Raw genomic sequence first — 111,156 nt, 5'->3', positions numbered from 1 at the left:
CGTCGTCCGGCAGCAACCTAACAATTCGTTCAAGCCGAACCTGCTTCGTTACACCAACGGCGTGGCAGAAAAAACTTGCCACGCCGTTGCCTCCACTACGCAGGTCGGCTTAACTCAGGCGTTAGGCGGCATAGAGAGGTCGCGGCGACATGACAGCCCAAATCATTGCAGCCCTATTCTTCTGTGCACTCGGAGCCCTGCTGCTCCTCAAAGCTATTCCGCCCAATCGTTGGTTTGGTCTTCGGACACCTCGCACTCTCGCGGACCCGGTCGTTTGGTATCGTGCTCATCGTGCCTTTGGCTGGATACTCCTCATCATCGGGCTTGCGGCCGCAGCAGCCGTAGGTCTGTGGCCTACCACGCCAGTGGACCCGGCTTGGGGACTTTTCGCAGTGCTTGTAATCGCGGCGGCAACGGTGATCGTGTATCGCCGGTATGCCGCCTAACAATTCGTTCAAGCCGAACCTACTTCGCTACACCAACAACATGGCAAAAGGAGCTTGCCATGTTGTTGGCTCCGCTACGCAGGTCGGCTTAACTCAGGCGTTAGGCGGCTTTGAAGGGGCACTACAATGGCTGAGTTCGCAAAGCAAAAGAACGAGCTTCATGCTTTTCTTCAGCTTGTCGAAATCGCTCGACTTGACGCCGACGTTTCATCTATTCGCCAGCTGAGCCCTCCCAACCCAGACATCATCTGCTGGGTCTCAGGCGCCGACCGCGGCTTCGAGCTGACAGCTGTAACCGATCCAGTCATTGAAAGAAAATTTGGCACGGGGCAATTTCATCCCTCAAACTATCGAGTAGATATCGCAGATGCCGTCGAGTGCATCACGCGCAAAGAGCACAAGAGGTACTCTATGCAGCGAATCGAACTCGTTGTCCACGAGGGGGCCACGCCCATTGACGACCTTTGGATATGGGATCAGTCGGAGCTAAATAGGGCGATCCAATTGGCAACGGACAAGTCATCATTTTCAAGGGTATGGCTCCTCGACATCAGCAATAGGAAAGCTCGCGCATATGTTTCTGGTGCAGTTCCCGCCTAGCTAACTGGCAGAGCCGCCTAACAATTCGTTCAAGCCGAACCTGCTTCGTTACAGCACCGTCGTGGCAAAAAAAGCTTGCCACGCCGTTGCCTCCACTGCGCAGGTCGGCTTAACTCAGGCGTTAGACCTTTGCACCAAGCACTTGCGCGCCTCAAAGTAGCACTGTAGTGTCACTTCATGCGTACAGAACTCGTCACCACCCTTAAGCGCCAAGCTACTGACCTCCTCTCGGACATCGAGCGAGACAAAGAGCCCATCCTCATCACCCAGCATGGACTGCCCAGCGCCTATCTCGTGGACGTTGAGACCTACCAACTCATGCAACAGCGCATGACCGTGCTGGAGGGCATCGCCCGCGGGGAGCAGGCAGTCGCTGAAGGACGCGTGGCCACCCACGCCCAAGCCAAGAAGCGCTTGGCCCGATGGTTGAAATAATCTGGTCGGAGCCGGCGTTGAGCGACTTGGACGCTATTGCCGACTACATCGCCCTGGAGAATACGGCTGCAGCTGCAGTGCTAGTCAAGCGCGTAGTCGCCCACGTTGAGCATCTTGCGGATCATCCGGAGAGTGGCGGCCGCCCACCGGAACTCAAGCGGTCACGGTATCGCCAAGTTGTTGAACCGCCCTGCCGCATCTTCTATCGCTATGACGGACACAAGGTTTTTATCCTGCACGTCATGCGGTCAGAGCGTCTACTCCGTAAAGGACGGCTTGCATCTCGTGCAAAGCAGGCAAAGATCTAACAATTCGTTCAAGCCGAACTTGCTTCGCTCCACCAACAACGTGGCAGAAAAAGCTTGCCACGTTGTTGGCTCCGCTACGCAAGTCGGCTTAAATCAGGCGTTAGGCGGCATGCCATTGGTCACAGCGGCTTGTGTCACTTTGCTCTATTTGCAAGGGAAAGTAGCATCCGTCAGGCACTCTGAAACTTAAGGGCTTTTCCATGATGCGACTCAAAGCTTTTGACGTGCCGACCCCGCTCAAACTCAGTGCTGCTTGGGCCGCTACCGTCCTGTGCTACATCTATTGTGACTACTTCGACCTCTATGTGCCGGGTAAGGTGCAGAGCATCCTCGAGGGGCATGGGCCGTTCGGTCCCGTCTCGCAGTGGACGCTTCTTGGCGCGGGGGTGCTACTCATAGTCCCAAGTACGATGGTATTTCTATCGGTCGTGCTGCGACCGACGGCGAGTAGGCTCTTGAGCCTCGTCTTTGGTGTCATATACACCTTGATTATGGTTCTTCTAGCGTTCGTAGTTCAGTGGTATTTTTACAAGTTTTTCGCAGTAGTGGAGGCGGCACTCACCGCCACCATAATCTGGATCGCATGGCGGTGGCCTAAAGCAGATGCCGCCTAACAATTCGTTCAAGCCGAACCTGCTTCGCTACACCAACAACATGGCAGGTAAAGCTTGCCATGTTGCCGGCTCCGCTACGCAGGTCGGCTTAACTCACGCGTTAGGCGGCTAGACTAGCTCTGTCGTTCATCAACTAAAGGGGAACAACCATGGGGATGGTTTTTTGTAGGGGTTGCGGCAAAGAGATCCACGAGACGGCGCCGGCATGTCCGCTATGCGGAGCATTGCAGATCGGTCCAACGCAACTCACATCAGGGCGCAGCGTCGGCAAGCTAATTGCGTGGGGATTTGTGTGGGTGTGCGTTTTTTGGCTTGTGTCGTTGTTCTTCGCAGGCATGTTCGCAGGCGCCCTCGACCCAGAGAATGCTAGCGCCGCCGGTGAACGAGTCGGAGAGACCCTCGCTGCCCCATTCCTTCTACTAGCAATCCTAGTGTCCGCTCTGCTTACCTACTTCGGCAAATTGCCCGGTACAAGAGTAGCCGCCTAGCAATTCATTCAAGCCGAACCCGCTTCATCGCTTCGTTCAAATGTGTCTTTGGCGGCGTTGCATCGGCATCCGGTCTGTACCGTGCGGGTCAGCTTCACTCAGGCGTTAGGGGGCACTTCATGCGTCTCGCAATCTTGGCGTTAGCTACTTTGGCACTATTCGGCTGCACCACGACTCATCTCGGGCCGCAAAAGCCACCGGAATACTTCGTCAACCCAAGCGTGCTCTACCTGTCCGAAGCTTCGGGAGAGTTTGCTGAAATAGTTAAGAGAACCGTCTCTCCTGCACTACGCTCGGCGACGGATGTGGAGAGAGCCTTCCTGGTCAACTTCGAGTACCCGGACGGAAAGGAAGGTCTGTGCCTTTGCCTAACACCGAGTTCCGCCGAGCCCATGAGAACAGCGGAGAAGGTTGGTGATGCCTTCGGGTTGATCGCGGAGCAAGGTGTCTATTTGGATATCATGTTCATCGGCGATGAATCGCTGCGCTCTGTAGAACAGGTTGCCAAGCCCTTCTATGAGCGCCCCTAACAATTCATTCAAGCCGAACCCGCTTCGCGGCGCGGCTTAACTCAGGCGTTAGCCCTCATACCCGGTTCCCCAATGTTTGAGAGATTGCCACACAGCCTGGAACGCTTGCGCCTCCGCACCCTGCGGCCAGACGATCTTGATGCCTTTCACGCGTATCGCAGTGATCCAGTTGTCGCTAGGTACCAAGGCTGGGAACCAATGACGCTATGGGAGGCTTCGGACTTCCTGCGGTCTCAAGCCAGCCAAACCAGCCATGCGCCTGACACATGGCGGCAATTGGCAATTGCCGCCCTGAAGAGCGATTTATTGATCGGTGATATTGGTGTATGGCTTTCTCCTGACTGTTTACAAGCAGAGTTTGGCCTTAGCATCACCCCCGTGGTTCAGGGGAACGGGTATGGCGCTGAGTGCGTACGCGGGTTGATAGAACTCTTGTTCTCGGCCACAGCCGTCGCTGAAGTTGTAGCAAGCACGGATGTCCGCAATTTGGCGTGCCTCGCGGTCTTGGCGCACTCAGGCATGCGCCACATGGACACGCGACAGGCTGAGTACAAGGGTGAGATTTGTACAGAGCATCTGTTCTCAGTGCGCAAGACTGAGGGCTAACAATTCATTCAAGCCGAAGCCGCTTCGCGGCTCGGCTTAATTCAGGCGTTAGGCGGCAAGGGGCAGTACTCGTATCTTCATTCTTAAAAAGGGGGCAGAGTCATGAGCACAGAGCTTCTGTATTTGACGTTGGTCGCTGCGTTCACCGCAGTGCTGTGGGTTCCATACATCCTGAACCGTTTTGCTGTCTGGGGTCTCTCCAACACCGTCGGATACCCGTCCAACCCGAAGCCCCAGTCTTCCTGGGCAGTTCGCCTACTTAAAGCACATGCCAATGCCGTGGAGAACCTGGTGGTCTTCGCCGCCCTAGTGCTCATCGCGGATGCTGCCGGCGTCAGTAACTCCATTACTGTCGGCGCATGCGTTGTGTACTTCTGGGCCCGGGTAGTACACGCAATCGCCTATGCGTTTGCACTGCCATGGCTTCGCACCCTAGCCTTCGTTGCCGGGTTCTTTGCACAGGTGGCAATTGCATGGCAGTTACTCGCTGCAGCGTGAGTTGCCGCCTAACAATTCGTTCAAGCCGAACTTGCTTCGCTACACCAACAACATGGCAGAGAAAGCTTGCCATGTTGCCGGCTACGCTACGCAGGTCGGCTTAACTCAGACGTTAGGCGCCAACCGGAGGTCCGTCGCAAATGGAAGCAGTCATTTTCGCGCTGAGCTTTGCTGCAATTGCCTTTCTGATCTTTCTTGCGTTCAAGCACTGCGACAAGCGCTTGACCTTTACCTTTGGGTTGTTGTTCGCAGCCTACCTAGGACTCGATGATCTGGTCACTGGCTTGCCATCCGGCTCGTCTGCATTTAGTTTTATCGGCGGAGAATGGAATTGGTCTGGAAAGATCTACAGCCTACTGTTGTCCGTCGTGGTGGTGCTCGGGCTGGGCATCAAGCCCGAGGCACTTGGCCTTACCCTGTCGCAAAGAAACCTCAGAGCATCTCTAATCGCTCTGTTCCTTTTCATCCTCTGGGGTCTCTCACTCGGGCTGCTCTTCAAACCCTCAGTCCCGTCTGTAGAGACGTTTGCGTTCCAGGCGTCGATGCCCGGAATTGTGGAAGAACTGGTGTATCGCGGCATCGCTCCAGCCATCTTGCTCGGCCTCATCCGTGGCAAAGAGCCTTCGCAAGGCATACCCTGGGCCGTAGTGTTCATCACCGCTGTTGCCTTTGGCATCTGGCACGGGCTGAGCTACTCGGACGCTGCGTTCTCGTTTGACCCAATGTCTGCCTTGTTCCCGTTCATCGGTAGTATTGCCGGCGGTTGGTTGCGGTTCAATAGTGGCAGCTTGCTTTTCCCAGTCTTGGCGCACAGCTTTGCAAATGTCGCATTCCATCTCACTGCACTGATTGGCGCCTAACAATTCGTTCAACGCGAACTTAGGCGATAGACCCCTATGCTCGAGACCATCGCCAGAACAGTTGATCGCCCGATAGTCAGGGTGGGCTTGGGATTCCTCGGACTCCTGTTCGCTGCCGTTCTTTGCATCTTCCTTCTTGTCCTGCTCTACGTTGGTAGCCCGGACGCCGCAGCTATTGGCATCGGAGGCTACTTGGGATTAGCAGGGGGGCTGCTGCGAATGTTGTTCCGTACGTCTACTCTCAGACGTCGCCAGATTCTTCGAATAGTGACGCTCGCACTCCTCGCCACTGGTACTGTTACGGCCACAGCCTTGGTGTTCGGCTGGCTCGCTCCAGGCGGTTCTCACACTTGGCGCGCTTTCATCTGCGTTTCTCTTGTCATCAGCATTCTGCTCCTATTGGCCACGCTTCCATCGTTCTGGTCGGGGCCTAACAATTCGTTCAAGCCGAACCCGCTTCGCGGATCGGCTTAATTCCGGCGCTAGCCCCTGGAGCAAGCATCATGAAAATCCGAAAGGAAGGCCCTTCGGATACAGCGGCTGTTGAGGCCTCGACTATCGCGGCATTCCAGAACGCCGCTCACACCAACCATGCCGAACAATTTATTGTCAGGGCGCTGCGCAACTCCGGCCAGCTCACTGTCTCTCTCGTCGCAGAGGACAATGACTCGATTATCGGGCATGTCGCAGTATCGCCTGTAGCTATTTCGAGTGGTGCAGAACGGTGGTACGGGCTTGGGCCAATCTCCGTAACGCCAGAGCACCAAGGACAGGGGGTTGGCGCTCAGCTCATGGAGCACGCGCTTGCAGAGTTACGCACGCTAGGCGCTGCCGGGTGCGTTGTGCTTGGAGAGCCTGGCTACTACTCGCGCTTTGGCTTCAATGCGGAGCCTTCGCTGGTACTGCCCGGCGTTCCGGCAGAGTACTTCCAAGCCATTTCGTTCAATGGTTCGCTGCCCCTTGGGACGGTCTCGTATCATGACTCGTTCGCAGCCAAGGTCTAACAATTCATTCAAGCTGAACCCGCTTCATCGCCTCGTTCAAGTGCGTCGTTGGCGGTGTTGCATCGGCTCCCGGTCTGCACGGTGCGGGTCGGCTTAACTCGGGCGTTAGGTCTCACAGGGGATACTCTCAGTGCTCAAGGAAGTGGGTGGCGTCAAGATTCAGCTCAAGCACCGGGCAACTTGTCACTGTGGCTCAGTGGAGCTAGAGCTCGATCTGCCGGACGGCATCGTCAATCCGCGCCGCTGTGACTGTTCCATCTGTCGGCGCAAGGGCGCGGTTGTCGCTTCGGTGCTCTTGAACGGCGTCCGCATCGTTAAAGGCGCAGAGCATCTGAAGCTCTACCAATTCAAGACTCACACCGCAAAGCACTATTTCTGCGCCAATTGCGGCATCTACACGCATCATCAGCGTCGCTCCAGCCCAGACCAATACGGCTACAACGTTGGCTGTCTGGAGGGCGTCAACCCATTTGCAATTCCAAATATTCCAACCAATGATGGAGTCAACCATCCAGCGGATCGGGGTTGAGGCTTAACGCCGGAGTTAAGCCGCACAAGGGCCCTCGTCGCAGATCAACCTCACCGTTTGGAGTCATCGTGTCCGCACCAGCTCGCGCCGGCATCTTCATCTACGCCAAAGACCCTGATTGCCTTTCTGGCTTTTACCAGTCTGTTCTGGGCATGACGGCCGCTCATCGCACTGATCAGGTGGTTGTGCTTCGCTCGCCGGATTTGCAGCTCATCGTTCACGCCATGCCTCCAGAAGTTGCGTCGCAGGTCGCAATCACCAGCCCGCCGCAGCTGCGCGACAGTGCTGCTATCAAATTCTTCTGCACTGTCCCTAGCCTTTCGGGCGCTGAAGAATCAGCGCAAGCTTTGGGCGGGCAGATCCTTCCAGAGCAATGGCAAGGCCCCGGGTTCGTCGTTCGCAATGCCTGTGATCCTGAGGGCAATATCTTCCAGGTACGTGCGAGTGCGGCCTAACACACACATGTCCGCACAGCTTGGATCTAGCCGTTGCAAGGACTGGGGGCATCCAATTCCGCCAGTTGAGGTGTAACATGCGCATCGCAAAGACTGATATTCCAGCACGTATCACTATTCCGGGCGCCACGGCCCGACAGATTCCAGATTTCGGTGATGCCAGTGGTTATGGAGCTATTGGAGCAGAGTATTTCTCGCTTGGACAAGGCACGGACATCGCTCCATTGCTTCAAGGACTCGAAGACGATCTTTGCCAAGCCCCGCATTGGGGTTATCTAATAGAAGGTGAGATCATCGTTACGTACAAAGATGGGAGCCATGAGTCTGTGGGTTCTGGTGATATGTTCTTCTGGCCTCCTGGACATACGGTGCGAGTCGAGAAAGATGCTGAGGTGGTGCTTTTCAGCCCGCAGCATGAACATGGCCAAGTGATCGACCACATGCAAAGGAAGCTCGCAGGTGAGGCCTAACAGTTCGTTCAAGGCGAACCCGCTTCGCAAGTCGGCTTAACTCGGGCGTTAGACTGCGGGAGAATCGTCATGACCACATCACCTACCAAATTTCGCAGCATGAACGAGTTCTATCCGTTCTATCTTGGCCAACACACCAATAGAACCTGCAGACGGCTTCACTTTGCAGGGACAACCCTCGCACTGCTCATTGCTGCCTACGCTGTATATACCGGTAACTGGTGGCTGATAATTGTCGCCATCCTGCAGGGCTACGCATGGGCCTGGGTTGGGCATTTCTTCTTTGAGCACAACAGGCCAGCGACGTTCACACATCCGCTCTACAGTTTTGCGGGCGACTGGTACATGTGGTTTGACGTTTTGCGTGGCCGAGTCAAGCTCTAAGATGACCGCCCGCAGCCTAACAATTCGTTCAAGGCAAACCTGCATGGCCAGGCCCAGCTGGCGGCAAACGTACTTACGGTTTTTGCCTGCCTGCATGAGTGGCAGAACAGCGCTGCATTCAGCTGGTAGATGACGTTCGTTCGAGTGTATCGTTGGCGATGTCGCATAGGCTTCCGACCTGCACGATGCGGCTCCTTTTGATTCCGGCGTTACGCGGCTATGGCAGCACTCCTGTATCTCGCAGCATTTCTCGCCGTAGCTCTCGCCGTGGCGCATTCCGTGCTTGGCGAGAGGTACATTCTGGTTCGGCTGTTCCGCCGCGATGATCTGCCCAAGCTATTCGGCAGTTCGGAGTTCACCATTCGCACGCTGCGCTTTGCATGGCACATCACCACGGTCGCGTGGATCGGACTTGCTGCATTGCTGGTACATGCGGGCCGCGATGACCTAAGCACGTCCGGCGTGTTGCGCATCATCGGAGCCACTTTTGTCGCCTCAGGCTTTCTCCCCCTTCTTTTCACTCGTGGCAAGCACTTGTCTTGGCTGGTACTGTTCACCATTGGCGGCATCGCACTCTGGTGTGCCGTCTAACAAGGCCATTCAAGCCGACGCCAGGCCCACACCCCAACCATGAAAAGCATCCTGCTAGTCGGTCTCGGAGGGTTCATCGGCTCGGTCGCTCGCTACAAGCTGGGCGGCTTGGTTCTCCACCTGGCTGCGCAAGAACGCTTTCCGTACAGCACGTTTGTGGTCAATGTTCTCGGCTGCTTGGTCATAGGTGTTCTTGCCGGTCTCGCCGAGCGGTATGACTTGTTTGGCCCTGGCACAAGACTCTTTCTCTTCACCGGCCTGCTCGGTGGGTTCACAACCTTTTCCGCGTTCGGCCTGGATGCCGTGTTTCTTGTGCGTCGCGGTGAGTTCTGGGTGGCTGCATTGTATGCCGGTGCCAGCGTAGTCCTTGGTATCACTGCGGTTTGGCTGGGCCTCAAGCTCATCTCAATGCTCCCGCGCTGAGGCCTGCTAGCTTCCGAAACGGCATTGCGCAAGAACCGCAACATCAATGAATACTCGGGTGATCTGTTCGAATTCGGGCCGGATCAATTTACCGGTTGATCCGGGACTGTTGCACGGTCTTGACGCCGGTTCGGGCATGGTCGGTTCTCCGCCACTCCCGGAACTCCCGCCATGTCCAACACCCTCTATGACGCCCTGCGCGAAAGCCACGAAACCCAGCGCGCGTTGTTGCGCAAGTTGTTGCGCAGCAAGCCGGGCACGCAGGCGCGGATCAGCCTGTTCAAGGACGTGCGGGTGGAGCTCGAGGCGCACGAGGCGGCCGAGGAGCGCTACCTCTACGCCCCGATGCTGATGGACGACGCCGGCCTGGACTCGGCCCGGCATGCCTTGCACGAGCACCACCAGATCGACGAGCTGGTCGCCGACGTGCAGGCGCTGGCGCCCGATGGCGATGCCTGGATCGAGAAGGCCCGCGAGCTGTCGCACGAGGTGCACCATCATCTGCGCGAGGAGGAGAAGAAGTTCTTCCAGATGTCCGGGAAGATCCTCAGCGAGGCGCAGAAGACCCGCCTGGCCGGGCAGTACCGACGCGATTACGCGCGGATGCGCAAGCAGTTGGAAACGGCGTGAGTGTCCGACTCCTACGTCACCTCTACGACGCGAATGCCGAAGACATTGAGCTCCGGGTGTGGCAGGCGCTGGGCCTACCCTAGCGGTCGCGGACGGTGATCGAGAACGGCGCCAGCCATCCCGGACTGGGCAACAACGGCGAGGTGCTGTCCGGCCAGGTGCTATAAGTGTGTACCTTTCCGGGCCTGTTCGACCCAGCCTCAAGTATCCGATCTCCCGCTACCAACTCAAGGATGAGACCATGCCCCTGCGTGCCCTGCACCTGTTGTCCTGCCTGCTGTTTTTGCTGCTGCCCGGCCCGTCGTTGCGCGCAGCCGAGCCCACGCCCCCCGCATTGATGCTCGCGACGACCTACGAGGCCGGGGTCGACGTGTCTGAGTATTGGATCAGCGAAAAACTGGATGGGGTGCGCGGCCGTTGGGATGGCACTGTGCTGCGTACCCGCGGGGGATACCGGGTTGACCCGCCGGACTGGTTCACCGCTGACTGGCCGACGGTAGCGATGGATGGCGAATTGTGGCTGGGCCGCGGTCGGTTCTCCGACGTCAGCGGTGTGGCGCGCTCTACCGAGCCGGATGAGGCGGCTTGGCGGCAGGTGAAATTCATGGTGTTCGACCTGCCCGCCTCCACGGAGCCGTTCGGAACGCGAGTGCTACAGATGCGCTCCGTGCTTGCCCAGGCCGATATCGACTGGCTGCAACCGGTGCCCCAGGTCCGGGTCGCCAATGCCGGGGAACTCGACGAGCGGTTCGATGCGGTAGTCGCGGCCGGCGGCGAGGGGCTGATGCTGCATCATCGGCTGGCGAAATATGCGTTTGGCCGCAGTGATGATCTGCTCAAGTACAAGCCCTACCAGGATGCCGAAGCACTAGTGGTCGGCCATACGGATGGGCGCGGAAAATATGCGGGCATGCTCGGCGCGTTGATCGTGGAGCGACCCGATGGACTCCGGTTCCGCATCGGCAGCGGCTTCACCGATGCACAGCGGGCGGAACCGCCACCGGTGGGGAGCCATGTCACCTATCGATACAACGGATTGACATCCAACGGTGTGCCGCGTTTTGCGCGGTTCCTGCACATCCGCCATTTGCTGCCGCCTCCCGACCCCGAGTGATGATCACCCGGTAGCCGCGATGCGGGCCGGAACTACGCCGCTGAGGCCTTCAGCAGGCTTTCCAGTACCGCCATCCGCACGGCGACCCCGTTACGGACTTGTTGCAGGACCAGTGATTGCGGTCCATCGGCCACCTCGTCGGTGATCTCGACGCCGCGATTGATCGGACCCGGGTGCGTCACCACCGCGTCCGGTGCGGCCCGGCGCAGGCGCACGGCAGTGAGTCCGTAATCGCGGTGGTAATCATCCAGCGAGTTGACCAGACCATCCGCCATCCGTTCGCGCTGCAGGCGCAGCATCATCACGACGTCGACGCCATCCAGAGCGGCGTCCAGGTCGTGGAGGACGCGGCAACCCGGAAGGCTGGATGCATCCGGCAACAACCCCCCGGGGCCACAGACGCGGATCTCACCGGCCCCCAGGATGCGCAAGGCGTCCAGATCGGAACGGGCCACGCGCGAGTGCTTGACGTCACCGACGATCAGTACCTTGAGCCCGGCAAAGTCCTCACCCTTGGCTTGCCGCAGCGTCAGCATGTCGAGCAAACCCTGGGTGGGATGGGCGTTGCGACCATCGCCAGCGTTCACCAGCGAGGTCTGCGCGCCCGCGTGGGCGGCAAGCGCCGCCACCGCGCCATTGTCCTGATGACGCACCACGAACCCGCGCACGCCCATCGCCTCGATGGTCCTGAGGGTGTCACTGGCCGTTTCACCTTTGCGGGTGGAGGACATGGACACATCGAAATTGAGCACGTCGGCACCCAGCCTTTGAGCCGCGAGCTGGAAGCTCAGCCGGGTGCGGGTGGACGCCTCGAAAAACAATGTGCAAACAGCAATACCGGCAAGTGAATGACGGTTGTCCTGGCCATCGGCATAACGCTGGGCGTGGTCGAGCAGCGCGACAAGCTGCTTGCGCGGCATGTCCTCCAGGGTCAGCAAATGCCGACTGGTCGGACCGGAAGCCTCTGGATGATGCGTGGTTACAGTCATGTGTTCTCTTGGCCAATCTGGCTAATGGATATGGCGTCATCGGGTGCGGCCAACCAGCGCTCGACAATGACCGCGGCGGCAACCGCATCCAGCGTTTGCGCATCCTTGCGCCGCTTGCGGCCCTGGGCCCGATCATCGGCAAAACGCTGTGCCGCCTCGATCGAGCTGGAGCGTTCGTCGACCAGCACCACGGGCAGCCGGTACCGCGCCTGCAGCTCACGCGCAAAAGCGTGCGCCCGAAGCCTGGCCGGCTGGCTGCCACCGTCCAGGGTCAACGGGTCGCCCACGACCATGCCGTCGGGGAGCCATTGACTGCGCAACCGGTCGAGCATGATCCAGTCCGGCGTGATCCAGTCCGGACCGTGGCCATGTACGCCGATAACCGCCAACGGACGTGCGTGGTGACCGAAGCTGTTGCCCACGGCGACGCCGATCCGGCGGGAGCCCACATCGAAACCAAACACGGTGCCATCGCGGCGGATCTCCGCCGTCCCTGGATCCGGCGCGGGCGTGCTGGTACTCATGCGCGCCCGGAGTAGGAAGCCAGGTGTGCAAAATCCACCCCGATGCGGCCGGCGGCGGCTTCCCAGCGGATGTCCAATGGGAGGGAAAACAGCAACTCGGTGTCGGCGGGTGCAGTCAACCAGTCGTTTTCGGCCAACTCCTGTTCGAGCTGACCGGCCCCCCAACCGGCGCAACCCAGCGCGACCAACGCGTTGGCCGGACCTTCCCCGCGCGCCATCGCTTCCAGGATGTCGCGGGAGGTGCTCAGGAACAATGACGGGCTGATTGACAGCGTCGAGTCCCATTGGCCACCGCCATCGTGCAGGACGAAGCCGCGCTCGGGATGAACCGGCCCGCCCGCCAGCACGGGCTGGGCGCGCATGTCGTCGCTGCCACCGTCGACATCCATCTGCCCCAGCACGTCGCCCAGGCAGTATTCGGAGGTGCGGTTGACCACGATGCCCATCGCCCCATCAGCGTCGTGCTGGCAGATCAAGGCGACGCTGCGTGAGAACGGGCTGTCGCCCAGGGACGACAAGGCGATCAGCAACTGATTGGCAAGTGGGGTGGCGACAGAACTCATGGCCAGCATTCTAGCCTGCGCATCTACCAAGCCAACGGGTATTCACACGGGACTGATCCGCGATCACCCATTGTTGATTTGCTCGAAACCAAACGCGATGATGCCGGGGTCTTGGGTTCGGCCCACGCAATGGCGGTGACGGGGACGACCACACCGACAGGGGAGCACTAACAACATGCAGATGAGCGCGCGCAGCGAACGATGGAAGCGGTGGCGACTGCCGGCGCTGGCGGCTGCCATCCTGCTGATTGTCGTGCTGCCCATGATCCTGCTGTACTCGGTGATGCGCGGAAACTTCGAAGCCGCTGACCGGGTCAACCACATCCGCAACGTGGAGTCGATGATCCACTCGTTGACGTATGAAGTACGCAATATCGAGGCCGCCACACTGGCGCTCGCCGCCGGTATCGACACGCCGCTGGTTCGCAGCCGCCTGCAGGACAGCACCGCGCAGATCCCGGAGAAGTTCGCCAAGCTGGTTCAACTCACGCGCGAAGATCCAAAGCAGCAACTGGCCATGGGCCAGCTGAAAAGCACCCTGGAGCAACGTCGCCGCCTGGCCGATGAGACCACGCACAGTACCGGCCGGGATCAGCAGTTCGCCAGGGTCGAAGAGATCATCACCCGTTATCCGATCCAGTCGATTACCGCGCAGATCCTTGACCGGGAACAGGAGCGTCTCGACCAGCACATCGACATCGCGCAACGCCTGCGTGGCCAAGGCGTTGGCCTGATCTGGGTGGCCATGATCGCGCAACTGGCGCTGCTGGGCCTGCTGACATACTTGTCGCAAGCCCAGAGCGTTCGCAATCTGCACACCGAGCGGGCGTTGCAAGGTGCCAACGCCCGCGCAGAATCGGCTTTGCAGACGGTGCGTGAACCGATCGTGGCGATTGACGCCGGCCAACGCGTAGTGATGCACAACACGGCGTTCACCGAGCTGTATGGCCAGCCCGAAATCGAGGGCCGTGAGGATGCTGACCCGGAGTTGGCGAATGCGGAGGTTTTCCACGGTCGCCCTTTGGCGGAGATTGGCGGCGGCGCCTGGCAAGATCCGGTATTCCTGCAGCGCCTGACCGACGTACTGAAGCGCAACCGGGAGTTGTGGGATTACGAGCAGCGCCAGCGCACCAGCGATGGCAGCGACCGGGTCATGCTCATCAACGCCCGGCGCATGCCGCTACCGGACAGCGAGGACCAGGTGGTGTTGATCACCGTCAGTGACATCACCGCGCGGAAGGCGACCGAGAACCACATCCGCGAACTCAACAGTCAGTTGGAAGGCAAGATCGCGCAGGTATCGGAAGTCAACCGGGAGCTGGAAGCATTCAGCTATTCGGTATCGCATGACCTGCGCGCCCCGTTGCGGCATGTCGCCGGCTTTGCCGACAAGCTCGGCCAGCACCTGGGTGATGAACTCGACGACAAGGGTCGCCACTACCTCGATGTCATCGGCAGCTCGGCCAAGCGCATGGCGTCGCTGATCGACGACCTGCTGGTTTACTCCCGCCTGGGACGCAGTGCATTGCGACTGCAGGCGGTGGACATGCAGTCCATGGTGTCCGAAACCCGTGCAATGCTCGAAGCCAACACGGCCATCGACGCGCCCGATCACCAGATCACCTGGCGTATCGCGCCGCTGCCCATCCTCATCGGTGACGAGAACATGCTCCGCCAAGTCTGGCTCAACCTGCTGGGCAACGCGGTCAAGTACAGCTCCGGACGCGAACCGTCCGTGATCGAAGTCGACCACGAACGCATGCAAGATGGCAGTCATCACTTCAGCGTGCGCGACAACGGCACCGGCTTCGATATGCAATATGCAGGGAAGCTGTTCGGGGTATTCCAGCGCATGCACAAGGCCTCCGAATTCCCCGGCACCGGCATCGGCCTGGCGAGCGTTCGCCGGGTGATAACGCGCCATACTGGCCGGGTCTGGGCCGACGCCACGCCAGACGTTGGCGCGACCTTCCATTTCGTGCTTCCTTCCACCCTTGACAACACCCCTGACCGAGATCACAACGCATGAATCCGATCCGCACCATCTTGTTGGCAGAAGACAGTCCCGCCGATGCCGAAATGGCGATGGATGCCCTGCGCGAGGCCAACCTCATCAACCACGTCGTCCATGTAGAGGACGGCGTCGAGACGCTGGACTACCTCCTGCGCCGCGGCCGCTGGGCCGACCGCAAGGACGGCGACCCGGCCGTGCTGCTGCTCGATATCAAGATGCCGCGGATGGATGGCCTGGAAGTGCTGCAGAAGATGCGCGACGACGAGTCGCTACGGCGTATACCGGTGGTAATGCTGACCTCCTCCAGCGAGGAGAGTGACCTGGCGCGCAGTTGGGATTTGGGCGTCAACGCGTACGTGGTCAAGCCGGTGGATATCGATCAGTTTTTCACGGCGGTGAAGACACTTGGCCAGTTCTGGGCAATATTCAACGAAGTGCCATCGGAATAACCGCTCCGGGCCCGCGCCCACCTGGCGCAATGCGGTGAACAATGAACTCACTCGACTCCCTTGTGCAGGCCGACCAGGAGCCGCCGTCGGACTACTGCACCAGTGCTCCCGGCCATCCCCTGCATGGGCCGTACCACGATCATGAGTACGGTTTCGTGCAACGTGACCAGGCGGCGCTGTTCGAGCGGCTGGTACTGGAAATCAACCAGGCCGGATTGAGCTGGCTGACGATCCTCGCCAAACGGGATAATTTTCGCGCCGCTTACCATGACTTCGATGTCGACCTGGTGGCGGCCTATGGCGAGCAGGATCGCGCGCGCCTGTTGGCGGATGCCGGGATCATCCGCAACCGGCTGAAGGTGGACGCGGCGATCCACAACGCACGGGTCATCCAGCAACTGCGCATCGCCCACGGCAGCTTCGCGGACTGGCTGGACGCCCACGTCATGGTCGATGGCGTGCGCCGCGACAAGCCTGCCTGGGTCAAGCTGTTCAAGCAGACGTTCCGTTTCACCGGCGGCGAGATCACCGGCGAGTTCCTGATGAGCCTGGGCTACCTGCCGGGCGCACATCGGGACGATTGTCCGGTGCATGCACGGGCCATTGCAGCCGGTGCGCCCTGGGCGGTTGCTCCGCGGTAATTTTGGAGGCGGTGGCGTGAAGTAGTATCGACGCCTCGGTCGCCTCCGGCGATGTCCCCCAAAGGAGCGTCCATGAAGCCATTGATGCTGTTGTTTCCACTGATGCTCGCCGCGTGTTCCGCGCCAACCCCGCCCGACGCCGCCCAGCCGCCCGCCACCAATGCGTCAGTCGCGGACGCGGCGGTCGGACAAATCGTGGATGCCGCGTTGCTTGGGCGTTACCACTGGCAGCTTGATCAGGCCACCGACGCCAACGGCCAGCGCATCGACGCCCTGCTCGTCCGTCCCGACCAACCGGTGCAACTGGACTTCACCGACAGCCGCATCCAGATCAGCAATACCTGCAACTCGATGAGCGGCGGCTTCAGCATCGATGGCGAACACCTGCAGGTAAGCCGGCTGGCGCAAACCATGATGGCGTGCGCCGACCCCGCACTGGCCGCACTTGACGATGCCGTCGGTGATCGCCTGGCCGATCCGGCAACCATTGCCGTACAGCAAGATGGCGACACCGCCCAACTGACCCTGACCACCACCAGCGGCGACGTCCTGGTATTCGTCGGCAAGCCCACGGCGGAAACGCGCTACGGCAGCGAAGGCGAGCAGGTGTTTTTGGAAGTCGCCGCGCAGACCAAACCTTGCAACCACCCCCTGATTCCCGACAAGTCCTGCCTGCAGGTGCGCAAGCGGACGTATGACGAGAACGGACTGGTCGTCGGTACGCCCGGGGAATGGGAGCCGCTATACCAGGATATCGAGGGTTACACGCACGAGCCGGGCATCCGCAATGTAGTGCGGTTGAAGCAATTCACCATCGCCAATCCACCCGCCGATGGCTCGTCAATCGCGTACGTGCTGGACATGGTGGTCGAGTCCGAGCGCGTCACGCCCTGATCAATGAAAACAGCCGGGTTGATCGCCCGGCTGTTTTTTTATCAAGGGTTCTGGTGTCGCCGGCATTCAATGCCGGCCAGACGCGCCAGCAACTCTCAGCGCGTCTCGGCGATCTCAACGCCTTCCATGCCCGCAGACAGGGTTCTGGCATCGCCACTCTGGGCCAGCTTGATGCGCAGCCGCACCTCGTTCTGCGAGTCGGCATAGCGCAGCGCATCGTCGTAACTGATCTCACCGGCCTGGTAGAGCTCGAACAAGGCCTGGTCGAAGGTGCGCATGCCCAGTTGGATGGACTCCTTCATCACTTCCTTGAGCTTGTGGATCTCGCCGTCGCGAATGTAGTCCTGGACCAGCGGCGTACCCAGCAGTATCTCCATCGCAACCCGTCGGCTCTTGCCGTCCGGGGTCGGGATCAGCTGCTGCGCGACTACGCCCTTGAGGTTCAGCGATAGATCCATCAACAACTGGCTGCGACGATCCTCTGGGAAGAAGTTGATCATCCGGTCCATCGCCTGGTTGGCGTTGTTGGCGTGCAGCGTGCACAGCACCAGGTGGCCGGTCTCGGCAAAGGCGATCGCATGGTCCATGCCTTCGCGGGTGCGCACCTCGCCGATCATGATCACGTCCGGTGCCTGGCGCAGGGTGTTCTTGAGCGCGTTCTCCCAGCTGTCGGTGTCGATGCCGACCTCGCGCTGGGTGATGATGCAGCCCTCGTGCTTGTGCACGAATTCGATCGGGTCTTCGATGGTGATGATGTGGCCGCTCGAGTTCTGGTTGCGATAGCCGATCATCGCCGCCAGTGACGTCGACTTGCCGGTGCCGGTCGCACCGACGAACAGGATGATGCCGCGCTTGGTCATGGCCAGGGTCTTGATCACCGGTGGCAGGCCAAGCTCCTCGATGGTCGGGATCTTGGTCTCGATCCGCCGCAACACCATGCCGACCTGGTTGCGCTGGTAGAAGCAGCTCACCCGGAAGCGGCCGACGTTGGCCAGGCCAATCGCGAAGTTGGCCTCGTGGGTCTTCTCGAACTCCTCGCGCTGCATCGGGTTCATCACGTTGAGCACCAGGTCGCGACTCTGCTGTGGCGTCAACGGATTCTGGGTGATCGCCTGCAGGGTGCCGTTGACCTTCATCTGCGGCGCCATACCGGCAGTGATGAACAAGTCGGACGCTTTCTCGTGCGCCATCAACTTGAGGAACGAGGTGAAGTCGATGCTTTCGGCGGTGCTGCTCATTGCGGTATCCCCTGGGCCGCGAGGCTCAATGCCCGGCGACGTATCTCGGTAAGTCGGTCAGTCACTCGATCAGTCGAACAGACGCTTGTCCTTGGCGTACTCGCGGGCCTGCGGACGCAGGATCAGGCCACGCTTCACCAGGTCTTGCAGGTGCTGGTCGAGGGTCATCATTCCGGAGTTCTGGCCGGTCTGGATCGACGAGTACATCTGCGCGACCTTGTCCTCTCGGATCAGGTTGCGGATCGCCGGGGTGCCAACCATGATTTCCCACGCGGCCGTACGCCCGCCGCCGACCTTCTTCAGCAGCGCCTGGCTGATCACCGCACGCAGGGACTCCGACAGCATCGAGCGCACCATCGGCTTCTCACCGGCGGGGAACACGTCGATGATGCGGTCGACCGTCTTGGCCGCCGAGCTGGTGTGCAGGGTGCCAAATACCAGGTGGCCGGTTTCCGCGGCGGTCAGCGCCAGGCGGATCGTCTCCAGGTCGCGCAACTCGCCCACCAGGATGTAGTCGGGATCCTCACGCAACGCCGAACGCAATGCCTCGCTGAAGCCATGGGTATCGCGGTGGACTTCGCGCTGGTTGATCAGGCATTTCTGCGAGGTGTGCACGAACTCGATCGGGTCTTCAACCGAGAGTATGTGCGCGTACTCGTTCTTGTTGATGTGGTCGATCATCGCCGCCAGCGTGGTCGACTTGCCCGAGCCGGTCGGGCCGGTGACCAGGATCAGGCCCTGCGGCTGGTCGATCAGCTCCTTGAAGATGCGTGGGGTCCCCAAGTCTTCCAGGGTCAGCACTTCGGAGGGAATCGTGCGGAACACCGCACCCGCGCCGCGGTTCTGGTTGAACGCGTTGACACGGAAGCGGGCAAGGCCGGGAATCTCGAACGAGAAATCGACCTCGAGGAACTCCTCGAAGTCACGCCGCTGCTTGTCCGACATGATGTCGTAGATCAACGCGTGCACGGACTTGTGGTCCAGCGCCGGGATATTGATCCGGCGGACGTCACCGTCAACCCGGATCATCGGCGGCATTCCCGCAGACAGATGCAGGTCGGATGCCTTGTTCTTGACCGAAAATGCCAATAGTTCGGCAATATCCATATATGTTCCCCAACACCGTGGATGGTTTGTCCCGCCGTATATCAACGACCCCCGCCCGGAACGCCGGCAGTCGTTTGTTGGCTGGCACTTGAAAGCCCCTTGGCCAGCAGTATAGCCCCGGACCCGCGTCGTCAACCCTGTCTTTCATCACAGGATCGGCGACTGTCATCACCCAGCCAGGCAAGCCGGCGCCGGCCCTCTTACACTGGCCGCCTGTCCGCAACAAGGTTTCCCACATGAGTTCCGCATCCCACCCTGCCTCCGCGCAGTTCCCGGTCGTTGCCTTCATCGGTGGCGGCAACATGGCCCGCAGCCTGATTGGCGGCATGATTGCGCGCGGTGCCGAGCCCGGCCGCGTGCATGTCGCCGAGCCCGTGGAAGCGCTGCGGCAGTCGCTGCAGGCCGATTTTGGCGTGTCGGCCTTCGCCACGGCCAGCGAGGCCGTCCAGGGCGCGGCGGTCTGGTTGCTGGCGGTCAAGCCGCAGGTCATGCGCGCGGTCTGCAACGAGGTCGCCGCCACCGCGCAGTCCACCCGACCGGTGGCGATCTCGGTTGCGGCCGGCATCACCTCCGGCCAGCTGGGGGGCTGGCTGGGCGGCGACGTCCCGGTAGTGCGCGCGATGCCCAACACGCCGGCGCTGCTCGGGGCGGGCATGACCGGGCTGTTTGCGAACCCCCATGTGGATGCCACCCAGCGCGAGCAGGCAACCCGGTTGCTGGATGCGGTCGGAACCACGGCCTGGATCGACGATGAGCGCCAAATGGACGCCGTCACCGCCGTATCGGGCAGCGGCCCCGCCTATGTCTTCCTGCTGTCGGAGGCGTTGCAGGACGCGGGCGTGAAGCAGGGCCTGTCCGCCGATACGGCGCGCGTGCTGGCCAACCAGATGCTGCTCGGTGCGGCCCGCATGCTGACGGAGCTGGACGAGTCCGCCGACGGCCTGCGCAAGAAAGTCACCTCACCCGGCGGCACCACCCACGCCGCGATCCAGACCTTCGAGACCGGCGGCTTGCGTGAGCTGGTCGACCGTGCAGTCACCGCCGCCGCCGTGCGCGGGCGCGAGCTGTCGGCAGCGAATGAGGATTGAGACGATGACTCCCTCCATTACGCCCATCGTCTTGCGCATGGCCCTGGCCGGACTGCTGGGCACCGCCTTGATGTCGGGGTGCTCGGCCGAGGCCCCCTCGTCCGACGCCGCCGGTATCGCGCCGGCCACGACCGCCGCGGAGTCCCAGGACACCACGATCCGGATCGGCGACACCACCGTGCGCGCCACGGTGCTGCAGACCTCGACACTGGGTGAGTTGGTCGCCAGCAAGTACGGCATCGAACGCAGCGACGATCGCGTCATGCTGCTGGTCGGTTTGCGCGAGGGCGAATCCGGACAGGCGGCGTCGGTCCCGGCGCAGGTCAGTGCCACCACAACCGACCTGCGCGGACAACGCGAGACCATCGAGTTGCGCCCGCTGGTCAGCGGCGAGCTGGTCGATTACGTCGGTTTCGTCCAGGTCACCTTGCCCGACACGCTGAGGTTCCAGGTCGACATCCAGTTGGAAGACGGCACGCGCTCGACCATGCGATTCAGTCGCCAGTTCGCCCCGCACTGAGCCCGCTCAGCCGTGGCGCGCGGCCCAATCGTTGATGATCGCGGCAATCGCGTTGACGCCGTCGGTCAACGCAGCCGGGCCGGGCTGCAGGATCATCACCGACTTGATCTCGTGCAGTTCGCCATCGCGCACCGCCGGGATGGCATCCCAGCCATCGCGGGCGGCGACCTTTTCCGGGCGGAACTTCTTGCCACACCAAGACCCCAGGATGATGTCCGGCGCACGCCGGATCACCTCGTCGGGATCTTCCAGGATGCGCTGCCTGGCCAGCGACTCGGCGGCGCGCTCCGGGAAGATATCGTCGCCGCCGGCGATGCGTACCAGTTCGGCAACCCACTGGATCCCGCTGATCAGTGGCTCATCCCACTCTTCGAAATACACCCTCGGCCGTCGCGGCAAGCGCGCGGCGGTCTCGGCAATGCGATCCAGTCCGCGCTGCAGCTCATCGGCGTAAGCATTGGCCTTGCCGGACGCGCCCACCAGCGCCCCCAGCCGGCGGACATAGTCCACGATGCCGTCGACACTGCGATGGTTGCTGATCCACACCTCGACCCCGCTGCGGATCAATTCGGCGGCAATGTCCGCCTGGATATCGGAAAATCCCACCACGAAGTCGGGTTCGAGCTTCAGGATCTCACCGATCTTCGCACTGGTGAACGCGCTGACCCTGGGCTTGGTCTTGCGCGCGATCGGCGGCCGCACGGTAAACCCGCTGATGCCGACGATGCGGTCCTGCTCGCCAAGTGCGTACAAGGTCTCGGTGGGCTCTTCGGTCAGGCAGACGATCCGCCTCGGGCCCTTCGTCGTCGCCGTCCCCGCCGGCACGCTCACGGGTACAGATTCCGCTTCGACCATTCGCCGGCCGCATCGCACTCGTACAGCTGCCGCTCGTGCAGGCGAAACTGTGCGCCGTACCAGAACTCGATCGCCATTGGTCGCACACGCAGCCCGGTCCAGCGCGGCGGACGCGGAATGTCGCGGCCCTCGAACTCCTGCTCGACCTGGGCTATCCGCTCATGGAAGCGTTCGCGGTCCAGGGTCTCGGACTGCTTGGATGCCCAGGCCCCGACCTGGCTGCCGCGGGCACGCATGGCGAAATAGGCGTCCGCCTCCTCGTCACTGACTATCTCCACCGGCCCGGCGATCCGTATCTGCACGCCCTCGCGTACCCGCGGCCAATGGAACATCAACGCCGCGCGCGGGTTGTCCTGCAACTCGCGACCCTTGCGGCCATCCAGATGGGTGTAGAAAACAAAGCCACGCCCGTCGTGCGCCTTCAACAACACGGTTCGCAGCGACGGGCAGGCATCGCGGCTGGCGGTCGCTACCCCCATCGCCGTCGGGTCCGGTTCACCGGCAATGCCTGCTTGCGCAAACAGCTCGTCAAACGTCACGAGCGCCTCGCGCAGCAGCTCGGGAAGCGCTGGCTCCAGCGCGGTCGCGTCAATGGTCATGCGCCTATTGTGGGCCGGCGCGGCGGTGGCTGCACCCCCGTTGCCGACGACCGGCACGCCGTTGCAGCGCGCCGGCCGGGCCGACGCTACTGGATCAACGCTACTGGACCATGAAGCTCACCTTCATGTCCGCTCGCCACTCGGTGATGTTGCCGTCTGCATCGGTAACCACCTTGATCTCCTTGATCCAGGCACCCTGCAGACCCTTTACCGAGGTGGCAGCCTTGTGCAGGCCGACCTGGATCGCGTCTTCCAGGCCCTTCTTCGACGAGGCATTGAGTTCAATGATTTTCGCAACTGCCATGATGATCTCCAGGATAATCTGCGCGTCGCGATATGCGACCCGGCGCACTGAACCTAGCCGGGACCGTGTTAAAGACACGCAAACGGTCCGGTAGCGCCGCCATCGGGCGCTTGCAACCTCTACAATCGCCGCATGAATCCTGCTGCAAATTTAATCCTGGTCGGCCCGATGGGTGCCGGCAAGTCCTGCATCGGCGAGCGCCTGGCGACCCATTTCCGGCTGCCACTGGTCGACAACGACCAGCAAGTCGAACAACGCGCAGGTGCCAGTGTCGATGCGATCTTCCGATCCGAAGGCGAGCCCGGCTTCCGCAGTCGCGAGCGCACGACGCTGGCGGAGGTATTGAATGGCGACGGCATCGTGCTGGCCACCGGCGGCGGCACGGTACTGGACAGCGGCAATCGCCAACTGTTGCGTGAGCGGGGCTTCGTGGTGCATTTGCACGTCAGCGTCGCCCAGCAACTGGCCCGCCTGGCCGACGACAAGGCCCGCCCATTGCTGCAACGTGATGACCGCGACGTCGCGTTGCACCAGCTCGCCCTGCTGCGCACACCGCTGTACGCGCAGGTCGCGGATCTGCGCTTCGACACCGGCAGCTTGTCGATCGAGCAGGCGACCACCGCGCTGGTGGAACAGCTGGATCAACACTGGCGACGCACCGCCACTTCATGAGTGCCATCCGCACCGTCGAGGTAGACGCGGCCGCGCCCTACACCATCAGCATCGGCCCGGGCTTGCTGGCCGACGGTGCCTGCATCGCCGCCGCGATCCGCGGACGCCACGCACTGCTGGCAAGCGATGCCAACGTCGCGCCGCTGTATGCCGATGGCGTGGAGGACAGCCTGCGCGTGGCGCTGCCGGGCCTGACCTGCGCGCGGTTTGTGATTCCCGCCGGCGAACACGAAAAGACCATGGCCCGGTTCACCGAGGCACTGGACGCGTTGGCGGCCATGGGCGCGACCCGGGATGCCGTCGTGCTTGCACTGGGAGGTGGCGTCATCGGCGACCTGGCCGGGTTCGCCGCTGCCTGCTGGATGCGGGGCATCGACGTGATCCAGTTGCCCACCACGTTGCTGGCGATGGTCGACTCCTCGGTAGGCGGAAAAACCGCTGTCGACCTGCCCTCGGGCAAGAATCTGGTCGGCGCATTCCATTCACCCCGCGCCGTGATCGCCGACACTAGGGCATTGCGCAGCCTGCCCGACCGGGAATTGCGCGCCGGGCTGGCCGAAGTGGTCAAGTACGGCGCGATCGCCTCGTCCCTGGATCCCGACGATGCCGGCTTCCTGGTCTGGCTGGAAAGCCATGTCGATGCCCTGCTGGCCCGGGACGATGCGGTATTGACCGAAACCATCGCCCGCTGCTGCGCGCTCAAGGCCGCGGTGGTCGCGCGCGACCCGTTCGAGCGTGGCCAGCGCGCGCTGCTTAACTTCGGCCATACCTTTGGCCATGCCATCGAGACCCAGCAGGGCTATGCCGGCACGACCGCCGACGGCCTCAATCATGGCGAAGCGGTTGCGGTCGGCATGGTGCTGGCAACGCGCCTATCGGCCTGGCTGGGGCTGGCGCCGACGGCCGATGCCGAGCGTCTGTGCGCCCTGCTGCATCGTTTTGGCCTGCCGACCGGGCTGCCCACCGGGCTCGACCCCGCCGCACTGCTGGCGCGCATGCGGCTGGACAAGAAGGCCAACGCCGACGGTATCCGCTTCGTGCTGTGGGACGGCATCGGCCATGGCCGGCTGGTCGCCGGGGTGGACGACCCTGCGGTACTGGCGGTGCTCGCCGACGCCACGCGCATGCCCGCTGGCCGGTGACGCCAGCTTCCGATAGCCACGCTCGGGAACCCCGTACAATCAAGCCATGCGCCTGCTACTGCAACAACTTCCCGACCACAGCGAAGCGCCCCGCTTCGTCCAGCTGATGCTCCAGCCCGACCTGCTGGGTGGCTGGACACTGGTGCGCGAGTCTGGCCTGATCGGCGGTCGCAGTCAGGTGCGTCGCGAGCAATTCCTGGACCACGACAGCGCGATTGCCGCCCTGGAACAGGCGCGCGACCAACAGCTCAAGCGCGGCTTCCAGCTGATGTTCAGCCAAGGCGCCAACGCACCGCGATAGATCGATGGCGACGCCCGTGCGCCGAAGAACCACATCCACTTAACAGGAGTCCCGCCTTGTCCGACCAGGCCTTGTCCACCCCGCCCCGCAACGACCGTTTCCTGCGTGCCCTGCGCCGCGAGCCCGTGGATTGCACGCCGGTCTGGCTGATGCGTCAGGCCGGGCGTTACCTGCCCGAGTATCGCGCCACCCGGGCCGCCGCTGGCAGCTTCCTGGCGCTGGCGAAGAATCCGGAGCTGGCTTGCGAGGTCACCTTGCAGCCGTTGCGGCGGTTCCCGCTGGACGCGGCGATCCTGTTCTCCGACATCCTGACCATCCCCGATGCCATGGGATTGGGGCTGTATTTCGTCGATGGCGAAGGTCCGAAATTCGAGCGTCCGGTGCGCACCGCCGCCGACATCGCCAAGCTCGGTGTGCCCGATATGGCGACCGACCTGCGCTACGTGATGGACGCGGTCAGCACCATCCGCCGCGAGCTGGACAACGCCGTACCGCTGATCGGCTTCTCCGGCAGTCCGTGGACGCTGGCCTGCTACATGGTCGAAGGCAGCGGCAGCAAGGACTTCGCGCGTGTGAAGGCGTTGGCGATGAACGACCCCGCCGCGATGCACCGGTTGCTGGACGTGACCACCGACGCGGTGATTGCCTACCTCTCGGCGCAGCGGGCGGCCGGCGCACAGGCGCTGCAGTTGTTCGACACCTGGGGCGGCGTGCTGTCGCCGTCGATGTACCGCGAGTTCTCGCTGCGCTACATGCAGCGCATCGCCGCTGAACTTCCGCGCGGCGAAGGTGCCGAACGCACCCCACTGATCCTGTTCGGCAAGGGCAATGGCGCCTATGTCGGCGAGCTGGCCGATACCGGCGCCGAGGGTATCGGCGTGGACTGGACGATCGACCTGGCCGATGCGGCCCGGCGAACCGGTGGCAAGGTCGCGTTGCAGGGCAACCTGGACCCGGTCACTTTGTATGCCGAGCCGGACACCATCCGCACCCACGTCGGCCGTGCGCTCGACAGCTACCGCGATGGCAACGACGGCTCCCGCGAAGGCCACGTATTCAACCTCGGCCACGGGATGTCGCCCGACATGAAACCCGAGCACGTGGCGGTCATGGTGGATGCGGTGCACCAGCTCAGCGCACGCTGATCAGGGAAGGCCTGGACAACCGGGCTCAACGCGCCCCTTCGGTCTGGAACAATTCACGCAGGATCATCCCGGTAACCGGCTTGCGCACAAAGCGATCGAAGCCGGCCGCCAGCGCCTGCGACTCCGCATCCACGTCGCCTTGCGCGGTGATGGCGATCAGCGGCCGGTCGAACCCCTGGGCGCGAAGTTGGCGTGCCAGCGACAACCCGCCCAGGCCAGGCAGATCCAGATCCAGCAACGCCGCATCGAAACGGGTGACGCTCGTCGCCACCAACGCTGCCAGGCCATGGCTGGCGTGAACGACCTGATGGCCCTGGGTACGCAGCAAGCCGGTAATGACCTGCGCGATGGTGGGGTCATCCTCCACCAGCAACACCATCAGGTCGCAACCGGCTGACACAGGCGCCAGCGCGACCACTTCGGTCGCCACGGGGATGCCGGTTTCGCGCAGCGGCAGTCGCACGTCGAAACGCGCGCCTTCGCCCAGCACGCTGTGGGCGGTGATCACGCCTCCCATCGCGATCGCCAGCTCCTGGCAGATGGCCAAGCCCAGTCCACTGCCCCCGTAACGGGCGGCAGTGCGAGCGCCATCGGCCTGTTCGAAGCGCTGGAACAACCGTGACAACTGCTCCTCGTCGAGGCCCGGACCGGTGTCGACGACGTGAAACTCGACGCCACCATCATGGCCGGAAACGCCAAACCGGATCGTGCCCGATTCGGTGAACTTGATCGCGTTACCCAGCAGGTTAAGCAGGATCTGCCGCACCCGCACCGGATCACCGCGGACACCAACCGGCGCGCTGTCATCACAGCAGTCGACAAACTCCAGCCCATCGGCCCGAGCCAGCGGCGCGGTCATGTCAACGACCTCTTTGAACAGCATATGCAGGTCAAACGGCTCGTCACCCAGATGGAGTTTCCCCGCCTCGATCCTGGCCAGGTCCAGGGCGTCGTTGACCAGTCGCAGGAGATGTTCGCCGGCCCCATGGATTGATTGGGTATAGCTGCGTTGTTGCGGATCCAGCGCGGTGCCCAGCAACAACTCGCTCATCCCCAACACGCCGGTCATCGGGGTACGCACCTCGTGTCCCAAGGTGGCCAGGAATCGCGTCTTGGCCAGCGACGCCTGGTGCGTGACCTCACGCTCGTGCTCCGCGCGTTGCCAGTCGTGGCGTCGCTTCAGTCGCGCTCGATACTGGTCCGCGACCGACCACAGCAACAACACCAGCAAGCCGGCAAACCCGGCCAGCGCCCACGACGTGCGCCACCACGGTGGCTGCACCTGGAAGGCCAGTACCTGCTCCACGGCGGCATTGCCGGCAGCATCCACCGCGCGCGCTCGCAAGCGGTAACTACCCGCCGGCAATCCCGCCAGTACCCGCTCACCCTGGGAACCATGCTGGATCCAGTCAGTGTCATAGCCCTCCAGCCGCGTGTAATAGCGGTTTGCTGCGGGGTTGTCATAGGCCAGCAGCCGCAACTGCACCCGCAACTCCCGCTCGTGTGGTGACAGCACCAGTGGCTGACTGTCATCCAGCGCCACCCAGCGTCCGTCACGACGTACCTCCAACTGGCTCCAGCGCAGCGCTGGCCGGGCGGGCGGCGGATCGGGAGCAAGCGTGTCGACAAGGACCACACCACCATCGGCAAGCGCCGATGCCAGCACCCCTGCATCGGTCAACACCAGGGTGCGGTCGACGAATTCCTGGCTGCCCAGGCCATCTGCAACACCGAAACTGCGTGTATGGCCGGTGTCCGGATCCCAGCGGAACAGGCCGCGCAAGCTCGACATCCAGACCCGGCCACGCGGGTCAATGCGCAACCCGGCCGCCTCGACGGCGGGAATGCCCTGTTTCGGGCCGACCGTGGCAACACGGCGCCAGCGGTCGCCTTCGCGCCGGTACTGTTCCAGGCCGGACAAACGTTGCAACCACAGTGAGTTGTCACCATCAAACTGGAACGCAAATACCGTGGTGTCGCCATCAATGCCGGCCACCGGTTCCAGTTTCCCGCTAGCCGGGTTCCAGCGTTGCAGTCCGCGGCCACCGGCAATCCATAGCTGCCCTTGCGTATCGAAGCCCAGCGCCTGGGTATCCCCCACCCCGAGCCCTTGTTCCGGGCCTGCCAGTACCGTCACCAAAACCCGGCCGGACGCCGGGTCGCGTTGCTGCAGCCCGGCGCCGGCAAACGACATCCACAAGCTGCCATCGGGTGCGAACGCGAGCAGGTCCAGCGGGCCACCCAGCGTCGCATCATCAGCGGCGTGGCGGCTCCAGTGACGCACCTCGCCATCGGTGTCGATGCGCACCAGCCCGCGGGTCTGCCCCACCCACAGCCGGCCGGCAGGATCCTCCAGAACCGACATCGCCCGCGCGCCCTCCAACTGCGTCTGTATCGCTTCGCCGACCGGCACTACATGGCCTTGCGGGTCCAGCCGCTCCAGCTCGGCGCGCTCACCGGCCAGCCAGATTCCACCGTCGCGTGCCGTGGCGACCCCCGGATACAGTTCCGCGGTGAGTCCGTCGGGCTCGCGGTTGAACTGGGCAATCCGGCGCCAGTCCGACGGCAGGTAACCCAGGCCGACACCCGGCACCGGAAACCACATCGCGCCATCGGCCTGCTTGATCATTTGATAGATCGGCGATACCGGGCCCTTCGCGCCGATCGGCACCGGCACCGGCACGCCGCCGACCGGAACCCGCCACAACTGCCGATGGCTGCCCAGCCACAACTCGCCGCCCGGATCAGCGAGCACGCTGAACACCGCATTGGGATACTCGAACATGGCCGACCACGCCGGCTGCTTCCAGTTGCCATCGCCGGAAAGTCGGAACGTGCCGCTACCGGCACCAATCCACAGGCCGCTGCCAACCGGCGTCACCGAGAAAATCATTGGCGCGTGATCGGTACCCGGGAGCGCAACCCGCTGGAAATCGGTTCCCGTCCAGCGCGCGAGCCCCTTGGTCGTGCCCACCCACAACCGGTCTATCGCGTCCACTGCCAACGACAACACGATGCCTGACGGCAAGCTGCGCGGGTCGCCCTCGCCGTGCTGATAACGGGTGATCTTGCCGTCGGCAGCGAGGCGATGCAGCCCACCGCCAAAACCGCCGAACCACAGCGCATCGTGGTGACTGGCAATCGCCCAGATGTCATCACTGCCCATGCGTGGGTGAGTGGTTGTGCGGTAATGATGGAAGCCGGCGTGACCGGGCTCCAGGACGCTCAGTCCACTGCCTTCCGGCGCGACCCAGATGCGCCCCTGCGGATCAACATGGACCGCCGTGAGATAGTTCACCGGCAATGATTTCGGGTCACCCGGGACGTGCCGCCAGACCCGCATTCCGACCCCGTCGTAGCGCGCCAACCCGTCGGTGGTGGCCAGCCACAGATAGCCATCGGCATCCAGCGCCAGGTCGTTGATATTGCTGGAAGGCAGTCCGTCGGCAACGTCGACATGACGCAAGTTGGGCGTTTCCGGGACTGCGGCCGTCGCTGCCATGCTGGCCAACAGCACGGATAGCGCCAACACCATCACCGCGATCATTGCGCGCATTGATCCTTCCTTGGTGGTCATTGCGTTCCAGCCTTCCCCTCGGGCCGGCCCAGAGTGGTTGATTGCACACCGGCAGGCAAGTGGGCGGGGATCAACGAGCATTACTGCACTGGATCGGCGTAGGCGCCATCGTCGGCAAAGCCGGTCGGTACCGCCTAGAATCCAATGGATGCCGACTCCCTCCGCGCCGTTGCCCTGTTCCGCGTCGAAGCTCGCTCGCTGCCGCGGGGTCGTGTTGCTGGCAGTACTGGCGTTGCCCTGCGCGGCAGCCGGTGCCGCCGAGGCCGATGCGTGGTCGCTGGATCCGGTGCATACCCGGGTGATGTTTGCCGTTTCCCACGCGGGTTTTTCCAAGGCACTGGGAACGGTATCGGGCAGCGATGGGGTGTTGTTGTTCGACCCTGACGACTGGAGCAGCGCGCAACTGCAGGTAACCGTACCGCTGGCGCAATTGGAGCTTGGCGACGCCGACTGGAACGAGGCGGTGCTGGCCTCCGGACTGCTCGATGCCAGGACTTACCCAAGCGCGTATTTCCGCTCAACCACGGTCACCGGTCATGACGCCACGCACGCTCGGGTTTGTGGTGAGCTGACGTTGCACGCGGTGACCAGGCCGCTGTGCCTGGACGTCGTCCTCAATGCCATCAAGCGCCACCCGATGCCTCCGTTCCGGCGCACCGTGGGCTTCTCCGCGACCACCACCCTGAGCCGTAGCGACTTCGGCATCGACGCATGGCCGTCGATGATCGGCGATGAAGTAAGTTTACGAATCGAAGCCGAAGCGATCCACGCGCGTCGCTCGACAGCCGCCGAGCTGTTGCAACCACCACCAACAGCAACCACCCCCGAGGCACCGATGCCCATACTGCCCACCATCCCCCCGGTCACCGAGCTGGGCGAGCCGACCCGGATCCACGTCGAGTTGCAGCCATGAGCCTCAAAAATCCCGTGGACCGCTGGGGCGCCGTCAGCCAATGGCTGCACTGGGTCATCGTGGCCTTGTTGCTGTGCCTGGCGGTGATCGGCCTTTCATTGGACAGCCTGCCCAAATCCCCGAAGTATTTCTGGGTCTACGACCTGCACAAATCCACCGGCCTGACCGTGCTCGCCTTGACGGTGTTGCGACTGGCCTGGCGCGTGTACGCGGGAGCCCCGGACCGGCTGCCGGGCCTGCCGAGCTGGCAATCGCGCATTGCCTCGATCACCCACGGCCTGCTGTACGCGTTGATCTTCGCGATGCCGCTGTCGGGCTGGTTATACGACTCCGCCAGTGGCTTGCGTCCGTTGCACTGGTACACCCTGTTCGAAGTGCCCAAGCTCACCGGCCCCAACCCGGCACTGCGCGAGTTGGCCCACGGTGCCCACGAATGGCTGTTCTGGGTATTGGTGGCATTGGTCGTCCTGCACGCGGGCGCGGCCTTTTATCATCATTTCTTCGAAGGCGATGCGACCTTGCGACGCATGCTGCCCAAACCACGCACGACCGACCCGGAGTCCCCAGATGACACTTGATTGCCACTACCGATGCCGCCCGGGCGCCCGGCTTGCCAACCGCAGGCTCGGCGTCGGTGTGATCAGCTTCGGCTTGCTCGCCGCCGCGCTGGCGCTGGTCAGTGCACCGGTGCTGGCCGCCAACTACGTGCAGGCACCCGGCTCGACCCTGACCTTCGCGTCAGGATTCGAGGGCGAGATTTTCAGCGGTCACTTCCAGCAATTCACCACCACGCTGCGCTTCGACCCACAGCAACTGGAAGACGCTGAGCTGGACGTGGTGATTCCGCTAGCCAGCGCGACCACCGCCAACCCCGAGCGCGACGAGACCTTGCAGGGCAGCCAGTTCTTCAACGCCGCGGCATTCCCACAGGCCCGTTACCACGCCAGCCAGTTCCGTCACCTTGGCGGCAACCGTTATGCCGCGGATGGCGAGCTGACCCTGCGTCAGGTTACTCACCCGGTCACGCTGGAGTTCACCTGGACCGAAGGCACCAACCCGGTATTGACGGGCAAGGCGGGCATCCAGCGCCTGGCATTTGGCGTTGGCGGCGGCGACTGGGCCGACGTGTCGATGATTCCCAACGCGGTCGCGGTAAGCACCCGCGTCAACCTGCAGCCCGCCCCCTGAGTCAGGGTCGGCGCAGGAACCCGGCCAGCCGAGCCTCATCAAACGGCCAGTCCAGCTCCAGGCATCGCGCCTCGTCGCGCAACACCGGCACGCGCGCGCCATAGCGGGCTTCCAGCGCCTCGTCGCCATCGATGAACACGCTTTCGAAATCCGGCGTACCCGCGCCGGCCAGCACCGCCAACGCCAAGTCGCACAGGTGGCAATCATCGCGCTGGAACAAGGTGAGCACTGGGATCAAGGCATGAACCACGGCAGTGGAGGGCGGGAGACGGATGACGCTGCGGGCTATGATAGGCCGCACCGCGCGACCCGCCCATTTTTCTGGATACTCCATGTCCGTCAGCTGTTTCGACCTGTTCAAGATCGGCATCGGGCCGAGCTCCTCCCATACCGTTGGGCCGATGCGAGCGGCCGCCCGCTTCATCGAGCGCTGGATCGTCGACAACGGCGATCTTGATCGCACCGCGCGCGTGCGGGCCGAGGTGTTCGGCTCCCTGGCGATGACCGGCCGCGGCCACGGCACCGACAAGGCACTGATGATGGGGCTGGAAGGCCATTGGCCAAACCAGATCGACCCGGACATCATTCCCGGCACGCTGGAACGGATCCGCAGCGAGAAGCGCCTGCGCCTGTCCGGCCGCCACGAGATCGGCTTCGATGAGAAGCACGACCTGATCATGAACAAGCGGCAGAAGCTGCCGTTCCACACCAACGGCATGCGCTTCACCGCCTTTGATGCGGACGGTGAGGTCATCGCCACGCGCGATTACTACTCGGTCGGGGGCGGTTTCGTGGTCAACCAGGACGAGGCGGCCGAGGACCGTATCGTCGCCGACACCAGCGCCGTGCCCTACCCGTTTTCGTCCGGCGACGAGCTGCTGGCGCGGGCGGAAGAAACCGGCCTGACCATCGCCCAGATGATGTACGCCAACGAGCAGGTCTGGCGCACCCCGGCCGAAATCGACGCCGGGCTGGACGAGTTGTGGGCGGCGATGCAGTCCTGCGTCGAGCGCGGCATCCGCTCACCCGGCACCCTGCCCGGCGGCCTGCGCGTGGGTCGCCGCGCACCGCGGCTGCATGCCGACCTGACCGAGCGTCCGCCGTCCGACCACGACGATCCGCTGACCATGCTCGACTGGGTCAACCTGTTCGCGCTGGCGGTCAACGAGGAAAACGCCGCTGGCGGCCGCGTGGTCACCGCCCCGACCAATGGCGCAGCCGGCATCATCCCGGCGGTGCTGCATTACTACGAGCGTTTCATTCCCGGCGCCAACATCGAAGGCGTGCGCACCTTCCTGCTGACCGCCGCTGCGGTGGGCATTTTGTACAAGGAAAACGCCAGCATCTCCGGTGCCGAAGTCGGCTGCCAGGGCGAAGTCGGTGTGGCCTGCTCGATGGCCGCCGCCGGTTTGACCGCGGCGCTGGGCGGCAGCCCGAGCCGGATCGAGAACGCTGCCGAGATCGGCATGGAGCATAACCTCGGCCTGACATGCGACCCGATTGGCGGGCTGGTGCAGATCCCCTGCATCGAGCGCAACGCGATGGGCTCGGTGAAGGCGATCAACGCCTCGCGCCTGGCTATGCGCGGCGACGGCCAGCACAAGGTCAGCCTGGACAAGGTCATCAAGACCATGCGCGACACCGGCCGCGACATGCAGGACAAATACAAGGAGACCTCGCGTGGAGGGCTCGCGGTGAACGTCATCGAGTGTTGAGGCACGCCTCCCGCCATCGGCCCGTCATTTACGGGTCGGAAAGCAAGAGCAACTGCTCAGCAAGGTGTTGATCGCGCAATCCGAAGGGCGTCATCAAGCAAGCCCGCGGCGGTGACGTGGGCACCTGCTCCGGGGCCCTGGATCACCAGCGGCTGCTCGCGATAGCGATCCGACCAGATGGCGAGCTTGTTGTCGGTTCCTGCACCTGCGACAAGCGGGTGGTCTTGCGGCAGGGATTCCAAGCCGACACGGGCCTTGCCCCGGCCTTTGCCGAAACTGTCCAGGCGCGCGATGAAGCGCAAGGCCTCGCCGCGCTTGCGGGCCGCCGCAAAACCGTCGCGCAATGGCGCATCCAGCGCCGGCAATGCCGCATCGACACCCGCGCGGGCCACACCCTCCAGCGCTTCGGGCACCAGCGATGCAACCTCGACTTCGCGGGCCTCCAACTCAACCCCGGCCGCGCGGGCAAGGATCAGGATCTTGCGCCGCACGTCTTCGCCCGACAGATCCTCGCGCGGGTCGGGCTCGGTGTAACCGGCATCACGTGCCTGGCGGACGAAACCCGAGAACGGGCGCAACCCGTCGTAGTGGTTAAACAGCCATGCCAACGATCCCGACAACACCCCGGCAATGGCATGGATACGGTCGCCGCCGGCCTGCAGTTCGCGGATCGTGCGCAGCAATGGCAGGCCGGCACCAACCGTCGCGCTGTCGCCATACTGCGTGCCGCCGTGCTCGGCCGCGTGGCGGATCTCGCGCCAACGGGTCAACGACGTGCCCTGCCCCAGCTTGCACGCGGTGACGACATGGATGCCTTGTGCGAGCCAGGTCGCATGGTGCCCGGCCACTTCGTCGCTGGCCGTCGCATCGATGACGATGCGATTTCCGCTCCCATGCAGCGCCCGTGGCAACCGATCCAGATCCACCGATCCGCGATCGGCGGCAGTCATCGCGCTTACGTCGCTTACGCCAGAACCACTGGCAAAGCACGTCCGCGCATCGGCCGGGCACAAACTCTCACTCTGCAGGGCAATGCGCGAATTGCCAGCGTGCGCCAGCGCCAATGCATCGCCAAATCGCGTACCCGTCCAGTCTGCCATCCGGGCCAACACCGCCTGGCCGACATTGCCGGTACCCAGCAATGCGACCCGCGCGATCGGCAAGCGGCTATTGCCAGCCGCAAGGGGGCTACTGGCCGCGTGCGCGATGCCGGCACGCTCGGCGATCAGGGCATTCATTTCGCCACGCGTTTGTTGTCGACCCGCGTCGCGTGCACGCGCTCCAGCGCGGCGGTGATGTCGGCGACCAGGTCATCGACATGCTCGATGCCGACCGACAACCGCAGCAGCCCGTCACCGATGCCCGCTTGCGTCCGCGCTTCGGCCGACATTGCCGCATGGGTCATTGTCGCCGCGTGCGCCACCAAGCTTTCCACACCGCCCAATGACTCGGCCAGGGTGAAGTACTCCAGCCCCTTCAGGAACGCGCGTACCGCTGCTTCTGCACCCAGTTCGCCATGCTCCAGCTCGACACTCAGCATCGCGCCGAATCCGCTTTGCTGGCGAGCAGCGACGGCATGACCCGGATGGCTCTCCAACCCCGGGTAATGCACCACGCGCACGGCTGGATGCGCATCCAGCAACTCGACCAGGGCGAGGGTATTTTCCTGATGCACGCGCAGGCGCGCATCCAGCGTGCGCAGACCCCGCAAGGTCAGGAAACTGTCGAACGGTGAACCGGTGATCCCCAGGCAATTGGCCCACCACGCCAACGCCTGGTGCACCTCGGCGTCTTTGGCGATCACCGCCCCGCCCACCACGTCGCTGTGGCCGTTGATGTACTTGGTGGTCGAATGCACCACCACGTCGGCGCCAAACGAGATGGGCTGCTGCAACGCGGGTGACAGGAAGGTGTTGTCGACCACCACCCGCGCGCCCGCCGCATGCGAGGCCTCGATCACGAAGCGCAGGTCGGTGATGCGCAGCAACGGGTTGGATGGCGTTTCGATCCATACCAATGCCGGGCTTTGCGCCAATGCCTCGCTGAGCGCGCGCGGATCGGTCAGGTCGACCGTGATCAACTGGAACGCGCCCTTGGTTGCCAGCGCATCAAACAACCGCCAGCTGCCGCCATAGGCATCGTGCGGTACCACCAGCCGGTCGCCGGGCTTGAGCAATGCGTTCAGCACCAGGGTGATCGCGGCCATGCCGGTCGCGGTGATCACACCGCCGGCGCCACCCTCCAGCTCGGCCAGTGCCTCGCCGAGCAGGTCGCGGGTCGGATTTCCGCTGCGGGTGTAGTCGTAAGTGCGCTTGTCGTTGAAGCCGGCAAAACTGAAGTTGGACGACAGCACCAGCGGTGGCGTCACCGCACCAAACGCGGGGTCACGGTCGATGCCGGCACGCACCGCGGTGGTGACACGATGACCGCCACGGCAGTCCAGCGAATGCAGGCTCATGCCGATGCCCGCGCGTCGGCTTCAATGGATGCCTGGGCATCGGCGACATCCAGCAACGCCTCGCGCAGGATGCGGTCGATCGCTTCGGGTTCCTTGAGGAAGGCATCGTGGCCGTACAGCGACCGCAATACCTGCAGGCGGGTCTCGCCGCGCAGGCGCTCGACCAGCTCATAGGCGTCAGCCACCGGGACCAGCCGGTCCTCGGCCACCGCGACCACGGTCACCGGCACCCGCACCGTTTCCGGTGACAGCGCCTGCAGGTCGATCGACTCGGACAAACGCACGAACGCGGTCGCGGCGGTGCGGCTGGCGTAGCGGTTTCCGCAGTGCTCCAGATAGTCCTCGGCCGCGACCCGCACTTGGCCATTGACCACCTTGGCGGCGCCAAAACGGCCGTCGAACTCATCCGGCGTGCGGTAACTCAGGATCGCCAACTGACGCGCCAGCGCCAGTCCGTGGGTGTCGTCGCATTGCAGCGCACCCAGCGTGACCGCACGTCGCTGCAACGCGCGCCACGCGCTGGCATAGGGGTGGGAACGATGGCAGCCGCTGATCGCCACCAACCGGTGCAGGCGGTCCGGGTACAAGGCAGCGAACTGCAGGCCGACCATGGCACCGTAGGAGCAGCCGATGAAGGCGGCCAGCCGCTCCACGCCCAAGCCATCCAGTAGCGCCGCAACCGCATCGGCCTGGTCGGCCGGGTCGATCGGTGCGTCCAGCGCACCGTCACTGCCGACCCAGTCGAGGGACAAAATGGCGTGATGCCCGGGATTCAGCGCACGGTCTGGCCCGCACTGCGCGTCCCACCAGCCGGCGTCACCGAAGGTCGCACTGGCCGCGACGTGGCGGTCGGCGGAAATGCCGCCGGCCACCAGCACCACCGGCAACCCGGGATCGCCGATCCACTCATAGCGCACCACCAGCGCGCGCCGGCCGGAATGGCGCAAATCAAGCTCGACCTGGATCTCGCCACGTCGGGCATGGCCAGCCGCAGCGGTATCGGTTGAGACGGTCAGGGGCGACGGGGTGTCCGCCAGGGCGGCATCGTCGTCGCAGTCGGAAAGAGACGGGGTGGCAAACGGGGCAAGTTGCAGGCTCATGGCGGCTTCCGGAGTGGCGGGAGCCATCGAGCAGGATGGCCGGCACACCCCGAGGGCGAGCCGGACAACCATCTTTCGGTGACCGGCCAGAGGACCGGGTACCGCAGGAATTGGCACCTTCGCGCCGCTTGCGCTGCGCTGGGTTGCCCCGGCTTCAAAGGGCCTGTCCCTCTGCCGGTCTCGATGGATGCGAAAGAGTCTGCCAGCGTACTTTCAAAGTGTCAATCGCTTTATCCGGATCAAGCGATTGATAAAATTCTCCGGTCACGGAAATCTCGGCGCTGCCGACAAACCACTACACTGCCGCCCCATCGCCACCCGCCCGACGAAGATACCGCCGCATGATCTGTCGCCTGCTTGCCATCGCCTGCATCGCGCTCCTGCTCAGCGCATGCGCCACGGCCTCCCTCCCGGCAACCGGGCTTCACACCGTCGCAGAGCGCTACGTCTCCGAGCCGTATGCGAAAGCCGAGCTGGACTCGCTGGCGACCTGGCGCGCACACGACGGCAAGACCTGGTTGATCGCCAGCGCCAAATCGACCCACGAGCTGATGGTGTTCGATGTCGACAGCGGCACCTTGATGCGCACCATCGGCGGCAAGGGCAAGAACACTGGACAATTCAACCGGCCCAACGGCGTCGCCGTGCATGGCGACCGCCTGTTTGTCGTGGAACGCGATAACCACCGGCTGCAGGTGTTCGACCTGCCCGGGCTGCAGCCCGTCGCAAGTTTCGGCGAGGACGTGCTGCGCAGTCCCTACGGCCTTTGGATCAACGGCACCGCACCGGGCGAACTGGATATCTACGTCACCGACAGTTTCATGTACGGCGAGCATTACGACATCGTGCCGCCGCTGCCCGAGCTCGACCAGCGCGTACGCCGCTTCCGCGCGCAGACCGATGCAATCGGTGAATTGCAGATCAATTACCTCGGGTCGTTTGGTGAGACCCGGGGGCCCGGGGCGCTGCAGGTGGTCGAGTCGATTGCCGGCGACGCCGCCCACGACCGCCTGCTGATTGCCGACGAGCATCACTCCGGCAACCAAAGTCGCCGCATGTCCACCTTGCGCGAGTACACCCTCGACGGCCGCTACACCGGCGTCAGCCTGCCGTCGGGCACGTTTGCTGCCGACGCCGAGGGCATTGCCTTGTGGCCGTGCCGCAATGGCGCCGGTTACTGGGTTGCGGTCGACCAACACGACCCATTGACGAGCTTCCACGTGTTCGAACGCAACAGCCTGCGTCCGGTGGGCAGCTTCCAGGGCCAGGTGACCTCCGGTACCGACGGCATTGCCTTGCACGCCGCCAGCACGCCGGCATTTCCTGATGGCGTGCTGGCCGCCGTGCACGACGACCGGGCGATAGCCGCATTCGACCTTGCGGACATCGCCAGCACCCTCGGCCTTTCCGCGGATTGCACGGGCACCCGATGAAGCGCTCCCGGCGACTGGTACCGGGCTTGGCGATCGCGTTGATGAGCATCGTGCCGCTCGCCCTCGCCGGCACCCTGTACCGCTGGACCGATGCCAACGGTGTCAACCATTACGGCGACCGCCAGCTCCGGGACACCCCTCCCAAAATGCAGAGCGGCAGGATTCCGGCCTTCGTCGAGCCCGCGGCGATCGCCCGGCTGCGGATCGAGGCACGCGGCAGCGAGTACTACGTCTGGGCCGACAACCAGCTGAGCGGTCCGATCGAGGTGATGCTGCATTACCGGCACCACCGCAACACCACCAGCGATCCCGCACTACCGGCGCGAGCGACGGTTCCCACCGGCGGCAGCACCGTAGTGTCGGTACTGCGAGCAACAAATCCGGGCCAGCGGGTGGATTTCGACCTGCGCATGGACAGCCTGCCGGGCAACCCGAGCGCGGCACCTGGCGATACCACCTACCTGCTGCCGGTGGCGCGCGACACCCCGGAAATCGACCAGGGCTATGGCGGAACCTTCAGCCACGACGACCCGGAAAATCGCTATGCGGTCGACTTCGCTGTACCGGTCGGGACACCGGTACTGGCGGCACGTGGCGGCGTGGTGATGCAACTGGAAGAGGGCTTCGAACGCACCAGCCTGGACCGGGATGCCTACGCCGGTCGCGCCAATTTCATCCGGCTGCTGCACGACGACGGCGCGATGAGCCTGTACGCCCACCTGCAGGTCGATGGCGTGCTGGTCCACACCGGCCAACGCGTCACCGCCGGCCAGCAAATCGGCCTGTCGGGAAACACCGGCTTCACCACCGGCCCCCACCTGCACTTCGCCGTGCAGGTGAACCGGGGCATGCGGCTGGTCTCACTGCCATTTCGGATGGAGGGCGTCGAGATTGAACCATCGCGTCCCGCCGCTGCATTGAGCAGCGACGTCTCCGGATGGTGACCGCGATGCCGGCTCAGGCCGCTTCCGCCTGGCCCAACTCTTCGGACATCACCCGCCACTTGGGAAGTTTGTCGAGCATGCCGACCGCGTGCAGGTAGCTTTCGTCCACCGGCGTGTCGCGCACCAGCGCGGCGGCGACATGCACCGCGCCGGTGACCCAGAAACCGGTGGAACGCATGCGGCGTGGCCGGGATTGATGGGCCACGGCCTCCACGATGGGCATCGGCAGCCCCCACAGGCCAAGCAGGTATGCGCCGGCCTCGGCGTAACCCGGACTGGCCGCACTGATGTCCGCATCGCCGTCAGGCTCGGATGCAAGTTCCGGGTCGGTCTCGCCACCAATGCCGGGTAACAGCAGGCCCACCTCGGCAAGCAGCCCGGCGGTGGCCGCCAACTCGGCGCTGGGGCCGGCCAGCAGTTTCCGGGCCAGGCGCGACGTGGCCAGCGCGCGCCATTGCATCGCCTCCCGGTCAACACTGGTGGTCTCCTCGTCGGATCCACCAAAGGCTTCACTTACCAGAACCAGTTGTCCCAGCATGCCCATTCCCAGGCGGGTCACCGCCGAGCGGATATCGGTAATCTCCCGTCCGGCGGAGAAAAATGCGGAGTTGCACAGTCGCAGCACCTTGGCCGCCAGCGCCGGGTCCTGTGAAAGCACGTAGGCGATCTCGGCCATGCTCACATCCGGATCGCCCATCAGCTGCACCAGTTCGATATACATCCGCGGCGCCGGCGGCAACGACTCGACCTGCCCGACACTTCGTTTGAGCTCTTCGTTGTCCAGCAACTCCCGCAGATCGATGAAACCCTCGACCGCATCGATCAGCTCACCGCCGTCCAGTGGTTTGTGCAGTACGCGGTGCGCGCCAGCCAGGGCGTGCATGGCCTCGCCACCCTGCCCACGCTCCAGCAGCAGGATCCGCACCGCATCGGGGTGCTTGGCCCGCAGCTCGGTCAGCACGTGGGAGCCATGCAAGCCCAGGTCCGTGACCAGTACGTCGACCGGCCGGCCCAGGGTAATGACGGCGGCAGCGTCAGCGACGCACTCAACCTGCCAATCCAGTCCGAAATCGGCAAGCACCAACTTCAGCTCATCGGCCTGTCCTGCATCCTCACCGGCAATAACTATGAACACTGATAATTCTCCATAGACGTGGCGAACGAAACGCCCGCCCAACCGGTGTAGCGGCCAGTGTCTTCCAGACTTTAGGCAAGTCCGGAACCCGGTCACATTCGCCAGCCCTATAGTTGCCCCCTTCCCCGCTCTGCTGACGTGCCCGTGCGCGCCGCCGCTCGCACCATCAGATGCTCAATGCCGCCCGACGCTGCTGGCGGAAGACGTTGACCATCAGGGTGATCATCAGCAGCAGTACCGCCACGATAAAGATACTCATGCCGAGGTAGTCACCACGCAGGCCCTGCTCGAAGTTGGCGGGCAACTGGCCGCCGTTGGGAATGAACTCCACCGCTGCCATGCCGGTGTAATGCATGCCGCAGACGGCCAGGCCCATCACCAGCGCACTGCCCACCATCTGCCAGCGGCCGCGCAAGTTGAAGGCCAGCCACAGCGCCGCAATCGACGCGACGATGGCAATGGCTACCGAGAGCGCGACCAGTCCGGTGTTGTACTCCATCGTGGCCGGCATCAGCATCGCCATCATGCCCAGGTAGTGCATCCCCACCACTCCCAGCCCCATGCAGACGCCGCCACTGACCAGCTTGGACCAACCAAAGGCTCCGCTGCCTGCCAAACCAAAGCCGAGCGAACAGGCAACCAGCGCAATCAGCGCCGACAGGACCGTCATTGGAATGTCGTAGGCGACCTCCATGCCGATGTCGCAGGCCAGCATGCCGAGAAAATGCATTGTCCAGATCGCACCGACACCCACGGCCGTGCCCGCAGCCAGCACGGCCCTCCAGCGCTGTCCTGCGCGCGCCCCGGGAATGGCCATGGCCAACTGCAAGGCCGTGAATGAGCCCAGCACGGCAACTACGTACGACAGTGCGACTAGAAAAAAACTGTAATCCTGATGTGCAGCATGCATGCCCAACCCCCTTTGGTCAGCGTCGGAACGACGGAGTACTCGCCGGCAGCGCCGGCTGGATCGCAACGGCGGAAACCGTCAGTGAGATATTTCGAACGTGCAGGCGTCCGCACCCGTGCTGCGGCAAAATGTCTCGCGCACGTAAACCCTTTCCCCCTGCACGGATTCGCTCAGCAATCCTTCCAGGTAGCCGCAGAAGAAGCGGCAGCTGCCCGACTCCACCCCGGGCTTCGCCAGCGGATGATCGGACAACCGCAGTTGTTCGCCCTGCAACTCGACCGGGGCCAATGCACGCAACGCCGGCAATCCGATGCGCTTGACTGCGTCGTGAAGCTGCAATTTCGCACCAAGGGAGAAATCACGCTTGTATACCCAAGCACCAGTGCGACGGCCCGCCAGGTGCAACGAGGCGTGACGCGCGTCCGGCGCCAGCGACCGCTCAAGATTGAGCAGCCAGGGGAAAATTTTGGGGTAGTCCTTTGCGATCTGCGGCAGCGCCGCCTCCACCTTCTGCGAATCTGTCTCTGTCGCCTCCATGGGTGTCGGTGCGGGCGCAGAGGCAGGCGGTGCAGACACGGCCGATGCAGCCAGAGGTGACGCTGCCGACCCCAGCATCGACGAGGCAACGCTGGCCGGAGAACCGTCGTACAGCGCCGCTTCGAAGCTGCGCACCCGCGTATGCGTGGCGAGGGCCTCCTCCAGCACCATCTGTCGCTCCGCCGGGCCACGTATCAGCAAGGTCAGGCAGGCCTCTCCCGCACTGCCCCTGGTCAGTCGTTGACGCTGTACGGTAAAGCCGTTGCTGTGTACTACCCGACCAAGCTCAACCAGCAGCCCTTCCCGATGATCGGATACGACCTGAACTTCCAACTGGATCATGCCCCCTCCCCTGAGTGCAGATACAAGTCCGATAAGTGGTGGTATTCGGAAACTTCCTTTACACCACCACGATTCTCGTTTCAGTAAAACCGATGCCCATGTATTGCGCAAGCACTGCCCTGCACTCGCCGAAAACACTCGCTGGCTGCACGGTATCGCCGTCGCATGACGACGACTTGCCACCACCCCCTATAATTGCGTCCTTCCCCGCTCTGCTGGCGTGCCCGTGCACGCCGTCCCCATGTCCGATGTCTCCCAGCAGGCGCTGCGCCGCCGCACCTTCGCCATCATTTCCCACCCCGATGCCGGCAAGACCACGCTGACCGAGAAGCTGTTGCTGTTCGGCGGCGCGATCCAGATGGCCGGCTCGGTCAAGGGCCGCAAGGCCGCCCGCCATGCCACCTCCGACTGGATGAAGCTGGAGCAGGAACGCGGCATCTCGGTGACCTCCTCGGTGATGCAGTTCCCCTACAACGGACACATCGTCAACCTGCTCGACACCCCGGGCCATGCGGACTTCGGCGAGGACACCTATCGGGTGCTGACCGCGGTCGACTCGGCACTGATGGTGATCGACGTGGCCAAGGGCGTGGAAGAACGCACCATCAAGCTGATGGAGGTCTGCCGGCTGCGCGACACGCCGATCATGACCTTCATCAACAAGCTGGACCGCGATGGCAAGGACCCGATCGACCTGCTCGACGAGGTCGAGAGCGTGCTGGGCATCCAGTGCGCGCCGGTCACCTGGCCGATCGGGATGGGCAAGCGGCTCAAGGGCGTGGTCCATCTGGTGACCGGTGAGGTCCATCTGTACGAGCAGGGGCGCAACTTCACCCGCCAGGATTCGACCATCTTTTCCTCCATCGATGACCCCGGGCTGGAAGCGCGGATCGGCGCTGCGGCGCTGGCCGAGGCACGCGGGGAGCTGGAACTGGTCCAGGGCGCCAGCCATCCGTTCGAGTTGGACAAATACCTCGCCGGCGAACAGACCCCGGTGTTCTTTGGCTCGGCGGTCAACAACTTCGGCGTGCAGCTGCTGCTGGACTTCTTCGTCAAGCATGCTCCCAGCCCGCAGCCGCGCGCGACCACTACCCGCGACGTGGATCCGACCGAAGACAAGCTGACCGGCTTCGTGTTCAAGATCCAGGCCAACATGGACCCGCAGCACCGTGACCGTGTCGCTTTCATGCGGATCTGCTCGGGCAAGTTCACCGCCGGCATGAAGGCCTTCCACGTGCGTACTGGCAAGGAACTCAAGCTCGCCAACGCGTTGACCTTCATGGCCAGCGACCGCGAGATCGCCGAGACCGCGTACTCCGGCGATGTGCTGGGCATCCACAACCACGGCACCGTGTCGATCGGCGACAGTTTCAGCGAAGGCGAGCCGATCACCTTCACCGGCATTCCCAACTTTGCACCGGAACTGTTCCGGCGTGCGCGCCTGCGCGATCCGCTCAAGCTAAAGCAACTGCAAAAGGGCCTCGCCCAACTGAGCGAGGAAGGCGCAACCCAGTTTTTCCGGCCACTGATGAGCAACGACCTGATCCTGGGCGCGGTCGGCGTATTGCAGTTCGAGGTGGTCGCCTACCGGCTGAAGGCCGAATACGGCGTGGACGCGATCTTCGAGTCGGTTGCCGTCTCCACCACCCGCTGGATCCGTTGCGACAACGAGAAGAAGCTGGAGCAGTTCCGCGACAAGAATGCCAGCCACCTTGCCCTGGATGCAGCCGACCAGTTGGTCTATCTCGCCCCGACCCGGGTCAACCTGCAGTTGGCACAGGAGCGCGCACCGGATGTCGAATTCCTTGCCACCCGCGAGCAGGCACATGCGGTGAGCGTGAGCTAGCCACTGAACACGCCACAACGTATTCACTCCCGCTTTACCGGCCAGTATCGAAGGTGGACAGCATGTCCTCCTGAGGGTTCCGACCGATGCCAGCCCCCGCCGCCGCGGACACGCCACAGCAACCCGGCGGCCAGACCTCCGGCGCCGGCAACGCTGGACGCTGGTGGCAACAGCCGCGCCGCCATCCCTGGCTGACTGCACTGGGCGTACTGGTGATGGCATTGATCGTGCTGGTCCTGTTGTGGGACTGGAACTGGCTCAAGGGGCCGGTAGAGCGTCAGGTCGAGGCACGCACCGGGCGCGAGTTCAAGATCGGCGGCGACCTGGATGTCGACCTGGGCTGGGTGCCGACGATCCACGCTGACCAGCTGAGCTTCGGCAACGCCGACTGGTCACGGCAGCCAACCATGGCGACCGCCGACCGGGTCGATATCAGCATCGACCTGCGCCGGCTGTTGCGCGGCGAGGTCCGCATTCCCGAGCTGCGCCTGGCCACCCCCAGATTGAACCTGGAAGCGAACCCGAAAGGCGGCGGCAACTGGCAGTTCGGCAGCACCGGCGGCGATACCGACCTGCAGTTCCGACGCATATGGATCGACGACGGAAAGCTTACGTTCCTGGATGCCGCCGCCAAGACCGACATCAAGGTCGATGTAACCAGCTCGCAGGCGCGCGACCCGCGCAACGCCCCACCGATCAAGGTCGACGGCGGCGGGCAATGGAACGGCAACAAGTTCACCCTGCACGGCAGCGCCGAATCGCCGCTGGAGTTGCGCGACACCGAGGCCCCGTACCACATCGACGTCCACGCACAGGCCGGCGCCACCAAGGCCCATGCCCGCGGCACCCTGCGCGACCCGCTGCGCCTGCGCGATTTCGACCTGCAACTGACGCTTGCCGGGAAAAACCTGGAAGACCTGTATCCGCTGATCGGCGTCGCGCTGCCACCAACCCCGCCCTACACCCTCGACGGTCGCTTGAACCGCGACATCAAGGGTGTGAGCACCACTTGGCACTACGACAAGTTCGCCGGCACGGTCGGCGACAGCGACCTGGGCGGCGACGCCGCCTTCACCACCGGTGGCAAGCGGCCTTTCCTGCGCGCGAACCTGCACTCGAAGCGACTGGATTTCGACGACCTCGCCGGCTTCATCGGCGGCGCGCCGCAGGCCGGCAAGGGCGAGACCACCAACCCCGAACTCGCCGCCCAGGCGGCGCAGCAAAAAACCAGCGCGCGCGTGCTGCCCGACACGCCCTACCAACTCGAAAAACTGCGCGCGATGGACGCCGACGTGCGCCTGCAAGCCACGCGCATCAACTCTCCGTCGCTGCCACTGGACGACATGGACGCGCACCTGAAACTCGACGCCGGCCTGCTGCTACTGGACCCATTGAACTTCGGCGTCGCCGATGGCCAGATCCGTTCGACGGTGCGCATGAACGCGCGCGAGGCGACCATCCACACCAATGCCGACGTGGCCGCCAGCGGCCTGACCCTCAGCGAACTGCTGCCCACGGTGGAACTGGTCCAGAACGCCATCGGCAAGCTCAGCGGCCATGCCACCCTGGATGGCAGCGGCAATTCGATCGCCGCGATGCTGGGCAGCAGCGACGGCGAGGTCGCGCTCGGCATCGGCCAAGGCAAGATCAGCAACCTGCTGATGGAGATGGCCGGTATCGATATTGCGGAGATCATCAAGTTCAAGTTGACCGGAGACCAGCTGATCCCGATCCGCTGCGCGTTTGGCGACTTCAAGGTCGACGACGGCGTGATGACGGTGCGCTCGCTCGCGGTCGATACCACCGACACTATCCTGGTCGGCGAAGGCACGATCAACCTCGCCACCGAGCATCTGGACCTTGTCATCAAGCCACGCCCGAAGGATCGCAGCCTGTTCGCCTTCCGCGCTCCGTTGCTGCTCGATGGGACATTCAGGCACCCGGACTTCCGCCCGGACATGGGCGCGATCGGCCTACGCGCCGCGATCGCCCTGACCCTGGGCAGCATCGCCCCGCCGGCCGCGTTGCTGGCGACGCTGGAACTGGGTCCGGGAGAGGATTCGGGCTGCGGCGGCAAGTACGCGAAGTAGCTAGTGGTAACGCGCCTGGTCGCACCGCCGTCGTGCTTCAGCTGGCGATGTATCTCTGCAACTGGTCAAGCTCGACCTGCTGGTCCTCGATCACCGCCTTCACCAGGTCGCCGATCGATACCAGCCCCATCACCTCGCCCTCGACCACCACTGGCAAGTGGCGTATGCGCTGGTTGGTGACCAGCGCCATGCAATGTTCAGCAGTGTCATCAAGGCCCACCGTGAGCACATCGACGGTCATCACCTCGCGCACCGGCGTGGTGGCCGACGAGCGCCCCTGCAACACGATCTTGCGCGCGTAGTCGCGCTCCGACACGATTCCGGCCAGCCGGCCATCGTGGATCACCAGCAACGCACCGATGTGCTTCTCGGCCATCAGCCGGATCGCGTCGATCATCGGCGCATCCGGGCCGATCGCATAAACCTCAGAGGCTTTCGCTTCGAGCAGGTGCCGTACGTTGCGCATGGCCTTGTCCTCCTACGGGATGAACCTGCTCCGAGCATACCCCGGACGCCGGCTGCCAGGCGTCCACCAGGTACAGCGGGCGCTGCTTCGATTCCTCGTACAGCCGGCCCAGGTACTCACCGATCAGTCCCAGCGCGATCAACTGCACCCCACCCAGGAACAGGATCACCGCCATCATCGTCGGCCAACCCTGCACCGGATCGCTCCACAGCAGCGCCTTGCCGATCACCCACGCGCCATAGCCGAACGCCACCAGCGCCGTCAGCAGCCCCAGGTAGGTCGCCAGCCGCAGCGGCGCGGTGGAAAAACTGGTGATGCCTTCCAGGGCGAGGTTCCACAACCGCCACAGGTTGAACTTGCTCGCACCAGCCAGCCGCGCCTCGCGGTGGTACGGAAGCGAAACGCGATTGAAGCCGACCCAGCCGAACAAGCCCTTCATGAAGCGATGGCGCTCGCGAATCTGTCGCAGCGCGTCGAGCGCGCGGGGCGACAACAGGCGGAAGTCACCGGTGTCGGCCGGGATCGGGGTCTTCGACAGCCGCCCGATCAACCGGTAAAACACGTGCGCCGTCGCGCGCTTGAGCCAGCCCTCGCCCTCGCGAACCAGCCGGGTGCCAAAGACATCATCATGGCCTTCGCGCCACAGGCCGACGAAGCGCGGAATCAGCTCCGGGGGATCCTGGCCATCGGCATCCAGGATCATCGCCGCCCCGCGCTCGACCCGGTCAAGGCCCGCCGTCAAAGCCAGTTCCTTGCCGAAGTTGCGCGACAGGCGCAATAAAGAGATGCGGGGATCCGCCGCCGCCAGTTGCTGCAGCACGCTCCAGCTCGCGTCCACGCTGCCATCGTCGATGTACAGCACCGTGCCTTCGATGCCGTACTCATCGGCCACCACCTGCAATGCCGCGGCGATGCGCGGCTGCAGCAGCGACAGGCTTTCCGCCTCATTGAAGGCCGCAACGACAACGGTCAGGCAATCATCGGGCAAGTGCTGGGTACTCATTCCGGCATGGTATCCGACCGGGCGCGGTCCACGCCGCCGGGCCCGCTACTTCTTGTCGGGCTCGCGTCGATCCAGGCGTTCCAGGTAGGCGGCGCCGCCAATTTGCCGCATCTGCTGCTGGACCTGCCGGGTGCGTCGCTGCACATACGGCCCCGGGCTGGCGGCGCTGTAGCGTTTCGGGCTTGGCAACACCGCCGCCAGACGCGCCGCTTCGGCCGGGCTCAGTTGCGCGGCATCCTTTCCGAAGTAGCCACGCGCCGCCGCCTGCGCGCCATATACGCCGTCCCCGAACTCGGCGATGTTGACGTAGACCTCGATGATGCGCGACTTGGGCCACATCAATTCCATCAACGCGGTGTACCAGGCTTCCATGCCCTTGCGCACCCAACTGCGCCCGCTCCACAGGAACAGGTTCTTGGCCGTCTGCTGGCTGATGGTGCTTGCGCCGCGCAATTTGCCGCCACGCTCATGGCGCGCGCGGGCTTTCCGGATCGCCTTCAGGTCGAAGCCGTGATGGTCGGCGAATCGCTGGTCTTCGGACGCGATCACCGCCACGGCCAGGTGCGAAGACACCTGATCACGATCACGCCAGTGGTAGGCCACCCGGAAGTCCCGGTCGCCCTCGCTCCAGGCGTCCAACTGGCGAGCGGCCATGAATGCGGTAAACGGTGGATCGACGAAGCGCAACACCGCCACCTGTACTGTCGTGACCAGCAACCACAGTAGTGGCAACGCCAACAGCCACCGAACCCAACGTCGGCCGCGCAAGACTCGGCCGCGGCGGTTCCTGCTTCCACCTTGCGTCCTGCCCGACAAGCCCCACCTCCAAGGTTCAACCTCCCGCGCTCAAATGAACCGGGTTGTCGCGCATTATCCTTGCATCTTCGCCCCGTCGCACAAACCGCCATGACCCAGACCCGCACCAGCCCCAAGCACATTGCCGACAGTGACCGGCTGACCCGGTTCCTGATCAACCAGGCCGGCGTCCGCGGTGTGCGCGTGCACCTGCAGGCCACCTGGCAACACATCCGCGACCGGATGAGCGACGCCAACGAACAAGCCCCGGCGGCGGTCGAGATGCTTGGTGAGGCGACTGCCGCGGCGGCACTGTTCACCGGCCATGCCAAGGTGGAGGGGCGCCTATCGGTACAGCTGAGCAGCAGCGGTGCGTTGCGCACCTTGTTTGTCGAATGCACCTCCGCCGGAACCCTGCGCGGCGTCGTCCAGCTGGCCGATCCCGCTCATGACCCGGCGCGCAACACGGTATCGCGCGACCTGCGTGAACTGGGCGATGGCGCCGTGCTGGCAATCACCATCGAGAATCCATCCAGCACCGGACGCGAGCCGATGCGCTATCAAGGCCTTGTAGCGCTGCAGGCCGATTCGCTGGCAGGCGCTTTCGAAGATTACTTCCGCCAGTCCGAGCAGTTGCCGACCCGGCTGTTGCTCGCCAGCGATGGCGAACGCGCTGCCGGCTTGATGCTGCAAAAACTCCCCGGTGACGAAGGCGACCAGGACGGCTGGACCCGCACCACCGCGTTGTTCGACACCCTCTCCGAGGATGAGCTGCTCGATCTCCCCGCCCAGGAGCTGCTGACACGATTGTTTCATGAAGACGGCGTACAACTGCTGGGGGACAAGCCATTGTCTTTCGCCTGCTCGTGCTCCACCGAGCGGGTCGAGGCGATGCTGGTGTCGCTGGGAGAGCAGGAAGCGCTCGCGGCCGCGGCGGCATCGGATGGCAACGCGGAGATCCGTTGTGAATTCTGTGGCCAGCGTTATAGCTTCAGTGAAACGCGGATTCGAGAGTTGCTGGCCATCGCAACGGCCCAAATGCATGCGCCGGCGCGTCTGCAATGAGACCGTCTTCACATCCTGTTGATTGTTAAAGAAACATAAACATCCTAGTATCGAGACTCCGGGGACGGGGAACTCCCCCGGCTTCAACCGGTCGTAAAGTGAGCCCATGGACAAACGACTTCTCCGATTGCCGCTCGCCCTGCTGCTCGCCCTAGGCGTGGCGACGGGCGTGCACGCGCAATCGGCAAAGGTCGACTCACCGCGTGACGCGACGGTCCTGCCGGTCTGGAACCACACCAGCGGGAAGCTCGAAGCGCTGCTGTTGCTGGAACCCACCGGCAGTTCGTCTGCGGATGCGCGCTGGCGCGTGGGCAGTACCACGTTGGATGCGGCGTTCGGCTTGAAGGCCGGCAACACTCTGGGCCTGGTCTGCGATCGCAGCTCCGGCTTGGCCGGCACCATCGGCAACCTTGCCAACCATTGCCTGCTCGCCGCGATGGAAGACGGCAAGCAAGCCGGTCAGGCGGTTGCCGGCGCCAGCCTGCGCAAAGGCGATACCCGGTTCGGGCTGTCGCTGGGCAAAGGTCGCGACACGCTGCCCGCATGGCTCAACCCCACCGGTCCGCGCAGGCAGCTCGACCAGAACACATTGACGGTTTATGGCCAGCAGAACATCGGCAGCGAAGCCACCGTGTCCATCGGCGGCACCTGGGCGCGGGCGCGGCTGATACCTGCCGGCGACGTACCGGCGTTGGCCGATCGTTGGGACAGCCGGAGCGTGACCGTGGGCGCCGGCTACGGCAACTTTGGCGCCAACATCATTGGTCGGGTAGTCGATACCCCCGATCAAGCCGGTGGCTGGGAAGGCCTCGGGGTCGGCTTGACCTGGCGTACCCCGTGGAGCGGCCGGTTGACGGTAGGCGCGGAGAAGATCACCCGCGGCTCCAACCCGTTTGCACTCAACGCAAACGAAGACGAGGGCACCGTGCCCTACGTGCGGTACGAGCAGGACCTTTAGCCAGAAACAAGCCCGATTGCCGTGAGCGAGAGCGCTGCGGATCAGATAAAAATCCGCCCCAAGCATGAAAAATCCGATTAAATCGGATTTTTTTTTGCCTCGGCATCTACCTGAACAGGCGTCACGGTGGCGTAACAAACCGCTTTCATTGAGTAAGTCATTGTTTTTGATGTATTTTTATTCTACTGGCTACTGAATGAGGGTGAAATTTAACGACACTTTAATTTTTGGTCGTGTGCAGCTACTATCGGTTGGCCTTGCCGGATTTGGCGTCTCGCTTGACATCACCGGCCGGGTTCCCATGGGAATTACCAAGACTGACTTGGAGAGAGAGACACACATGACGCTCAAGACCACCAAACTCCGCGACGCGATTTCCTTCGCGCTCGTCGTAGGCGCTACCACCCTCGCCGGCTCCGGCGTGGCACTCGCGCAGGACGCAGACCAGGAAGGCCAACAAGCCACCACCCTGGACCGCATTGAAGTCACCGGCTCGCGCATCCGCTCGGTCGATGCCGAAACCTCGCAGCCGGTCCTCGTGCTCAGCCGCGAAGACATCGCCAAGCAGGGCGTGACCTCGGTCGCCGAAGTGCTCAACCGCATTTCTGCCGCCGGCGCTTCCCTCAACCGCACGTTCAACAATGGCGGCGACGGCTCCTCGAACATCGCACTGCGCAACCTCGGTTCCTCGCGCACCCTGGTGCTGGTCGATGGTCGCCGCTGGGTCTCCGGCCTCGGCGGTTCAGTCGACCTGAACACCATCCCGGCCGCCATCATCGAGCGCGTCGAAGTCCTGAAGGACGGCGCCTCGGCGATCTATGGTTCCGACGCGATCGCGGGCGTGATCAACATCATCACCCGTAACAACTACGAAGGTGCCGAGTTCCGCACCCACATCGGCCAGTTCAGCGAGGGCGACGGTGAGCGCAACACCATCGAAGCCACCTTGGGCGCCAGCAACGACCGCAGCAACATCGTGGTCAGCCTGTCGCGCGTCGAGGAAGGCGAGGTCATGGGCAGCGACCGCGCTCAATCGGCCGACCCGGTGTTTGGCCGCGGCTCCGCGCTGTACAGCGGTTTCTCCGACAACGGCAAGATCTGGAACGGCGCCCCGGACGGCAGCCTCAGCAACTTCCTGATTGTTCCCCCGGGCGCGAGCGGCAGCGGCCCGGCCGGCCAGCAGCGTTATGGTCTGGATGAGTTCGTGCCGTGGAATGTCTCCGAGCACGCTTACAACTACGCGGCCGACAACTACCTGTTGACCCCGCAGACCCGTACCTCGCTGTACCTGAAGGGTCGCTTCGACGTCACCGACAACGTCACCTTTGTAGCCGACGCGCTGTACAACGAGCGTCGCTCGGAGCAGCAGTTGGCCGGCTTCCCGCTCAGTGGCGGTCCGGCCCTGGGCAACGATCCCGATACCCTGCTCAGTGGCGACAGCTACTTCAACCCGTACAACCCCCTCTACGGTGGTGACGGCCGCGACGTGACCTGGAGCCACCGTCTCACCGAGCAGGCGCGTGTCTACCAGCAGAACGTCAAGACCTTCCACACCTATGTCGGGCTCGAGGGCAGCTTCCAGTTCGCCGACCGCTACTTCGACTGGGATGTCGGCTACAACTTCAACAAGTCCGATCAGGAAGATGCGCAGATCGGCGACGCCAACATGGTCAACGTCGCCCTCGGCGTCGGCCCGTCGTTCCTCGACACCGATGGCATCGTCAAGTGCGGCGCCGCGGGTGCCGTGATCGAAGGCTGCGTGCCGTTCAATCCGCTGTCGCCGGCGGGCGGCGTCCCGGCCGAGCAGATGGACTACATCCTGTTCACCGCACAGGACGCTTTCCAGAACCGCAGCGAAAGCTTCACCGCCAACCTCAGTGGCGAGATCGTCGAACTGCCGGCCGGCATGATGGGCTTCGCGGCCGGTATCGAGTCGCGCAAGGAAAGCGGTTTCGATCGTCCGGATGCCTTCGTGGCCGCCGGCTACAGCTCGGGCAACGGCCGCCAGCCGACCGCGGGTGCGTACGACCTCGACGAGATCTACGGCGAGCTGTTGATCCCGATCCTGGCCGACATGCCCGGTGCCCAGTTGCTGGAAGTCAGCCTGGCCTCGCGCTACTCGGATTACAGCAACTTCGGCGACACCACCAACAGCAAGTTCGGCTTCAAGTGGAAGCCGATTGAGGACCTGCTGGTCCGCGGCAACTGGGCCGAAGGCTTCCGCGCCCCGCCGATCCAGACGCTGTTCCGCGGCTTGTCCGACACCTACACCCAGTTCGGTGACATCTGCTCGTCGGACTACGTCGGTAGCACAGCCACCATCGCGGCCAACTGCGCGGCGGACGGCGTCGCAAGCGACTTCGTCCAGCGCACCAACCAGGGGGAAGGCTATTTCGGCCAGACGATCTTCCCGTTCTCGCTGGGTGGCAATCCGAACGCAGGCCCGGAAACCTCGACCAGCACCACGCTGGGCCTGGTATACAGCCCGTCCTATGTGACCGGCCTGGATATCTCGCTGGACTGGTGGAACATCGAGATCGAGAATGCGCTGTCGAGCCCGTCGCCGGCCTATATCCTCGACCAGTGCTACGCCGAGGGTAACCAGGCGTACTGCGCGCTGTTCTCGCGCCGTGCGGAAGACTCGCAGATCGACCAGATGCTGCTGGTCCCGCAGAACCTCAGCGTGATCGAAGCTGAAGGTTATGACCTGGACGTGAACTACCGGATGGCGGAAGGCGCCTACGGCCAGTTCACCTTTGGCCTGAACGCGTCCTACACTGCCAAGTGGGAGTCGAAGTTCACCCCCGAAGACGAGCCCTCCAATGCGGTCGGCATGTACTACCAGGACGATCCGAACTGGCGGCTGCGTGGCAACGGTTCACTCGACTGGACCATGGGTGATTTCGGCGTGACCTGGATCAGCCGTTACTACTCCGGTCTGGAAGAGGCTTGCCCGATCCCCGGCTATGGTCTCTGCTCGGACGAGGATCGTCGCGACGAGGACGGCGCCGCGCCGCGCAACCACATCGGTTCGACCACGTACCACGACGTGCAGGCCCGCTACAACCTGCCGTGGAACGGTACCGTCAAGCTGGGCGTGAACAACGTCTTCGGGAAGCGTTCGCCGACCGCATACAACGCGTTCGCCAACTCGTTCGACCCGCAGTACGACATCCCGGACTCCCAGTACCTCTACATGGAGTACGTGCAGCGGTTCTGATCGGTACATCGATCAAGCTGTAGCAAGCTGTAGAAGGAAGCGGCCCCGGAAACGGGGCCGCTTTTTTTGTCGCGTACAATCGACATGAACTCCCGCGCACCTTGGCCCACCATGACCAACACCGCCCCGACACCCCACGAAAGCCATCGCGTCGACGCACGCCGGGCAGCGGAGGCGGGGCAACTGGCCGGCGCCCGGACTGCCTACACCGCGCTGCTGCAGGCGTATCCGGACGACGTGGAGGCGCTCAATTTCATTGCTATCCACACGCTGTCCGAAGGTCACCCCGGGCGCGCCAGGGAGCTTCTGGAGCACGCCCTGTCAGTGGCGCCGGACGATGTCCCGACCCGCAAGAACCTGGGCGTGGCACTGTTGCACTCCGGCGACGCGGAGCGCGCGCGGGACGTGCTGCAACCGGCCGTGGACGAGCTTCCGGACTATTTCGTGGCGCGGTTGTACCTGGGCGTTGCGTTGGAGCGACTGGGCGAGCAACGGCAATCCGTCATTGAGTACCTGAGGGCGCTGAGCGCCGCTCACCGCGAGGGGCAATGGCGCGACGCCCAGACTACTCCGGCCGGTCTGCGCCCGGTGGTCGCGCGCGCCGCCGAAATTGTAAGGTCCGCTTATCCACGCCTGCTGCATGCGGTGATGGCGCCGCTGCGCGAGCGGCACGGGGCCAAGGCGATGGCACGGGTCGACAGATGCCTGTCCAGCTACCTTGGCGAGATCACGATCAAACCCGAACAGCCAAGCCAGAAACCAACCTTCCTGTACTTCCCCGGCCTGCCCGAGACCCCGTTCCTGTCGCGTGACCTGTTCCCCTGGTACGAACAGATGGAGGCGTGCACCGATGCGATCCGCGACGAACTGCTTGCGGTGTTGGCGGCCGACGGTGCGGACCTGGTTCCGTTCCTGGGCGAGCCGCCACCGGGCATGAACTCGCAGTATCTCGGCGGTCGCGCGGACGTAAAGCCCCAGTGGGATGGATTGTTCTTCCACCGCCACGGCAAACGCAATGAAGAAAACTGCCGGCGCTGCCCGCAGACCGCCGCCGCCCTGGATGCAGCGCCGACGGTGCGCATACGCGGCCATGCACCCGAGTCGCTGTTCTCGGTGCTGGGTGCCGGCTCGCACATCCTGCCGCACACCGGGGTGACCAACACCCGCGTGGTCACCCATCTGCCGCTGCTGGTCCCGGGCGAGTGCACCCTGCGCGTCGCCGACCAGCGCCACGACTGGCAAGAGGGCCGTTGCATCACGTTCGACGACACCTTCGAGCACGAGGCGTGGAACCACAGTGACAGGACCCGGGTGATCCTGTTGTTCGATGTCTGGAACCCGCACATGACCCCGGTCGAGCAGAGCGCGGTCACCGAGTTGGTATCGGCAATTGCCGACCTGAAGGGCGAAGAACTGTAAACCGCCGAATTCAGACAACCCCGGTGGCCCGGGGTTGTCACGGCGCAGGACTCATCCGGCCAGGCGTGCTGCGATCCGCTGCTGTTCGTCCTTCAGCACCTGCGGCATGCGCGGGCCGTACTCGTCGAGGTACTCGCCGATACTGGCGAACTCGGCCTGCCAGCCGGCCGGCTCGAAGCCGAACAGCTTGGCGCGGGCCTCACCGTCCAGCTCGAGGCCTTCAAGGTTGATATCGGCGTCTGTGGGCAGGAAGCCGATCGGGGTCTCGACCGCACCGGCCTCGCCCTTCACCCGGCCGATCATCCACTCCAGCACCCGCAGGTTGTCGCCGAAGCCGGGCCACATGAATTTGCCATCGTCGCTCTTGCGGAACCAGTTGACGTGGAAGATCTTCGGCAGCTTCGCGCCAGGCGCGTCGAACGACAGCCAGTGGTTGAAGTAGTCGGCGAAGTTGTAGCCGCAGAACGGCTTCATCGCCATCGGGTCGCGACGCATCACGCCGACTGCGCCGGTGGCGGCGGCGGTGGTCTCCGAGCCCATCGCGGCGCCGACCAGCACGCCGTGGGCCCAGTCGCGGGCCTCGAACACCAACGGTACCAGCGAGGCCCGGCGGCCGCCGAAGACAATCGCCGAGATCGGAACGCCGGCCGGGTTCTCGGTCTCCGGTGAGTAGCTCGGGCATTGCCGCGCGGACACGGTGAAACGCGAGTTGGGGTGCGCGGCCGGACGTTTGCTGGCGTCATACGGCTCGCCGCGCCAGTCGGTGACCGGCTCGCCCTCGCCCAGGCCTTCCCACCACGGCTGGTTGTCAGCAGTCACGCCGACATTGGTGAAGATCGTGTTGGACTGGATCGACTCCAGCGCATTGGGGTTGGACTGCTTCGAGGTGCCCGGGGCGACGCCGAAGAAGCCCGCCTCCGGGTTGATCGCGTACAGCCGGCCGTCGGCGCCCGGGCGCATCCAGCAGATGTCGTCACCGACAGTGGTGATCTTCCAGCCATCGGTGCGGTAGCCCTCCGGCGGGATCAGCATCGCCAGGTTGGTCTTGCCGCACGCCGACGGGAACGCAGCAGCGATGTAATGGGTCTCGCCCTGCGGGTTCTCCAACCCCAGGATCAGCATGTGCTCGGCCAGCCAGCCTTCCGATTTCGCCTGATGGCTGGCGATCCGCAGCGCGTGGCACTTCTTGCCCAGCAGTGCGTTGCCGCCATAGCCGGAGCCATACGACTTGATCGACAGCTCCTCGGGGAAATGCATGATCAGGCGGCGATTGGGGTCGAGCTCACCGGTCGAATGCAGGCCCTTGACGAACGAGTCTGTCCGCCCGTCGCGAACGGCTTGTTCGCCCTCGCGTTCGATCCGCGCCAGCGCCGGCGCGCCCATGCGGGTCATGATCCGCATGTTGGCGACCACGTACGGGCTGTCGGTGATCTCCACGCCACAGCGCGACAGTGGGGAGTCGATCGGCCCCATGCAATACGGGATCACGTACATCGTGCGCCCCTGCATGCAGCCGTCAAACAACGCATCGATCTTGGCGTGGGCTTCGGCCGGCGGCATCCAGTGGTTATTGGGACCGGCATCGTCACGATTGGACGGGCACACGAAGGTCAGGTGCTCGACCCGGGCGACGTCATCAGGGTCGGAGCGATGCAGCCAGCTGCCCGGATGGGTCTGCTCGTTGAGCTTGATCAGGGTGCCGTCGGCCTGCATCAATGCGTTGAGTGCATCGCTTTGTGCGTCGCTGCCATCGCACCATTGGATGTGGTCGGGCCGGGTCAGCGCAGCCACCTCGGCGACCCAAGTATTCAATGCTTGCAGCGTGCTGCCCCTCGCTACTGGCACATCATTGGGGCTCGCACTATTGAAGCTGGCATTTTTGGAGATTACATCATTGGAGATTGCGTTCACGGCACTGGCCTCCAGCCGGTTGGTTATCGGGTATGGGCGCACGCCCATCGGAAGGCGTCCGGATGCTGCGGATCTTTACAACTTGTCGGGAATCAACGTCGTCATCATGTGCTCGACGTAGGCGTCGAAGTCCTCGTGCTGCAGGCGCGTCTGCCGCAACTGCAGGTTCAGTTGCAGAAAACCCACGTAGGCCGCATAGGCCAACCGCGCGCGGTTCTGGGCATCGTTGCGCCCCATACCTGCCTGGCGGAACGAGGCGGTCAGGTACTCGAGCCGGCGCTCGGACACGCGACCAATCACCGGCTGTACCGCCGGGTGGTCCAGCGCCTTGAGCAACTCGGAATAGATAATGTGCGCCTTGTACTCGTGGGCCACCATCGAGAACAGCGCACGCAGGCGTTCACGCGGATCGGCGACCGCCTCGAGCTGGCCGAAGACGGTTTCCTGCTCCATCGTCTCCCAGCGTTCCAGCGCGGCCACCAGCAAGGCGTCGCGCGATGGGAAGTGCCAATAGAAACTACCCTTGGTGACCCCAAGCCTGCGTGCAAGCGGCTCGACGGCGACCGCGGCCACGCCCTGCTCGGCGATGACATCCAATGCGGCCTGCGCCCAATCATCGGCGCTGAGCCGGCCATTGCGCTCGGACTTGACGGGCGGCGCGCTGGCCGGGGGCGGTGTGATGGTCTGGGTCATGACGGTCGAGTGTAGCAACCATACGGCGCCGCCGGTAAAGCGTATGTAGCGGCTCGATCGACGCGGCAAGCGCGAGGTTGACAGCGGTTGCCGGGGTTTACCATACTTGAGCGTATGTTGATGGTGCGGTTCCGGCAGACCGAGATAGTGCCCGCCGGATCGCAACCATCACGTCTTCATGACTAGTCTGTGGTCATCCCGTCGCACCGCCGCTGGAGCGTCCCATGAGCATCGCCATCCCGTTTCTCCTTCTGCTGCTGATAAGCGGAATCGCCGCATACCACCGATGGCGCTTGCCGGTCTGGGTCGCACTGGTCGCCGTCGGGCTGGTCGCGTGCTGGTTGCTGGGCGCCAACGCCATTGCCACCATCATTGCCGGGCTGGTGTTGGCCATCATCGCGGTGCCGTTGCTGCTGCCGCCGATCCGCCTGCCCTTCATCACCACCCCGCTACTTGGCTTCTACACCAAGATCCTGCCGCCGCTGTCGGAGACCGAACGGGTCGCACTGGAGGCGGGCACGGTCGGTTTTGAAGGTGAGCTGTTCTCCGGCAAGCCCGATTGGCGCGTATTGCTCGACCAACCGGCTCCCCGGCTCTCCGCCGAGGAACAGGCATTCCTCGACGGCCCCTGCGAGCAATTGTGCGCAATGACAAACGACTGGGACATCACCCACGTGCGCGCCGACCTGCCGCCGGAGATGTGGGAGTTCATCAAGACCAATAAATTCTTCGGCATGATCGTGCCGAAGGAATACGGCGGGCTGGGTTTCAGTGCCCTGGCCAACCACAAGGTGATCCAGAAACTCGCGTCAATCTCCTCGGTGGTCAGCTCGACCGTCGGCGTGCCCAACTCGCTGGGGCCGGCCGAGCTGCTGATGCATTACGGCACCGAGGAACAAAAAGACCACTACCTGCCGCGGTTGGCCGATGGGCGGGAAATACCGTGTTTTGCGCTGACCGGACCGTGGGCCGGCTCGGACGCGACCTCGATCCCGGATTTCGGCATTGTCTGCATGGGCGACTGGAACGGCGCGAACGTGGTCGGCGTCAAGCTGACCTTCGACAAGCGCTATATCACCCTGGCCCCGGTCGCGACCCTGATCGGTATGGCCTTCCGGATGTACGACCCCGACGCCATCCTGGGCGACGTGCGCGACATCGGCATCAGTCTTGCGTTGTTGCCGCGCGATACCGCCGGCATTGATATCGGCCGTCGCCATTTCCCGCTCAACAGCCCGTTCCAGAATGGCCCGTTGCAGGGCCGCGAGGTATTCATCCCGCTGAGCCAGCTGATCGGCGGCGAGGCGCAGGCCGGCAAGGGCTGGCAGATGCTGGTGGAGGTGTTGTCGATCGGCCGTTCCATCACACTGCCCTCCACCGCCAGCGGCGGCAGCAAGCTGGGTGCGGTGGTGACCGGCGCGTACGCGCGCATCCGCAAGCAGTTCGGCCTGTCGATCGGACGCTTCGAAGGCGTGCAGGAGGCGCTGGCGCGTATTGCCGGCAATGCCTACACAATCAGCGCGCTGTCGGAATCCACCGCGGCAGCGGTCACCCGTGGTGAAAACCCGGCCGTGCCGTCGACCATCGCCAAGTACCACTGCACCGAGTTGGGCCGCCAGGTAGCCCAGGATGCGATGGACATCCACGGCGGCAAGGGCATCATCCTGGGGCCGAAGAACTACCTGGGTCGCTCGTGGCAGGCCGCCCCGATCGCGATCACGGTCGAGGGCGCCAACATCATGACCCGCTCGCTGATGATCTTCGGCCAGGGCGCGATCCTGTGCCATCCCTGGGTACTCAAGGAGATGAAGGCAGCGATGCTGCCGGACGGGCCCGAGCGCGTGCGCGAGTTCGACCAAAACCTGTTTGGCCACATCGGTTTCGCGATATCCAACGCCGTACGCTCGCTGTGGTTCGGCGTGACCGGCGCGAGCATCGGCAAGGCTCCCGGTGATGTCTACACCCGTCGCTACTACCGCAAGCTCAACCGCTATTCGGCGGCCTTGGCGTTGTGCGCCGATACCTCGATGCTGATGTTGGGCGGCAAGCTGAAATTCAAGGAGTCGCTGTCGGGCCGGCTGGGCGACGTACTCAGCCAGCTCTACATCGCCAGTGCCCTGCTCAAGCGTTACCAGGACCAAGGCTGCCCGGAGACCGACCAGCCACTGCTGGCGTGGGCGTTCCATAACGCCGTACACAAGGTCGAGATTGCGTTCTCCGGCGCGCTGCGCAACTTCCCGATCCGTCCCGTCGGCTGGCTGCTGTGGGTCCTGGTGTTCCCGTTGGGACGCCGCGCGCAGGCGCCCAGCGATCGCCTTGGCCATCGTGCCGCGAGCTTGCTGATGTCGCCCAACGCGGCGCGCGACCGCCTCGCCGAAGGCATTTTCCTGACCCCGATGGCAAGCAACCCGGCCGGCCGGATCAACAGCTACCTGCAGGCGGCGATCCTGGCCGAGCCGGTGGAGCGCAAGTTCCTGAAGGCGATGAAAAACAGCGACATCGAATCGCTGACCTTTGCCGAGCAACTCGATGAAGGCGTGCGCGAGGGCTGGATCACCGCCGACGAGCGCGGCCAGTTGGAAGCGCTGCGCGAGATGACCATCGACACCATCAGCGTGGATGACTTCGATACCGAGGAACTGCGCTCGGCCGGTTACCGTCGCCAGGACCGGCAGGAACCGGCCTTGGCATAGACCAGCGGAAACATTGCAACACGGCGGCGGGCATGGTCCCGCCGTCGTCTTTTCCGGACTCGCAATCCAGCGGCCGCGAGCACTCCAGACAGCGAGGGCACCCTAATGACGTCGGTCACCCTGATCCAGCTTTGCGGCATCCACAGCCTGGGTTCTGCCATATTCCACATGGCGTTCTGGCGGTCTTGCAGATCCTCAACCTGCGGCTGATTTACGTCTTCCTGGGCATGGCTGTGCTCGATCAGGTGACGTCACGGTTCGCGCGGCCCCGCTGCGTCGTCCTCGGGCAGATCACGTTGCGCGCGCACGACCTGCCATGCGCCGGCGGTCATGCCCAGCGCAACCACGATGCCGGTTGCGAACACCACGCCCGAGCCGAACACGGCAACAACCTTGTGCAACCAGACGAAACTCAGGTCGCCGCCGCGGTAGACCACGGTGTCGATCACCGCCTTGGCCTTGTAGCGCGACTCCCGGTCGACCCGGGTATACAGCGTCTCGCGGCCGGGTTTGGCCAGCGAGAATTCCCCGGCGCGGGTCATCACCTGCACGATCGCAACCATCACCGGCAACGGCGACGCCGCCAGCACGCAGTAACCGAGCAGGATCGCGATCGCCGGCCCCAGCAGCGCGGGTGCAACCCCGTAGCGTCGCAATAGCCAGCGCGTGAGCAGCAGCTGGATCAACAAGGTCAAGCCGTTCACCGCCCAATCGATCGTGGCGTAGTAACGGGTCGCCGCCTCCGCGCCCGGATAGAATTGCTTCACGATCGCGGCCTGCTCGTTGTACAGCAAGGTGCCGACGCCGACACCGAAGAACATGGTGATCGCCAGCGCGCGCAGCAATGGCCGTTGCCACACCAGCTTCAAGCCCGCCAGCACCGAACCACCCATCGCATTCTCACCATCGGCCTCGCCGTGCAGGTGCTCGCGGCGGATCGCCCACGGCCGCAGCTTGAGAATGCACAGCAGGCATACGGCGAGGAATCCGGCTGACACCAGCAACAGGTTAGCGACGCCGATCGTCCCCACCAGCAACCGGGTAATCCCCGGCCCAACCAGCGCACCGATGGTGCCGCCGGCTCCGATATAGCCGTACACCAGCTTGGCGTGCTGGTTGTCGAACACATCGGCCATGAAGCTCCAGAACACCGTCACGGCAAACAGGTTGAACACCGCTGTCCAGATGAAGAATGCCCCGCCGCGGCCGGGCACGCTGGTGTGGAACAGCCAGTAAAAACCCACCAGGCAAGCGATGAATACCAGATACACGACTGGCAGGAATACCCGACGCGGAAACCGCGCCACCAACGCGCCATATACCGGCTGCAACACCACCATCGCCACGAAGGTGCCGCTGAACAATATCTGCAGGGTGTATTCGCCCAACGCAAACCCCGACCCTTGCGCCCAATCCAGCATCCAATGCGGAAACACCGTGGCCGCGTCCCCCGATGCGCCCATGGCGTCGCGCACCGGGCGCAACACGTAGTAGCCGCATAGCAGGCTGAAGAAATACAGCAGCGACCACCACAACGGCGGTGAGTCGGTCAGCGCAGCGCGGAAGCGATGGAGGCGACGGAATCCGTCGAGGCGGTTCACGCGCGGCCCAGCAGCGGCGGCAGCGGGCAATGCAGCACGCCACAAATGGTCCGGAGCAACTCGGACTCGGCAACACTGACTCGACCGTCATGGCTGATCGCGATCGTGATTGCCTCGACCAGCAGCTGCTTTGCCAACGGGTCCAACGCATCCAGCGGCACCCAGCCGTCTTCCAGCGCGATCACTCCGGTGGCTGGCGGTGCATAAGCGACGTGGTCGCGCGGCAGGATTCGTTGCAAACCGGCCAGGTAGGCACGCCGGGCGCTGGCCGGGTCGGCATGGCCGGCATCGGCGACCACCGCCAGCAAGGTCGCGATCTCGGACTTCAACTGGCGCGGCTTGCGACGCCCGATCCGTGCATAACGGGAGGGGTCGAGTGACTCGCGTAATTGCACGCTCAGCAGCCGGCCCAGGCAGTACTCGAACAGCGATACGTCGCCGTCGGCGAACACCATCGCATTGGCGGCATCCAGGAACAGCTCCAACTGCGGTCTGGGCCGGCGGCGCAACACCGGGAAGGCCAGCGCCGCCAGCGGCAGCCGCAACATCGGGTGCAGCGTGTCCAGTTGTCCCTGCAGCTGGGCCATGTCGACGGCAGCCGCCTTGCCAAGGCGCGCGGCGACTTCGACCTTCTGCTTGTCGGCGATCGCGGGGCGCGGATCCAGCAACAAGGCCAGTACCAACGCCATGACCCGCTCACGGTCGCGTGCCACCGCGCGCAGTGGTTCAGGCATCTGGGTCACGATCGCATCGGCGCGCCGATGGTCATCGCGGTCCGGTTGTCCGACCTGGGTGGAGACGGTGGCGGCATCCAGTTGCTGCTCGCCGGCTGCGGGCAACGCCGACGCGCCGTGCAGGCCCATCTGCAGATCCTCTTCGAGCCCGCTGGGCGGTTGCTGCAGCCAACGTTGAGAAAGCGCATCCAGCTGATCCACGCGGAAGCCCGGCTCCAGCACCTGGATGCGCTCCAGCAACGGCGGGTGGGTTGCCAGCAGGGAGCCGAACCAACCGCCAAACGCCAATCCCTCGCCAAACAGCATGTGGCTGACTTCCTCGGCATCGCCGGCCGATACCAATTGCGAGCCATCGGGCAGCCCGCCGATTTTCTTCAGTGCGCCCGCCAGTCCGGCCGTTTGCCGAGTGAACTGGACCGCGCTGGCATCGGCGAGACGCTCGCGACTGCGGCTGACACCGGCACGGATCATGCGCGCGAAGAACAGGCCTATCCATCCGATCGCAAGCGCCACAAACGCGGTGACCATGATGCCGACCGCCACGCCCGCACCGCGCCCGCGCCCGCCTCCACGCAAGCCAATCGTGCCGAAGCTCAACACCTTGTGGCCGATCAGGGCGATCATCGATATCCCGAACAGCACCCCGATCAGGTGCAGGTTCAGTCGCATGTCGCCGTTGAGGATATGGCTGAACTCGTGGGCCACCACGCCCTGCAACTCGTCGCGGTTGAGCCGATCCAGGGTGCCGCGGGTGAGCGCGACCACGGCGTCCGACGACGAGTAGCCCGCGGCAAACGCGTTGATGCCGGCATCGTTTTCCAGCACATACAACTGCGGCATCGGTACACCGGAGGCGATGGCGATCTCCTCGACCACGTTGCGGAACCGTCGCAGATCCAGATCGCCGGGATCCTCGGGCACCGGCACCCCGCCCAGTTGCAGCGCTATCGACTCGCCACCGCCGCTCAAACTGGACAACCGGTACAGCGACCCCAGACCGATCACCGCCAGCGTTCCCAGGGTGAAGAACAGCAGCGCGCCGGGATGCGCGCCGACAAACAACCACACCAGCAGGTCAACAGCGACCACGATGGCCAATACCGCCAGCACGAACAGCACCACCAGGCGCGTGGAGCTGCGCCGGGCCGCGGCCTGGTGTTCAAAAAAGTTCATCGGCGTGACCTGGCGGCGCTACCGGCGGCGGCGCTAGAACTGTACCTGCGGCGCTTGGCGCATTTGCTCCTGATCGGCCGGAATGTCGAGCAGGCCCGCCGGCTTGAAGCCGAAGTTGCCGGCGATCAGGCTGGCAGGAAACACCTCGCGCCGCGTGTTGTAGGCGGTCACCGCATCGTTGTAGGCCTGCCTGGCGAAAGCCACCTTGTTCTCCGTGCTGGTCAGTGCCTCGGTCAGCTGCATCATGGTCTGGTTGCCTTTCAGGTCCGGATACGCCTCGACCACGGCCAGCAGCCGGCCCAGGGCACCCTGCAGCATGCCCTCGCTGTTGCCCAGTTGCGCCATTGCTTCGGGATCACCGGGTCGGCTGTTGGCCGCCGACAGGCCCGATATTGCCGCCGCGCGCGCGTTCATCACCGACTCCAGGGTCTCGCGCTCGTGTTTCAGGTAACCCTTGGCGGTTTCCACCAGGTTGGGAATCAGCTCGAACCGCCGTTGCAGTTGCACGTCAATCTGCGCAAATGCGTTCTTGAAACGGTTCCGCGCCGTCACCAGACCGTTGTAAAGACCGACACCCCAGAAGATGAATAGGGCAACTAAAGCCAATAGAATCAGGAAGCTGAACATGATTGCTCGCAAACCTCTGGATAACAGCGTTATGATCGGGTGAACCCAGCATACGCAGGCGCTGCGACCGATGAAAGACGATCCAAACGGGCGACCCGGCATCAGCGGACGCTTGGCGGCACTCGCGTTCCTCTTGACCTTGGCTCTGGCCTCCACTGCGCAGACTTCATTGCGCGCGGACGACGCACCGCCGCCGAGTCCGACCATCACCGTGGCAGACACTGGCCAAGCGCCGGCAGCCACGGTGGTACCGGTCGTGGTGCCGCCCGCCTCGCAACCTGCGTGGCCCACTGCCGAGCTACCGCCGCCAGCGATCCATCCAGCCGGCCCCCCACTGCCCACTGGTTTCGATGTCCAGACCTTCGAGGCCATGGCGCAGCAGATCGTCGCCGACCAACGGGTGCCGGGCCTGGCGATGGCGATCGTGCATAACGGACAGATACTCAGCGCTCGCGGTTACGGCATTACCGATGTCAGCGATGCCGAGCCGGTCGACGGACACACGGTGTTCCGCCTGGCCTCCCTGTCGAAAGCTTTCGCCGGCGCCACGGCGGGGCTGCTGGTCAGCAATGGCACCCTGCGCTGGGACAGCAAGCTGACCGATTACCTGCCCCAGTTCGAACTCAGCAGGGCCGGCGCCGCGCAGAAAATCACCGTCGCGGACCTGCTCAGTCATCGCGTCGGCCTGCCGCATAACGCCTATGACCGTGACCTTGAGAATTACGTTTCCTACCGCGACCTGACCCGCAAGCTGGCCGATGCGCCAATGAAGTGCGCGCCGGGCACCTGTTATGCCTATCAGAACGTGGCCTTCAGCCTGATTGGCGACATCGTGTTTGCCGCGACCGGCGACTTCTACAGCCAGGAAGTCCAAAGCCGCCTGCTCAAACCGTTGGGGATGAACGATGCCAGCGTCGGCCTGGAAGGCATCGAGTCCAGCGCGCGCTGGGCCAAACCGCATGTGCGCGGTCGCGGCGGCTGGGTCTCGCTGATGCCCAAGTCCACCTATTACGAAGTGGCCCCGGCAGCGGGGATCAATGCCAGCGCCAGCGACATGGCGCAATGGTTGATCGCCCAGACCGGCCACCGTCCCGACGTACTGCCGGCACCACTACTGGCCACCTTGCACGAGTCGCTGGTGGATACGCCCTACCAGACGCGCAGCTCGGCCTGGCGCCGCGCCCGCCTCGACTCGGCAGGTTATGCGTTGGGCTGGCGCGTCTATGACTACTCCGGCCACCGACTGGTCTACCACGCCGGAGCGGTGCAGGGTTATCGGGGCATGATCGCGCTGCTACCCGAGAGCGACCTGGGCATTGCGGTGCTGTGGAACGGAGAAAGCTCGCTTCCGTCGGGGTTGCTGCCGACCATGATCGACCGCGCAGTGGCCATCCCGTCGGAGCTCACTGCCTGGGTCGATGTGGATATGGACCGGACCACGACCAGCATGTACGCCAACCGGCAGGAGCAGGGCGAGGCTCCGGGAAGCACGGCCACCAGCGCAAGCGCCGCGCCACGATAGCCGGGCTCCTGCGAAGAGCCTGCAAATAAAAAAACTCTCCCCCGCCTGGGCTGCGGGAGAGAGTCGGATCAGCTATTCCGGTATCGGGTACTGTTCAGATTATTGGCACCGGGGTAATCGGCATCGGCTTGGGCGCGGCTGGCTTGCGGGCGGCACGCCGAGCCGGCTTCTTGGCCGTGCCATTGTCGGCCACGTTCTTGGCCGCCGGCTTGCTGACCTTCTTCGCTGTCGGCTTGCGGGCTGATGCACTCTTTTTGGCTGCTTTCTTGACGGCGGGCTTCTTCGCCGTGGCCTTCTTCACTGCTTTCTTCGCGACAGTCTTCTTCACGGCTTTCTTGGCGGTAGCCTTCTTGGCCGTCGCCTTCTTCGCGGCAGTCTTCTTCACTGCTTTTTTGGCCGTCGCCTTCTTCGCGGCGGTCTTCTTCACCGCTTTCTTGGCCGTGGCCTTCTTCGCAGTCGCCTTCTTCGCGGCAGTCTTCTTCACCGCTTTCTTGGCCGTGGCTTTCTTGGCGGTGGCCTTCTTCACGGTTTTCTTCGCCGCAGCTTTTTTGGTTGCGGCCTTCTTCACGGCTTTCTTGGCTGCCGGTTTCTTGGCAACGGACTTCTTCACCGCCTTCTTGGCAGCTGACTTCTTGACGACCGCCTTCTTCACTGCCTTTTTGGCAACAGGCTTCTTGGTCGCTGCCTTCTTGGCAACCTTCTTCGCCGCCGGCTTGCCGGCAACCTTGGTTGCCGCCTTTTTGGCAGCGGGTTTCTTCTTCGCAGCTTTCTTCGTGGTGGCCATGTTGATGACTCCTCGTCAGTGGTCTATCGGTAAATACAGCCCAGTACCAAGTAATGCCGCGGGTACAACCCACGACCAGCCGCCGGTGCAAGAAGACGCTCCGGAACGGATTCGAACCAGTCCCACGCAACCCCGGCCTTGACGACTGCAACACCGGGAAAACAAAAACCCGATCCGCCGTTGACGAACCGGGCTGACTGCGATGGACCTCTTGCAACGACGTGATGCGTTTCCCGTCAGGGACGACAGTCCCGTGGCCACCATTTCGATTGACGTGATGGAGGCCCGACTTGTTGCGCACATTGTTGCGTTGGCTTTGCTCACTCTCTTCCGCAGTAAGTGTCTGCTGGGCAAAACCTAATCACGGACTTTCAAGCTGTCAACAATCCTGCACACTCGATTTATCAACGTGCCGTCGCCGACCTCTTCAACGAAGGCATCCGGCACACCTGCTCGACTCGACACGCGCAACGCCGACACGCATGACGTATTTGTACGGGTACGCAGGGAGCCATATGCAGTACGGCTTTCAATGACGCTCCCATGCAGCGAGCTGGTGCAGTTGGCAGTCGCTGGCATCGCGCCAGAAAATCCATGTGGTGATATTTTCACCACACAATCGTGACATCCAAATCTGAAGCCAAGCCATCGCATCACCGCATTGCACAAGCACAAGTGCGCCGAAATGCGCGAAGGTTTCGACGTCGCGTGAGCGCCGATGTCGGCTTGTCCGCGATGTCCACCGACAAAAAAACCCGCGTCGTTGCCGACGCGGGTTCGGGTAAGCCAGGGCGCCGATCAGTGATCGTCGTCTTCAATCAACTCTCCGTATGCGTCGGGGTCGAGCAGCTCTTCCAGCTCGTCGCGATTCTCGACCTCCAGGGCAAAGATCCAGCCTTCGCCGAATGCGTCCTCGTTGATGGTCTCGGGCTTGTCGGTCAGCGCATCGTTGACCGCGACCACGGTGCCGGTGACCGGCGCGTAGATGTCCGACGCGGCCTTGACCGACTCGACTACGGCACAGGGATTGCCCGCCTCGACGCGGTCGCCGATGTTCGGCAACTCGACATACACCAGGTCACCCAGCAGTCCCTGGGCGTGGTCGGATATTCCTACCGTGACCCGGCCGTCGTCTTCGGCTCGGGCCCATTCGTGGGTTTTCTGGAACTTCAAATCGCCGGGGATCTCACTCATGACAATGCTCCGCTGCTACGGCTGATGGGATGAAGGGGCAAATAGTGTAACCAAGGGTGGGGGCCGCGGGGTGTCTCGAGACACGGATTGCCGGTCGGCTCACGCCAATACCCCATCCTGGGCCTGGCCGTCGCGCACGAACGGGAACTTCACCACCCGAACCAGCACTTCCTTGCCACGGATGTCCACGCGCACGTTGCCGGCACTGCCGAGCGACACCTCGCCAGCGGGAATCCGGGCAAACGCGATCGCCTTGCCCAGGGTGGGTGAAAAGGTGCCGGAGGTGATTTCACCGTCGCCATGGTCGGTCAGCACTTTCTGGCCGTGACGCAACACCCCGCGGTCGTCCATCACCAGGGCGATCAGCTGCCGGGGCGCGCCATCGGCATGTTGCTGCTCGAGCACGTCGCGACCGATGAAGTCACGGCCCTCGTCGAGCGACACGGTCCAGCCCAGTGCGGCTTCGTAGGGCGAGACATCCTCGTCCATGTCCTGGCCGTACAGGTTCATGCCCGCCTCCAGGCGCAAGGTGTCGCGGGCACCAAGGCCTGCGGGTTTCACGCCGGCGGCGAGTAATGCGTCCCACAAGGCAACGGCGCGACCCTGCTCCAGCACCAACTCGAAGCCGTCCTCACCGGTGTAGCCGGTGCGCGCCAGGAACACCTGGGTGCCGTCGGCGGTGCGGGTATCGGTCGCGGAGAACTTCGCGAGCTTGCCGACCCGCTCGCGCTCGCCCTCTTCCAGCAGGCCGAGCACCGTATCCCGCGCCCGTGGGCCCTGCACGGCCACCAGACCCAGGTCCTCGCGCTCGGTGACACGCACGTCAAACGCCGGCGCCTGCGCGTTGATCCAGGCCATGTCCTTGTCACGGGTGGAAGCGTTGACCACCAGGCGGAAGAAATCCTCGGCCATGAAATAGATGATCAGGTCGTCGATGACACCGCCGCGCTCGTTGAGCATGCAGGTGTACAACGCCTTACCCGGCTTCTTCAGCTTGTCGATCGAGTTGGCGACCAGCTTGCGCAGGAACTCACGGGTGCGGTCGCCATGCAGGTCGACCACGGTCATGTGGCTGACGTCGAACATGCCCGCCGTCTTGCGCACCGCGTGATGCTCGTCGATCTGGGAGCCGTAGTGGATCGGCATGTCCCAGCCGCCGAAGTCGACCATCTTGGCGCCAAGCGCACGATGGCTGCCATTGAGGACCGTTTGTTTCAAAGCCGTCGTCTGGGTCATGACCAATCCTGATGAAAGGGGAAGCCAGTCATTATCCCAGAGACGCGAACACTTTCGGGGCGGCGACGCAGAGACTGCATCGCCGCGTCCTTCATCTGTGACTGGCGAACCCCTGGCTCGCGGGCCGGCGGATCAATCTGCGGTTGTTCCCGTCGATGACGCCACCGATCAACCCACCGATTCGACCAGCAGGGTCATGTCCGAGCTGCCGACGATACGCACCGGCACGCCGACCGGCAGATCAGGACCGCTGACATCCCAATAGGCGTCAGCAATCTGCACCCGTCCATGGCCCTGCACGATCGCCTGCTGCAATGGCACCACCTGGCCGACCAGGGCGTCGGCGCGGCGATTGAGGTTCGGCCGGTCGCTTTGGCGCCCGCGACCACGAAACCGGACACGATAGATCTGGATCGACACGAAGCTCAGCACCACGAACGCGGTTATCTGTGCCAGCAACGGCATATCGAACAGCAACACCAACACGAACACCGCCGCCGCCGCAAACCCCAGCCAGAGCATGAACGCACCCGGCGCGAGGGCCTCAATGGCGAACAACGCCAGTGCGACCGCTCCCCAACTCACTGCCTGCCAGTCCCAATGCATGGCTCAGCCTCCAGCCCGCACCGGCGGCACCACGCGATTGCCGGCTTGCTGGCCCAGCGATTCCTTGGCCAGCTCGGCAATACCGGCCAGCGAACCGATCACGCCGGCCGACTCCATCGGCATCAGCACGAACTTCTGGTTCGGCGCTTCGGCCAATGCCTTGAACGCCTCGATGTACTTCTGGGCGATGAAGTAGTTGATCGCCTGCACGTTGCCCTGCGAAATCGCGTTGGACACCATCTCGGTCGCCTTGGCCTCCGCCTCGGCCAGCCGCTCGCGCGCCTCCGCTTCGCGGAACGCCGCCTCGCGCTCGCCCTCGGCTTCCAGGATGGTGCTCTGCTTCTCGCCCTCGGCCTTCAGGATCTCCGCCTGCCGGAAGCCCTCTGCTTCGAGGATGTTGGCACGCTTTTCACGCTCGGCTTTCATCTGCCGGGCCATCGCCTCAATCAGGTCGCGCGGCGGGGCGATGTCCTTCAGCTCGATCCGGTTAACCTTCAACCCCCACGGATGGGTGGCCTGATCGACGGCGACCAGCACCTTGGCGTTGATCTCGTCGCGACGCGACAGCGATTCGTCCAAGTCCATCGAGCCGATCGAGGTACGGATGTTGGTCATCACCAGGTTGAGCGTGGCGATCTCCAGCTGCGCGACCTCGTAGGCCGCCTTGGCCGCGTCGAGCACCTGGAAATAGACCACGCCATCGACCTTGACCACGGCGTTGTCCTTGGTGATGACGTCCTGACTGGGCACGTCCAGCACCTGCTCCATCATGTTGATCTTGCGGCCGATGTCCTGGTAGACGGGGATCAGGAAATGCAGCCCCGGCGATAGCGTGTGGGTGTACTTGCCGAACGCCTCGACCGTCCACTCATAGCCTTGCGGCACCATGCGTACCGCCTTGAATACCATCACGATGCCGACGACCAACAGCACGATGGCGAGTATCGATCCCAGTGTCATTCCCTGTTCCCCTTGTCTGAAGGGGCGAGTATAGGCACAGCTGGACGCCGCACGGGATCAGCCTGCACATGTCGCCGCCGCGTCTTTCGCGGGGGACGGATCCGTACCCGCCCGCTCAGGCCGCCACGACGCGCACCTTGTGCCAGCACGTCTCGTCCAGACGCTCCAGCAGTTCGATGGCCTGCAGGTTCTGCAACAACTGCTCCACCCGGCTGGCACCCAGGATCACGCTGGACACGTGCGGGTTGCGCAGACACCAGGCGATCGCCAACGGCGCGGGAGCCACATCGAACTCGGCCGCCAGGGCAGTGAATTTCCGGGCACGCTCGATCCGCCGCTGCTCGGGATCGCCGATTACCAGCTCGCGCAACCAGTCGTTGTCCTGCTGGCCCAGCCGGGTCTGCGCGGGGATACCGGCGTTGTACTTGCCGGTCAACAGGCCCGACGCCAACGGCGACCAGGTGGTGATGCCGAGGCCGTACTCGGCGTACAGCGGCGCGTATTCCAGCTCGACCCGCTCACGATGCATCACGTTGTACTGCGGCTGCTCCATGGTCGGTGCATGCAAGTGGTGGTTGCGGGCAATTTTATGGGCCTCGCGAATCTGCGCCGCGGACCATTCCGAGGTGCCCCAATACAGCACCTTGCCCTGGCGGATCAACGCGTCCATTGCCCATACGGTTTCCTCGACCGGGGTGTCCGGGTCGGGACGGTGGCAGTAGTAAAGATCGAGATAATCGACGCGCAGGCGCTTGAGCGCATCGTGGCAGGCATCGGTGACGTGCTTGCGTGACAGCCCGCGCTGGGTCGGTCGCGGTGCATCGGTGGCGCCGAAATACACCTTGCTGGACACGCAATAGCCATCTCGCGGCAGCCGCAGGTCGGCAATGACATCCCCCATCAACTGCTCGGCCACGCCATTGCCGTAGGTCTCGGCATTGTCGAAGAAGTTGATCCCGTGATCCCACGCGGCGGCGATCAGCTCACGCGCGGTGCCACGGGGGATCTGCCCGCCGAAGGTGACCCAGGCACCAAACGACAGCGCTGACAGTTGCAGGCCGGAAGCTCCCAGGCGGCGATATTGCATGATGACGACTCCTTCTACGCGATGGCATCAGTGTAATCCGGCAGCCGCGACCACCATGACGGCCCTGCCCCGCCACGACAGCACGCGACGACAACCAGCCACGACAACCAGACGGCGACAGGGTAGACTGCGCGGGCTTCTTCCTCCGGGGAGTAGTCCGCCCGCGTCGACGTAGCGTCGAGCACATCGACACGGGAGCATGCATCAACATACTTGGCCGGCTGGCCATGGTGCATGCGGGTCGCATCCGATGATGTGGCATGGACGAGACCGAAGGCAGGCTTGCGCAGACAATCCATGGGCGGCCCCTTCACGGGACGGCCCGGGTCGGGCGGCGCGGCCTGCTTTCGTCACCACGCCGCCCGGCCCCGGAACTTGAAATGGATGCATTCCCGCTTGCGACCGCCCTGCTCTCGGCCGGCACCGTGGCCCTGGCAGAGATCGGCGACAAGACCCAGTTGCTGGCGCTGCTGCTTGCCGCGCGATTCCGCAAGCCATGGCCGATCATCGGCGGCATTTTTGTCGCGACCATCCTCAACCACGCGCTTGCGGCCTGGTTCGGCGTGCTCGTCGCACAGTGGTTACGGCCCGAATCGCTGCGCTGGATCGTGGCGGCCAGCTTCATCGCCGTCGCGTTGTGGACGCTCAAGCCCGACACGCTCGACGAGGACGATTCGCCAACGCCGGCACGTGGCGCATTCATCGCCACCACCATCGCCTTCTTCGTTGCCGAGATCGGCGACAAGACCCAGGTCGCCACGGTGTTGCTGGCGGCAAAGTATTCCCCCTTGTGGGAGGTGGTGGTCGGCACCACCGTCGGCATGCTGTTGGCGAACGTGCCGATAGTCCTGCTGGGCAGCCGGTTCGCCGATCGGTTGCCGCTCAAGGCAGCACGCTACGTGGCCGCGGCGGTATTCGCAGGCCTGGGTATCTGGGTTGCAACGCGCGGCCTGGGGTAGCCTCCCACCGACATCCGCCACCCGCTCGCGCTATCCTCGCCGCAGGCATTGAGGGGACGCGATGGATAGCCACCAAGGTTTCAGCGAGGCGGTAAGGACGCTGCTGTCGCGACCTGACGAGATCATGCTCGAAAGCGGCGCCAGCGGTGAGTTGCTGGTGGCCCGGCTACGGGTGGTAATCGCCGCGTTGCTGCTGTTGCTGCCGTTGGCGCATACATTGACGGGCGGCTCGGTCGCCGAGACCCTGATCGGACTGGGCGGGGCAATTTTCGCCAACCTGGCCTCGCTGCTTTGGTTGCAACTGGCACGCCGGCCGCGCCACTATCGCTGGCTTCCATTCGCGACCGCCGCCTTCGACGTCACGGCCACCACGGCGGTGCTGGTCGTGCTGGCCACCCAACATTTGCCTGCCGCACTCAACAGCATGGTCGTGTGGTGCTGTTACTTCCTTGCGATCTTGCTGACGGCGTTGCGAAATGACGGTCGCACTACCGTGTTTGCCGGCGTACTGGCGCTGGTGCAATACGGTCTGTTGAGCGCGCTGGTCTTTTCCGCGGCAACTTCACCGGAACAGTTGCTCTCCAGCGATTATGGGGCGATTACCGCCAGCACCCAGATCCAGCGATTGCTGCTGCTGGTGATCGTGACCCTGCTCACCGCTACGGTGGTTTACCGGACCCAACGGCTGGTGGAGATGTCCGGTACCGACGGGCTGACCCGGCTGCCCAACCGCACCTGGTTGCTGCACCGGATGCCGCGGTTGCTCCAGGCCGCCAACCAGGACGGTCACAGCCTGAGCCTGGCGTTGATCGATATCGACCACTTCAAGCGGGTCAACGATGAAGCCGGACACCACGCAGGTGACCGGGCGCTGCGCCACGTGGTCGGTGTCATCCAGGACGCGGTGGAGCCGGGTGACTGGCTGGTGCGATTGGGCGGGGAGGAGTTGGTGCTGGTGATGCGGCAACCGGTAGGCACCGCCTGGGAGCGGGTAGAGGCAATACGGCGCGTGCTGGCGGAACATCCGTTCAATCCCGAACGCGGCCAGCTCGAGCCAATGTGGCTGACATTCAGCGCCGGAATCGCCGCCAGCCCGCAGGACGGACACGACTTGTCCAAGCTTTTGCGTCGTGCCGACCAACGCCTGAAAGTGGCCAAGCGTGAAGGTCGCAACCGGGTCATCGCCCGTGAAGGCTGAGCGCGCGGCAGCGGCGCCACATCCCCGGTGGCCAACCGCGGCGCTTCACCACCACGCTATTTCCCTCTACGCTGCCGTGCAACGACGGCTCAATGCGGGCCGTGATCAAGGGAAGCAAACCTGGTGAGCCTGAAACTTCGACTGATCGTGCTGAACTTCCTGCAGTTCTTTGTCTGGGGCGCGTGGCTGTTGACCATCGGCGCCTATTGGTTCCAGAACAAGGAATGGTCGGGCACCGGGTTTGGCGCGATCTTCTCGACCATGGGCATCGCCTCGTTGTTCATGCCGTCGTTGATGGGCATCGTCGCAGACAAGTGGATCAATGCAGAAAAGCTCTACGGCTTGCTGCACATTGGCGGGGCGGTGGTGCTGTTCTTCCTGCCCCGGGTCGACAACCCGACCACGATGTTCTGGGTGATGCTGCTCAACATGCTGTTCTACATGCCGACGATCGCACTGGCGATCACGGTGGCGTACAACGCGCTGAAGAACGAGGGCCGCGACGTGGTGCGCGACTATCCGCCGATCCGGGTCTGGGGAACGGTCGGGTTCATCGCCGCTTTATGGACGGTCAGCCTGCTGCACCTGGAGACCTCGGCCGGTCAGTTCTACGTCGCCGCCGGCGCCTCGTTGCTGCTTGGGTTGTACGCATTCACCCTGCCACCGTGTCCGCCCAAGTTGGGCAAGAGTGAAAAGCACTCGCTGGTGGACGCGCTCGGGCTGACTTCGTTCCGCCTGTTCCGTGATCGCAACATGGCGATCTTCTTCATCTTCGCGATGCTGCTGGGCGCGGCGCTGCAACTGACCAACGCCTATGGCGATACGTTCCTGCACGACTTCGCCAATGACGCGCGCTACAAGGACACGCTGACGGTGCGCTACCCGGCGATCATCATGTCGATCTCGCAGATCTCCGAGGCCTTGTTCATCCTGACCATCCCGTTCTTCCTGAAGCGCTTCGGGATCAAGGCGGTGATGACCATGAGCATGCTGGCGTGGTTCCTGCGCTTCGGGCTGTTCGCCTATGGCGATCCGGGCGACGGGCTGTGGATGATCGTGCTGTCTTGCATCGTCTACGGCATGGCCTTCGATTTCTTCAACATCTCCGGCTCGCTGTTCGTCGAGGGCCAGAGCGACCCGAAGATACGAGCCAGCGCGCAAGGCTTGTTCATGATGATGACCAATGGGTTCGGCGCGGTACTGGGCAGCCTGCTGAGCGGATTCATCATCGAGCACTGGTTCACCAACCCGGACCAGAGCAAGGATTGGCACGGCATCTGGATGACCTTCGCGTTGTACGCGCTCGCCATCGCGATCCTGTTCGTGCCGCTGTTCAAGCACAAGCGCGAGTCAGCGGCGGTCGTGGACCAACGCCGCGCCGGCGATCTGGGCGCCTGAGCGGGAGCGACAGATGACGCGGGTCGGCACGGTCACCATCATCGGTTCGTTCAACATCGACCATGTGTGGGTGCTGCCGACCCTGCCGCAAGTCGGTGAAACCCTGGCCGGCACGTACCACACCGGCCCGGGTGGCAAGGGTTTCAACCAGGCCACAGCGGCTGCGCGCGCAGGAGCACAGACCGCGTTCGTCTGCTCACTGGGTTCCGACGTGGGCGGCCAGCTCGCCCGCTCGTTGGCGGCCGCGGACGGCATCGAGCTGCACGCCGCCGACAGCGATGCGCCCACCGGAACCGCCGGCATCTACGTCGACCGGCATGGCCGCAACAGCATCGTCTTCGGGCCCGGTGCGAACGCGGATCTGGGCGCGGACTTCGTGCACGCGCAGGCCCGCGTGCTGGCCTCCTCAACGGTGGTGCTGGCGCAACTGGAGTCGCCGGCCGCCGCGGTGGCGGCCGGGTTCGCGATTGCTCGCGCCAAAGACGTGATGACGGTGCTCAACCCGGCGCCGGCGGATGCCGACCTGACTCCCGCCCTGCTGGCGCTCAGCGACCTGATCACGCCCAACGAATCGGAGTTCTGTTCGCAGTTGCTTCGCCACCACGGCGACCGGCTGGCCGCCGACGATCTCAGCACCCTGGACGATGCAACCCTGCATGGCCACTGCCGCAAGCTGTTGCCGCACGGCAGCGTGATCATCACCCTGGGTGCGGCCGGCTGCTTCGTGTCGCACGCCGAGCATCAACGCCGCGGCGATGACCGCGCGTTCTATCGGTCTGCCGCCGCCGTAGCGCATGCCGTCGATACCACCGGCGCCGGCGATGCCTTCAACGGTGCGCTGGTGGCGTCGATCGCCCAGCTGCCGTCGCATCCCTTCGCCCGGCACATCGCCTTTGCCAATCGCTATGCCGCACGCGCCACCGAGCAGACCGGCGCCGCCCAGGCAATGCCACGCCTGCGACCGGACGGGGACGGGGCCATTGCCGCCACCCCGGCCAGCCGGGTCGTCAACAAGTAGTCGGCAGTTCCGTCGGCACGCCGCGCGGGGCCGGCTAGAATACGCACCATGCAGATCGGCCCTTACAGCATTGATCCGAAGGTGATCCTCGCCCCCATGGCCGGGGTCACCGACAAGCCGTTCCGGGTGCTGTGCAAGCGCCTGGGTGCGGGCTTGTGTGTGTCGGAAATGACCACGTCCGACCCGCGCTTCTGGGCGAGCACCAAGTCCCGCCACCGCATGGACCATGCCGGCGAGCCGGCGCCGATCAGCATCCAGATCGCCGGTACCGTGCCGGCGATCATGGCCGACGCGGCGCGCCACAACGTCGATGAGGGCGCGCAGATCATCGACATCAACATGGGTTGCCCGGCCAAGAAGGTCTGCAACGCGTGGGCCGGGTCGGCGCTGATGCGGGAGCCGGCATTGGTTGCGCGGATCGTGGAAGCAGTGGTCAACGCGGTGGATGTTCCGGTCACCCTCAAGATCCGCACCGGTTGGGCCGCCGGCCAACGCAATGCGCTGGAAATCGCCCGCATCGCCGAGTCCGCCGGTATTGCCGCGCTGGCGGTGCACGGACGTACACGCGACCAGCAGTACCGGGGCGTGGCCGAGTACGACACCATCGCCGAGGTCAAGGCGGCGCTGTCGATCCCGGTCATCGCCAATGGCGATATCGACTCTCCGCACAAGGCCGAGGCGGTGTTGGAGTACACCGGTTGCGATGCGGTGATGGTGGGGCGTGCCGCGCAAGGCCGGCCCTGGATATTCCGCGGGATTGCCCATTACCTGGCGACCGGCGAGTTGCTGGCCGAGCCGTCCCTGGTCGAGGTGCGCGACGTGTTGCTGGGCCACCTTGATCACCTTCACCGGTTCTATGGCGAGCGTTCCGGCGTGCGTATCGCGCGCAAGCATTTGGGTTGGTATGCGAAAGACCACCCGGAAAACACCGCCTTCCGCGCCGTGGTCAACCAGGCCGAGAACGCCCAGTTGCAGGTCCGGCTGACCCGCGATTATTTCGACGCGTTGATCGCCGGCGTCGCGCCGCGGCTGCCCGTCGCCGCCTGAATATGCTCCGCGGCTGGAGCCGGCCACCCGCCCGCAGCACCACCTTAACCACAGGCAAACTCCGGTCACGGCACAATGCGCCCACCAGATGTTGCCTGTATCATTCGCACCCATCCCTTTATCCGAATGCAAGGATATAGCCCTGATGTCCAGCTACCTGTTTACCTCCGAATCCGTTTCCGAAGGCCACCCGGACAAGATCGCCGACCAGATCTCCGACGCCGTCCTGGATGCGATCCTGACCCAGGACAAGCGTGCCCGCGTGGCCTGCGAAACCATGGTCAAGACCGGCGTCGCCATCGTCGCTGGCGAGATCACCACCTCGGCGTGGATCGATCTGGAAGAGGTGACCCGCAAGGTCATCCTGGATATCGGCTACAACAGCTCCGAGGTCGGTTTTGACGGCGCCACCTGCGGCGTGTTGAACCTGATCGGCAAGCAGTCGCTTGATATCGCCGCCGGCGTGGATGGCAGCAATAAGAAGCTGAAGAAGCCGGAAGAGCAAGGCGCGGGCGACCAGGGCCTGATGTTCGGCTATGCCTGCAACGAGGCCCCCGAATTCATGCCGGCGCCGATCTATTACAGCCATCGGCTGGTCGAGCAGCAGGCGAAGATCCGCAAGAAGAAGAACTCCCCGCTGCCGTGGCTGCGTCCAGACGCCAAGAGCCAGGTCACCCTGCGCTATGACGACGCCGGCCAGATCGCCGGCCTGGATGCGGTGGTGCTGTCGACCCAGCACGATCCGGGCATCAAGCAGAAGGACCTGGTCGAGGCCGTTCGCGAGCACATCCTCAAGCCGGTGCTGCCCAAGGCGTGGCTGGAGTCGCTGCCCAAGAACAAGATCCACATCAACCCGACCGGCATCTTCGTGGTGGGCGGACCGGTGGGCGATTGCGGCCTGACCGGGCGCAAAATTATTGTTGACACCTACGGCGGCATGGCCCGCCACGGCGGCGGTGCGTTCTCCGGCAAGGACCCGTCCAAGGTCGACCGTTCGGCCGCCTACGCCGCGCGTTACGTGGCCAAGAACCTGGTCGCCGCCGGCCTGGCCGACAAGTGCGAGGTGCAGCTGTCCTACGCGATCGGCGTCGCCGAGCCGACCTCGATCTCGGTCACCACCTTCGGCACCGGCAAGATCAGCGATGACAAGCTCGAACTGCTGATCCGCAAGCATTTCGACCTGCGTCCGTACGGCATCGTCAAGATGCTCGACCTGATCCACCCGGTTTACCAGTCGACCGCGGCTTACGGTCACTTTGGCCGCAAGCCCAGGGACGTCAGCTACACCGACTCGGTCGGCGTGACCCACAAGGCGACGGCGTTCTCGTGGGAGAAGACCGACAAGGCCGAAGAGCTACGCAAGGCGGCTAAGCTGAAGAAGTAGAATGGCGCAGCTGGCGCGGCTGCAATCGGAATGATGTCGTCGTAAACGGGCCGCCTCTCGCGGCCCGTTTACGTTGCTCGCCGTGACATTCACGGCGGCATTCGCACCGATCGCAGCCACCCCTCTTCGTTGGTCGCACGACCAGCGGCACTGCCCCGCCCCAGAACACGGATTGCGCTCCTTGAACACCGACACCACCCCACCGCCGATGGACGACAGCGACCATCTCTCGCCCGAGCGCCTGCGCGCGGCACTGGAGCTGCTGGAAGCCGTCGCCGCTGACCGCACGTTGCTCGATGCTGTGCCGGATGCCGAGCGCAAGCGGCTGCACCAGGCCGTCGCCCGGGTCTACCACCCCGAACCGGGCACCCGCCGACAGAAACTCAAGGCACGCGAGCGCGAGCGCAACGCCGAGAACATCCGCCGTGCCGACGCGATGCTGAACCAGACCGGCATCCGCGCGTTACGGCGCAAGCCGGTGTTCACCGCGCTCAACTACTTTCCGCCTCACGGTCCCGGCGCGCAGGCGTTACTGGCCCATGGCGAGGTCGACGCAGCAAGCGGCAGCCACGAATCCCCCGAGCTGTTGCACTGCTACGTCTGCAAGCAGAAATACACCCGGGTGCACCACTTCTACGACCAGTTGTGCCCGACCTGCGCAACGTTCAATTTCCACAAGCGCACGGAGCTGGCCGACCTCAACGGCCGGGTCGCGCTGCTGACCGGCGGGCGGGTCAAGATCGGCTATCAGGCCGGACTGAAACTACTGCGCGCGGGCGCGGAACTGATTGTCACCACCCGCTTCCCCCGCGATTCCGCCGCCCGCTACGCGCAGGAGCCGGATTTTGGCGACTGGGGCCACCGGCTGGAGGTGTTTGGCCTGGACCTGCGCCATACGCCGAGCGTAGAGGCGTTTTGCAGCGAGCTGCTGGCCACCCGCCCGCGGCTGGATTTCATCATCAACAACGCCTGCCAGACGGTGCGTCGCCCGCCGGAGTTCTACGCCCACATGATGGCCGGCGAGACCGCGGCGCTGCGCGATACGCCGGAAGCGGTGCGCCAGCTGATCGGCAATTACGAGGGCTTGCGCAGCCAGGATCTGCTCGGCGAGGCGACCGCCTCGGTGCAGGCCGCGGCGGCGCGCAGTGACTTGCCAACGATGACTGGCGAGGCCGCCGGGCTGCTGCGCGCGGCCGAGCTATCGCAGGTTCCGCTGCTGGCGGAGGAACTGCTGGGCCAGAAACACCTGTTCCCCGAAGGCCGGCTGGACCAGGACCTGCAGCAGGTTGACCTGCGCGGACGCAATTCCTGGCGACTGCAGATGCACGAGGTGCCGTCGGTGGAATTGCTGGAGGTGCAACTGGTGAACGCGATCGCACCGTTCCTCATCAACGCGCGCTTGAAGCCGCTGATGCTGCGCAGCGCGGATGGTGGCGAACCTACCCGCGACAAGCACATCGTCAATGTGTCCGCGGTGGAGGGCCAGTTTTATCGCAACTTCAAGACCACCCGCCATCCGCATACCAACATGGCCAAGGCGGCGTTGAACATGATGACGCGCACCTCGGCCGCCGATTACCACGGCGACGGCATCCACATGAACAGCGTGGACACCGGCTGGGTCACCGACGAGGATCCGGCCGAGCTGGCCGCGCGCAAGGTGCTGGAAGAACGCTTCCATCCGCCGCTGGACATCATTGATGGAGCGGCGCGGATCGTCGATCCGATCATCAATGGCATCAATACCGGCGAGCACGTCTGGGGCCAGTTCCTGAAGGACTACAAGCCGACCGACTGGTAACGATTGTCGGGATCGAGCCGGTATAATCGACCCGTCCGCCAAGGGGCGCTGCGACCGTGACCCAGAGTACGGCCAGGCTTGGCAGAACCGATGACACGTCCCACGGACGTGCCGTCCGCAACAACGGCGCCCGGTTGCCATCACCCGCCCTGACGTCCGCATGTTCGATGCGGCAGGGACCGAACCGGAGCACCCCATGAACGACAACACCAAGACCTTCTCGACCGAAGGCGATTACAAGATCGCCGACATCACCCTGGCCGACTGGGGCCGCAAGGAAATCGACATCGCCGAGCACGAGATGCCCGGCCTGATGTCGATCCGCAAGAAGCACGCCGCCGAGGCGCCGCTCAAGGGCGTGCGCGTCACCGGCTCGCTGCACATGACCATCCAGACCGCGGTGCTGATCGAGACCCTGAAGGACATCGGCGCCGACGTGCGCTGGGCCTCGTGCAACATCTTCAGCACCCAAGACCACGCCGCCGCCGCGATCGCCGCGACCGGCACCCCGGTGTTCGCCTGGAAGGGCGAGTCGCTGGAGGAATACTGGGATTGCACACTGGAGGCGTTGAGCTTCCGCGACGGCAAGGGCGGCTTCCTCGGCCCGCAGCTGGTGGTCGACGACGGCGGCGATGTGACCCTGCTGATCCACAAGGGCTATGAGCTCGAGAACGGCAGCAAGTGGGTCGATGAGCCGGCCTCCTCGCACGAGGAGCAGGTGATCAAGAACCTGCTCAAGCGTGTCGCGACCGAGCGCCCGGGCTATTGGCGCACCGTGGTCGAAGGCTGGAAGGGCGTCTCCGAAGAAACCACCACCGGCGTGCACCGCCTGTACCAGCTGGCCGAAGCCGGCTCGCTGCTGATTCCGGCGATCAACGTCAACGACTCGGTCACCAAGTCCAAGTTCGACAACCTGTACGGCTGCCGCGAGTCGCTGGCCGATGGCCTGAAGCGCGCGATGGACGTGATGCTGGCCGGCAAGGTCGCGGTGGTCTGCGGCTATGGCGACGTCGGCAAGGGCTGCGCGGCGTCGCTGCAAGCCTACGGCGCGCGCGTGGTGGTCACCGAGATCGACCCGATCTGCGCCCTGCAGGCGGCGATGGAAGGCTTCGAGGTCAACACCATCGAGTCCACCCTGGGCCGCGGCGACATCTACGTCACCACTACCGGCAACAAGGACATCATCACCGCCGCACACATGCAGGCAATGAAGGACCAGGCGATCGTCTCCAACATCGGCCACTTCGACAACGAGATCCAGGTCGATGCGCTGAAGGCATTGCCGGGCGTGGAGCACGTCAACATCAAGCCGCAGGTGGACAAGTACATCTTCGGCAACGGAAACGCGATCTTCCTGCTGGCTGAGGGCCGCCTGGTCAACCTCGGCTGCGCCACCGGCCACCCGAGCTTCGTGATGTCCAACTCGTTTGCCAACCAGACCCTGGCACAGATCGACCTGTGGGCGAACAAGGACAGCTACGGCAAGCAGGTCTACCTGCTGCCCAAGAAGCTTGACGAAGAAGTCGCGCGGCTGCACCTGGAGAAGATCGGGGTGAAGCTGACCACGCTGAGCAACGAACAAGCCGAGTACCTTGGCGTGCCGGTCGAAGGCCCGTACAAGCCGGATCATTACCGCTACTGATCGCGGCGGTTGATCGACAGAAAACGGGGGCTTCGGCTCCCGTTTTTTTTTGCCTGCCGATTTTCTATACGGGACTTCAGTACTGCGGTATCTTCATCGCGATGAAGCGATATACTCCAACAATCCCATCGTGCCGGCCAGCCCATGATCCCGATCAGCTTCGAGTTCTACCCGCCCAAGACCGACGAGCAGCGCGCGCAACTCGACCGCACCACCACCAAGCTCAAAGTGCATTCGCCGGAGTACGTGTCGTGCACCTTCGGCGCTGGCGGCTCGACACTGAGCTACACCCCGGAGACTGTGGAACGGCTGCAGCACCAACACGAGCTCAGCTCGGCGCCGCACATCTCCTGCGTCGGCGGCACCCGCGCCGAGCTGGGCGAGTTGCTGCAGCGCTACAAGGCCATGGGCTGCCACCGCATCGTCGCCCTGCGCGGCGACCTGCCGTCGGGCATGGGCCACCCCGGCGACTTCCGCTACGCCACCGACCTGGTCGAGTTCATCCGTCGCGAACACGACGGCCAGTTCCACATCGAGGTCGCCGCCTACCCGGAGGTGCACCCGCAGGCACGCGATGCCCATGCCGACATCGGCCACTTCGTGCGCAAGGTCGAGGCCGGCGCCGACGGCGCGATCACCCAGTACTTCTACAACGCCGACGCCTACTTCCGCTTCGTCGATGACGTCCGCGCCGCCGGCGTCGACATCCCGATCGTGCCCGGGATCATGCCGATCTCGAACTTCAGTCAGCTCCGGCGTTTCTCCGAGATGTGCGGCGCCGAGATCCCGCGCTGGATTGCCCAACGCATGCTGGCCTATGGCGACGACGCCGAAAGCGTCCGCGACTTTGCCACCGACGTGGTGGCTGGCTTGTGCAAGCAATTGGTCGAAGGCGGCGCCCCGGGCCTGCACTTCTACACGCTGAACCTGGCAAAACCGAGCATGAACGTACTCGCAAAGTTGGCCTGAGTTCAGCGGCGGTTGCCAGGGCGTTCAGTCCTGAAGCCCTTTGGTTACAAGGCTTTGACGGGGCCGGGCGGATTCTGTGGGTATCCCCCGCTGGTCTCCCGTCACCATGAACACGCACTCGCTGATCCTTCTCGCCGCGACCGTGCTGGCCGCACTCGCCATGCCCGGCGTTGCGCCTGCCCAAGGCGGCAACCTCCAGGACGGCATCCAGCGATGCGAGGCGCCCGACGGCACCCAGATCTACACCGACAAGGCGTGCTCGACGTTCGGCGCTATCGCGATGCCGATGTCGGGCGAACTGCTGACGCGCCTGGCCTCCGACAATGCCGGCGATGACGGCGCCGCCCATGCCGTGTTCGGCGGCCGCCGTGCCCCGGCAGTTGCGCGCCGTTCCGCCGCCAGCGGCTGCGCCCGCTCCTCGACCCAACTGTCGATGGATCTGCAAGGTGCATGGGCGCTGGGCGACGTCAACCGGATCGCCGAGAGTTACCACTGGGTCGGGCTCGACTCCGGCCAGACGCGTTCGATCATGCAGCGGCTGGGCCGCCTGGCGGAGCAACCGCTGTGGCAGGCCCACTATTTCGACGCCCGGATCGGTGGCGGGATGATGCAGTTGGCCGATGCCTCCGGAGGCGCCAACCACAGCGATGTCGGGGTCATGCAACTCGTGTTCGGCGACGACGCGTCGCGCCAGGTACAGGATTTCAAGGTCCGGCGTTACCACGGCTGCTATTTCGTCCAGTTCTGAGCGACCCGCTTCAACGATGCGTCGCCGCCGCGTACGCTGGCGGGATGCCGTTCCATCCTGACCAGACATTGCTCCCGCCCGGGTTGTCGCTCCGCGGCGGCTTGGTCGCGCTCGGACTGTTGTGCGCGCTGGCCTGGTCACCCCACGCGGCCGCCCAGGTCAACCGCTGCCAGCACAGCGACGGCACCGTGGCGTATACCGACCATCGCTGCTCGGACATCGGCGCGATCGAACGGGCACCCTCGCCCGCCCGCGGCGGCAGTCGCCGGATCTATCGTGGTGGCTGCGCGCGCAACGTGCAGGACCTGATGTTCGAGATGACCACCGCGATCGACGGTGGCGACGCCAACCGGCTTGCCAGCGTCTACCACTGGGCTGGCATGTCCAGCCGCGGCGCCACCGCAGTGATGACCCGGTTTGCCGCGGTGGTCAGCCGGCCACTGGTCGACATCGTGCCTGTGGTGCCGGAGCCGGAGCCGGAGCCATTGCCTGTGTTCACGCGGATCGTGGGCGAGCCCGGCGCTGCAGAGGTCGTGGAGGTAGTCAGCGAACGCTATTACCCCTCCACGGTGATGGACGCCAAGCCGGTTGCATTGCGGGTCGTGCAGACCCTCGAGAACGGCGTCACGCCATCGGAAACGGTGTTCGGGTTGCACCGCTACTTCGGCTGCCTGTGGATCAGGAATTGAGACCCATCCAGCGCGACCCTCGCGGCGCCAGCAGGCACAATAGATCGCTACCAACCCCGGAACCCCGACGATGCAATACCCCGAATGGATCTGGCACAACGGCGCGATCAAGCGCTGGGAAGATGCAACCACCCACGTGATGTCGCACGCGCTGCACTACGGCTCGTCGGTGTTCGAGGGCATTCGTTGCTACGAGACACCCGCCGGCCCGGCGATCTTCCGATTGACCGACCACAACGTGCGCCTGTGTGCGTCGGCCAGGATCTACGACATGCCGATGCCTTACGGGGTGGATCAGATCAACACCGCCTGTCGCGAGGTCATTCGCCGCAACAACCTGGGCAAGGCTTACCTGCGTCCCCTCGCTTTCCGCGGCCTCGGCGGCTTCGGCCTGGCTGCCGACACCCCGGTCGAGCTGTCGGTGGCGGCCTGGGAAATGGGCCCATACCTCGGCGCCGGCGTGCTGGAGGCCGGCATCGACGCTTGCGTGTCGAGCTGGCAGCGACTCGCCCCCAACACCATCCCGACCGGGGCCAAGGCCGGTGGAAACTACTTGTCCAGCCAACTGATCGCACGTGAGGCACGTCGGCTCGGCTTCGGCGAAGGGATCGCGCTGGCATCGACCGGCCTGCTGTCGGAGGGCGCCGGCGAGAACATATTCCTGGTGTTCGACGGCGCCCTGCACACCACCCCGGTCAGTGCCGCGCTACTCAACGGCATCACCCGCAACTCGATCATCCGCCTGGCCCGCGATGCCGGCATCGAGGTGGTCGAACGGGACATACCGCGCGAGTATCTGTACCTGTGCGACGAGCTGTTCATGTGCGGCACCGCGGCGGAGATCACCCCGATCCGCTCGGTTGACGGCCGCCAGGTCGGCACCGGCAAGCCGGGCGCGTTGACCCGGCAAATCCAGTCGCTGTTTTTCGGCTTGTTTGATGGCCGTACGCCAGACACCCATGGCTGGCTGGAGCCACTGGAAGAACGGGCCAGATCGTAGCCCTGGCTCAGGCTGGCGGGCCGGTATCGAGGTCGACACCGGCATCGCTGGTCGCCGCCAGCGCGTTGCCTTCGTCGAACCTCAGTGTCGCGACCACGCCAATCTCGGCGCCTGGCCGTACCGACACGTTCCAGCCATACAGGTCGCACAGTCGGCGCACGATCGACAGGCCGATCCCGCCGCCTTGCGAGTAGCCGGCGTGAGTGCCCCGATAGCCGCGCTGGAACACATGGGCGGCATCTTCCGCACTCAGCCCGGGGCCCGAATCAATCACCTCGACTGCGTTGGGCAGCATTCGTACGATCACCTCGCCCCGGGTGGTGTACTTGACCGCATTGCCGATCAGGTTGCCCAGCGCCACCGCGACGGCGGCTTCCGGTGCATCGACCACCAGCGGGCCGAGCTCATCCTCAAGCCGCAACTGCAAGGGCTTTCCCGCAAGCTGGGTGCGATGCACATCCAGCGACTGCGCCGCCAGCTTGGCCACATCGGTCGAGCCACGCCCACGCTCGTTCCTGGACAGCAGCAACAGCGCGCTGATCAGGTCGGTACATTGCTGCTCGGCGCGCTCGATCCGGTGCAGGCGCGCGCGGCTCTTGTCGTCGATATCGGGTCGTGACAGCAACAATTCCGCCGCGCCGCGGATTACCGCCAGCGGCGTGCGCAGTTCGTGGCTGACATCGGCGTTGAACTCCCGGTCGCGCTGGACGACTTCGGTCAGTCGCCCGGCATAGTCATCCAGCGCCTCGGCCAACTGGCCAACTTCGTCATCGGGAAAATGCGCGGCCAGCTCCTCGGACTCGGCACTGCGGCCGGATATCTTGAGCCGCTTCGCCAGCTCCAGCACCGGGCTCATCACCCGCGACGCCGACCACCAGCCCAGCACCAGCGACAGCAAGGTGAACAGCAACACCGAGCCGTACAAGGCGCGATTGAACTGCTCTTCGCTGCGCTTGGACTGGGTCATGTCGTAGGCCAGGAAGAACCAGGCCTGCGGCGTTTTCCGCACCGCCAGCTTGTACGCGAACTCGTCACCAGTCTCATCAACCCCGAGCATGCCAGTGATGCCGTCGGACAGCTCGTACCACTCGGGCCGGTTGCGCCGAACCGACTCGAACTTGTCTGGCGTGTAGACATAAGCTTTGATCTGGTCGACCGGGAACAACGGGTTCTCCGGGTCCAGTTCAAACTGGCGCGCCGCCTCGGAGATGTTGCGATTCATCATCTCCTCGACCAACTGGTTTTCCACCCGGGTGCGGGTCCAGTTGGTCGCCCAGGCGAACAGCAGGGTCAGGCTGAAACCCAGCAGCACGAACGACAGGATGATGCGGCTGCGCAGTCGCCGCCGGTAACGCATGCGACGGCGCATCGGCGCCGGAGCCGACGAGCCGGACGCTGACTCAGCTGGTGGCATCGAGTTCGGCAATCCGGTAACCAATACCGTGACGGGTGTGGATCAGCGACGTTTCGAAAGGCTTGTCGACCACCGCGCGCAGACCGTGGATATGCACTCGCAGGCTGTCGGAGTCCGGCAGCTCTTCGCCCCATACCCGGGTCTCCAGCTCCTGCCGGGTCACCACCGCCGGCGACGATTCCATGAGTGACTGCAATATTTTCAGGCCTGTGGGATTGAGCTGCAGCAGCTTTCCTTGGCGACGCACTTCCAGCGTGTCCAGGTTGTATTCCAGATCGGCGGCGGTCAGCACCCGGGTCTGCACCCCGCGTCCACGGCGCGACAGCGCGTTCAGCCGGACTTCGACCTCCTGCAGTGCAAACGGCTTGACCAGGTAGTCATCCGCGCCCGAGTCGAACCCGGCCAACTTGTTGTCCAGGCTGTCGCGCGCGGTCAGCATCAGTACCGGGGTCTGCTTGCGCGCCTCGTTGCGCAGCTTCCGGCAGACCTCCAGCCCATCCATTCCCGGCAAGTTGAGATCAAGCACGATCGCATCGAAGTCATGCACGACCGCCAGGTGCAGGCCGGTAATGCCATCAGCGGCGAAGTCGACGGTGTGGCCCCGATCTTCCAGGAAGTCGCCCAGATTGGCGGCGATGTCCTGATTGTCTTCGATGACGAGGATGCGCATGGGGCTGGTTCCTGGTTGAGGGGTGGCCTGGTTGAGGGTTGGCCGGCAATCAGCGTGACAAGGTTCACATCATGGCAGTGTGCTGGCGCTGGGCACCAGCATAAAAGAAAGCCCAGACACGGGACCACCGCGCCTGGGCCAAAAGTTGTTGCCCGATACCGAAACCTGCATTGCCACTGCTGCGGTGTAATCGACTGACTTGGTCAATTGGCGCGAACACTGATGTGCAACGGACAGTATTCCGATCTAGATCAATCTACGTGGTGGCCGATTAAACGTTTGTTAATTGGATCCTCAGTTTTTCGCAGCGACACGCTTGGCCGCGCGTCGCTTGTATCGCTGGGCCACGTAATCAACAATCTCGCCGGCCACATCGACGCCGCTGGCCGACTCGATGCCCTCCAGACCCGGCGAGGCATTCACCTCGAGCACCAGCGGGCCTTGGCGCGAACGGATCAGGTCGACACCGGCGACGCCCAGTCCCAGTACCCGTGCCGCGCGGATCGCGACCTCCTGTTCAGCCAACGTGGCACGTGCGCCCTTGGCCTTGCCGCCGCGGTGCAGATTGGAGCGAAAATCCCCCGCCGGCGCCTGGCGTCGCATCGCGGCCACCACCTTGCTGCCAACCACGAAGCAACGCAGGTCCGCGCCCTGTGCCTCGGGAATGAACTCCTGCACCAGAAATTGCGCGTACAGGCCACGCAACGCCTCGATCACTCCGCGCGAGGCCGACATCTTCTCGGTCAGCATCACTCCGGCGCCCTGGGTGCCTTCGTTGAGCTTGATCACGTGCGGGGGTGGCCCCAGCATCGACAGCAGGTCGACGGTGTCATCGGGGTTGTCGCCAAACACCGTTGCCGGCATCCCGATCCCCTGCGCGGCGAGCAGCTGGTGACTGCGCAACTTGTCGCGCGCGCGCAGGATCGCGTCCGACGGATTCGGGCTGAGGGTGCCCATCAGCTCGAACTGGCGCAGTACCGCGCTGCCGTAGCGGGTGACCGAGGCGCCAATACGGGGAATCACCGCGTGGTAACCGGAGATCGGCCGGCCCTTGTAGTTCATCGCAAAGCCATCGCCGGAGATGCGCATGTAACAACGCAACGGATCGAGCGTGCGGACGCTGTGGCCCTGCTCGCGGGCGGCCTCGACCAGACGCCGGGTCGAGTACAACTTGGTGTTGCGCGACAGGATCGCGAGTTTCATGCGGACAGGATCCATGGGTGGTCGAACGAACGATCGGATACGGGCTTGCCGTGCAGGAACGAGCGTGCCGGATCGACCATGAACGCATGGGCCATCGCGGTACGGCCGAGCAACATCGGAAACAGCATGCCTCGTCGGTCGGCCAGGTTGATATCGATCTGGCGCTCGACACCTCCCAAGCGTAACGACGTCCTTACGAACGCGCGACGGGTCCGATGGCCACCCGAGTCGGTGACCTCGCGCTCGTCCGCCAATGGCGCGAAACATTCCATCGAAATGCCGCCGACGCCACCCGGCGTCAACTGAAAACCGACCCATGGCGCGCCGCCCTCGACGAAACGCCACTGCGCGTCGACATGCAGCGCCGAGCTGCGCGCGCCACTGTCGACCTTGGCCCGGATCGCGGCCACCCCGAGCGCCGGCAAGTCGACCCATTCCCGCCAGCCCAATACAACCCTTGGCATCATCTGCTTCCGCTCCAGGCGAAATTGTATCGATGGTGCAACCATTACGGTGACCCGGCCATGACAGACCCGGGAACATGGGTGCCGTCATCGACGCGAGCCAACGAAAACGGCGGCCCCGTCCATCAGGACCAGGCCGCCGCGCATGTGGAGCGGGTGAAGGGAATCGAACCCTCGTCAGTTGCTTGGGAAGCAACAGCTCTACCATTGAGCTACACCCGCATCACGCCAGTTTAAAGCCTTTGCCGGGCGTCGGGGAAGCCTGCCTCAGAAGGTTCCGCCCATGGTGGCGAACACGGTGGCGTGGTGACCACCCTGCTGGCCCAGCGTCAGGCTGCTGCCGATGTTCGCGTCCAGTCCCATCACCCGCGTGCGGGCACCAAACATCAGGCTGCCGTAGCTGTCATCGAACGCAACCCCGGGCACCGCGAATGGTGCCGTGCCCGGCATCGACTGCAACTGCCCGAAGGCCTGCGACGGGGCATCCTCGAACTCGCGGTCGATGGTCGCCCGCGCATACGGCTGCAGATGCTCGCTGGCGATGTAACGCATTTGCCAGCCTGCGGTGCCGATCAGCGAGTCGAACTCCTGCTCCGGGTACGCCAGCGAGGTCGACAGCTGCGGATCGCTCTCGCCGAACCCGTCAATCCGGATCTTCTGCGCGAGTACGCCCAACACCGGCCCATGACGCAATGCGCCATTACCGAACTCCCAGCCCGCATTCACGCCAGCACTGACGTTGCTGCCATCCACGTCCGCGCGGTGCACCCGGGTGACGCGGCCCAGGTTGGCATTGCGCTCGAGATCGAAGCCCAATTGGCTATAGCTCAGTTGGGCGTTGACCCAGGCACCGCTACCGGCAGTCCAGCCCAGGTAACCACCGATGCTGGCGGCGCTCTGGTCGAAACTGCCACCGCTGCGGCCCCAGTCCTGCTTCAGCTGGCCATAGCCGCCAAACCCGCCAAGGGTCAGGCCATCGCGGTGCCAGTCGACACCGACCGTCACGGCCGGGCCGGCGCCGTCATACAGGTCGCCATGATCGTATCGCTGGAAATCCCCACGCACGTCGCCCCACCAGCGCTTGCCATTGGTCATCGTCACGCCGGTCAGCTGCGCGGCAACGCGGTCGGCGCGGGCACGTCCGACCATCGACGCGGAGTTGGCCAGCACGGCGACCTGGCGCGGCGCTTCCAGGATCGAGGCGGCATAGTCGGCGATCACCTCATGTGCTGCGCCGGTGGGATGCACGCCATCGGCAAACAGGTAACTGGTGGCGGCATCCGGGGTCACGTAGCTGCCGGGCTGGCAGGTAACGGACTGGGCGGTGATCTGGGGTTGGCAGGCCGTGCCGGTGATGTTGCTGAAACCGAACCCGGCTGGACTGGCGGCAACTTCCTGGAACAGATGGAACATATCCAGCGGAATCACCTGCAACCCCGCCGCGGCCAGTCCGCCGTACAGCGCGTCGTTGTAAACCGTCGCCAACTGGGTCAGCTGACCTTGTGCGAGGGCGCCCTGCGCGCGTGCGGACGGAGTCAGTCCCAGGTCGGGGATGCTCGGCACCAGTACGTACTGCGCGCCAGCCGCCTGCAACGCGCCAACGACGCCGATCTGCGCGGTCACTGCGGCACCGATGGTGGCCTGGGGCGGCGCGCCCTGGGCGACCGCGAACAGATCATTATTGCCACCCCACACCGTGTACAGGGCGTTGGGATCAGCGACGCCGCCGCTCGCGGTGAGGTAGCTGGTGACCTGGGTCATCATCGACGGCGTCGGCCCGAGCGCGCCGACCGAGTCTTCCCCTGCACGCGCGCCACCGACCGCGTAATTGCTGCCGCCCTGGTTGGCTGCGCTCGCCTGGGTGCCATAGAAGTCCGCCAGGTATTCGGACCAAACCAGCCCCGGGTTGGTGGTGAACTTGCCCAGGATGGCGGCCTGCGGACCCACCGCCTGGATCAACGCGGGCCGGAAGTGTCCAGAGTCGGTCAGGCTGTCGCCAAAGAAGATGGTCTGCGAATACGGCTGATCGTTGGCCTCGGGGTCACCTGCCACGGCCAGCGACGGCGCGAAGGCGAGTGCAACGGCAATGGCCAGGGCGGCGCGAATAGGTTTCAACGGGATCACTCCTGCGATGTGCAAAACACGGGCCAGCGCCACAATACGCCAGCGGACGGCCTTTATCGAAACACGGGTGTTGGCCGCAGACAAGCCATATCAGCCACCGGGCGCCAACCGCCAACCCGCCTGCTTGCTGCCAGCGGCGCGCAAGCGAGCCGGTCGCCGGGCTGGCCCTTTTCGGCCCGTCCCGAGACAATGCCGGCATGGACATCATTCTCAACGGCGAACCGCGCGCGCTCGCGGCCCCCACCACGCTGGCCCGTCTGTTACAGGACGAGGGCCTGGCCGAACGCCGGGTTGCAGTGGAGATCAACGGCCAGATCGTGCCGCGCAGCCAGCACGACGAACGCGCGCTGGCCGACGGCGACCGGATCGAGATCGTGCATGCCCTGGGCGGCGGCTGACGCCCGCATGAGCAAACCCGGCGGTGACGCCCGCATGAGCAAACCCGGCGGCTGACGCCCGGATGATCAATTCCGGCGGCTGACGCCGGATCAATTATTGCGATGCTGATCCCGGGGGCCTGCGGTGCGATAATCGCGGCATGAACGCATTCAACGCCACCGACTTCCGCGCCGCCGACCCCTTGCTGATTGCCGGCAAGGCCTACACCTCGCGCCTGCTAACCGGCACCGGCAAGTTCGTCGACCTGGACCAGACCCGGCGCGCGACCGAGGCCGCCGGGGCACAGATCGTCACCGTCGCGATCCGCCGCACCAACATCGGCCAGAACCCGGGCGAGCCCAACCTGCTGGACGTGCTGCCGCTGGATCGTTTCACGATCCTGCCCAATACCGCCGGCTGTTACACCGCCGACGAGGCAGTGCGCACCTGCCGGCTGGCACGCGAACTGCTCGACGGCCGCAACCTGGTCAAGCTGGAAGTGCTGGGCGACCACAAGACGCTCTACCCCGACGTGGTGCAGACCCTGGCCGCCGCCGAGACGCTGGTCAAGGATGGCTTCGAAGTGATGGTCTACACCTCCGACGACCCGTTGCTGGCCAAGCGGCTGGAAGAGATTGGTTGCGTGGCGGTGATGCCGCTGGCCGCACCGATCGGTTCCGGGCTCGGCATCCAGAACAAGTGGAACCTGGTGGAAATCGTGGAGAACGCGAAGGTGCCGATCATCGTCGACGCGGGCGTCGGCACCGCCTCCGATGCTGCCATCGCGATGGAACTTGGCTGCGATGGCGTGTTGATGAACACCGCGATCGCCGGTGCCAGGGACCCCGTGCTGATGGCCCACGCGATGCAGTTGGCGATCCAGGCGGGACGCGCCGCGTTCAAGGCCGGCCGGGTGGCGCGCAAGCGTTATGCCAGTGCCTCCAGCCCGGTGGAAGGCATCATCGGCTGATGCCCGACAGCGACCCGCCGCAGCCGACCGCTCCCAAAGCGCCGAAGCCCGCTTCCGGCAAACCGTTCATCGTCACCGAAGGCCATCGCCAGATCCGCAGCTTCGTGTTGCGCCAGGGCCGCTTCACCCCGGCCCAGCAGCGCGCTTTCGACCAGCAGTGGGAGCGCTTCGGGATCGACTTCAGGCCGGCCGAAAGCCGCGACCAACCCCGCGACTTCGACACCGTGTTCGGACGCGTCGCACCGCGGGTGGTGGAGATCGGGTTCGGCAATGGCGAGGCGTTGCTGTTCGCCTCCCGGCACGACCCGGCACGCGACCTGATCGGTATCGAGGTCCATGCGCCCGGCGTCGGCCGCCTGCTCAACGCCCTGGCACTGGACGATGCAACCAACGTGCGTGTCTACCACCACGATGCGGTCGAGGTGCTGACCCACGAGGTGGCCGACGCCAGCCTTGATGAGGTCCGGATCTACTTCCCGGACCCATGGCACAAGAAGCGCCATAACAAGCGACGTTTATTGCAACCCGGGTTCGCCGCCCTGCTGGTTCGTAAACTCGCCCCGGGCGGTCGCTTGCACCTCGCCACCGATTGGCACGACTATGCTGAGCAGATGTGGGACGTGCTCGATGCGACCGATGGCATCGCCAACCGCGCCGGACAGCGCGGTTCGGTGCCGCGGCCGGACTGGCGCCCGCAGACGCATTTCGAGACCCGCGGCCAGAAACTCGGCCATGGCGTCTGGGATCTTCTTTACGACCGCTGCTGACGGTTGCTGACCAAAAGACAGGCCGACCACCAAAGTGTTCAACCCGGGCATGGACACCGCACTGACGCTTACCACCGACATGAAGCTGGTACTGGGGCTGGTGGTGTTCACGATGGTGATGTTCCTGTTCGAGCGCGTCCGCGCCGACGTGGTCGCGCTGGTCGTGTTGGTGCTGCTGGGCCTGTCGGGACTGGTCTCACCGGACATCATCTTCAACGGCTTCTCGTCCAACGCGGTGATGAGCATCATCGCCACCATGATCCTGGGCGCCGGCCTGGACCGCACCGGCGCGCTCAACCGGCTGGCGGCGTGGTTGTTGAGGCGCTCCCACGGAATCGAGGAACGCCTGCTGCTGCTGACCGGCGCAGTGGCCGGCCTGAACTCCTCGGTGATGCAGAACCCGTCGGTCATGGCGTTGTACCTGCCGGTGGCATCGCGCCTGTCATCGCGAACCGGGCTGACCCTGCCGCGGCTGTTGTTGCCGCTGGCCACCGCGATCGTGATGGGCAGCTCGTTGACGATGGTCGGCAACTCACCGCTGATCCTGCTCAATGACCTGCTGCTGGCGGCCAACAGCAACCTGCCATCGGGTGCGGCGACGCTGGAGCCGTTGCAGATGTTCGCGACCCTGCCGATCGGCTTGGCGTTGCTGACCACCTCGTTGCTGTATTTCAGGTTCTTCGGCAGCAAGCGTCTTCACGAGGGCGTCGGCAAGGGCGCCACCCCGGCGCGCACCCAAAGCTATTTTGAGGACGCCTACGGCATCGAGGGCGATGTCTACGAGTTGACCGTCACCGCCGACAGCCCGCTGGTGGGCATGTCCCTGGGTGAGGCGGAAACGCTGCACCATGCACCGCTGATCCTGGCCATCAAGACCAAGGACGATGCACGGCTGTCACCGTCTGCCGATGCGCGGATCTGGGTCGGCAGCGTGCTGGGCGCGATGGGCCCCAGGCAGCAGGTCGCGGATTTCGCCCAGAACCAGATGCTGCGGATGAGTTCGCGGTTGCGCGTGTTCGCCGACTTGTTCAACCCGAGCCGTGCGGGCATTTCCGAGGCGGTGATCCCGGCGAACTCCAAGTTCATCGGCAAGACAGCGCGCGACCTGCACTTGCGCAAGACCCACAGCCTGAGCCTGCTCGCCGTCAATCGCGACAAGAAGGTGATGCGCGAGGATGTGCGCAACCTGGCGTTGCGAGCCGGCGACATGCTGGTGCTGCACAGCATCTGGGCCAACCTCGCCGACGCTGCCAAGGGCAAGGACCTGGTGGTGGTGACCGATTTCCCCAAGGGCGAGCAACGACCACACAAGCTGAAGATCGCACTGGGGATTTTCGCCCTGGCCATGTTGGTTGCCTTGTCGTCGCGGCTGCCGGTATCGATCGCACTGATGGCCGGCGTTGCCGGGATGCTGCTGACCGGGGTGATCCACATCGACGAGGCGTACTCGGCCATCAGCTGGAAGACGGTGTTCCTGATGGCCTGCCTGATCCCGCTGGGCTGGGCGATGGACTCCAGCGGCGCGGCGGCCTGGGTCGCCGGGCACAGCATCGAGCGATTGCCGGACGGTACCCCGACCTGGTTGCTGCAACTGCTGCTGGGCTTGCTGACCACCGCGTTTTCACTGGTGATCAGCCATGTCGGCGCGGCCATCGTGATGGTGCCACTGGCCATCAACCTGGCGCTGGCGGCCGGTGGCGACCCGACCGCGTTCGCGTTGATCGTCGCGTTGTCGGCGTCGAACAACTTCATGACCGCATCCAACCCGGTGATCTCGATGATCACCGGGCCGGCGGGGTATACCGGCAAGGAGCTTTGGAAGGTCGGCGGGCCGTTGTCACTGGCCTATACCGCGATCGCCGTGCTGATGGTGAACTTGTTGTTCTAAGCGCCCGGCATCGCCCTTTTCAGCCACACCGCACCGTCACGCACTTCCACGGCCACCGCGCGCAGCGAATCCCCGCGGCATGGGCCGGCCACGCACTCGCCGTGCTGCAACTCGAAACTGGCGCCATGCGCGGCGCAGACCAGCAACCCGTCCTTGCTCTTCAGGAACTGGCCCGGCGCCCAGTCCAGCTGACGACCGGCATGCGGACAGACATTGAGCCAAGCACGCACCTGCTCGCCATCGCGATACAGGACCAGCGGCTCCATGTCGTCATCCAGGTCCGCACCAACCGCGGCAAACTCGCCATCGGCAAGACGATCCATCGCGATAAGTGCTGCCGTGTTCATCCGCGGTTTTATTAACGGATTTATCACTAACTTCTCCTCGTACCGGCGGATACTGCCGACTCCGGCCTTCCGCCGCATTGTGCCATGATGTATTCAATGAGCAGCCAGACTTTCCGCTTCAACAACGATTTTCTCCAGTCGCGCGTCCGCGCCGCCTTCCAGCCACGCAAGCCACGTAACCCGTTCCTGCGATTCCTGATGGGTGCCCTCGGTCTTGGGTTGCTTGCGCTGCTGGTGGTTGTCGGTGCCGTCATCGGATCGGCAATGCTGGCCGCGGGCCTGGTATACCGGCTGTTCCGCGGCCGCAGCCAGCCGTTGCCGCACCGTCGTCGCGCCCCCGGTCAGCATGACCCGCGTGTGGTCGAGGGCGAGTACCGGGTTGTCGACAAGTCGACCCAGCCGCGCTGACGTACCCGCGATGCCGGGCAACGATGTAATCCCTGCACCCGAGCAGGCCCGTATCCCCGTCCGCGGCACCGGCGACACAGGCTTTTTCCCGGTCCGTCGGATTTATTGCGTGGGACGCAACTTCGCCGACCATGCACGTGAGATGGGCGCCGTCGCCCCCGCGTCGAAAGCCGAGCGCGGCAGTCCGGTGTTCTTCTGCAAACCGGCCGACGCGCTGGTGCTCGATGGCGTCGTCCCCTACCCACGCGGCACCACCGAGCTGCACCACGAGGTCGAGCTGGTGGTCGCGCTCGGCGCCGACGCTCCTACCGGAGTGCTCGACTCGGCTGCCGCCGACGCGTTGGTGTTCGGCTACGGGATCGGCCTGGACCTGACCCGCCGCGACCTCCAGGCGGCCGCCAAGGCCAAGGGCCTGCCTTGGGACACCGGCAAGGCATTCGATCATTCCGCCCCAGTCAGCGCGCTGCTGCCGGCCGCCGAGGTCGGTGATCTGGCGACCCGCACGCTGACCCTGAAGGTCAATGGCCAGCTCCGCCAGCACGGTGCGTTCACCGACCTGATCTGGGACGTGCCGGACATCCTGCATGAGCTGTCGAAGCTCTATGCCCTGCGCGCGGGGGACCTGGTGTTCATGGGCACGCCGGCCGGCGTCGGCCCGTTGCTACCGGGCGATACCTTCCACGCTCATCTCGATGACCTCGTCGAACTGCATGGCCGCGTCACTGACACCGTTACCACGTTATAGTTTCCGCGGCATTGCCCAACTACCCAAGGAGATCACCTGATGAGCATGGTCAGCGAGTTCAAGGCATTCATCGCGCGCGGCAACGTCCTCGACCTGGCGGTCGCGGTGATCATCGCCGCCGCATTCGGCAAGATCATCACCGCGCTGGTCGACGGCATCATCATGCCGGTCGTCGGCATGGCGATGGGCGGGGTCGATTTCTCACAGCTGTTTTTCGCCCTCGACAACGGCGACTACGCCAACCTCGCGGCCGCGCAGGAGGCTGCAGCACCGGTCATTACCTATGGCGCGTTCATCCAGACCATCATCGACTTCCTGCTGATCGCCTTCGTGATCTTCATGATCATCAAGGCCTACAACAGGATGATTGCCAAGGAAGCCGCCGCCCCGGCTGCGCCGGCGGAAGAAGTACTGTTGCTGCGTGAGATCCGCGATTCGCTGAAGCAACCTGGCCTCTGAGCAACGACACCGGCAAAAGAATCTCAAGCGTGGCATGCCACCACGTGACTTGAGGCACGCCATTATGAAGCCGCGAGTTGTTACGCTCGCGGCTTCATTGTTTTTCGGGCCATGGCCCGGCAGGAGATCCGATGCGCATTCCATTGCTGCTGGGCACCACCCTGGCCACCTCCCTGATGCTCGCCGGTACTGTCCACGCCGCGCCGGCGGACACCCATATCTCCGATGCCGCGATGGACACCGCTGCACAACTGCGCGCCATTGCGCTGGCCAGCGACCTGGGCTACAAGATCACCGAATCGCTGACCACTGAAGTCGGCCCGCGGCTGGCCGGCAGTCCAGCCGATGCCCGTGCGGTCGCTTGGGCCAAGGCCAAGTTCGAGGAACTCGGCTACGACAAGGTCTGGACCGAGCCGGTCACGTTCCCGAAGTGGGAGCGTCGCAGCGAGAGCGCGCAGGTACTGGGCGCCCATTCACAGAACCTGGTGCTGACGGCATTGGGCGGCAGTCCGGGTGGCACGGTCACCGGTGAGGTGGTGCGCTTCGCCGACCTGGCCGCACTGGAAGCCGCACCGGCGGACTCACTGGACGGCAAGATTGCCTTCATCGATTACAAGATGGAACGTGCCCGCGATGGCAGCGGCTACGGCCTGGGCTCACGTACCCGTTCGGGCGGCCCTTCGGCCGCGATCCGGGCCGGCGCCAGCGCCTACCTGATGCGCTCGGCTGGCACCGACTCCCATCGCAACCCGCACACCGGCATTACCCGCTTCGACGAAGGCCTGACCCCGATCCCGTCCGCCGCGCTGGCCGCGCCGGACGCCGACCAGCTGACCCGCCTGCTCGCCCTGGGCAAGCCGGTACAAGTGAAAATGGCGCTGGACACCGGCTGGAACGGCGAAGCCACTTCCTACAACGTGATTGGCGAGATCACCGGCAGCAGCAAGCCTGACGAAGTCGTGTTGATCGGCGGACACCTGGACTCCTGGGATGCCGGCACCGGCGCGATCGACGACGCCGCTGGGGTTGGCCTGACCATGGCCGCCGGCAAGTTGATCGGTGACCTGCCGACCGCCCCGGCGCGCACCATCCGGGTGGTCGCGTTCGCCAATGAGGAGCAAGGCCTTTGGGGCGGCAAGGCGTATGCCGAAACCCATGCCGACCAGGTCAAGCAGCATCAGATTGCCGCAGAGAGCGATTTCGGCGCCGGCCGCATTTATGCTTTCGACAGCTCCGCGCCGGAGTATGCCAAGGCGGCCGAAGCGCAGATCCTGGAGGCGCTCGCACCGCTGGGAATCGAGCACGCGCCCGGTGACGGCGGCCCCGGTCCCGACATCAGCCCGTTCGCACGCGACGGCCTGGCATGGGCAAGCCTGAGCCAGGACGGCACCGATTATTTCGACCTGCACCACACCCCGGACGACACCTTCGACAAGATCGACCCCGAAGCCCTGGCGCAGAACGTCGCGGCGTACGCGGTGTTTGCCTACCTGGCCGCATCGGCCGAAGGGGATTTTGGTGGCGGCGAGACACCCGCGCAGGACTAGCTCCAGCCCATGCCCCAGCGCTATGACGATTTCGGTTACATCTCCCTGGATCCGGTTGCGGGTATCTATCGTCTTGGCGCCAACGGGCCCAGCTTGACCACCGCGCTGGCCGCCGCCAGCGCCACCAAGCGACGGGTCGCATTGCTGCACATCAACATCGACATGTTCCGTTCGATCAACGCGAACATGGGCGAGGAGGTCGGCGACAAGGTCCTGGCCGCCACGGCTCAGCGGCTGCGCAAGACAATCCCTCAGGACGGCTGGTTATGGCGACTTGCGGGCGACCAGTTCATTGCCGCCATCGGTTACCGGGACGGGGAGTCCGACGGCAGCAACCTGGCCAACCTGTTGCGCGATGCCTTCGAGACGCCGCTGTCCATCCCACCCTATACGGTGCCGATCACGTTCTCGATCGGGGTGGCGATATTTCCCGACCATGCCAGCAACGCCGCCGCGTTGCTGGCCAAGGCCGAGCAAGCCCTTCTCCGGGTCAAGCAGGAAGGCCTGGATGCCGTCGGCCTGTATGTCGCCAAGCCGGGACACACCGCATCCAACGACGGCTTTGCCGAACGCTTCGCGAAGGCGCTGGACAACGACGAGTTCCGTCTGTTCTACCAACCCCTGGTCAATGCCCATGATGGCGGGTTGGCGGGTTTCAGTGCCTTGCTGCGCTGGCAGACCGAGGACCAGGGCCTGATGCTGCCGAACCGTTTCATCGAGATCGTTGATCGCGTCGGGTTGTCAGAGCCGCTGGGCTGGTGGGTCGTCGAATCGGCACTGCGCCAGCTGGCGCAATGGCAAAACCAAGGCCTGGATTACCTCGGCATATCGGTCCACCTTGACGAGCCGCTGCTCACTCATCGCGATTGCGTGGATCGGATCGGCACGCTATTGCACAAGTACGGTTTGCCGGCGAAGGCATTGGAGTTCGAGATCGCCGAACACGTACTCGCGCTCGACACCCGCCAGGTCCTGGACAATCTTGCCGGCTTGCGCGCTTTGGGGGCCACCCTGACCGTGCACGACTTCGGCTTGGGTGGCCTGAGCATGTCCGCGCTGGCCCAATACCCGCTGGACCGGCTGAAAATCGACCGCAGCTTCATCCTCAACGTCGCCAGCAACACCCGCAGCGCGGCCATCGTGCGCGGCATCATCGCCATGGGCCACAGCCTGGGCATGAAGGTCACCGCGAAGGGAGTCGAAAGCGAGGCCGAACTCGGCTTCCTGCGTCGCAACCATTGCAATTTCCTCCAAGGTTACCTGTTCAGCGTACCGCTGCCCGCCGACGAACTGGACGACCTCATCCGGCGCCGTTTCCTGCTGCCGGAGGCATTCACCGCCAACCGTCCCGCACGCACCTTACTGCTTCTCGACGATGAGGAGAACGTGTTGCGATCGCTGGTGCGGTTATTCCGCCGCGACGGCTACCAGATCCTGACCGCCAACGGGGTACGCGAGGCATTCGACTTGCTGGCCAGCAACCCGGTCCAGGTGATCCTGTCCGACCAACGCATGCCTGACATGAGCGGCACCGAGTTCCTGACCCGCGTGCGCGACATGTACCCCGATACGGTGCGCATGGTGCTATCGGGCTACACCGACCTGACCACCATCACCGAGGCGATCAACCACGGATCGATTTACCGCTATCTCACCAAACCCTGGAACGACGATGAATTGCGCGAGCACATCCAGGCCGCGTTTCGCGCCTACGAACAGCATGCGACCGGCCATGACTGACGCGATTACTGTGGCGTGGAACTCACAGCCCCCGGCAGTGTCGCCGACCCGGTCGGCTGCGTAATCGGCAACACCACCCGGAACGTGCTGCCCACACCCAACCGGCTGGATACCTCGATGCGGCCGTGGTGCTTGGCCACGATGGAGTAGCAGACCGCCAGGCCCAGGCCGGTACCGCGCCCAATCGGCTTGGTGGTGTAGAACGGGTCAAAGACCCGCTGCAGTACTTCATCGGGTATGCCACAGCCACTATCGCTGATGCTGACCCACACCTCGCCATCGTCCGCGCCGGTGGCCATCACGATCACGCCGCGCTCATGGATGGCCTGGCCGGCATTGATCAGCAGGTTCATCAATACCTGGTTGATCTCCGAGACATGGCATTCCACCGGTGGCAGCGGACTGTAGTACTTCTCGATCCGCACCTTGTACTTGAGGTCGTTCCAGACGATGTTGAGCGTGGATTCCAGGCCCTTCTCGATGTTGGCGGCCTGCATCGGTTCATCGGGACCCACCCGGGAAAAATCCTTCAGGTCCTGGACGATCTTGGTCACCCGTTCGATCCCTTCGCGGGACTCCTCCAGCAGCTTCGGGACGTCGCCGATGATGAAGTCGATATCCAGACGCTCTCGCATCGCCTGCAACTGCTTCCGACTGGCTCCGGGGGCGCTGTCATCCAACGCCGTGTCGTAAGCCTCCAGCAACGCGAGCAACGCGCCGACATACTCTTGCAAGGTCCCCAGGTTGGAGTGGATGTAGCCCACCGGATTGTTGATCTCGTGGGCGACGCCTGCGGCGAGCTGGCCGATCGACGCCATCTTCTCGGACTGCAGCAGCTGTTCCTGGGTCCCGGCCAGCCGTCGATAGGTGCTTTCCAGTTCATCGTGGCGTTGTTGCAATTCTGCTTCGCGTGCCGAGCGGACGGTGACGTCCCAGAAGGTCGCAAACCGCTGGCCCCGACCGCCGGGTTCGGCGAACAGCCGGATCTCCAGCACCATCGCTGGCACCTCGATCACCACCTCACCACTCCACCGGCCGTCGCGACAGGCGATGTCCCAGGCGTCCTCGGGAATGTGCCCGGGCAGAACCGACATCGCATTGCTGCCGGCGTTTGTCGTGCTGGCCAGCAATCGCTGTCCCAACACATCGGCGGCGGCATTGGACCGCTCCGCTTGACCAGCCGGGTTGAACAGGATGATCGCGGTGTCCGTCAACGAGACCAGCGTCAACAGATCCTCACTCCATGGGGGACGTTCGTCTGTGCTGGTCGCGTCGTTCATCCCACTCCGAGAGCGCGCACCTGTGGACGTGCGCTGGCTTGTCCATCGGTATCGTACACGCCCGCCGATTCCATGCGGCCAAGGTGCCGTAGCGCCCAGGTCACTTCGCGGCGACGACGCGTGAGCAACACGTTGTTGGCACGGTTCAATTCACTGAGGGCAATCACGCGCCCGGAGAAGTCGTCACTCAATGGACGCTTCTCCACTTCCCTCAACGCAACCAGCTTGGCCTGGGTCGATCCGAGCAACGCATCGACGTCATGTGTCAACAATGCCTGGCGCTCGGCTTGCAGCGCCTGCTCCAACGCGTCCAGCGACGCCGTTACCGATGGCTGCATCGCCGTGATGGTCATTTCAGCAATGCGTCCTCGAACGCCAGCATGCGCGACGCGACCTGTTGCGGATCGACCTGATAGCTGCCATCCGCCAGCGCCGCGCGAACCTCGTTCACACGGGCCACGTCGATGCCTGCCGGCGCGGCCAGGGAGCGCTCCAGGACCTGCAGGCCCGCCGCCTCACCGGTTAAAAGCATGCGGTCCGTCGCCGGTGTCGCCGCCACTGGTTCGGAACGGTCTCCACCGGCACGGACGCGGGCCTGACTGGGGGCTGCCAACTCGGCAGCGCGGGCGGCGGGCGGCGGGGCGCCATTGATCTGGTTGGACATCACTTAACTCCTGATTGCTCGTCGACCCCGGTAACGACCGGCCCGGAAGGAACTTTAGCCAATGGCGTCAACAATTTCAGCGCGTCACTTCAACCACGCCATCGCCGACCAGGCGGCCACGGATGATGCGCCGCGACGCCAGGTTCTCAACCGCGACCGTGGCCCCCGGCTCTGCGCGGCCCAGCGCACGACCGGCCATCCGGACTTCCACCCCGCCGATGCGCGAGACCAGCATGACCGGATCACCACGCTTGAGTAGCGGGCCATCGGCCAGGTCAGCATCGGTCAATGCCGCACCCGGCACCAGCCCCTGGACCGCGGTCAGACCGATGACCTCCCCCGGTTCACGAAAGCCCTTGCCGCCAGCGCGGGCCATGTCCCGCCGACGCACCACCACGTCGGCGGCGGTAACCAACTGCCCGGCAGGAACGGCCTTGGCCAGCACCACGACATCGGCCTCCCGGCGAACCCGCACCGGCACGTAAAGGCGCCAGCCGGGCGCATCGTCGCAGCGGACCTGGACCGTATGCGGCCCCGTTGGCAGGGCCTTCAGTGGCGTAGTACAGGTTGCCAGTTGTAATGCCGGATCGACCATGGCTTCCGAGCCGGTCCCGGCAACGCCCAGTGCCGCCAACGCGGCCTCGCGGATGTCGGCCGGTCGGGTTGCCTGAGCGCCGGCCGGCAGCGCAAACGCAGCAGCCAGCAGTGCCAATAGCGACAGGCAACGCCACCAGGGTCGAGAACGGGACGGAAGCAAGATGCATCTCACGCAGGAGGTCAGCCATGGCACAAGCAATTTGCGTGCCGCGGGCGATCTCGCCAGGTGGCGGGCGATGACTCAAGAACTGCCGGGCAAAGCCGACAACCTACCCATGAGCCACCAACTGCTTGACCGAATCGACCAACGTACCCGCCTGGCCGGTCACAACCGACTGGCATTGCTGTTGTTCCGGCTGGGCCAGCGTCAGCTTTTTGGCGTCAACGTATTCAAGGTCCAGGAGGTCATCCCCCGTCCGCCGTTGTTCACCCTGCCGCAACTGCCGGCAGCGTTCAACGGCGCGGCCGATATCCGCGGCCGCACCGTTCCGGTGCTCGATCTGGCTCGGGCGATCGGCTATGACACCGGCGGCGCGCCGCCGCCGGCCTACCTGGTGGTCACCGAGTTCAACCGGAGCGTGCAGGGCTTCCTGGTGGCCGGCGTGGATCGGATCGTCAACGTCGCCGTCGAGGATATCCAGCCGCCACCCGACCTGGGCGGAGAAGGCAATTACCTGACCGGCGTGACCCGCCACCATGGCGAGCTGATCCAGCTGATCGATGTGGAGAGCGTGTTGGCCGAGTCGTCGCCCCGGGCCAGCGACGCCAACGGCATCGTCGCATTGCAGCCCACTGCAGGGTCACCGCAGGAAGTGCTGGTTGTGGACGACTCGCGCGTGGCCCGCAACCAGATCCGCGCGGTGCTGGAGCAGCTTGGGCTGCCTTCGACCCTTCTCTCGGATGGTCGCCAGGCCCTGGAGCACCTTCAGCAACTCGCCGAAAGCGGCCTGCCGCCCCAGCACCGCTACGCCATGGTGATCTCCGATATCGAGATGCCGGCAATGGACGGTTACACGCTGACGACGGAAATCCGACGCGACCCGATGCTGCGGGGGCTGTATGTACTGCTGCACACCTCGCTGTCGGGCGTGTTCAACCACGCCATGGTGGAGCGCGTGGGAGCGGACGACTTCGTCCCCAAGTACTCCGAGCATGAGCTGGCGCAACGCATTGCCGCCCGGATGAACGCACTCCAGAAGGCCTGCTGACGCCCAGCTGCAGCGGCTGTGGCACGCCGCTTGCTTGATCCGGGGGGAATCCGCACCCCGGAGGGCGCAATGTCCGATTTCCTTGGTATCCATGGCACCGCACTGGCCTTGCGCGAGCAACGCCTGCAACTGCTCGCATCCAACATCGCCAACGCCGACACCCCGGGCTTCCAGGCCCAGGACATGGACTTCGGCAGCGCCTTGCGCGCCGCGCTGCAACCGAGCGCCGGCTTTGGCGACCCGATTGGCAACGCCGCCCAGGCCGCGCGTTACGCCCCCACCTCCTCCCAGCCCAGCATGGACGGCAACACCGTGGACGCCGAGCGCGCCAAGGCGAACTTCGCCCAGGCCTCGCTGGAGTACCGGGCCTCGATGTCGTTCGTGGAGTCGAAGGTACGCGGGATGTTGACCGCGATCACCGGGCAATAAGGGGAACCAGGATGAGCAACCTTCCGATCTTCGACGTCGCCGGCTCGGCGATGAACGCCCAATCGGTGCGGCTGAGCACCGTGGCCAGCAACCTGGCCAATGCGGACTCGGTAGCCGGCAACCCGGATGCGGTCTACCGCCCCTTGCACCCGGTGTTCTCCGCCACCCCGGTGGCCGGCCAACCGGGGCTTGCCGGGGTGCAGGTCGACGACGTGACCCAGTCCGACGCCGCCCCGTTGCGTCGCTACGAACCCGGCCATCCGCTGGCCGACGCGGACGGCTATGTCTATGCACCCGATATCGACCCGGTCGCACAGATGGTCGACATGATTTCCGCCTCGCGCAGCTACCAGGCCAACGTGGAGGTTTTCAATACCGCCAAGGAACTGGCCATGGCGACCTTGAACATGGGCAAGTAGCCCACCCGACCGACGAGATGACCCCATGACCAGCATCCCCGCGACCAACAACGACAATCCCTACGGTGCCCTCGGGCTGGGCAACCAACAGACCGCCCGCGACACGACATTGGGACAGGCCGATTTCCTGCGCCTGATGACCGAGCAACTGAAGAACCAGGACCCGCTCAAGCCGCTGGACAACAACCAGTTCCTTGGCCAGCTGGCGCAGTTCTCCACCGTGCAGGGCATCGAGGACATGCAGAGCGCCATGGGCTCGATGGCCAGCGTGATGGAGTCCGACCAGACGCTACGCGCAGCCAGTCTGGTCGGCCGCGAAGCGCTGGTGGAAGCCGACACGGTCGAGCTTGCGGCAGGTGCTGGCGCACGTGGCGAGGTGGTTGCCATGGCTCCCGGCACGGTCCAGATCGAGATCGTCGACAGCGCCGGCGCGATCGTGCGCAAGACCACCGTCGAGGCCGGCGCGGCCGGCAACGTGGCGTGGGAATGGGACGGCCGCAATGACAGCGGCGACCCGATTGCCGCCGGCACCTACTCCATCCGCGCCAGCAGTGGCGGGGGCAAGGAAGCGGAGGCGCTGGACCTGCGCCTGGCCGCGCACGTGGACAGCGTATCCATCGAGCCGACCGGGCTCGTGCTCAATCTTTCCGGCCTCGGCAGTCATCCACTGTCGTCGATCCGTCGCATCGGCTGACCGCCGCCCAACCCCGATTTTCCAGGAGCACACAGCATGAGTTTTCGCATCTCGCTCAGTGGCATGAACGCGGCCACGTCCGACCTCAACGTCACCTCCAACAACATCGCCAACGCCAACACCAGCGGCTTCAAGCAGTCCCGCGCGGAGTTTGCCGACGTATTCCCGGTCTCGGGCTACGGCTTGTCACGCAACGCGATCGGATCCGGGGTGAAGCTGGCCCAGGTCGCGCAACAATTCGACCAGGGCAACATCGAGTTCAGCGGCAAGGCGCTGGACCTGGCGATCAGCGGCGAGGGCTTCTTCACCCTGTCCGACAACGGCGCCACCGTGTACTCGCGCGCCGGCAACTTCGGGGCCGACAGTGAAGGCTACGTGGTCGACCCCAGTGGCAACCGCCTGCAGGTATTCCTGCCCAATGCCAGCGGCACCGGCTTTGATACCGGCCGCATGGGCGATCTGCAGCTGGCCGTGGGCGACGCACCTCCCCAGGCCACCGGCAAGGTCGATATCGGCACCAACCTGCCGGCCGACGCCAAGGTGCCCGCGATCACCCCCTTTGATGCCAACGACCCGACCACCTACAACCACACCACTTCGCTGACGGTCTACGACTCGCTGGGCGCCGCCCACACCCAGTCGTTGCACTTCGTAAAAACTGCCAACGCCAACCAGTGGGAGGTCTACACCTCGATCGATGGCACCACCACCGGCGCGCCGACCACCTTGCAATACTCCGACACCGGCGCCTTGCAGTCGCCCAGTCCCGGCACCTTCCCGATGCCCGCTTTCGACCCCGGAAATGGCGCCGCGCCGATGGCGCTCACCCTGGATCTTGGCGGCTCCACCCAGTACGGCAGCAAGTTCGGCGTCTCTTCGCTGGCCCAGGACGGGTACGCCACCGGCCGCCTGACCGGCATCGAGGTCTCCGCCGAAGGCGTGGTCAACGCCCGTTACACCAATGGCGTGTCCACCCCCCTGGGCCAGGTCGCCCTGACCAACTTCGCCAACCCACAGGGCCTGCAATCGCTGGGCAACAACGGATGGGCCGAGACCGCCGAGTCCGGCGACGCACGTCTTGGCAGCGCCGGATCCTCCGAGCTCGGCCTGGTCCAGGGCGGCGCACTGGAAGCCTCCAACGTCGACCTGACCGCGCAGCTGGTCAACATGATCACTGCCCAGCGCAACTTCCAGGCCAACGCGCAGATGATTTCCACCCAGGACCAGATCACCCAGACCGTGATCAACATCCGCTGATGCACGGCCGTCTGCCACCAGCGAGGCAAACACGATGATCGACAAGGCCGCCTATGTGGCGATGACCGGAGCAAGCGCCACCTTGCGGGCACAAGCGTCGGTCTCGCACAACCTCGCCAACACCGACACCATCGGTTTCCAGGCCACCCTGGCTGGCACCGTGGCCAGCCCGGTGGGTGGCGACGGCCATGGCTCGCGTGTCGCGGCGGCATTCAGCACCCTGGGTGTCAGCGCCGCACCGGGGGCGATCAACATCACCGGCAACGTGCTGGATGTCGCGCTGGACCAGGACCGTTGGCTGGCCGTGCAGGCACCCAATGGCGATGTCGCCTATACCCGTGCCGGCGACCTCAAGCTGAGCCGCAACGGGCTGCTTACCACCGCGACCGGGTTGACGGTGCTTGACCAGCGGGGCGCGCCGGTGGCGATTCCGCCCCACGAGTCGCTGCACATCGGCAGCGACGGCACCATCTCGATCGTCCCGCTCGGCCAGCCAGCGAACACCGTCGCCGAAGCCGGCCGGTTGCAAGTGGCCGCCGCACGTACCGATCAGCTGGAACGTGGTGAGGATGGGCTGATGCGCCTGCCCGCCGGCGCCGCGCCGCTGGCTCCGGCCGCCGGTGAGGTACTGACTGCCGGTGCACTGGAGCAGAGCAACGTCGACCCCACCGCGATGCTGGTCTCGATGATCCAGCTGTCACGCCAGTTCGAGATGCAGGTACGGGTCTTGCAGAGCGTTGACGAGAACGCACAGGCGAGCAACTCGTTGTTGTCCTCGCGCTGATCCACCGACCCACCAGAATTCTTCGGAGTATTCCCCATGACCCAGGCACTTTGGATCGCCAAGACCGGCCTCGACGCGCAGCAGACGCGCATGGCGGTGATCTCCAACAACCTCGCCAATACCAATACCACCGGCTTCAAGCGCGACCGCGCCAGCTTCGAAGACCTGCTCTACCAGACCGTGCGTCAGCCCGGCGGTGCATCGTCCGAGCAGACCCAGCTGCCCAGTGGCCTGTCCACCGGCACCGGCGTGCGGGTTGCCGCCACCGCCAAGCAGTTCACCCAGGGCAACCTGGCCCAGACCGGCAATGCCTTGGACGTGGCCATCAACGGTCGCGGGTTCTTCGAGGTGCTGATGCCCGATGGCAACCCGGCCTACACCCGCGACGGCAGCTTCCAGATCAACTCTCAAGGCGAGCTGGTGACCAACGCCGGCTACCCGGTGCAGCCCGGCTTGCAGCTCCCCGAAGGCGCGCAGGCCGTGACCATTGCCGGCGACGGCACGGTCACCGTCCAGCTCGCCGGCCAGGCCGAAGGGGTCCAGATCGGCGCGTTGTCGGTCGCCGACTTCATCAACCCCGCCGGGCTGCAGGCCAAGGGCGGCAACCTGTACGTGGAAACCGGCGCCAGCGGCCCAGCCCAGGTCGGCGCCCCGGGCGAGAACGGCGCGGGCTTGCTGCAGCAGGGAGCGCTGGAAGGCAGCAACGTCAACACGGTCGAGGAACTGGTGTCGATGATCGAGACCCAGCGCGCCTACGAGACCAACGCCAAGGCCATCTCGACCGTCGACCAGATGCTCGGCTTCCTCAACCAGAACCTGTGACTGTCATGACCGACTTCACTCGGGCATCCGGCTCTCGCGTTCGCGGCTGGGCGCTGGCGTGCACCGCGATGCTCGCGTTGTCCGGTTGTGCCAGCCTGGTAGGCGATGTGCGTCCGTTCGCGCCAATGGTCCCGGTTGCCAGCCTCGACGCCGCCGCCATGGCGCCCTACGCCACGCCCACCGGCGCATCGCCAGTCGCACCCACGGGCCAAGCCAGCACCGGCTCCATCTATGCCGGTACCAACAACAGCGGCCTGCGACTGTTCCAGGACAACAAGGCGCGCAATGTAGGCGACCTGTTGACCATCGTGCTGATCGAACGCACCTCGTCCACCTCGCGCGCGAAGACCGCCGTGACCAAGGACTCGGGCTTCAGCCTGGGCGCACCGGTGCTTGCCGGGGTGCCGGTGACCTACAACGGGCAGTCGATCCTGCAGGCCGAAGTCGAGGCCGGGCGTGACTTCAATGGCGCCGGTGACTCCACCCAGAGCAACCGCTTGGACGGTGAAGTCACCGTGACCGTGGTCCGCGAACTGGGTAACGGCAACCTGCTGGTCAGTGGCCAGAAACAGATGCGCCTGAACCAGGGCGATGAGCTGGTCCAGGTTCAAGGAATCGTGCGCACGGCCGATATCGGGCCTGACAACCGCATCACTTCCGACCGCGTCGGCAATGCCCAGATCGTCTATGGCGGTCGCGGCACGCTGGCGCGTTCCAATGCGATGGGCTGGCTTGGCCGGTTCTTCAACTCCGCCGCCTTCCCGTATTGAGGACCACCAGCATGCGTCCAACCATCAAGTCCATCGCCACCTTTGTCCTGCTGGCCTTGTTTGCCGCCGGCCCGGCCTGCGCCGAGCGGGTCAAGGATCTCGCCCAGGTGGCCGGCGTGCGCGGCAACGCGCTGATCGGCTACGGCCTGGTCGTGGGCCTGGATGGCAGCGGTGACCGCACCAGCCAGACCCAGTTCACCGTGCAAAGCCTGAAGACGATGCTGGAGCAGCTGGGCGTCACCCTGCCCGATGGCGTCAACCCGCAGCTGAAAAACGTCGCGGCTGTCGCGATCCATGCCGAGCTGCCGCCCTATGCCAAGCCCGGCCAATCGATCGACGTCAGCGTGTCCTCGATCGGCAACGCGGGTTCACTGCGCGGCGGCAGCCTGCTGATGGCGCCACTGAAGGGCGCCGACGGGCAGGTCTATGCGATTGCCCAGGGCAACGTGGTGGTCAGCGGCTTTGGCGCCTCCGGCCGTGACGGGTCGCGGATCTCGGTCAACGCACCCAATGGCGGAAGCATTCCCAACGGCGCCATTGTCGAGCGTGCCGTCCCCGGCGGTGCGGCGCCCACTGGCAACATCACCCTCAATCTGCACGAATTCGACTTCACCACCGCCTCGCGCCTGGTCGCTGCGATCAACCAGGCATTCGGTCCCGGTCGCGCCCACGCGGTGGACGGCGTCACCATCGAGATCACGCCGCCGTCCGATAACCGCATCGGCTTCCTGGCCCAGCTCGAAGCACTGGACGTCAGCCCCGGCGCGGCGGCGGCCAAGGTGATCGTCAATGCCCGCACCGGCACCGTGGTCATGGGTGGCCATGTCACCGTGCTGCCGGCAGCGGTCTCGCACGGCTCACTGACCGTGTCGATCGTGGAAAGCGCGCAGATCAGTCAACCTGGCCCGTTCAGCGATGGCGTCACCGCCGTGATGCCCGAGTCCTCGATCGAGATCAGCGAGAGCGGTAACCGCATGTTCCTGTTTGAAGGTGGCAGCTCACTGCAGGCCATCGTGCGTGCAGTGAACGCGGTAGGCGCCGCCCCGGGCGACATCGTCGCCATCCTGGAAGCCCTCAAGCGGGTGGGTGCATTGCGCGCCGAGCTCGAGGTGATCTAGCGGCCACGCCATGCACCTGCCTTCCGCCACCGCCCTGCCACTGCAACCTGCCGACGCCTCGCGCGAACGGTTGCAAACCGCTGCACGCGAGCTGGAGTCGCAGTTTGCCCAGATGATGCTCAAGTCGATGCGCAGCACCAGCTTTGGTGACTCGATGCTGGGCGACAACACC

The 111,156-nt window shown here is 64.3% G+C and carries 114 protein-coding genes, 1 tRNA gene and 3 riboswitches (2 of these 118 running past the window's edge); of the genes, 74 read left to right on the top strand and 41 right to left on the bottom strand.

The window, feature by feature from the left end:
- The 19 genes from ACW5DN_RS01110 to ACW5DN_RS01020 form a co-directional block, all read left to right on the top strand.
- On the top strand, positions 1–21 hold the 3' portion of the coding sequence (locus ACW5DN_RS01110; protein ID WP_456960926.1) for a hypothetical protein. 366 nt of this gene lie to the left of the window's left edge; only the last 21 of its 387 coding nucleotides appear in the window; its start codon lies off the left edge, out of view; the stop codon is at positions 19–21.
- A gap of 128 nt (positions 22–149) precedes the next feature.
- Positions 150–446, top strand: coding sequence for an SdpI family protein (locus tag ACW5DN_RS01105; protein ID WP_456960925.1), 297 nt, complete (start codon positions 150–152; stop codon positions 444–446).
- Between the two features lie 126 nt (positions 447–572).
- Positions 573–1,046 carry a hypothetical protein gene (locus tag ACW5DN_RS01100; protein ID WP_456960924.1) on the top strand — a complete coding sequence of 158 codons (474 nt, stop codon included), beginning with the start codon at positions 573–575 and terminating at the stop codon, positions 1,044–1,046.
- Positions 1,047–1,223: 177 nt separating this feature from the next.
- Positions 1,224–1,481, top strand: a complete 258-nt coding sequence (locus ACW5DN_RS01095) for a type II toxin-antitoxin system prevent-host-death family antitoxin (protein ID WP_456960923.1) — start codon at positions 1,224–1,226, stop codon at positions 1,479–1,481.
- On the top strand, positions 1,469–1,789 hold the full coding sequence (locus tag ACW5DN_RS01090) for a type II toxin-antitoxin system RelE/ParE family toxin (protein WP_456960922.1): 321 nt from the start codon (positions 1,469–1,471) through the stop codon (positions 1,787–1,789). Before ACW5DN_RS01095 ends, ACW5DN_RS01090 begins: the two co-directional genes overlap by 13 nt.
- 200 nt (positions 1,790–1,989) lie before the next feature.
- The gene (locus ACW5DN_RS01085) at positions 1,990–2,403 is read left to right on the top strand and encodes a DUF6326 family protein (RefSeq protein WP_456960921.1); all 414 of its coding nucleotides are present in this window, start codon (positions 1,990–1,992) and stop codon (positions 2,401–2,403) included.
- Between the two features lie 607 nt (positions 2,404–3,010).
- Positions 3,011–3,421 carry a hypothetical protein gene (locus tag ACW5DN_RS01080; RefSeq protein ID WP_456960920.1) on the top strand — a complete coding sequence of 137 codons (411 nt, stop codon included), beginning with the start codon at positions 3,011–3,013 and terminating at the stop codon, positions 3,419–3,421.
- Positions 3,422–3,493: 72 nt separating this feature from the next.
- Positions 3,494–4,027 carry a GNAT family N-acetyltransferase gene (locus tag ACW5DN_RS01075; RefSeq protein ID WP_456960919.1) on the top strand — a complete coding sequence of 178 codons (534 nt, stop codon included), beginning with the start codon at positions 3,494–3,496 and terminating at the stop codon, positions 4,025–4,027.
- A gap of 102 nt (positions 4,028–4,129) precedes the next feature.
- Positions 4,130–4,525, top strand: a complete 396-nt coding sequence (locus tag ACW5DN_RS01070; RefSeq protein ID WP_456960918.1) for an MAPEG family protein — start codon at positions 4,130–4,132, stop codon at positions 4,523–4,525.
- 140 nt (positions 4,526–4,665) lie between these two features.
- Positions 4,666–5,385: a CPBP family glutamic-type intramembrane protease gene (locus ACW5DN_RS01065; RefSeq protein ID WP_456960917.1), complete on the top strand. Its 720-nt coding sequence runs from the start codon at positions 4,666–4,668 to the stop codon at positions 5,383–5,385.
- Between the two features lie 503 nt (positions 5,386–5,888).
- The gene (locus ACW5DN_RS01060; protein ID WP_456960916.1) at positions 5,889–6,389 is read left to right on the top strand and encodes a GNAT family N-acetyltransferase; all 501 of its coding nucleotides are present in this window, start codon (positions 5,889–5,891) and stop codon (positions 6,387–6,389) included.
- 130 nt (positions 6,390–6,519) lie between these two features.
- Entirely contained in the window at positions 6,520–6,918 is a 399-nt protein-coding gene (locus ACW5DN_RS01055; protein ID WP_456960915.1) for a GFA family protein, read from the top strand.
- A gap of 68 nt (positions 6,919–6,986) precedes the next feature.
- Positions 6,987–7,373 carry a VOC family protein gene (locus ACW5DN_RS01050; RefSeq protein ID WP_456960914.1) on the top strand — a complete coding sequence of 129 codons (387 nt, stop codon included), beginning with the start codon at positions 6,987–6,989 and terminating at the stop codon, positions 7,371–7,373.
- Positions 7,374–7,450: 77 nt separating this feature from the next.
- Positions 7,451–7,843 (top strand): hypothetical protein, encoded by a 393-nt coding sequence (locus ACW5DN_RS01045; RefSeq protein WP_456960913.1) that lies wholly within the window; start codon positions 7,451–7,453, stop codon positions 7,841–7,843.
- Positions 7,844–7,912: 69 nt separating this feature from the next.
- Complete coding sequence (locus tag ACW5DN_RS01040) at positions 7,913–8,227, top strand: Mpo1-like protein (RefSeq protein WP_456960912.1); 315 nt, start codon at positions 7,913–7,915, stop codon at positions 8,225–8,227.
- A gap of 219 nt (positions 8,228–8,446) precedes the next feature.
- The gene (locus tag ACW5DN_RS01035) at positions 8,447–8,818 is read left to right on the top strand and encodes a hypothetical protein (RefSeq protein ID WP_456960911.1); all 372 of its coding nucleotides are present in this window, start codon (positions 8,447–8,449) and stop codon (positions 8,816–8,818) included.
- A 39-nt stretch (positions 8,819–8,857) separates the two neighbouring features.
- Positions 8,858–9,241 (top strand): fluoride efflux transporter CrcB, encoded by a 384-nt coding sequence (gene crcB / locus ACW5DN_RS01030; RefSeq protein ID WP_456960910.1) that lies wholly within the window; start codon positions 8,858–8,860, stop codon positions 9,239–9,241.
- A gap of 171 nt (positions 9,242–9,412) precedes the next feature.
- On the top strand, positions 9,413–9,871 hold the full coding sequence (locus tag ACW5DN_RS01025) for a hemerythrin domain-containing protein (protein ID WP_456960909.1): 459 nt from the start codon (positions 9,413–9,415) through the stop codon (positions 9,869–9,871).
- Positions 9,872–10,112: 241 nt separating this feature from the next.
- Positions 10,113–10,985, top strand: a complete 873-nt coding sequence (locus ACW5DN_RS01020) for a DNA ligase (protein ID WP_456960908.1) — start codon at positions 10,113–10,115, stop codon at positions 10,983–10,985.
- Between the two features lie 32 nt (positions 10,986–11,017).
- Here ACW5DN_RS01020 and ACW5DN_RS01015 read toward each other — a convergent pair whose 3' ends face one another.
- The 3 genes from ACW5DN_RS01015 to ACW5DN_RS01005 are packed head-to-tail and all read right to left on the bottom strand — an operon-like array spanning position 11,018 to position 13,061.
- The gene (locus tag ACW5DN_RS01015; RefSeq protein ID WP_456960907.1) at positions 11,018–11,974 is read right to left on the bottom strand and encodes an aspartate carbamoyltransferase catalytic subunit; all 957 of its coding nucleotides are present in this window, start codon (positions 11,972–11,974) and stop codon (positions 11,018–11,020) included.
- Entirely contained in the window at positions 11,971–12,498 is a 528-nt protein-coding gene (gene ruvX / locus ACW5DN_RS01010; RefSeq protein WP_456960906.1) for a Holliday junction resolvase RuvX, read from the bottom strand. The genes ACW5DN_RS01015 and ruvX overlap by 4 nt, the downstream gene beginning before the upstream one ends.
- Complete coding sequence (locus ACW5DN_RS01005) at positions 12,495–13,061, bottom strand: YqgE/AlgH family protein (protein WP_456960905.1); 567 nt, start codon at positions 13,059–13,061, stop codon at positions 12,495–12,497. The genes ruvX and ACW5DN_RS01005 overlap by 4 nt, the downstream gene beginning before the upstream one ends.
- Positions 13,062–13,236: 175 nt before the next feature.
- On the opposite strand from ACW5DN_RS01005, the gene ACW5DN_RS01000 reads away from it, so the two are divergent.
- From ACW5DN_RS01000 to ACW5DN_RS00985, 4 genes are all read left to right on the top strand, one after another.
- Complete coding sequence (locus ACW5DN_RS01000) at positions 13,237–15,090, top strand: ATP-binding protein (protein WP_456960904.1); 1,854 nt, start codon at positions 13,237–13,239, stop codon at positions 15,088–15,090.
- Entirely contained in the window at positions 15,087–15,524 is a 438-nt protein-coding gene (locus ACW5DN_RS00995; protein ID WP_456960903.1) for a response regulator, read from the top strand. Before ACW5DN_RS01000 ends, ACW5DN_RS00995 begins: the two co-directional genes overlap by 4 nt.
- A gap of 41 nt (positions 15,525–15,565) precedes the next feature.
- Complete coding sequence (locus ACW5DN_RS00990) at positions 15,566–16,165, top strand: DNA-3-methyladenine glycosylase I (RefSeq protein ID WP_456960902.1); 600 nt, start codon at positions 15,566–15,568, stop codon at positions 16,163–16,165.
- A gap of 72 nt (positions 16,166–16,237) precedes the next feature.
- Positions 16,238–17,059, top strand: coding sequence for a DUF4377 domain-containing protein (locus tag ACW5DN_RS00985; RefSeq protein ID WP_456960901.1), 822 nt, complete (start codon positions 16,238–16,240; stop codon positions 17,057–17,059).
- A 95-nt stretch (positions 17,060–17,154) separates the two neighbouring features.
- On the opposite strand, the gene ACW5DN_RS00980 is transcribed toward ACW5DN_RS00985, so the two are convergent.
- Positions 17,155–18,297, bottom strand: coding sequence for a PilT/PilU family type 4a pilus ATPase (locus ACW5DN_RS00980; protein WP_456960900.1), 1,143 nt, complete (start codon positions 18,295–18,297; stop codon positions 17,155–17,157).
- 69 nt (positions 18,298–18,366) lie between these two features.
- Entirely contained in the window at positions 18,367–19,404 is a 1,038-nt protein-coding gene (locus ACW5DN_RS00975; RefSeq protein ID WP_456960899.1) for a type IV pilus twitching motility protein PilT, read from the bottom strand.
- Positions 19,405–19,640: 236 nt separating this feature from the next.
- Between ACW5DN_RS00975 and proC the strand changes: the two genes are divergently transcribed.
- Positions 19,641–20,492 (top strand): pyrroline-5-carboxylate reductase, encoded by an 852-nt coding sequence (gene proC / locus ACW5DN_RS00970; RefSeq protein WP_456960898.1) that lies wholly within the window; start codon positions 19,641–19,643, stop codon positions 20,490–20,492.
- Positions 20,493–20,496: 4 nt separating this feature from the next.
- Positions 20,497–21,012: a DUF4426 domain-containing protein gene (locus ACW5DN_RS00965; protein WP_456960897.1), complete on the top strand. Its 516-nt coding sequence runs from the start codon at positions 20,497–20,499 to the stop codon at positions 21,010–21,012.
- Between the two features lie 6 nt (positions 21,013–21,018).
- Here ACW5DN_RS00965 and ACW5DN_RS00960 read toward each other — a convergent pair whose 3' ends face one another.
- The 3 genes from ACW5DN_RS00960 to ACW5DN_RS00950 all read right to left on the bottom strand — a co-directional run bounded on the left by ACW5DN_RS00960 (position 21,019) and on the right by ACW5DN_RS00950 (position 22,770).
- Complete coding sequence (locus ACW5DN_RS00960; RefSeq protein WP_456960896.1) at positions 21,019–21,843, bottom strand: ABC transporter substrate-binding protein; 825 nt, start codon at positions 21,841–21,843, stop codon at positions 21,019–21,021.
- On the bottom strand, positions 21,840–22,466 hold the full coding sequence (gene pdxH / locus ACW5DN_RS00955; RefSeq protein ID WP_456960895.1) for a pyridoxamine 5'-phosphate oxidase: 627 nt from the start codon (positions 22,464–22,466) through the stop codon (positions 21,840–21,842). Before pdxH ends, ACW5DN_RS00960 begins: the two co-directional genes overlap by 4 nt.
- Positions 22,467–22,566: 100 nt before the next feature.
- On the bottom strand, positions 22,567–22,770 hold the full coding sequence (locus ACW5DN_RS00950; protein WP_456960894.1) for a dodecin family protein: 204 nt from the start codon (positions 22,768–22,770) through the stop codon (positions 22,567–22,569).
- Between the two features lie 132 nt (positions 22,771–22,902).
- Here ACW5DN_RS00950 and ACW5DN_RS00945 point away from each other — a divergent pair, with 132 nt between their 5' ends.
- The 4 genes from ACW5DN_RS00945 to hemE all read left to right on the top strand — a co-directional run bounded on the left by ACW5DN_RS00945 (position 22,903) and on the right by hemE (position 26,030).
- On the top strand, positions 22,903–23,442 hold the full coding sequence (locus ACW5DN_RS00945; protein WP_456960893.1) for a shikimate kinase: 540 nt from the start codon (positions 22,903–22,905) through the stop codon (positions 23,440–23,442).
- Positions 23,439–24,584, top strand: a complete 1,146-nt coding sequence (gene aroB / locus ACW5DN_RS00940) for a 3-dehydroquinate synthase (protein WP_456960892.1) — start codon at positions 23,439–23,441, stop codon at positions 24,582–24,584. Before ACW5DN_RS00945 ends, aroB begins: the two co-directional genes overlap by 4 nt.
- A 46-nt stretch (positions 24,585–24,630) precedes the next feature.
- Positions 24,631–24,885, top strand: a complete 255-nt coding sequence (locus ACW5DN_RS00935; protein ID WP_456960891.1) for a WGR domain-containing protein — start codon at positions 24,631–24,633, stop codon at positions 24,883–24,885.
- 71 nt (positions 24,886–24,956) lie between these two features.
- A complete protein-coding gene (gene hemE / locus ACW5DN_RS00930) occupies positions 24,957–26,030 on the top strand; it encodes a uroporphyrinogen decarboxylase (RefSeq protein ID WP_456962920.1) in 1,074 nt (357 codons plus the stop codon).
- A gap of 25 nt (positions 26,031–26,055) precedes the next feature.
- Here hemE and ACW5DN_RS00925 read toward each other — a convergent pair whose 3' ends face one another.
- A complete protein-coding gene (locus ACW5DN_RS00925) occupies positions 26,056–29,586 on the bottom strand; it encodes a hybrid sensor histidine kinase/response regulator (protein WP_456960890.1) in 3,531 nt (1,176 codons plus the stop codon).
- A gap of 169 nt (positions 29,587–29,755) precedes the next feature.
- Between ACW5DN_RS00925 and ACW5DN_RS00920 the strand changes: the two genes are divergently transcribed.
- The 3 genes from ACW5DN_RS00920 to ACW5DN_RS00910 are packed head-to-tail and all read left to right on the top strand — an operon-like array spanning position 29,756 to position 31,708.
- Positions 29,756–30,520, top strand: coding sequence for a YceI family protein (locus ACW5DN_RS00920; RefSeq protein ID WP_456960889.1), 765 nt, complete (start codon positions 29,756–29,758; stop codon positions 30,518–30,520).
- Complete coding sequence (locus tag ACW5DN_RS00915) at positions 30,517–31,098, top strand: cytochrome b (protein WP_456960888.1); 582 nt, start codon at positions 30,517–30,519, stop codon at positions 31,096–31,098. Before ACW5DN_RS00920 ends, ACW5DN_RS00915 begins: the two co-directional genes overlap by 4 nt.
- Entirely contained in the window at positions 31,088–31,708 is a 621-nt protein-coding gene (locus ACW5DN_RS00910; RefSeq protein ID WP_456960887.1) for a YceI family protein, read from the top strand. The genes ACW5DN_RS00915 and ACW5DN_RS00910 overlap by 11 nt, the downstream gene beginning before the upstream one ends.
- Before the next feature lies 1 nt (position 31,709).
- On the opposite strand, the gene ACW5DN_RS00905 is transcribed toward ACW5DN_RS00910, so the two are convergent.
- A complete protein-coding gene (locus ACW5DN_RS00905; protein ID WP_456962919.1) occupies positions 31,710–31,937 on the bottom strand; it encodes a glutaredoxin family protein in 228 nt (75 codons plus the stop codon).
- Positions 31,938–32,040: 103 nt separating this feature from the next.
- Between ACW5DN_RS00905 and ACW5DN_RS00900 the strand changes: the two genes are divergently transcribed.
- Positions 32,041–33,423 carry an L-serine ammonia-lyase gene (locus ACW5DN_RS00900; RefSeq protein ID WP_456960886.1) on the top strand — a complete coding sequence of 461 codons (1,383 nt, stop codon included), beginning with the start codon at positions 32,041–32,043 and terminating at the stop codon, positions 33,421–33,423.
- 56 nt (positions 33,424–33,479) lie between these two features.
- On the opposite strand, the gene ACW5DN_RS00895 is transcribed toward ACW5DN_RS00900, so the two are convergent.
- Genes ACW5DN_RS00895 through metX form a run of 3 tightly spaced genes read right to left on the bottom strand, consistent with a single transcriptional unit; the run spans position 33,480 to position 36,981 of the window.
- Positions 33,480–34,661: a homoserine dehydrogenase gene (locus ACW5DN_RS00895; RefSeq protein WP_456960885.1), complete on the bottom strand. Its 1,182-nt coding sequence runs from the start codon at positions 34,659–34,661 to the stop codon at positions 33,480–33,482.
- Positions 34,658–35,881, bottom strand: a complete 1,224-nt coding sequence (gene metB, locus ACW5DN_RS00890; protein ID WP_456960884.1) for a cystathionine gamma-synthase — start codon at positions 35,879–35,881, stop codon at positions 34,658–34,660. Before metB ends, ACW5DN_RS00895 begins: the two co-directional genes overlap by 4 nt.
- Entirely contained in the window at positions 35,878–36,981 is a 1,104-nt protein-coding gene (metX, locus tag ACW5DN_RS00885) for a homoserine O-succinyltransferase MetX (RefSeq protein WP_456960883.1), read from the bottom strand. Before metX ends, metB begins: the two co-directional genes overlap by 4 nt.
- Before the next feature lie 65 nt (positions 36,982–37,046).
- Positions 37,047–37,171, bottom strand: a riboswitch (SAM riboswitch).
- 151 nt (positions 37,172–37,322) lie between these two features.
- Here metX and ACW5DN_RS00880 point away from each other — a divergent pair.
- Both ACW5DN_RS00880 and ACW5DN_RS00875 read left to right on the top strand, forming a co-directional pair.
- On the top strand, positions 37,323–38,414 hold the full coding sequence (locus tag ACW5DN_RS00880; protein WP_456960882.1) for a phytase: 1,092 nt from the start codon (positions 37,323–37,325) through the stop codon (positions 38,412–38,414).
- On the top strand, positions 38,411–39,358 hold the full coding sequence (locus ACW5DN_RS00875) for a peptidoglycan DD-metalloendopeptidase family protein (protein WP_456960881.1): 948 nt from the start codon (positions 38,411–38,413) through the stop codon (positions 39,356–39,358). Before ACW5DN_RS00880 ends, ACW5DN_RS00875 begins: the two co-directional genes overlap by 4 nt.
- A 13-nt stretch (positions 39,359–39,371) precedes the next feature.
- On the opposite strand, the gene ACW5DN_RS00870 is transcribed toward ACW5DN_RS00875, so the two are convergent.
- The 3 genes from ACW5DN_RS00870 to ACW5DN_RS00860 form a co-directional block, all read right to left on the bottom strand.
- Positions 39,372–40,493: an HDOD domain-containing protein gene (locus tag ACW5DN_RS00870; protein ID WP_456960880.1), complete on the bottom strand. Its 1,122-nt coding sequence runs from the start codon at positions 40,491–40,493 to the stop codon at positions 39,372–39,374.
- A gap of 166 nt (positions 40,494–40,659) precedes the next feature.
- On the bottom strand, positions 40,660–41,403 hold the full coding sequence (locus ACW5DN_RS00865) for an MHYT domain-containing protein (RefSeq protein WP_456960879.1): 744 nt from the start codon (positions 41,401–41,403) through the stop codon (positions 40,660–40,662).
- Positions 41,404–41,481: 78 nt separating this feature from the next.
- Positions 41,482–42,282, bottom strand: coding sequence for a V4R domain-containing protein (locus ACW5DN_RS00860; RefSeq protein WP_456960878.1), 801 nt, complete (start codon positions 42,280–42,282; stop codon positions 41,482–41,484).
- A gap of 241 nt (positions 42,283–42,523) precedes the next feature.
- Between ACW5DN_RS00860 and ACW5DN_RS00855 the strand changes: the two genes are divergently transcribed.
- Together ACW5DN_RS00855 and ACW5DN_RS00850 are read left to right on the top strand one after the other, a co-directional pair.
- Positions 42,524–44,128, top strand: coding sequence for a peptide chain release factor 3 (locus tag ACW5DN_RS00855; RefSeq protein WP_456960877.1), 1,605 nt, complete (start codon positions 42,524–42,526; stop codon positions 44,126–44,128).
- A gap of 215 nt (positions 44,129–44,343) precedes the next feature.
- The gene (locus tag ACW5DN_RS00850) at positions 44,344–46,218 is read left to right on the top strand and encodes an AsmA family protein (RefSeq protein ID WP_456962918.1); all 1,875 of its coding nucleotides are present in this window, start codon (positions 44,344–44,346) and stop codon (positions 46,216–46,218) included.
- 37 nt (positions 46,219–46,255) lie between these two features.
- Here ACW5DN_RS00850 and ACW5DN_RS00845 read toward each other — a convergent pair whose 3' ends face one another.
- From ACW5DN_RS00845 to mtgA, 3 genes are read right to left on the bottom strand one after another with little or no spacing between them, the layout of a single operon-like run.
- Entirely contained in the window at positions 46,256–46,684 is a 429-nt protein-coding gene (locus tag ACW5DN_RS00845; protein ID WP_456960876.1) for a CBS domain-containing protein, read from the bottom strand.
- Entirely contained in the window at positions 46,644–47,687 is a 1,044-nt protein-coding gene (locus ACW5DN_RS00840) for a glycosyltransferase family 2 protein (RefSeq protein WP_456960875.1), read from the bottom strand. Before ACW5DN_RS00840 ends, ACW5DN_RS00845 begins: the two co-directional genes overlap by 41 nt.
- A 45-nt stretch (positions 47,688–47,732) precedes the next feature.
- Entirely contained in the window at positions 47,733–48,455 is a 723-nt protein-coding gene (mtgA, locus tag ACW5DN_RS00835; protein ID WP_456960874.1) for a monofunctional biosynthetic peptidoglycan transglycosylase, read from the bottom strand.
- Between the two features lie 168 nt (positions 48,456–48,623).
- Between mtgA and hslO the strand changes: the two genes are divergently transcribed.
- From hslO to ACW5DN_RS00815, 4 genes are all read left to right on the top strand, one after another.
- On the top strand, positions 48,624–49,547 hold the full coding sequence (hslO, locus tag ACW5DN_RS00830; protein ID WP_456962917.1) for an Hsp33 family molecular chaperone HslO: 924 nt from the start codon (positions 48,624–48,626) through the stop codon (positions 49,545–49,547).
- A 142-nt stretch (positions 49,548–49,689) separates the two neighbouring features.
- A complete protein-coding gene (locus ACW5DN_RS00825) occupies positions 49,690–50,505 on the top strand; it encodes an XOO1806 family protein (RefSeq protein ID WP_456962916.1) in 816 nt (271 codons plus the stop codon).
- A gap of 340 nt (positions 50,506–50,845) precedes the next feature.
- Positions 50,846–53,725, top strand: a complete 2,880-nt coding sequence (locus ACW5DN_RS00820) for a TonB-dependent receptor domain-containing protein (protein WP_456960873.1) — start codon at positions 50,846–50,848, stop codon at positions 53,723–53,725.
- 111 nt (positions 53,726–53,836) lie between these two features.
- Positions 53,837–55,144, top strand: a complete 1,308-nt coding sequence (locus ACW5DN_RS00815; RefSeq protein WP_456960872.1) for an aspartyl/asparaginyl beta-hydroxylase domain-containing protein — start codon at positions 53,837–53,839, stop codon at positions 55,142–55,144.
- Between the two features lie 51 nt (positions 55,145–55,195).
- Here ACW5DN_RS00815 and ACW5DN_RS00810 read toward each other — a convergent pair whose 3' ends face one another.
- Entirely contained in the window at positions 55,196–56,956 is a 1,761-nt protein-coding gene (locus ACW5DN_RS00810; protein WP_456960871.1) for a phosphoenolpyruvate carboxykinase (GTP), read from the bottom strand.
- Positions 56,957–57,130: 174 nt separating this feature from the next.
- Positions 57,131–57,748 (bottom strand): TetR/AcrR family transcriptional regulator, encoded by a 618-nt coding sequence (locus tag ACW5DN_RS00805; RefSeq protein ID WP_456960870.1) that lies wholly within the window; start codon positions 57,746–57,748, stop codon positions 57,131–57,133.
- 224 nt (positions 57,749–57,972) lie between these two features.
- Between ACW5DN_RS00805 and ACW5DN_RS00800 the strand changes: the two genes are divergently transcribed.
- Complete coding sequence (locus tag ACW5DN_RS00800; protein WP_456960869.1) at positions 57,973–60,441, top strand: acyl-CoA dehydrogenase; 2,469 nt, start codon at positions 57,973–57,975, stop codon at positions 60,439–60,441.
- Positions 60,442–60,692: 251 nt separating this feature from the next.
- Here the strand turns inward: ACW5DN_RS00800 and ACW5DN_RS00795 are convergent, their stop codons facing one another.
- The 3 genes from ACW5DN_RS00795 to ACW5DN_RS00785 are packed head-to-tail and all read right to left on the bottom strand — an operon-like array spanning position 60,693 to position 64,576.
- Positions 60,693–62,042, bottom strand: a complete 1,350-nt coding sequence (locus ACW5DN_RS00795; protein WP_456960868.1) for an NTP/NDP exchange transporter — start codon at positions 62,040–62,042, stop codon at positions 60,693–60,695.
- On the bottom strand, positions 62,039–63,949 hold the full coding sequence (locus tag ACW5DN_RS00790; protein WP_456960867.1) for a M48 family metallopeptidase: 1,911 nt from the start codon (positions 63,947–63,949) through the stop codon (positions 62,039–62,041). Before ACW5DN_RS00790 ends, ACW5DN_RS00795 begins: the two co-directional genes overlap by 4 nt.
- Before the next feature lie 33 nt (positions 63,950–63,982).
- Positions 63,983–64,576 (bottom strand): LemA family protein, encoded by a 594-nt coding sequence (locus ACW5DN_RS00785; protein ID WP_456960866.1) that lies wholly within the window; start codon positions 64,574–64,576, stop codon positions 63,983–63,985.
- Positions 64,577–64,646: 70 nt separating this feature from the next.
- On the opposite strand from ACW5DN_RS00785, the gene ACW5DN_RS00780 reads away from it, so the two are divergent.
- A complete protein-coding gene (locus ACW5DN_RS00780; protein WP_456960865.1) occupies positions 64,647–66,098 on the top strand; it encodes a serine hydrolase domain-containing protein in 1,452 nt (483 codons plus the stop codon).
- A 94-nt stretch (positions 66,099–66,192) separates the two neighbouring features.
- Here the strand turns inward: ACW5DN_RS00780 and ACW5DN_RS00775 are convergent, their stop codons facing one another.
- The 6 genes from ACW5DN_RS00775 to ACW5DN_RS00750 form a co-directional block, all read right to left on the bottom strand.
- Positions 66,193–66,882 (bottom strand): hypothetical protein, encoded by a 690-nt coding sequence (locus tag ACW5DN_RS00775; protein ID WP_456960864.1) that lies wholly within the window; start codon positions 66,880–66,882, stop codon positions 66,193–66,195.
- A 798-nt stretch (positions 66,883–67,680) separates the two neighbouring features.
- Positions 67,681–68,076, bottom strand: a complete 396-nt coding sequence (gene gcvH, locus ACW5DN_RS00770) for a glycine cleavage system protein GcvH (RefSeq protein WP_456960863.1) — start codon at positions 68,074–68,076, stop codon at positions 67,681–67,683.
- 99 nt (positions 68,077–68,175) lie between these two features.
- Positions 68,176–69,312 (bottom strand): glycine cleavage system aminomethyltransferase GcvT, encoded by a 1,137-nt coding sequence (gcvT, locus tag ACW5DN_RS00765; protein ID WP_456960862.1) that lies wholly within the window; start codon positions 69,310–69,312, stop codon positions 68,176–68,178.
- 168 nt (positions 69,313–69,480) lie between these two features.
- Positions 69,481–69,918, bottom strand: coding sequence for an NfeD family protein (locus ACW5DN_RS00760; protein WP_456960861.1), 438 nt, complete (start codon positions 69,916–69,918; stop codon positions 69,481–69,483).
- Between the two features lie 3 nt (positions 69,919–69,921).
- On the bottom strand, positions 69,922–70,878 hold the full coding sequence (locus ACW5DN_RS00755) for an SPFH domain-containing protein (protein WP_456960860.1): 957 nt from the start codon (positions 70,876–70,878) through the stop codon (positions 69,922–69,924).
- 115 nt (positions 70,879–70,993) lie between these two features.
- Complete coding sequence (locus tag ACW5DN_RS00750) at positions 70,994–71,965, bottom strand: potassium channel beta subunit family protein (protein WP_456960859.1); 972 nt, start codon at positions 71,963–71,965, stop codon at positions 70,994–70,996.
- Positions 71,966–72,107: 142 nt separating this feature from the next.
- Positions 72,108–72,274: riboswitch (yybP-ykoY riboswitch) on the top strand.
- A 71-nt stretch (positions 72,275–72,345) separates the two neighbouring features.
- Between ACW5DN_RS00750 and ACW5DN_RS00745 the strand changes: the two genes are divergently transcribed.
- The 12 genes from ACW5DN_RS00745 to ACW5DN_RS00690 all read left to right on the top strand — a co-directional run bounded on the left by ACW5DN_RS00745 (position 72,346) and on the right by ACW5DN_RS00690 (position 85,818).
- On the top strand, positions 72,346–72,924 hold the full coding sequence (locus ACW5DN_RS00745; protein ID WP_456960858.1) for a TMEM165/GDT1 family protein: 579 nt from the start codon (positions 72,346–72,348) through the stop codon (positions 72,922–72,924).
- A 61-nt stretch (positions 72,925–72,985) separates the two neighbouring features.
- Positions 72,986–74,122, top strand: coding sequence for a diguanylate cyclase domain-containing protein (locus ACW5DN_RS00740; protein ID WP_456960857.1), 1,137 nt, complete (start codon positions 72,986–72,988; stop codon positions 74,120–74,122).
- A 123-nt stretch (positions 74,123–74,245) separates the two neighbouring features.
- The gene (locus ACW5DN_RS00735) at positions 74,246–75,520 is read left to right on the top strand and encodes a nucleoside permease (protein WP_456960856.1); all 1,275 of its coding nucleotides are present in this window, start codon (positions 74,246–74,248) and stop codon (positions 75,518–75,520) included.
- Between the two features lie 13 nt (positions 75,521–75,533).
- Positions 75,534–76,538: a ribokinase gene (locus ACW5DN_RS00730; protein WP_456960855.1), complete on the top strand. Its 1,005-nt coding sequence runs from the start codon at positions 75,534–75,536 to the stop codon at positions 76,536–76,538.
- A gap of 48 nt (positions 76,539–76,586) precedes the next feature.
- Positions 76,587–77,585 (top strand): tRNA dihydrouridine synthase DusB, encoded by a 999-nt coding sequence (gene dusB, locus ACW5DN_RS00725; RefSeq protein WP_456960854.1) that lies wholly within the window; start codon positions 76,587–76,589, stop codon positions 77,583–77,585.
- Between the two features lie 145 nt (positions 77,586–77,730).
- Positions 77,731–78,969, top strand: coding sequence for a methionine adenosyltransferase (metK, locus tag ACW5DN_RS00720; RefSeq protein ID WP_456960853.1), 1,239 nt, complete (start codon positions 77,731–77,733; stop codon positions 78,967–78,969).
- A 208-nt stretch (positions 78,970–79,177) separates the two neighbouring features.
- Positions 79,178–80,770, top strand: a complete 1,593-nt coding sequence (locus ACW5DN_RS00715; protein ID WP_456962915.1) for an SDR family NAD(P)-dependent oxidoreductase — start codon at positions 79,178–79,180, stop codon at positions 80,768–80,770.
- 34 nt (positions 80,771–80,804) lie between these two features.
- A riboswitch (S-adenosyl-L-homocysteine riboswitch) is annotated at positions 80,805–80,909 on the top strand.
- Between the two features lie 57 nt (positions 80,910–80,966).
- Positions 80,967–82,412, top strand: coding sequence for an adenosylhomocysteinase (gene ahcY, locus ACW5DN_RS00710; RefSeq protein ID WP_456960852.1), 1,446 nt, complete (start codon positions 80,967–80,969; stop codon positions 82,410–82,412).
- A gap of 144 nt (positions 82,413–82,556) precedes the next feature.
- Positions 82,557–83,381 carry a methylenetetrahydrofolate reductase [NAD(P)H] gene (gene metF, locus ACW5DN_RS00705; protein WP_456960851.1) on the top strand — a complete coding sequence of 275 codons (825 nt, stop codon included), beginning with the start codon at positions 82,557–82,559 and terminating at the stop codon, positions 83,379–83,381.
- A 106-nt stretch (positions 83,382–83,487) separates the two neighbouring features.
- Entirely contained in the window at positions 83,488–84,129 is a 642-nt protein-coding gene (locus ACW5DN_RS00700) for a hypothetical protein (RefSeq protein ID WP_456960850.1), read from the top strand.
- A 44-nt stretch (positions 84,130–84,173) separates the two neighbouring features.
- Positions 84,174–84,818, top strand: a complete 645-nt coding sequence (locus ACW5DN_RS00695; RefSeq protein ID WP_456960849.1) for a hypothetical protein — start codon at positions 84,174–84,176, stop codon at positions 84,816–84,818.
- 70 nt (positions 84,819–84,888) lie between these two features.
- Positions 84,889–85,818, top strand: coding sequence for a branched-chain amino acid transaminase (locus tag ACW5DN_RS00690; RefSeq protein WP_456960848.1), 930 nt, complete (start codon positions 84,889–84,891; stop codon positions 85,816–85,818).
- A 7-nt stretch (positions 85,819–85,825) separates the two neighbouring features.
- On the opposite strand, the gene ACW5DN_RS00685 is transcribed toward ACW5DN_RS00690, so the two are convergent.
- The 6 genes from ACW5DN_RS00685 to ACW5DN_RS00660 form a co-directional block, all read right to left on the bottom strand.
- A complete protein-coding gene (locus ACW5DN_RS00685; RefSeq protein ID WP_456960847.1) occupies positions 85,826–87,232 on the bottom strand; it encodes a sensor histidine kinase in 1,407 nt (468 codons plus the stop codon).
- Complete coding sequence (locus ACW5DN_RS00680; RefSeq protein WP_456960846.1) at positions 87,219–87,902, bottom strand: response regulator transcription factor; 684 nt, start codon at positions 87,900–87,902, stop codon at positions 87,219–87,221. Before ACW5DN_RS00680 ends, ACW5DN_RS00685 begins: the two co-directional genes overlap by 14 nt.
- A 294-nt stretch (positions 87,903–88,196) precedes the next feature.
- Positions 88,197–89,105, bottom strand: a complete 909-nt coding sequence (rimK, locus tag ACW5DN_RS00675; RefSeq protein WP_456960845.1) for a 30S ribosomal protein S6--L-glutamate ligase — start codon at positions 89,103–89,105, stop codon at positions 88,197–88,199.
- Positions 89,102–89,572: an ATP-dependent zinc protease family protein gene (locus ACW5DN_RS00670; protein WP_456960844.1), complete on the bottom strand. Its 471-nt coding sequence runs from the start codon at positions 89,570–89,572 to the stop codon at positions 89,102–89,104. The genes rimK and ACW5DN_RS00670 overlap by 4 nt, the downstream gene beginning before the upstream one ends.
- A 145-nt stretch (positions 89,573–89,717) precedes the next feature.
- Positions 89,718–89,791, bottom strand: a tRNA-Gly gene (locus tag ACW5DN_RS00665).
- Positions 89,792–89,836: 45 nt separating this feature from the next.
- Positions 89,837–91,693: an autotransporter domain-containing protein gene (locus ACW5DN_RS00660; protein WP_456962914.1), complete on the bottom strand. Its 1,857-nt coding sequence runs from the start codon at positions 91,691–91,693 to the stop codon at positions 89,837–89,839.
- Positions 91,694–91,890: 197 nt separating this feature from the next.
- Here ACW5DN_RS00660 and thiS point away from each other — a divergent pair, with 197 nt between their 5' ends.
- The 4 genes from thiS (at position 91,891) to ACW5DN_RS00640 (ending at position 95,696) form a co-directional block, all read left to right on the top strand.
- The gene (gene thiS, locus ACW5DN_RS00655; RefSeq protein ID WP_456960843.1) at positions 91,891–92,091 is read left to right on the top strand and encodes a sulfur carrier protein ThiS; all 201 of its coding nucleotides are present in this window, start codon (positions 91,891–91,893) and stop codon (positions 92,089–92,091) included.
- 140 nt (positions 92,092–92,231) lie between these two features.
- Entirely contained in the window at positions 92,232–93,041 is an 810-nt protein-coding gene (locus tag ACW5DN_RS00650) for a thiazole synthase (protein WP_456960842.1), read from the top strand.
- Positions 93,041–93,808, top strand: a complete 768-nt coding sequence (trmB, locus tag ACW5DN_RS00645) for a tRNA (guanosine(46)-N7)-methyltransferase TrmB (RefSeq protein WP_456960841.1) — start codon at positions 93,041–93,043, stop codon at positions 93,806–93,808. Before ACW5DN_RS00650 ends, trmB begins: the two co-directional genes overlap by 1 nt.
- A gap of 49 nt (positions 93,809–93,857) precedes the next feature.
- Positions 93,858–95,696 (top strand): SLC13 family permease, encoded by a 1,839-nt coding sequence (locus tag ACW5DN_RS00640; RefSeq protein WP_456960840.1) that lies wholly within the window; start codon positions 93,858–93,860, stop codon positions 95,694–95,696.
- Here the strand turns inward: ACW5DN_RS00640 and ACW5DN_RS00635 are convergent.
- Entirely contained in the window at positions 95,693–96,043 is a 351-nt protein-coding gene (locus tag ACW5DN_RS00635; protein WP_456960839.1) for a Rieske (2Fe-2S) protein, read from the bottom strand. The two genes, ACW5DN_RS00640 and ACW5DN_RS00635, sit on opposite strands and share 4 nt — an antisense overlap.
- A 96-nt stretch (positions 96,044–96,139) precedes the next feature.
- Between ACW5DN_RS00635 and ACW5DN_RS00630 the strand changes: the two genes are divergently transcribed.
- The 5 genes from ACW5DN_RS00630 to ACW5DN_RS00610 all read left to right on the top strand — a co-directional run bounded on the left by ACW5DN_RS00630 (position 96,140) and on the right by ACW5DN_RS00610 (position 100,942).
- The gene (locus ACW5DN_RS00630; RefSeq protein ID WP_456960838.1) at positions 96,140–96,451 is read left to right on the top strand and encodes a hypothetical protein; all 312 of its coding nucleotides are present in this window, start codon (positions 96,140–96,142) and stop codon (positions 96,449–96,451) included.
- 10 nt (positions 96,452–96,461) lie between these two features.
- Positions 96,462–97,196, top strand: a complete 735-nt coding sequence (locus ACW5DN_RS00625) for a fumarylacetoacetate hydrolase family protein (protein WP_456960837.1) — start codon at positions 96,462–96,464, stop codon at positions 97,194–97,196.
- A gap of 39 nt (positions 97,197–97,235) precedes the next feature.
- On the top strand, positions 97,236–97,655 hold the full coding sequence (gene mscL / locus ACW5DN_RS00620; RefSeq protein ID WP_456960835.1) for a large conductance mechanosensitive channel protein MscL: 420 nt from the start codon (positions 97,236–97,238) through the stop codon (positions 97,653–97,655).
- A gap of 131 nt (positions 97,656–97,786) precedes the next feature.
- Positions 97,787–99,202: a M28 family peptidase gene (locus ACW5DN_RS00615; RefSeq protein ID WP_456960834.1), complete on the top strand. Its 1,416-nt coding sequence runs from the start codon at positions 97,787–97,789 to the stop codon at positions 99,200–99,202.
- Positions 99,203–99,211: 9 nt separating this feature from the next.
- The gene (locus tag ACW5DN_RS00610; protein ID WP_456960833.1) at positions 99,212–100,942 is read left to right on the top strand and encodes an EAL domain-containing protein; all 1,731 of its coding nucleotides are present in this window, start codon (positions 99,212–99,214) and stop codon (positions 100,940–100,942) included.
- Between the two features lie 5 nt (positions 100,943–100,947).
- Here the strand turns inward: ACW5DN_RS00610 and ACW5DN_RS00605 are convergent, their stop codons facing one another.
- The 4 genes from ACW5DN_RS00605 to flgA all read right to left on the bottom strand — a co-directional run bounded on the left by ACW5DN_RS00605 (position 100,948) and on the right by flgA (position 103,643).
- On the bottom strand, positions 100,948–102,222 hold the full coding sequence (locus ACW5DN_RS00605; RefSeq protein ID WP_456960831.1) for an ATP-binding protein: 1,275 nt from the start codon (positions 102,220–102,222) through the stop codon (positions 100,948–100,950).
- A complete protein-coding gene (locus ACW5DN_RS00600; RefSeq protein ID WP_456962913.1) occupies positions 102,219–102,560 on the bottom strand; it encodes a flagellar protein FlgN in 342 nt (113 codons plus the stop codon). The genes ACW5DN_RS00605 and ACW5DN_RS00600 overlap by 4 nt, the downstream gene beginning before the upstream one ends.
- An 11-nt stretch (positions 102,561–102,571) precedes the next feature.
- The gene (gene flgM, locus ACW5DN_RS00595) at positions 102,572–102,886 is read right to left on the bottom strand and encodes a flagellar biosynthesis anti-sigma factor FlgM (protein ID WP_456960830.1); all 315 of its coding nucleotides are present in this window, start codon (positions 102,884–102,886) and stop codon (positions 102,572–102,574) included.
- Positions 102,887–102,962: 76 nt separating this feature from the next.
- Positions 102,963–103,643: a flagellar basal body P-ring formation chaperone FlgA gene (flgA, locus tag ACW5DN_RS00590; protein WP_456960829.1), complete on the bottom strand. Its 681-nt coding sequence runs from the start codon at positions 103,641–103,643 to the stop codon at positions 102,963–102,965.
- 76 nt (positions 103,644–103,719) lie between these two features.
- Between flgA and ACW5DN_RS00585 the strand changes: the two genes are divergently transcribed.
- From ACW5DN_RS00585 to flgJ, 10 genes are all read left to right on the top strand, one after another.
- On the top strand, positions 103,720–104,691 hold the full coding sequence (locus ACW5DN_RS00585; protein WP_456960828.1) for a chemotaxis protein CheV: 972 nt from the start codon (positions 103,720–103,722) through the stop codon (positions 104,689–104,691).
- Between the two features lie 69 nt (positions 104,692–104,760).
- On the top strand, positions 104,761–105,120 hold the full coding sequence (gene flgB, locus ACW5DN_RS00580; RefSeq protein WP_456960827.1) for a flagellar basal body rod protein FlgB: 360 nt from the start codon (positions 104,761–104,763) through the stop codon (positions 105,118–105,120).
- 11 nt (positions 105,121–105,131) lie between these two features.
- Positions 105,132–105,539: a flagellar basal body rod protein FlgC gene (flgC, locus tag ACW5DN_RS00575; protein ID WP_456960826.1), complete on the top strand. Its 408-nt coding sequence runs from the start codon at positions 105,132–105,134 to the stop codon at positions 105,537–105,539.
- Between the two features lie 25 nt (positions 105,540–105,564).
- A complete protein-coding gene (locus ACW5DN_RS00570; protein WP_456960825.1) occupies positions 105,565–106,233 on the top strand; it encodes a flagellar hook assembly protein FlgD in 669 nt (222 codons plus the stop codon).
- Positions 106,234–106,269: 36 nt separating this feature from the next.
- Positions 106,270–107,490 carry a flagellar hook protein FlgE gene (gene flgE / locus ACW5DN_RS00565; RefSeq protein ID WP_456960824.1) on the top strand — a complete coding sequence of 407 codons (1,221 nt, stop codon included), beginning with the start codon at positions 106,270–106,272 and terminating at the stop codon, positions 107,488–107,490.
- Positions 107,491–107,527: 37 nt separating this feature from the next.
- Complete coding sequence (locus ACW5DN_RS00560) at positions 107,528–108,274, top strand: flagellar basal body rod protein FlgF (RefSeq protein ID WP_456962912.1); 747 nt, start codon at positions 107,528–107,530, stop codon at positions 108,272–108,274.
- A 36-nt stretch (positions 108,275–108,310) separates the two neighbouring features.
- Positions 108,311–109,096, top strand: coding sequence for a flagellar basal-body rod protein FlgG (gene flgG, locus ACW5DN_RS00555; RefSeq protein ID WP_456960823.1), 786 nt, complete (start codon positions 108,311–108,313; stop codon positions 109,094–109,096).
- 5 nt (positions 109,097–109,101) lie between these two features.
- Positions 109,102–109,866 (top strand): flagellar basal body L-ring protein FlgH, encoded by a 765-nt coding sequence (locus tag ACW5DN_RS00550; RefSeq protein WP_456960822.1) that lies wholly within the window; start codon positions 109,102–109,104, stop codon positions 109,864–109,866.
- 11 nt (positions 109,867–109,877) lie between these two features.
- On the top strand, positions 109,878–110,984 hold the full coding sequence (locus ACW5DN_RS00545) for a flagellar basal body P-ring protein FlgI (protein WP_456960821.1): 1,107 nt from the start codon (positions 109,878–109,880) through the stop codon (positions 110,982–110,984).
- A gap of 10 nt (positions 110,985–110,994) precedes the next feature.
- Positions 110,995–111,156 carry the beginning of a flagellar assembly peptidoglycan hydrolase FlgJ gene (flgJ, locus tag ACW5DN_RS00540; protein WP_456960820.1) on the top strand. The gene runs 918 nt beyond the window's last position, so 162 of the gene's 1,080 nt are visible here — the first part of the coding sequence; its start codon is at positions 110,995–110,997; its stop codon lies off the right edge, out of view.

Source organism: Lysobacter sp. A289 (assembly GCF_054072675.1).
This window is presented reverse-complemented; position numbering and strand designations above follow the sequence as displayed.

What these genes read in the sequence shown, in the direction of transcription:
- ACW5DN_RS01105 (WP_456960925.1), top strand. Translation starts at nt 150, where the DNA reads ATGACAGCCCAAATCATTGCAGCCCTATTCTTCTGTGCACTCGGAGCC.
- ACW5DN_RS01100 (WP_456960924.1), top strand. Translation starts at nt 573, where the DNA reads ATGGCTGAGTTCGCAAAGCAAAAGAACGAGCTTCATGCTTTTCTTCAG.
- ACW5DN_RS01095 (WP_456960923.1), top strand. Translation starts at nt 1,224, where the DNA reads ATGCGTACAGAACTCGTCACCACCCTTAAGCGCCAAGCTACTGACCTC.
- ACW5DN_RS01090 (WP_456960922.1), top strand. Translation starts at nt 1,469, where the DNA reads ATGGTTGAAATAATCTGGTCGGAGCCGGCGTTGAGCGACTTGGACGCT.
- ACW5DN_RS01085 (WP_456960921.1), top strand. Translation starts at nt 1,990, where the DNA reads ATGATGCGACTCAAAGCTTTTGACGTGCCGACCCCGCTCAAACTCAGT.
- ACW5DN_RS01080 (WP_456960920.1), top strand. Translation starts at nt 3,011, where the DNA reads ATGCGTCTCGCAATCTTGGCGTTAGCTACTTTGGCACTATTCGGCTGC.
- ACW5DN_RS01075 (WP_456960919.1), top strand. Translation starts at nt 3,494, where the DNA reads ATGTTTGAGAGATTGCCACACAGCCTGGAACGCTTGCGCCTCCGCACC.
- ACW5DN_RS01070 (WP_456960918.1), top strand. Translation starts at nt 4,130, where the DNA reads ATGAGCACAGAGCTTCTGTATTTGACGTTGGTCGCTGCGTTCACCGCA.
- ACW5DN_RS01065 (WP_456960917.1), top strand. Translation starts at nt 4,666, where the DNA reads ATGGAAGCAGTCATTTTCGCGCTGAGCTTTGCTGCAATTGCCTTTCTG.
- ACW5DN_RS01060 (WP_456960916.1), top strand. Translation starts at nt 5,889, where the DNA reads ATGAAAATCCGAAAGGAAGGCCCTTCGGATACAGCGGCTGTTGAGGCC.
- ACW5DN_RS01045 (WP_456960913.1), top strand. Translation starts at nt 7,451, where the DNA reads ATGCGCATCGCAAAGACTGATATTCCAGCACGTATCACTATTCCGGGC.
- ACW5DN_RS01040 (WP_456960912.1), top strand. Translation starts at nt 7,913, where the DNA reads ATGACCACATCACCTACCAAATTTCGCAGCATGAACGAGTTCTATCCG.
- ACW5DN_RS01035 (WP_456960911.1), top strand. Translation starts at nt 8,447, where the DNA reads ATGGCAGCACTCCTGTATCTCGCAGCATTTCTCGCCGTAGCTCTCGCC.
- crcB (WP_456960910.1), top strand. Translation starts at nt 8,858, where the DNA reads ATGAAAAGCATCCTGCTAGTCGGTCTCGGAGGGTTCATCGGCTCGGTC.
- ACW5DN_RS01025 (WP_456960909.1), top strand. Translation starts at nt 9,413, where the DNA reads ATGTCCAACACCCTCTATGACGCCCTGCGCGAAAGCCACGAAACCCAG.
- ACW5DN_RS01020 (WP_456960908.1), top strand. Translation starts at nt 10,113, where the DNA reads ATGCCCCTGCGTGCCCTGCACCTGTTGTCCTGCCTGCTGTTTTTGCTG.
- ACW5DN_RS01015 (WP_456960907.1), bottom strand. Translation starts at nt 11,974, where the DNA reads ATGACTGTAACCACGCATCATCCAGAGGCTTCCGGTCCGACCAGTCGG.
- ruvX (WP_456960906.1), bottom strand. Translation starts at nt 12,498, where the DNA reads ATGAGTACCAGCACGCCCGCGCCGGATCCAGGGACGGCGGAGATCCGC.
- ACW5DN_RS01005 (WP_456960905.1), bottom strand. Translation starts at nt 13,061, where the DNA reads ATGAGTTCTGTCGCCACCCCACTTGCCAATCAGTTGCTGATCGCCTTG.
- ACW5DN_RS01000 (WP_456960904.1), top strand. Translation starts at nt 13,237, where the DNA reads ATGCAGATGAGCGCGCGCAGCGAACGATGGAAGCGGTGGCGACTGCCG.
- ACW5DN_RS00995 (WP_456960903.1), top strand. Translation starts at nt 15,087, where the DNA reads ATGAATCCGATCCGCACCATCTTGTTGGCAGAAGACAGTCCCGCCGAT.
- ACW5DN_RS00990 (WP_456960902.1), top strand. Translation starts at nt 15,566, where the DNA reads ATGAACTCACTCGACTCCCTTGTGCAGGCCGACCAGGAGCCGCCGTCG.
- ACW5DN_RS00985 (WP_456960901.1), top strand. Translation starts at nt 16,238, where the DNA reads ATGAAGCCATTGATGCTGTTGTTTCCACTGATGCTCGCCGCGTGTTCC.
- ACW5DN_RS00980 (WP_456960900.1), bottom strand. Translation starts at nt 18,297, where the DNA reads ATGAGCAGCACCGCCGAAAGCATCGACTTCACCTCGTTCCTCAAGTTG.
- ACW5DN_RS00975 (WP_456960899.1), bottom strand. Translation starts at nt 19,404, where the DNA reads ATGGATATTGCCGAACTATTGGCATTTTCGGTCAAGAACAAGGCATCC.
- proC (WP_456960898.1), top strand. Translation starts at nt 19,641, where the DNA reads ATGAGTTCCGCATCCCACCCTGCCTCCGCGCAGTTCCCGGTCGTTGCC.
- ACW5DN_RS00965 (WP_456960897.1), top strand. Translation starts at nt 20,497, where the DNA reads ATGACTCCCTCCATTACGCCCATCGTCTTGCGCATGGCCCTGGCCGGA.
- pdxH (WP_456960895.1), bottom strand. Translation starts at nt 22,466, where the DNA reads ATGACCATTGACGCGACCGCGCTGGAGCCAGCGCTTCCCGAGCTGCTG.
- ACW5DN_RS00950 (WP_456960894.1), bottom strand. Translation starts at nt 22,770, where the DNA reads ATGGCAGTTGCGAAAATCATTGAACTCAATGCCTCGTCGAAGAAGGGC.
- ACW5DN_RS00945 (WP_456960893.1), top strand. Translation starts at nt 22,903, where the DNA reads ATGAATCCTGCTGCAAATTTAATCCTGGTCGGCCCGATGGGTGCCGGC.
- aroB (WP_456960892.1), top strand. Translation starts at nt 23,439, where the DNA reads ATGAGTGCCATCCGCACCGTCGAGGTAGACGCGGCCGCGCCCTACACC.
- ACW5DN_RS00935 (WP_456960891.1), top strand. Translation starts at nt 24,631, where the DNA reads ATGCGCCTGCTACTGCAACAACTTCCCGACCACAGCGAAGCGCCCCGC.
- ACW5DN_RS00925 (WP_456960890.1), bottom strand. Translation starts at nt 29,586, where the DNA reads ATGCGCGCAATGATCGCGGTGATGGTGTTGGCGCTATCCGTGCTGTTG.
- ACW5DN_RS00920 (WP_456960889.1), top strand. Translation starts at nt 29,756, where the DNA reads ATGCCGACTCCCTCCGCGCCGTTGCCCTGTTCCGCGTCGAAGCTCGCT.
- ACW5DN_RS00915 (WP_456960888.1), top strand. Translation starts at nt 30,517, where the DNA reads ATGAGCCTCAAAAATCCCGTGGACCGCTGGGGCGCCGTCAGCCAATGG.
- ACW5DN_RS00910 (WP_456960887.1), top strand. Translation starts at nt 31,088, where the DNA reads ATGACACTTGATTGCCACTACCGATGCCGCCCGGGCGCCCGGCTTGCC.
- ACW5DN_RS00900 (WP_456960886.1), top strand. Translation starts at nt 32,041, where the DNA reads ATGTCCGTCAGCTGTTTCGACCTGTTCAAGATCGGCATCGGGCCGAGC.
- ACW5DN_RS00895 (WP_456960885.1), bottom strand. Translation starts at nt 34,661, where the DNA reads ATGAATGCCCTGATCGCCGAGCGTGCCGGCATCGCGCACGCGGCCAGT.
- metB (WP_456960884.1), bottom strand. Translation starts at nt 35,881, where the DNA reads ATGAGCCTGCATTCGCTGGACTGCCGTGGCGGTCATCGTGTCACCACC.
- metX (WP_456960883.1), bottom strand. Translation starts at nt 36,981, where the DNA reads ATGAGCCTGCAACTTGCCCCGTTTGCCACCCCGTCTCTTTCCGACTGC.
- ACW5DN_RS00880 (WP_456960882.1), top strand. Translation starts at nt 37,323, where the DNA reads ATGATCTGTCGCCTGCTTGCCATCGCCTGCATCGCGCTCCTGCTCAGC.
- ACW5DN_RS00875 (WP_456960881.1), top strand. Translation starts at nt 38,411, where the DNA reads ATGAAGCGCTCCCGGCGACTGGTACCGGGCTTGGCGATCGCGTTGATG.
- ACW5DN_RS00865 (WP_456960879.1), bottom strand. Translation starts at nt 41,403, where the DNA reads ATGCATGCTGCACATCAGGATTACAGTTTTTTTCTAGTCGCACTGTCG.
- ACW5DN_RS00860 (WP_456960878.1), bottom strand. Translation starts at nt 42,282, where the DNA reads ATGATCCAGTTGGAAGTTCAGGTCGTATCCGATCATCGGGAAGGGCTG.
- ACW5DN_RS00855 (WP_456960877.1), top strand. Translation starts at nt 42,524, where the DNA reads ATGTCCGATGTCTCCCAGCAGGCGCTGCGCCGCCGCACCTTCGCCATC.
- ACW5DN_RS00850 (WP_456962918.1), top strand. Translation starts at nt 44,344, where the DNA reads ATGGCATTGATCGTGCTGGTCCTGTTGTGGGACTGGAACTGGCTCAAG.
- ACW5DN_RS00845 (WP_456960876.1), bottom strand. Translation starts at nt 46,684, where the DNA reads ATGCGCAACGTACGGCACCTGCTCGAAGCGAAAGCCTCTGAGGTTTAT.
- ACW5DN_RS00840 (WP_456960875.1), bottom strand. Translation starts at nt 47,687, where the DNA reads ATGAGTACCCAGCACTTGCCCGATGATTGCCTGACCGTTGTCGTTGCG.
- ACW5DN_RS00820 (WP_456960873.1), top strand. Translation starts at nt 50,846, where the DNA reads ATGACGCTCAAGACCACCAAACTCCGCGACGCGATTTCCTTCGCGCTC.
- ACW5DN_RS00815 (WP_456960872.1), top strand. Translation starts at nt 53,837, where the DNA reads ATGACCAACACCGCCCCGACACCCCACGAAAGCCATCGCGTCGACGCA.
- ACW5DN_RS00805 (WP_456960870.1), bottom strand. Translation starts at nt 57,748, where the DNA reads ATGACCCAGACCATCACACCGCCCCCGGCCAGCGCGCCGCCCGTCAAG.
- ACW5DN_RS00800 (WP_456960869.1), top strand. Translation starts at nt 57,973, where the DNA reads ATGAGCATCGCCATCCCGTTTCTCCTTCTGCTGCTGATAAGCGGAATC.
- ACW5DN_RS00790 (WP_456960867.1), bottom strand. Translation starts at nt 63,949, where the DNA reads ATGAACTTTTTTGAACACCAGGCCGCGGCCCGGCGCAGCTCCACGCGC.
- ACW5DN_RS00785 (WP_456960866.1), bottom strand. Translation starts at nt 64,576, where the DNA reads ATGTTCAGCTTCCTGATTCTATTGGCTTTAGTTGCCCTATTCATCTTC.
- ACW5DN_RS00780 (WP_456960865.1), top strand. Translation starts at nt 64,647, where the DNA reads ATGAAAGACGATCCAAACGGGCGACCCGGCATCAGCGGACGCTTGGCG.
- ACW5DN_RS00775 (WP_456960864.1), bottom strand. Translation starts at nt 66,882, where the DNA reads ATGGCCACCACGAAGAAAGCTGCGAAGAAGAAACCCGCTGCCAAAAAG.
- gcvH (WP_456960863.1), bottom strand. Translation starts at nt 68,076, where the DNA reads ATGAGTGAGATCCCCGGCGATTTGAAGTTCCAGAAAACCCACGAATGG.
- gcvT (WP_456960862.1), bottom strand. Translation starts at nt 69,312, where the DNA reads ATGACCCAGACGACGGCTTTGAAACAAACGGTCCTCAATGGCAGCCAT.
- ACW5DN_RS00760 (WP_456960861.1), bottom strand. Translation starts at nt 69,918, where the DNA reads ATGCATTGGGACTGGCAGGCAGTGAGTTGGGGAGCGGTCGCACTGGCG.
- ACW5DN_RS00755 (WP_456960860.1), bottom strand. Translation starts at nt 70,878, where the DNA reads ATGACACTGGGATCGATACTCGCCATCGTGCTGTTGGTCGTCGGCATC.
- ACW5DN_RS00750 (WP_456960859.1), bottom strand. Translation starts at nt 71,965, where the DNA reads ATGCAATATCGCCGCCTGGGAGCTTCCGGCCTGCAACTGTCAGCGCTG.
- ACW5DN_RS00745 (WP_456960858.1), top strand. Translation starts at nt 72,346, where the DNA reads ATGGATGCATTCCCGCTTGCGACCGCCCTGCTCTCGGCCGGCACCGTG.
- ACW5DN_RS00740 (WP_456960857.1), top strand. Translation starts at nt 72,986, where the DNA reads ATGGATAGCCACCAAGGTTTCAGCGAGGCGGTAAGGACGCTGCTGTCG.
- ACW5DN_RS00730 (WP_456960855.1), top strand. Translation starts at nt 75,534, where the DNA reads ATGACGCGGGTCGGCACGGTCACCATCATCGGTTCGTTCAACATCGAC.
- dusB (WP_456960854.1), top strand. Translation starts at nt 76,587, where the DNA reads ATGCAGATCGGCCCTTACAGCATTGATCCGAAGGTGATCCTCGCCCCC.
- metK (WP_456960853.1), top strand. Translation starts at nt 77,731, where the DNA reads ATGTCCAGCTACCTGTTTACCTCCGAATCCGTTTCCGAAGGCCACCCG.
- ACW5DN_RS00715 (WP_456962915.1), top strand. Translation starts at nt 79,178, where the DNA reads ATGGACGACAGCGACCATCTCTCGCCCGAGCGCCTGCGCGCGGCACTG.
- ahcY (WP_456960852.1), top strand. Translation starts at nt 80,967, where the DNA reads ATGAACGACAACACCAAGACCTTCTCGACCGAAGGCGATTACAAGATC.
- metF (WP_456960851.1), top strand. Translation starts at nt 82,557, where the DNA reads ATGATCCCGATCAGCTTCGAGTTCTACCCGCCCAAGACCGACGAGCAG.
- ACW5DN_RS00700 (WP_456960850.1), top strand. Translation starts at nt 83,488, where the DNA reads ATGAACACGCACTCGCTGATCCTTCTCGCCGCGACCGTGCTGGCCGCA.
- ACW5DN_RS00695 (WP_456960849.1), top strand. Translation starts at nt 84,174, where the DNA reads ATGCCGTTCCATCCTGACCAGACATTGCTCCCGCCCGGGTTGTCGCTC.
- ACW5DN_RS00690 (WP_456960848.1), top strand. Translation starts at nt 84,889, where the DNA reads ATGCAATACCCCGAATGGATCTGGCACAACGGCGCGATCAAGCGCTGG.
- ACW5DN_RS00685 (WP_456960847.1), bottom strand. Translation starts at nt 87,232, where the DNA reads ATGCCACCAGCTGAGTCAGCGTCCGGCTCGTCGGCTCCGGCGCCGATG.
- ACW5DN_RS00680 (WP_456960846.1), bottom strand. Translation starts at nt 87,902, where the DNA reads ATGCGCATCCTCGTCATCGAAGACAATCAGGACATCGCCGCCAATCTG.
- rimK (WP_456960845.1), bottom strand. Translation starts at nt 89,105, where the DNA reads ATGAAACTCGCGATCCTGTCGCGCAACACCAAGTTGTACTCGACCCGG.
- ACW5DN_RS00670 (WP_456960844.1), bottom strand. Translation starts at nt 89,572, where the DNA reads ATGATGCCAAGGGTTGTATTGGGCTGGCGGGAATGGGTCGACTTGCCG.
- thiS (WP_456960843.1), top strand. Translation starts at nt 91,891, where the DNA reads ATGGACATCATTCTCAACGGCGAACCGCGCGCGCTCGCGGCCCCCACC.
- ACW5DN_RS00650 (WP_456960842.1), top strand. Translation starts at nt 92,232, where the DNA reads ATGAACGCATTCAACGCCACCGACTTCCGCGCCGCCGACCCCTTGCTG.
- trmB (WP_456960841.1), top strand. Translation starts at nt 93,041, where the DNA reads ATGCCCGACAGCGACCCGCCGCAGCCGACCGCTCCCAAAGCGCCGAAG.
- ACW5DN_RS00640 (WP_456960840.1), top strand. Translation starts at nt 93,858, where the DNA reads ATGGACACCGCACTGACGCTTACCACCGACATGAAGCTGGTACTGGGG.
- ACW5DN_RS00635 (WP_456960839.1), bottom strand. Translation starts at nt 96,043, where the DNA reads ATGAACACGGCAGCACTTATCGCGATGGATCGTCTTGCCGATGGCGAG.
- ACW5DN_RS00630 (WP_456960838.1), top strand. Translation starts at nt 96,140, where the DNA reads ATGAGCAGCCAGACTTTCCGCTTCAACAACGATTTTCTCCAGTCGCGC.
- ACW5DN_RS00625 (WP_456960837.1), top strand. Translation starts at nt 96,462, where the DNA reads ATGCCGGGCAACGATGTAATCCCTGCACCCGAGCAGGCCCGTATCCCC.
- mscL (WP_456960835.1), top strand. Translation starts at nt 97,236, where the DNA reads ATGAGCATGGTCAGCGAGTTCAAGGCATTCATCGCGCGCGGCAACGTC.
- ACW5DN_RS00615 (WP_456960834.1), top strand. Translation starts at nt 97,787, where the DNA reads ATGCGCATTCCATTGCTGCTGGGCACCACCCTGGCCACCTCCCTGATG.
- ACW5DN_RS00610 (WP_456960833.1), top strand. Translation starts at nt 99,212, where the DNA reads ATGCCCCAGCGCTATGACGATTTCGGTTACATCTCCCTGGATCCGGTT.
- ACW5DN_RS00605 (WP_456960831.1), bottom strand. Translation starts at nt 102,222, where the DNA reads ATGAACGACGCGACCAGCACAGACGAACGTCCCCCATGGAGTGAGGAT.
- ACW5DN_RS00600 (WP_456962913.1), bottom strand. Translation starts at nt 102,560, where the DNA reads ATGCAGCCATCGGTAACGGCGTCGCTGGACGCGTTGGAGCAGGCGCTG.
- flgM (WP_456960830.1), bottom strand. Translation starts at nt 102,886, where the DNA reads ATGTCCAACCAGATCAATGGCGCCCCGCCGCCCGCCGCCCGCGCTGCC.
- ACW5DN_RS00585 (WP_456960828.1), top strand. Translation starts at nt 103,720, where the DNA reads ATGACTCAAGAACTGCCGGGCAAAGCCGACAACCTACCCATGAGCCAC.
- flgB (WP_456960827.1), top strand. Translation starts at nt 104,761, where the DNA reads ATGTCCGATTTCCTTGGTATCCATGGCACCGCACTGGCCTTGCGCGAG.
- flgC (WP_456960826.1), top strand. Translation starts at nt 105,132, where the DNA reads ATGAGCAACCTTCCGATCTTCGACGTCGCCGGCTCGGCGATGAACGCC.
- ACW5DN_RS00570 (WP_456960825.1), top strand. Translation starts at nt 105,565, where the DNA reads ATGACCAGCATCCCCGCGACCAACAACGACAATCCCTACGGTGCCCTC.
- flgE (WP_456960824.1), top strand. Translation starts at nt 106,270, where the DNA reads ATGAGTTTTCGCATCTCGCTCAGTGGCATGAACGCGGCCACGTCCGAC.
- flgG (WP_456960823.1), top strand. Translation starts at nt 108,311, where the DNA reads ATGACCCAGGCACTTTGGATCGCCAAGACCGGCCTCGACGCGCAGCAG.
- ACW5DN_RS00550 (WP_456960822.1), top strand. Translation starts at nt 109,102, where the DNA reads ATGACCGACTTCACTCGGGCATCCGGCTCTCGCGTTCGCGGCTGGGCG.
- ACW5DN_RS00545 (WP_456960821.1), top strand. Translation starts at nt 109,878, where the DNA reads ATGCGTCCAACCATCAAGTCCATCGCCACCTTTGTCCTGCTGGCCTTG.